The organism is Dyadobacter sp. 22481, assembly GCF_052044875.1.
Lineage (GTDB): Bacteria > Bacteroidota > Bacteroidia > Cytophagales > Spirosomataceae > Dyadobacter > Dyadobacter endophyticus.
On the sequence record NZ_JBQENV010000001.1, the window covers coordinates 1,151,283 to 1,266,625 of the forward strand.

Annotated in this window: 105 protein-coding genes (2 of these 105 cut by a window edge); 41 read left to right on the top strand and 64 right to left on the bottom strand. The window is 49.7% G+C overall.

The annotated features are described in order from the left end of the window. A protein-coding gene (gene pgi / locus ACTJJJ_RS04380) for a glucose-6-phosphate isomerase (protein WP_426294635.1) crosses the window boundary here: on the top strand, positions 1-833 show its 3' portion. The gene continues 817 nt to the left of window position 1, outside the view; only the last 833 of its 1,650 coding nucleotides appear in the window; its start codon lies beyond the left edge, outside the window; the stop codon is at positions 831-833. On the opposite strand, the gene ACTJJJ_RS04385 is transcribed toward pgi, so the two are convergent. Next, positions 830-1,198, bottom strand: coding sequence for a VanZ family protein (locus ACTJJJ_RS04385; protein WP_188930241.1), 369 nt, complete (start codon positions 1,196-1,198; stop codon positions 830-832). The two genes, pgi and ACTJJJ_RS04385, sit on opposite strands and share 4 nt — an antisense overlap. A gap of 190 nt (positions 1,199-1,388) precedes the next feature. Here ACTJJJ_RS04385 and ACTJJJ_RS04390 point away from each other — a divergent pair, with 190 nt between their 5' ends. Further along, positions 1,389-3,839 (top strand): alpha/beta hydrolase-fold protein, encoded by a 2,451-nt coding sequence (locus ACTJJJ_RS04390; RefSeq protein ID WP_440701561.1) that lies wholly within the window; start codon positions 1,389-1,391, stop codon positions 3,837-3,839. Between the two features lie 66 nt (positions 3,840-3,905). Here the strand turns inward: ACTJJJ_RS04390 and ACTJJJ_RS04395 are convergent, their stop codons facing one another. The 14 genes from ACTJJJ_RS04395 to menB all read right to left on the bottom strand — a co-directional run bounded on the left by ACTJJJ_RS04395 (position 3,906) and on the right by menB (position 18,985). Further along, entirely contained in the window at positions 3,906-4,724 is an 819-nt protein-coding gene (locus ACTJJJ_RS04395) for an SDR family oxidoreductase (RefSeq protein ID WP_426294632.1), read from the bottom strand. Continuing rightward, positions 4,721-4,936 (bottom strand): hypothetical protein, encoded by a 216-nt coding sequence (locus ACTJJJ_RS04400; RefSeq protein ID WP_188930236.1) that lies wholly within the window; start codon positions 4,934-4,936, stop codon positions 4,721-4,723. Before ACTJJJ_RS04400 ends, ACTJJJ_RS04395 begins: the two co-directional genes overlap by 4 nt. A gap of 186 nt (positions 4,937-5,122) precedes the next feature. Continuing rightward, positions 5,123-7,048, bottom strand: coding sequence for a molecular chaperone DnaK (gene dnaK / locus ACTJJJ_RS04405; RefSeq protein WP_440701562.1), 1,926 nt, complete (start codon positions 7,046-7,048; stop codon positions 5,123-5,125). A 162-nt stretch (positions 7,049-7,210) separates the two neighbouring features. Continuing rightward, positions 7,211-9,757 carry a phosphocholine-specific phospholipase C gene (locus ACTJJJ_RS04410; RefSeq protein ID WP_440701563.1) on the bottom strand — a complete coding sequence of 849 codons (2,547 nt, stop codon included), beginning with the start codon at positions 9,755-9,757 and terminating at the stop codon, positions 7,211-7,213. 110 nt (positions 9,758-9,867) lie between these two features. Next, positions 9,868-10,392 (bottom strand): hypothetical protein, encoded by a 525-nt coding sequence (locus tag ACTJJJ_RS04415; RefSeq protein ID WP_426294630.1) that lies wholly within the window; start codon positions 10,390-10,392, stop codon positions 9,868-9,870. Positions 10,393-10,484: 92 nt separating this feature from the next. After that, a complete protein-coding gene (gene rplT, locus ACTJJJ_RS04420; protein WP_188930225.1) occupies positions 10,485-10,829 on the bottom strand; it encodes a 50S ribosomal protein L20 in 345 nt (114 codons plus the stop codon). A 103-nt stretch (positions 10,830-10,932) separates the two neighbouring features. Continuing rightward, positions 10,933-11,127 carry a 50S ribosomal protein L35 gene (rpmI, locus tag ACTJJJ_RS04425; RefSeq protein ID WP_188930223.1) on the bottom strand — a complete coding sequence of 65 codons (195 nt, stop codon included), beginning with the start codon at positions 11,125-11,127 and terminating at the stop codon, positions 10,933-10,935. Between the two features lie 136 nt (positions 11,128-11,263). Next, entirely contained in the window at positions 11,264-11,818 is a 555-nt protein-coding gene (gene infC, locus ACTJJJ_RS04430) for a translation initiation factor IF-3 (protein ID WP_188930220.1), read from the bottom strand. Positions 11,819-11,928: 110 nt separating this feature from the next. After that, a complete protein-coding gene (gene thrS / locus ACTJJJ_RS04435) occupies positions 11,929-13,872 on the bottom strand; it encodes a threonine--tRNA ligase (RefSeq protein WP_188930218.1) in 1,944 nt (647 codons plus the stop codon). Between the two features lie 61 nt (positions 13,873-13,933). After that, a complete protein-coding gene (locus ACTJJJ_RS04440) occupies positions 13,934-15,133 on the bottom strand; it encodes a tetratricopeptide repeat protein (protein WP_440701564.1) in 1,200 nt (399 codons plus the stop codon). Between the two features lie 6 nt (positions 15,134-15,139). Continuing rightward, complete coding sequence (locus ACTJJJ_RS04445; protein ID WP_440701565.1) at positions 15,140-16,027, bottom strand: class I SAM-dependent methyltransferase; 888 nt, start codon at positions 16,025-16,027, stop codon at positions 15,140-15,142. Between the two features lie 99 nt (positions 16,028-16,126). Next, on the bottom strand, positions 16,127-17,707 hold the full coding sequence (locus ACTJJJ_RS04450; protein ID WP_188930212.1) for a hypothetical protein: 1,581 nt from the start codon (positions 17,705-17,707) through the stop codon (positions 16,127-16,129). Further along, positions 17,694-18,107: an EVE domain-containing protein gene (locus ACTJJJ_RS04455; RefSeq protein WP_188930210.1), complete on the bottom strand. Its 414-nt coding sequence runs from the start codon at positions 18,105-18,107 to the stop codon at positions 17,694-17,696. The genes ACTJJJ_RS04450 and ACTJJJ_RS04455 overlap by 14 nt, the downstream gene beginning before the upstream one ends. A gap of 53 nt (positions 18,108-18,160) precedes the next feature. Continuing rightward, positions 18,161-18,985: a 1,4-dihydroxy-2-naphthoyl-CoA synthase gene (menB, locus tag ACTJJJ_RS04460; RefSeq protein WP_188930208.1), complete on the bottom strand. Its 825-nt coding sequence runs from the start codon at positions 18,983-18,985 to the stop codon at positions 18,161-18,163. Between the two features lie 194 nt (positions 18,986-19,179). Here menB and ACTJJJ_RS04465 point away from each other — a divergent pair, with 194 nt between their 5' ends. After that, positions 19,180-20,247: an AMP-binding protein gene (locus ACTJJJ_RS04465; RefSeq protein ID WP_440701566.1), complete on the top strand. Its 1,068-nt coding sequence runs from the start codon at positions 19,180-19,182 to the stop codon at positions 20,245-20,247. Continuing rightward, on the top strand, positions 20,240-21,016 hold the full coding sequence (locus ACTJJJ_RS04470; RefSeq protein ID WP_440701567.1) for a hypothetical protein: 777 nt from the start codon (positions 20,240-20,242) through the stop codon (positions 21,014-21,016). The genes ACTJJJ_RS04465 and ACTJJJ_RS04470 overlap by 8 nt, the downstream gene beginning before the upstream one ends. Here ACTJJJ_RS04470 and ACTJJJ_RS04475 read toward each other — a convergent pair whose 3' ends face one another. From ACTJJJ_RS04475 to topA, 4 genes are all read right to left on the bottom strand, one after another. After that, positions 21,017-22,159, bottom strand: coding sequence for a helix-turn-helix domain-containing protein (locus ACTJJJ_RS04475; RefSeq protein ID WP_440701568.1), 1,143 nt, complete (start codon positions 22,157-22,159; stop codon positions 21,017-21,019). A 186-nt stretch (positions 22,160-22,345) separates the two neighbouring features. Next, positions 22,346-23,227, bottom strand: a complete 882-nt coding sequence (locus tag ACTJJJ_RS04480; protein ID WP_440701569.1) for a bifunctional 5,10-methylenetetrahydrofolate dehydrogenase/5,10-methenyltetrahydrofolate cyclohydrolase — start codon at positions 23,225-23,227, stop codon at positions 22,346-22,348. A gap of 2 nt (positions 23,228-23,229) precedes the next feature. Continuing rightward, positions 23,230-23,919 carry an SIR2 family NAD-dependent protein deacylase gene (locus ACTJJJ_RS04485; RefSeq protein WP_440701570.1) on the bottom strand — a complete coding sequence of 230 codons (690 nt, stop codon included), beginning with the start codon at positions 23,917-23,919 and terminating at the stop codon, positions 23,230-23,232. Between the two features lie 23 nt (positions 23,920-23,942). Next, positions 23,943-26,324 carry a type I DNA topoisomerase gene (gene topA, locus ACTJJJ_RS04490; protein ID WP_426294625.1) on the bottom strand — a complete coding sequence of 794 codons (2,382 nt, stop codon included), beginning with the start codon at positions 26,322-26,324 and terminating at the stop codon, positions 23,943-23,945. A 328-nt stretch (positions 26,325-26,652) separates the two neighbouring features. Here topA and ACTJJJ_RS04495 point away from each other — a divergent pair, with 328 nt between their 5' ends. Continuing rightward, a complete protein-coding gene (locus tag ACTJJJ_RS04495) occupies positions 26,653-29,424 on the top strand; it encodes a bifunctional aconitate hydratase 2/2-methylisocitrate dehydratase (RefSeq protein ID WP_188930195.1) in 2,772 nt (923 codons plus the stop codon). A 56-nt stretch (positions 29,425-29,480) separates the two neighbouring features. Beyond that, positions 29,481-31,751 (top strand): aconitate hydratase, encoded by a 2,271-nt coding sequence (locus ACTJJJ_RS04500; RefSeq protein WP_440701571.1) that lies wholly within the window; start codon positions 29,481-29,483, stop codon positions 31,749-31,751. Positions 31,752-31,891: 140 nt separating this feature from the next. Here ACTJJJ_RS04500 and lspA read toward each other — a convergent pair whose 3' ends face one another. Beyond that, the gene (lspA, locus tag ACTJJJ_RS04505) at positions 31,892-32,404 is read right to left on the bottom strand and encodes a signal peptidase II (RefSeq protein ID WP_188930190.1); all 513 of its coding nucleotides are present in this window, start codon (positions 32,402-32,404) and stop codon (positions 31,892-31,894) included. Further along, positions 32,404-33,093 (bottom strand): 3-keto-disaccharide hydrolase, encoded by a 690-nt coding sequence (locus tag ACTJJJ_RS04510; RefSeq protein ID WP_426294623.1) that lies wholly within the window; start codon positions 33,091-33,093, stop codon positions 32,404-32,406. Before ACTJJJ_RS04510 ends, lspA begins: the two co-directional genes overlap by 1 nt. A gap of 144 nt (positions 33,094-33,237) precedes the next feature. On the opposite strand from ACTJJJ_RS04510, the gene ACTJJJ_RS04515 reads away from it, so the two are divergent. After that, a complete protein-coding gene (locus tag ACTJJJ_RS04515) occupies positions 33,238-35,055 on the top strand; it encodes a M61 family metallopeptidase (RefSeq protein WP_440701572.1) in 1,818 nt (605 codons plus the stop codon). Between the two features lie 40 nt (positions 35,056-35,095). Here ACTJJJ_RS04515 and ACTJJJ_RS04520 read toward each other — a convergent pair whose 3' ends face one another. From ACTJJJ_RS04520 to ACTJJJ_RS04530, 3 genes are all read right to left on the bottom strand, one after another. After that, on the bottom strand, positions 35,096-37,495 hold the full coding sequence (locus tag ACTJJJ_RS04520; protein ID WP_440701573.1) for a T9SS type A sorting domain-containing protein: 2,400 nt from the start codon (positions 37,493-37,495) through the stop codon (positions 35,096-35,098). 147 nt (positions 37,496-37,642) lie between these two features. Continuing rightward, positions 37,643-38,410 carry a TIGR03915 family putative DNA repair protein gene (locus ACTJJJ_RS04525; protein WP_440701574.1) on the bottom strand — a complete coding sequence of 256 codons (768 nt, stop codon included), beginning with the start codon at positions 38,408-38,410 and terminating at the stop codon, positions 37,643-37,645. Further along, positions 38,410-39,666 (bottom strand): putative DNA modification/repair radical SAM protein, encoded by a 1,257-nt coding sequence (locus ACTJJJ_RS04530; RefSeq protein WP_440701575.1) that lies wholly within the window; start codon positions 39,664-39,666, stop codon positions 38,410-38,412. The genes ACTJJJ_RS04525 and ACTJJJ_RS04530 overlap by 1 nt, the downstream gene beginning before the upstream one ends. Positions 39,667-39,935: 269 nt before the next feature. On the opposite strand from ACTJJJ_RS04530, the gene ACTJJJ_RS04535 reads away from it, so the two are divergent. Next, positions 39,936-40,559, top strand: a complete 624-nt coding sequence (locus ACTJJJ_RS04535; RefSeq protein WP_440701576.1) for a thioredoxin family protein — start codon at positions 39,936-39,938, stop codon at positions 40,557-40,559. Here ACTJJJ_RS04535 and ACTJJJ_RS04540 read toward each other — a convergent pair whose 3' ends face one another. The 5 genes from ACTJJJ_RS04540 to ACTJJJ_RS04560 form a co-directional block, all read right to left on the bottom strand. Then, positions 40,560-41,363 (bottom strand): GNAT family N-acetyltransferase, encoded by an 804-nt coding sequence (locus ACTJJJ_RS04540; protein ID WP_440701577.1) that lies wholly within the window; start codon positions 41,361-41,363, stop codon positions 40,560-40,562. It lies immediately after the preceding gene. A 28-nt stretch (positions 41,364-41,391) separates the two neighbouring features. Further along, positions 41,392-41,931: a hypothetical protein gene (locus ACTJJJ_RS04545; RefSeq protein ID WP_440701578.1), complete on the bottom strand. Its 540-nt coding sequence runs from the start codon at positions 41,929-41,931 to the stop codon at positions 41,392-41,394. Then, positions 41,928-42,404, bottom strand: coding sequence for an RNA polymerase sigma factor (locus tag ACTJJJ_RS04550; RefSeq protein ID WP_188930172.1), 477 nt, complete (start codon positions 42,402-42,404; stop codon positions 41,928-41,930). Before ACTJJJ_RS04550 ends, ACTJJJ_RS04545 begins: the two co-directional genes overlap by 4 nt. Before the next feature lie 69 nt (positions 42,405-42,473). After that, positions 42,474-42,713 carry a DUF4926 domain-containing protein gene (locus ACTJJJ_RS04555; protein WP_188930170.1) on the bottom strand — a complete coding sequence of 80 codons (240 nt, stop codon included), beginning with the start codon at positions 42,711-42,713 and terminating at the stop codon, positions 42,474-42,476. After that, positions 42,710-43,063 (bottom strand): DUF6883 domain-containing protein, encoded by a 354-nt coding sequence (locus tag ACTJJJ_RS04560; RefSeq protein WP_426294616.1) that lies wholly within the window; start codon positions 43,061-43,063, stop codon positions 42,710-42,712. Before ACTJJJ_RS04560 ends, ACTJJJ_RS04555 begins: the two co-directional genes overlap by 4 nt. Before the next feature lie 98 nt (positions 43,064-43,161). On the opposite strand from ACTJJJ_RS04560, the gene ACTJJJ_RS04565 reads away from it, so the two are divergent. After that, positions 43,162-44,001 (top strand): sulfurtransferase, encoded by an 840-nt coding sequence (locus ACTJJJ_RS04565; protein WP_440701579.1) that lies wholly within the window; start codon positions 43,162-43,164, stop codon positions 43,999-44,001. A gap of 41 nt (positions 44,002-44,042) precedes the next feature. Here ACTJJJ_RS04565 and ACTJJJ_RS04570 read toward each other — a convergent pair whose 3' ends face one another. Continuing rightward, entirely contained in the window at positions 44,043-44,921 is an 879-nt protein-coding gene (locus ACTJJJ_RS04570; RefSeq protein WP_440701580.1) for a c-type cytochrome, read from the bottom strand. A gap of 176 nt (positions 44,922-45,097) precedes the next feature. Between ACTJJJ_RS04570 and ACTJJJ_RS04575 the strand changes: the two genes are divergently transcribed. After that, positions 45,098-46,099: a helix-turn-helix transcriptional regulator gene (locus tag ACTJJJ_RS04575; protein ID WP_440701581.1), complete on the top strand. Its 1,002-nt coding sequence runs from the start codon at positions 45,098-45,100 to the stop codon at positions 46,097-46,099. Positions 46,100-46,116: 17 nt separating this feature from the next. After that, entirely contained in the window at positions 46,117-46,647 is a 531-nt protein-coding gene (locus ACTJJJ_RS04580; RefSeq protein WP_440701582.1) for a YceI family protein, read from the top strand. A gap of 4 nt (positions 46,648-46,651) precedes the next feature. Here ACTJJJ_RS04580 and ACTJJJ_RS04585 read toward each other — a convergent pair whose 3' ends face one another. The 4 genes from ACTJJJ_RS04585 to ACTJJJ_RS04600 all read right to left on the bottom strand — a co-directional run bounded on the left by ACTJJJ_RS04585 (position 46,652) and on the right by ACTJJJ_RS04600 (position 48,935). Continuing rightward, positions 46,652-46,912 carry a hypothetical protein gene (locus ACTJJJ_RS04585; protein ID WP_188930160.1) on the bottom strand — a complete coding sequence of 87 codons (261 nt, stop codon included), beginning with the start codon at positions 46,910-46,912 and terminating at the stop codon, positions 46,652-46,654. A gap of 93 nt (positions 46,913-47,005) precedes the next feature. After that, complete coding sequence (locus tag ACTJJJ_RS04590) at positions 47,006-47,875, bottom strand: tetratricopeptide repeat protein (RefSeq protein WP_440701583.1); 870 nt, start codon at positions 47,873-47,875, stop codon at positions 47,006-47,008. Between the two features lie 118 nt (positions 47,876-47,993). Then, the gene (locus ACTJJJ_RS04595) at positions 47,994-48,227 is read right to left on the bottom strand and encodes a hypothetical protein (RefSeq protein ID WP_229221569.1); all 234 of its coding nucleotides are present in this window, start codon (positions 48,225-48,227) and stop codon (positions 47,994-47,996) included. 78 nt (positions 48,228-48,305) lie between these two features. Beyond that, positions 48,306-48,935 carry a pyridoxamine 5'-phosphate oxidase family protein gene (locus ACTJJJ_RS04600; RefSeq protein WP_440701584.1) on the bottom strand — a complete coding sequence of 210 codons (630 nt, stop codon included), beginning with the start codon at positions 48,933-48,935 and terminating at the stop codon, positions 48,306-48,308. Positions 48,936-49,014: 79 nt separating this feature from the next. On the opposite strand from ACTJJJ_RS04600, the gene ACTJJJ_RS04605 reads away from it, so the two are divergent. Together ACTJJJ_RS04605 and ACTJJJ_RS04610 are read left to right on the top strand one after the other, a co-directional pair. Further along, entirely contained in the window at positions 49,015-50,484 is a 1,470-nt protein-coding gene (locus ACTJJJ_RS04605; protein WP_440701585.1) for a PLP-dependent aminotransferase family protein, read from the top strand. Then, complete coding sequence (locus tag ACTJJJ_RS04610; protein WP_440701586.1) at positions 50,481-51,728, top strand: MFS transporter; 1,248 nt, start codon at positions 50,481-50,483, stop codon at positions 51,726-51,728. The genes ACTJJJ_RS04605 and ACTJJJ_RS04610 overlap by 4 nt, the downstream gene beginning before the upstream one ends. On the opposite strand, the gene ACTJJJ_RS04615 is transcribed toward ACTJJJ_RS04610, so the two are convergent. Then, positions 51,687-52,052, bottom strand: coding sequence for a helix-turn-helix domain-containing protein (locus ACTJJJ_RS04615; RefSeq protein ID WP_188930147.1), 366 nt, complete (start codon positions 52,050-52,052; stop codon positions 51,687-51,689). The two genes, ACTJJJ_RS04610 and ACTJJJ_RS04615, sit on opposite strands and share 42 nt — an antisense overlap. A gap of 125 nt (positions 52,053-52,177) precedes the next feature. Between ACTJJJ_RS04615 and ACTJJJ_RS04620 the strand changes: the two genes are divergently transcribed. Next, complete coding sequence (locus tag ACTJJJ_RS04620) at positions 52,178-52,456, top strand: hypothetical protein (RefSeq protein WP_426294608.1); 279 nt, start codon at positions 52,178-52,180, stop codon at positions 52,454-52,456. 172 nt (positions 52,457-52,628) lie between these two features. Here ACTJJJ_RS04620 and ACTJJJ_RS04625 read toward each other — a convergent pair whose 3' ends face one another. The 3 genes from ACTJJJ_RS04625 to ACTJJJ_RS04635 all read right to left on the bottom strand — a co-directional run bounded on the left by ACTJJJ_RS04625 (position 52,629) and on the right by ACTJJJ_RS04635 (position 56,829). After that, positions 52,629-53,195: a pyridoxamine 5'-phosphate oxidase family protein gene (locus tag ACTJJJ_RS04625; RefSeq protein WP_440701587.1), complete on the bottom strand. Its 567-nt coding sequence runs from the start codon at positions 53,193-53,195 to the stop codon at positions 52,629-52,631. A 24-nt stretch (positions 53,196-53,219) separates the two neighbouring features. Beyond that, positions 53,220-55,238, bottom strand: coding sequence for a heavy metal translocating P-type ATPase (locus ACTJJJ_RS04630; RefSeq protein WP_440701588.1), 2,019 nt, complete (start codon positions 55,236-55,238; stop codon positions 53,220-53,222). A gap of 151 nt (positions 55,239-55,389) precedes the next feature. Further along, a complete protein-coding gene (locus tag ACTJJJ_RS04635; RefSeq protein WP_440701589.1) occupies positions 55,390-56,829 on the bottom strand; it encodes a PLP-dependent aminotransferase family protein in 1,440 nt (479 codons plus the stop codon). A gap of 102 nt (positions 56,830-56,931) precedes the next feature. On the opposite strand from ACTJJJ_RS04635, the gene ACTJJJ_RS04640 reads away from it, so the two are divergent. From ACTJJJ_RS04640 to ACTJJJ_RS04670, 7 genes are all read left to right on the top strand, one after another. After that, a complete protein-coding gene (locus tag ACTJJJ_RS04640) occupies positions 56,932-57,861 on the top strand; it encodes a DMT family transporter (protein WP_188930137.1) in 930 nt (309 codons plus the stop codon). Next, a complete protein-coding gene (locus ACTJJJ_RS04645; protein ID WP_440701590.1) occupies positions 57,854-58,324 on the top strand; it encodes a DUF1572 family protein in 471 nt (156 codons plus the stop codon). The genes ACTJJJ_RS04640 and ACTJJJ_RS04645 overlap by 8 nt, the downstream gene beginning before the upstream one ends. A gap of 6 nt (positions 58,325-58,330) precedes the next feature. Next, positions 58,331-58,693 carry a nuclear transport factor 2 family protein gene (locus tag ACTJJJ_RS04650; RefSeq protein ID WP_440701591.1) on the top strand — a complete coding sequence of 121 codons (363 nt, stop codon included), beginning with the start codon at positions 58,331-58,333 and terminating at the stop codon, positions 58,691-58,693. Between the two features lie 3 nt (positions 58,694-58,696). Then, positions 58,697-60,091 carry a pyridoxal phosphate-dependent decarboxylase family protein gene (locus tag ACTJJJ_RS04655; protein ID WP_440701592.1) on the top strand — a complete coding sequence of 465 codons (1,395 nt, stop codon included), beginning with the start codon at positions 58,697-58,699 and terminating at the stop codon, positions 60,089-60,091. A gap of 57 nt (positions 60,092-60,148) precedes the next feature. Next, positions 60,149-60,643 carry a hypothetical protein gene (locus ACTJJJ_RS04660; RefSeq protein ID WP_440701593.1) on the top strand — a complete coding sequence of 165 codons (495 nt, stop codon included), beginning with the start codon at positions 60,149-60,151 and terminating at the stop codon, positions 60,641-60,643. A gap of 2 nt (positions 60,644-60,645) precedes the next feature. Beyond that, positions 60,646-62,457 carry a M64 family metallopeptidase gene (locus ACTJJJ_RS04665; RefSeq protein WP_440701594.1) on the top strand — a complete coding sequence of 604 codons (1,812 nt, stop codon included), beginning with the start codon at positions 60,646-60,648 and terminating at the stop codon, positions 62,455-62,457. A gap of 136 nt (positions 62,458-62,593) precedes the next feature. Continuing rightward, positions 62,594-64,414: a M64 family metallopeptidase gene (locus ACTJJJ_RS04670; RefSeq protein WP_440701595.1), complete on the top strand. Its 1,821-nt coding sequence runs from the start codon at positions 62,594-62,596 to the stop codon at positions 64,412-64,414. Between the two features lie 47 nt (positions 64,415-64,461). Here ACTJJJ_RS04670 and ACTJJJ_RS04675 read toward each other — a convergent pair whose 3' ends face one another. The 14 genes from ACTJJJ_RS04675 to ACTJJJ_RS04740 all read right to left on the bottom strand — a co-directional run bounded on the left by ACTJJJ_RS04675 (position 64,462) and on the right by ACTJJJ_RS04740 (position 74,851). Further along, positions 64,462-64,770: a hypothetical protein gene (locus ACTJJJ_RS04675; RefSeq protein WP_188930123.1), complete on the bottom strand. Its 309-nt coding sequence runs from the start codon at positions 64,768-64,770 to the stop codon at positions 64,462-64,464. Between the two features lie 5 nt (positions 64,771-64,775). Further along, a complete protein-coding gene (locus ACTJJJ_RS04680; RefSeq protein WP_188930121.1) occupies positions 64,776-65,540 on the bottom strand; it encodes a ParA family protein in 765 nt (254 codons plus the stop codon). Between the two features lie 333 nt (positions 65,541-65,873). Continuing rightward, on the bottom strand, positions 65,874-67,133 hold the full coding sequence (locus ACTJJJ_RS04685; protein ID WP_188930119.1) for an MFS transporter: 1,260 nt from the start codon (positions 67,131-67,133) through the stop codon (positions 65,874-65,876). A 21-nt stretch (positions 67,134-67,154) separates the two neighbouring features. After that, the gene (locus ACTJJJ_RS04690; RefSeq protein ID WP_188930117.1) at positions 67,155-67,394 is read right to left on the bottom strand and encodes a hypothetical protein; all 240 of its coding nucleotides are present in this window, start codon (positions 67,392-67,394) and stop codon (positions 67,155-67,157) included. Positions 67,395-67,434: 40 nt separating this feature from the next. Next, a complete protein-coding gene (locus tag ACTJJJ_RS04695) occupies positions 67,435-68,022 on the bottom strand; it encodes a TetR/AcrR family transcriptional regulator (protein WP_229221567.1) in 588 nt (195 codons plus the stop codon). An 89-nt stretch (positions 68,023-68,111) separates the two neighbouring features. Beyond that, positions 68,112-68,558 (bottom strand): DinB family protein, encoded by a 447-nt coding sequence (locus ACTJJJ_RS04700; protein WP_440701596.1) that lies wholly within the window; start codon positions 68,556-68,558, stop codon positions 68,112-68,114. 4 nt (positions 68,559-68,562) lie between these two features. Beyond that, positions 68,563-70,044 (bottom strand): HsdM family class I SAM-dependent methyltransferase, encoded by a 1,482-nt coding sequence (locus tag ACTJJJ_RS04705; protein ID WP_440701597.1) that lies wholly within the window; start codon positions 70,042-70,044, stop codon positions 68,563-68,565. A 5-nt stretch (positions 70,045-70,049) separates the two neighbouring features. Continuing rightward, a complete protein-coding gene (locus ACTJJJ_RS04710; protein ID WP_440701598.1) occupies positions 70,050-70,496 on the bottom strand; it encodes a type II toxin-antitoxin system VapC family toxin in 447 nt (148 codons plus the stop codon). Continuing rightward, entirely contained in the window at positions 70,493-70,768 is a 276-nt protein-coding gene (locus ACTJJJ_RS04715; protein ID WP_440701599.1) for a hypothetical protein, read from the bottom strand. The genes ACTJJJ_RS04710 and ACTJJJ_RS04715 overlap by 4 nt, the downstream gene beginning before the upstream one ends. Positions 70,769-70,818: 50 nt before the next feature. Beyond that, entirely contained in the window at positions 70,819-71,481 is a 663-nt protein-coding gene (locus ACTJJJ_RS04720; protein ID WP_188930108.1) for a hypothetical protein, read from the bottom strand. Next, positions 71,463-71,963 carry a hypothetical protein gene (locus ACTJJJ_RS04725; protein WP_188930106.1) on the bottom strand — a complete coding sequence of 167 codons (501 nt, stop codon included), beginning with the start codon at positions 71,961-71,963 and terminating at the stop codon, positions 71,463-71,465. The genes ACTJJJ_RS04720 and ACTJJJ_RS04725 overlap by 19 nt, the downstream gene beginning before the upstream one ends. A gap of 98 nt (positions 71,964-72,061) precedes the next feature. Beyond that, positions 72,062-73,084, bottom strand: a complete 1,023-nt coding sequence (locus ACTJJJ_RS04730) for a Ppx/GppA phosphatase family protein (protein WP_426294593.1) — start codon at positions 73,082-73,084, stop codon at positions 72,062-72,064. A gap of 53 nt (positions 73,085-73,137) precedes the next feature. After that, a complete protein-coding gene (locus tag ACTJJJ_RS04735) occupies positions 73,138-74,151 on the bottom strand; it encodes a hypothetical protein (protein WP_188930102.1) in 1,014 nt (337 codons plus the stop codon). A 19-nt stretch (positions 74,152-74,170) separates the two neighbouring features. Further along, positions 74,171-74,851, bottom strand: coding sequence for a hypothetical protein (locus ACTJJJ_RS04740; RefSeq protein WP_426294592.1), 681 nt, complete (start codon positions 74,849-74,851; stop codon positions 74,171-74,173). Between the two features lie 191 nt (positions 74,852-75,042). Here ACTJJJ_RS04740 and ACTJJJ_RS04745 point away from each other — a divergent pair, with 191 nt between their 5' ends. Continuing rightward, positions 75,043-75,963, top strand: coding sequence for a sugar phosphate isomerase/epimerase family protein (locus ACTJJJ_RS04745; protein ID WP_440701600.1), 921 nt, complete (start codon positions 75,043-75,045; stop codon positions 75,961-75,963). Positions 75,964-76,117: 154 nt separating this feature from the next. Here the strand turns inward: ACTJJJ_RS04745 and ACTJJJ_RS04750 are convergent, their stop codons facing one another. Together ACTJJJ_RS04750 and ACTJJJ_RS04755 are read right to left on the bottom strand one after the other, a co-directional pair. Then, the gene (locus ACTJJJ_RS04750; protein ID WP_440701601.1) at positions 76,118-77,122 is read right to left on the bottom strand and encodes an alpha/beta fold hydrolase; all 1,005 of its coding nucleotides are present in this window, start codon (positions 77,120-77,122) and stop codon (positions 76,118-76,120) included. Positions 77,123-77,203: 81 nt separating this feature from the next. Continuing rightward, positions 77,204-78,367 (bottom strand): MFS transporter, encoded by a 1,164-nt coding sequence (locus ACTJJJ_RS04755; RefSeq protein WP_440701602.1) that lies wholly within the window; start codon positions 78,365-78,367, stop codon positions 77,204-77,206. 304 nt (positions 78,368-78,671) lie between these two features. On the opposite strand from ACTJJJ_RS04755, the gene ACTJJJ_RS04760 reads away from it, so the two are divergent. The 3 genes from ACTJJJ_RS04760 to ACTJJJ_RS04770 all read left to right on the top strand — a co-directional run bounded on the left by ACTJJJ_RS04760 (position 78,672) and on the right by ACTJJJ_RS04770 (position 81,710). After that, entirely contained in the window at positions 78,672-80,177 is a 1,506-nt protein-coding gene (locus ACTJJJ_RS04760; protein ID WP_440701603.1) for a serine hydrolase domain-containing protein, read from the top strand. Between the two features lie 77 nt (positions 80,178-80,254). After that, positions 80,255-80,899, top strand: coding sequence for a hypothetical protein (locus tag ACTJJJ_RS04765; RefSeq protein ID WP_440701604.1), 645 nt, complete (start codon positions 80,255-80,257; stop codon positions 80,897-80,899). Positions 80,900-81,092: 193 nt separating this feature from the next. Then, positions 81,093-81,710 (top strand): DUF6134 family protein, encoded by a 618-nt coding sequence (locus ACTJJJ_RS04770; protein ID WP_188930088.1) that lies wholly within the window; start codon positions 81,093-81,095, stop codon positions 81,708-81,710. Positions 81,711-81,714: 4 nt separating this feature from the next. Here the strand turns inward: ACTJJJ_RS04770 and ACTJJJ_RS04775 are convergent, their stop codons facing one another. The 7 genes from ACTJJJ_RS04775 to ACTJJJ_RS04805 form a co-directional block, all read right to left on the bottom strand. Next, entirely contained in the window at positions 81,715-82,845 is a 1,131-nt protein-coding gene (locus tag ACTJJJ_RS04775; RefSeq protein WP_188930085.1) for an efflux RND transporter periplasmic adaptor subunit, read from the bottom strand. Positions 82,846-82,868: 23 nt separating this feature from the next. Then, positions 82,869-86,129, bottom strand: a complete 3,261-nt coding sequence (locus ACTJJJ_RS04780) for an efflux RND transporter permease subunit (RefSeq protein WP_440701605.1) — start codon at positions 86,127-86,129, stop codon at positions 82,869-82,871. A gap of 45 nt (positions 86,130-86,174) precedes the next feature. Beyond that, on the bottom strand, positions 86,175-87,566 hold the full coding sequence (locus ACTJJJ_RS04785) for a TolC family protein (protein ID WP_229221564.1): 1,392 nt from the start codon (positions 87,564-87,566) through the stop codon (positions 86,175-86,177). A 132-nt stretch (positions 87,567-87,698) separates the two neighbouring features. Then, complete coding sequence (locus ACTJJJ_RS04790; RefSeq protein WP_188930079.1) at positions 87,699-88,610, bottom strand: helix-turn-helix domain-containing protein; 912 nt, start codon at positions 88,608-88,610, stop codon at positions 87,699-87,701. A 155-nt stretch (positions 88,611-88,765) separates the two neighbouring features. Further along, positions 88,766-89,179 (bottom strand): hypothetical protein, encoded by a 414-nt coding sequence (locus ACTJJJ_RS04795; protein ID WP_188930077.1) that lies wholly within the window; start codon positions 89,177-89,179, stop codon positions 88,766-88,768. A 319-nt stretch (positions 89,180-89,498) separates the two neighbouring features. Then, positions 89,499-90,380, bottom strand: coding sequence for a bestrophin family protein (locus ACTJJJ_RS04800; RefSeq protein ID WP_188930075.1), 882 nt, complete (start codon positions 90,378-90,380; stop codon positions 89,499-89,501). Further along, the gene (locus tag ACTJJJ_RS04805; protein WP_188930073.1) at positions 90,377-90,964 is read right to left on the bottom strand and encodes a 3'-5' exonuclease; all 588 of its coding nucleotides are present in this window, start codon (positions 90,962-90,964) and stop codon (positions 90,377-90,379) included. The genes ACTJJJ_RS04800 and ACTJJJ_RS04805 overlap by 4 nt, the downstream gene beginning before the upstream one ends. A gap of 123 nt (positions 90,965-91,087) precedes the next feature. On the opposite strand from ACTJJJ_RS04805, the gene nspC reads away from it, so the two are divergent. Further along, positions 91,088-92,245, top strand: a complete 1,158-nt coding sequence (nspC, locus tag ACTJJJ_RS04810; RefSeq protein ID WP_188930071.1) for a carboxynorspermidine decarboxylase — start codon at positions 91,088-91,090, stop codon at positions 92,243-92,245. 137 nt (positions 92,246-92,382) lie between these two features. Here the strand turns inward: nspC and ACTJJJ_RS04815 are convergent, their stop codons facing one another. Next, positions 92,383-93,282 (bottom strand): PIG-L deacetylase family protein, encoded by a 900-nt coding sequence (locus ACTJJJ_RS04815; RefSeq protein ID WP_188930069.1) that lies wholly within the window; start codon positions 93,280-93,282, stop codon positions 92,383-92,385. A 384-nt stretch (positions 93,283-93,666) separates the two neighbouring features. Here ACTJJJ_RS04815 and ACTJJJ_RS04820 point away from each other — a divergent pair, with 384 nt between their 5' ends. The 5 genes from ACTJJJ_RS04820 (at position 93,667) to ACTJJJ_RS04840 (ending at position 101,415) form a co-directional block, all read left to right on the top strand. Then, on the top strand, positions 93,667-95,331 hold the full coding sequence (locus ACTJJJ_RS04820; protein ID WP_426294587.1) for a CTP synthase: 1,665 nt from the start codon (positions 93,667-93,669) through the stop codon (positions 95,329-95,331). An 87-nt stretch (positions 95,332-95,418) separates the two neighbouring features. After that, complete coding sequence (gene yidC / locus ACTJJJ_RS04825; protein WP_188930058.1) at positions 95,419-97,227, top strand: membrane protein insertase YidC; 1,809 nt, start codon at positions 95,419-95,421, stop codon at positions 97,225-97,227. Between the two features lie 122 nt (positions 97,228-97,349). Beyond that, positions 97,350-99,053 (top strand): ABC transporter substrate-binding protein, encoded by a 1,704-nt coding sequence (locus ACTJJJ_RS04830; RefSeq protein ID WP_188930056.1) that lies wholly within the window; start codon positions 97,350-97,352, stop codon positions 99,051-99,053. Between the two features lie 19 nt (positions 99,054-99,072). Beyond that, positions 99,073-100,365: a glutamate-1-semialdehyde 2,1-aminomutase gene (hemL, locus tag ACTJJJ_RS04835; protein ID WP_188930054.1), complete on the top strand. Its 1,293-nt coding sequence runs from the start codon at positions 99,073-99,075 to the stop codon at positions 100,363-100,365. Positions 100,366-100,398: 33 nt separating this feature from the next. Continuing rightward, on the top strand, positions 100,399-101,415 hold the full coding sequence (locus ACTJJJ_RS04840; protein WP_188930052.1) for a glycosyltransferase: 1,017 nt from the start codon (positions 100,399-100,401) through the stop codon (positions 101,413-101,415). A 102-nt stretch (positions 101,416-101,517) separates the two neighbouring features. Here ACTJJJ_RS04840 and ACTJJJ_RS04845 read toward each other — a convergent pair whose 3' ends face one another. Further along, entirely contained in the window at positions 101,518-102,288 is a 771-nt protein-coding gene (locus ACTJJJ_RS04845) for a class I SAM-dependent methyltransferase (RefSeq protein WP_188930050.1), read from the bottom strand. Positions 102,289-102,397: 109 nt separating this feature from the next. Here ACTJJJ_RS04845 and ACTJJJ_RS04850 point away from each other — a divergent pair, with 109 nt between their 5' ends. Further along, complete coding sequence (locus ACTJJJ_RS04850) at positions 102,398-102,724, top strand: hypothetical protein (RefSeq protein ID WP_229221552.1); 327 nt, start codon at positions 102,398-102,400, stop codon at positions 102,722-102,724. Between the two features lie 35 nt (positions 102,725-102,759). Here ACTJJJ_RS04850 and ACTJJJ_RS04855 read toward each other — a convergent pair whose 3' ends face one another. Continuing rightward, complete coding sequence (locus tag ACTJJJ_RS04855) at positions 102,760-102,912, bottom strand: hypothetical protein (RefSeq protein ID WP_015810647.1); 153 nt, start codon at positions 102,910-102,912, stop codon at positions 102,760-102,762. Positions 102,913-103,055: 143 nt separating this feature from the next. Here ACTJJJ_RS04855 and hisS point away from each other — a divergent pair, with 143 nt between their 5' ends. The 9 genes from hisS to ACTJJJ_RS04900 form a co-directional block, all read left to right on the top strand. Next, positions 103,056-104,426, top strand: coding sequence for a histidine--tRNA ligase (gene hisS / locus ACTJJJ_RS04860; RefSeq protein WP_188930046.1), 1,371 nt, complete (start codon positions 103,056-103,058; stop codon positions 104,424-104,426). A 46-nt stretch (positions 104,427-104,472) separates the two neighbouring features. After that, complete coding sequence (hisG, locus tag ACTJJJ_RS04865; protein WP_188930044.1) at positions 104,473-105,336, top strand: ATP phosphoribosyltransferase; 864 nt, start codon at positions 104,473-104,475, stop codon at positions 105,334-105,336. Positions 105,337-105,360: 24 nt separating this feature from the next. After that, positions 105,361-106,629, top strand: coding sequence for a histidinol dehydrogenase (gene hisD, locus ACTJJJ_RS04870; RefSeq protein WP_188930042.1), 1,269 nt, complete (start codon positions 105,361-105,363; stop codon positions 106,627-106,629). A 69-nt stretch (positions 106,630-106,698) separates the two neighbouring features. Beyond that, positions 106,699-107,127 carry an antitoxin Xre/MbcA/ParS toxin-binding domain-containing protein gene (locus ACTJJJ_RS04875; protein WP_188930040.1) on the top strand — a complete coding sequence of 143 codons (429 nt, stop codon included), beginning with the start codon at positions 106,699-106,701 and terminating at the stop codon, positions 107,125-107,127. After that, entirely contained in the window at positions 107,127-107,579 is a 453-nt protein-coding gene (locus ACTJJJ_RS04880) for an RES family NAD+ phosphorylase (RefSeq protein ID WP_188930038.1), read from the top strand. Before ACTJJJ_RS04875 ends, ACTJJJ_RS04880 begins: the two co-directional genes overlap by 1 nt. 36 nt (positions 107,580-107,615) lie before the next feature. Further along, entirely contained in the window at positions 107,616-108,689 is a 1,074-nt protein-coding gene (gene hisC, locus ACTJJJ_RS04885; protein WP_188930036.1) for a histidinol-phosphate transaminase, read from the top strand. Between the two features lie 45 nt (positions 108,690-108,734). Further along, positions 108,735-109,256: a hypothetical protein gene (locus ACTJJJ_RS04890; RefSeq protein ID WP_188930034.1), complete on the top strand. Its 522-nt coding sequence runs from the start codon at positions 108,735-108,737 to the stop codon at positions 109,254-109,256. A 101-nt stretch (positions 109,257-109,357) separates the two neighbouring features. Continuing rightward, a complete protein-coding gene (locus ACTJJJ_RS04895; protein WP_188930032.1) occupies positions 109,358-112,708 on the top strand; it encodes a UvrD-helicase domain-containing protein in 3,351 nt (1,116 codons plus the stop codon). Between the two features lie 139 nt (positions 112,709-112,847). After that, on the top strand, positions 112,848-115,343 hold the 5' portion of the coding sequence (locus tag ACTJJJ_RS04900; protein WP_188930030.1) for a response regulator. Its footprint extends 930 nt past the window's final position; 2,496 of the gene's 3,426 nt are visible here — the first part of the coding sequence; its start codon is at positions 112,848-112,850; its stop codon lies off the right edge, out of view.

Below are 115,343 nucleotides of genomic sequence, written 5' to 3' on the forward strand. Positions count from 1 at the left end.
CGTTGTGGTCGGCGATCGGCTTGTCGATTGCCTGCTATGTAGGCTTCCAGAATTTCGAGCAGCTGCTCGCGGGTGCACACGAGATGGACAAACACTTCCGCACGACCAAGCTTGAACGCAACATTCCGGTGATCCTCGCATTGCTCGGGATCTGGTATAACGATTTCTTCGACGCGCAAACGCAGGCGATCCTCCCTTACGATCAGTACATGCACCGATTCGCAGCGTACTTCCAGCAGGGAGATATGGAAAGTAACGGAAAGAGCACCGGCCGTGACGGCAATGCGGTGGGTTATCAAACCGGTCCGGTGATCTGGGGCGAGCCGGGTACGAATGGTCAGCATGCATTTTACCAGCTGATCCACCAGGGAACCAAACTGATCCCTTGCGATTTTATCGCGCCGGCCATCAGCCACAACCCGCTGGGCGATCATCATAAAATGTTGTTATCCAACTTCTTCGCGCAAACCGAAGCTTTGATGAACGGTAAGACCGATGAGGAAGTTCGTGCTGAATTGAAGGCAGCCGGAAAGAGCGATGCAGAGATCGGGCAAATCGCGCCGTTCAAAGTTTTCTCAGGTAACCGCCCTACCAACTCGATCCTCGTGAAGAAGATCACCCCGAAAGTGCTAGGTAGCTTGATCGCAATGTACGAACACAAGATTTTCGTACAAGGTATCATCTGGAATATTTACAGCTTCGACCAATGGGGTGTTGAGTTGGGTAAACAGCTCGCGAACAAAATATACCCCGAACTACAAAACGACTGGCCGGTTACCAACCACGACAGCTCGACCAACGGTTTGATTAACCAGTACAAACGCTGGCGCTAGTTTTTGAGCACCACTTTTGTAAAAAGGTAACCGATTACCACACCAGCAGCATCTGCCACGGCATCCCACCAGTCAAAAGTGCGGTCAAATGGCAGAAGCTGCTGGTAAAATTCCAGCCCCAGCCCGTAAGCCATTCCCAATCCCACCACCAGGCGGCTTTTTTCAGGGTAAATAATCAGCGCGAGAATCGCCCATACTGTAAAGAGTCCCGAGTGGACAATTTTGTCAAAACCTAAGACGGGTGCCGCAGGCAGATCTTTGCCCGGCCAAGTGCACGCAACCAAGATTAAAAAACTCCATAGCCAGCTAAGCCATTGATGTTGAGCAATAAATCGAATTGTTGATTGTGAAAATTTTGAGGTCATAGTTATGAAATTGTACACCGAAAGTTACGTTTCATTTTTTGAATTTTGACAGCACCACAGCTAAAAAAGGGTCATTTGAGCCAATTGAGAGGGCTTTTGGATAGAATTTTGAGTTAATTAAAAATTGAGACCACTATTAGTAATATTTTTTATTAAGTTTAGTTTTTGTCATACTACTAAACCTCTTTCAATGAAAAGGATTTTTGCGACACTCTCTTTACTATTTATTTTTTCCCACAATCAGGCACAATCTGTTTACCATTTTGAAGAAGGACTGGCCATCGGGCCATGCCACCAATATGGGCGGGAAGCTTTGTACACCGACCAGCTCGCCTATCAACTCTACAAAGGTACGCTCAAACCGCAAGAAGGAAGTATGTTATTAACCGATCCAAAAGTGGGGGAGGTGAAATGGAAAAAAGTACAAGCCGACTCCACCCACCGTTTTCGTGGTGACTCATTTTCTAATGGATATGTGTATCTGACCTATGAATCAAAAAAGGAACAGGCAGCTATTTTGACAATTACCGGTCAGGACATGATTTTCCTGAATGGCGTGCCGCGAGGAGGGGATATGTACCGGTATGGTTGGATGCATTTACCTGTTGTCCTGAAAAAAGGGAAAAATGAAATTTATGCACGCGTGGCACGTTTCGGCCGTTTTGGCGGCATTACCGCAAATCTTACTTTTCCGGAGAAGCCGATTTCCATTAATACAGAGGACCTTACGATCTCCGATGTAGTTCCTGGTTTCAAAAATGATTCCCTCTGGACAGGCGTCGTTATTTCGAATATGACCAAAAAACCGCTGACTGGCCTGGAAATGAAAACGATCGTGGCCGGAAAGGACATTATTACCAAACTTCCGTCGGTACCTGCGATGGCATTGCGAAAAGTAGGTGTGCTGATTGACGGTAGCGGGGTGACGAGTGTTGGAAAAAATGAAGTTTCACTAAGTCTGTTGCAAAACGGCAAACTAACAGATCAGTCGAAGATTGCGATCCAGTCGGTGGAAGCGGGGAAGCAGTATAGCCGTACTTTCGTAAGCGAGCTCGATGGCAGCGTTCAGTATTTTTCAGTATCGCCTCAGATCAACGGCGGCGCGAATGATCGGCCGGCACTGTTTTTCTCAGTGCATGGAGCCGAGGTTCAGGCGATTAGCCAGGCACGTGCGTATAAACCCAAAGACTGGGGTGTGCTGGTGGCACCTACCAACCGTCGTCCGCGCGGATTCAACTGGGAAGACTGGGGACGGATGGATGCGATGGAAGTATTGGGCATTGCAAAAAAGCAATTCAACCCGGACCCGTCGCGTATATATCTTACCGGTCACTCGATGGGCGGTCACGGAACATGGTTCCTTGGAGCAACTTATCCAGAAAAATGGGCGGCAATTGCGCCATCGGCTGGCTACCCCACCTTGGCTGCATACGGCTCGCACGATGGTGTTATTCCCGACAGCGCAGGGTCGCCGATCGAGGCTATGTTGCTGAGAGCCAGTAATCCAAGCAATGTTCTTGCACTGACTTCCAACTACAAAAGTCTGGGTGTTTACGTTGCTCACGGCGACGCAGATCGAACAGTACCCGTTACCTATGCGCGGCAGATGCGCGACATTCTTGGGAAATTCCACCGCGATTTCAGTTACTACGAACACGTTGGCGGCGAGCATTGGTACGGTGATATCAGCGTAGACTGGCCGCCGATTTTCAACTTTTTCAGCTGGCATGCTATTCCGAGGGACACGACCGTGACTTCCATTGATTTCAAAACTGCCAACCCTGGAATCTCTTCACACATGCGTTGGGCAGGCGTGCACCAACAAGTTAATGCATTGAAATACAGCCATATCAAACTCAATAGCAGTAAAAAGGAATTGAAAATTGAGGGTACGACCGAAAATGTGGCCCTGCTTTCTTTGGATCTTGGAGCATTCGCGCCGGGCTCGAAGCTGAAAATTGTATTGGATGGTAAAGCGCCTGTTGAATATGCGGTGAGAGGAAATGAAACCATCTTCCTCAAAAACGAGGGCAACTGGAAACTGGCGGCCGCTCCCGCGGCTGCCGAGAAGAATCCGGAAAGGAGTGGTACATTAAAAGACGCATTCAGAAACCGGATGGTATATGTGTACGCAACAGGCGGTAGCGCGGAAGAGAAGGCCTGGGCATTTGAAAAGGCAACTTTCGACGCTGAGTCGTGGTACTACCGTGGTAATGGGGCAGTGGATATCGTTGCCGATAAAGACTTTGATCCACAGGAATTTAAGGATAGGGGTGTGATCCTGTACGGGAACAAAAGCACCAACCTTGCCTGGGATAAGGTGCTGAAAAACTGCCCGGTAACCGTAACGAGCGGGAAGATCGAGGTGGGAGGAAAGCAGTTTGCAGGCAACGATCTTGCGGCATATTTCATTTACCCGAGATCGGATAGCAAGACTGCCTCGGTCGCCGTTATTTCAGGAACTGGCAAAGCAGGTTTCCGGGCAGCCAACGCGAACCAGTATTTCAGCGGCGGCAGCGGCTTTCCCGATATTATGGTCTTTTCGGCAGACATGTTGAAGAACGGAATTAAAGAAGTGAGGATGTCGGGGTTCTTCGGAAATGACTGGTCGGTGGAAAAGGGAGAGTTTGTTACGCAATAATTTGTTATAAGCAATAAAAAACGTCAGGCCGAGAGACCTGACGTTTTTTTATGACAGTCGACCGCGTCACCCATTATCCGCAAACTCTGGATAGAGTGTCATGCCGCCATCGATATATAATGTTTCGCCATTCACATAATCGGAATCATCCGATGCCAGCCAGGCTACCGCTTTGGCAACATCCTGCGCGGTACCGATCCGTTTGTAGGGAATCAGGTGGAGCAAGCTTTGGTATTTATCGGGATCCGACCATACTTCCTGGTTGATCGGCGTTTTGATTGCGCCAGGGCTTACCGAATTCACTCGGATTTTGTGAGGCGCAAGCTCCTGCGAAATGGATTTCATGAACATCATGATCCCACCCTTTGACGCGGCGTAGTTGACATGGCCCGCCCATGGGATTACATCGTGTACGGAGCTCATCAATATGATTTTCCCGATGGCCAGTTCGCTGTGATTGATTTCTGTAACTGCCTGTTCCTGAGCAATGAACTGCTTGGCGGCCTCGCGGCAGGCGAGAAACTGACCCGTCAGGTTGACGTCGATTACTTTCTGCCATTGTTCCAAAGTCATTTCCAGAAACGGCGAGTCTTTCTGCAAGCCGGCATTGCTGACAAGCACATCGACGCGCCCGAACTGGTTGACGGTTTCTGCAAACAGGGCTTTTACTTCGTCCTCCTTACTCACATCCGCTTTCACGAGGATCGCGCTACCGCCATTGGCCCGGATTTCATCCACTACTTCCTGGCCGGCGCCTGCATTGGAACTGTAATTCACAACCACATTAGCACCGTGGTTTCCGAAATGCAATGCACAAGCTTTACCGATTCCGGAGCTTGCTCCAGTGACAATGACGACCTGATCTTTGAATGTCAGCCCTATCATATCATTTCTTTTTCAACAGATTTCAATTTTTTCCAAACGCTGCGGTTCACATTTTTGACCGCCCAGTTTTTCGCAATCAGAATTGCTTTGGAAACAGCTTCGCGAGGAGAAATGTTAGTCGACCTGAGAAGTTCCTGTGCAATGGCTACTGCTTTTTCGCGCGTAGTAGGGGAAAGGTACATCAATTCTGGTAATGCGATTCTTGCGTCCATAGAAGATGAATTTGATAATGGTTGATTAGATTGATGAAGATTTGTTTTGGTTTGAAAAAATCAGTGCCAGCAGTTCGAAGGCCGATTTTCTATTCTTATATACGCCCCGTCACCCCAAAATGTAACACAGCGTGTAAAAAAAATCCCCATCTGTTTAACGGACGGGGATTTTTTCATCTTTTAGTCTTATTTGACTTCTTCGAAATTAACGTCCGTCACGTCGTCAGTTGAACCGTTGTTTTCGGCACCTGCGCCTGGGTTTCCGGTTGGGCCGCCTGCACCGGGCTGCGCGCCTCCGGGCTGACCTTCACCACCTTGCGCATACATTTCCTGAGCCGAAGCTTGCCACGCCGCATTCAGTTTCTCCGATGCAACGTCGATAGCTGCGAGATCCTGAGACTGGTGAGCGGTTTTCAACTCTGCCAACGCACCTTCGATATTCGATTTGTTATTGTCAGAAAGTTTGTCGCCATATTCTTTCAACTGTTTCTCAGTCGAGAAGATCAGGCTATCAGCTCCGTTGATTTTTTCGATTTTTTCTCGTTCCGCTTTATCAGCAGCTTCGTTTGCCTTCGCTTCTTCACGCATTCTGGTGATTTCCTCGTCGGTCAAACCGCTGGAAGCTTCTATGCGGATCTTTTGCTCTTTGCCGGTTCCTTTGTCTTTCGCGGAAACGTGCAGGATACCGTTCGCATCCACATCGAATGTTACTTCAATCTGAGGTACACCGCGTTGTGCCGGTGGAATGTCGGACAAGTGGAAACGACCGAGTGTACGGTTGTTTGATGCTTGCGGACGCTCACCTTGCAATACGTGGATTTCCACAGAAGGCTGATTATCAGCGGCAGTCGAGAATGTTTCGGTTTTCTTAGAAGGAATGGTCGTGTTCGCTTCGATCAACTTGGTGAACACACCGCCCAAAGTTTCGATACCCAGTGACAATGGAATAACGTCCAATAGGAGTACGTCTTTCACTTCGCCTGTGAGTACGCCACCCTGAATTGCAGCACCAACGGCCACAGCTTCGTCAGGGTTAACGTTTTTCGACGGTTTTCTACCGAAGAATTTCTCTACTTCTTCCTGCACACGAGGGATACGGGTAGAACCACCTACCAGGATCACTTCGTCGATATCGCTGTTGGTATAGCTCGCGTTTTTCATCGCTCTCTTGCAAGGTTCCATCATGCGTTGGAACAGAGAATCAGCGAGTTGCTCAAATTTCGCCCGTGTTAAAGTACGAACCAAGTGCTTTGGAATACCATCAACGGGGAAGATATATGGCAAGTTGATCTCCGTCTGAGTCGAGCTCGACAATTCAACTTTTGCTTTTTCAGCAGCTTCTTTCAAACGCTGCAATGCCATAGGATCTTTTCTCAGGTCAACGCCTTCGTCTTTCACGAATTCGTCGGCAAGCCAGTTGATAATCACCTGGTCGAAGTCGTCACCACCCAGGTGGGTATCACCGTCGGTAGATTTCACTTCGAAAACGCCATCACCCAGTTCCAGGATCGATACGTCGAACGTACCACCACCCAAGTCGAACACGGCGATTTTCATATCCTTATGCTGTTTGTCAAGGCCGTAGGCCAGGGCAGCAGCAGTAGGTTCGTTGATAATACGCTTTACATCCAGACCAGCGATCTGACCGGCTTCTTTCGTAGCCTGGCGTTCTGCATCGTTGAAATAGGCAGGTACGGTGATCACCGCTTCGGTAACTTCCTGACCCAGATAGTCTTCCGCAGTTTGTCTCATTTTTTGAAGAATGAATGCAGAAACTTCCTGTGGTGTGTAAAGGCGGTCACCGATAGGAATGCGCGGGGTATTATTAGGGCCTTTTTCTACGCTGTACGCAACCGTCTTCATTTCAGAGGTTGTGTCATCGTATTTTTTACCCATGAATCTTTTGATGGAGCTAATAGTATGCTTGGGATTGGTAATCGCCTGACGTTTGGCCGGTGCTCCGATTTTGCGCTCACCGTTATCCATGAAAGCAACCACGGAAGGAGTAGTGCGGGCACCTTCGCTGTTGGCTATTACAACCGGCTCGTTACCCTCCATGACAGCCACGCAGGAGTTCGTTGTTCCTAAGTCTATGCCAATAATTTTTCCCATTTTTCTATTTTATAAGTTAAGTATGATTTGATTCTGGATCTGCCGGCGGCCGTTTTCGTCAGCCACCGGGTTACTTACTAAAAAGCCCGTACCAGAAACGTTGACTTAAAATAGGAATGACAAAGTGTCAGGCCATTCGCTGGCCTGACGATAGGTAGTACATCAACTGATCATTTGCCCCATATAAGGGTCGCTTTGGCTGATAGCGCCCGTCTCCACGTGCCCTGCAAAACGCGAGAAAGCATTTTCGACCCCTTCTATCGCAACTGTGATATCGTACCAGTTGAAGCTTTTGGTAAGATTCAACACAACACTTTTGCGCGATTTTAGTCCGGCGGAGGCTTTTTCAAGTGTAATAGTTTGAATAGCAGCACCGTAAGCATTGTCGGTGATTTTCAAGACGGCTTTCTGGCTCGGATGCAGGTTGCTGATTTTCAGTTCTATATGCCCCGTCGGCTTTTTACTGCGGTCGAGCTGGTAGGCGCATTCTACTTTTAAAAGACCATTTTCTTTGTCACCGCTGTACTCGCGAAAGAATCCGTTCGGACCGTAAACCTTTAAATGGTAATGCTGATTGTCAAAATCGGAGATTTTCCAGGAGCCGGTTAATGCATCTCCGGGCTTCACGGCATAATTCCATACTTTGACCTCCTCATTTTTGTATTTTCCCGGGGCATATACGATAAATGGCGAACCGGCAGATTTGTCGTGAAATATGCCATTTCTGGCTTCCAGCTTAATTTCAAATGCATTTTTGGCAGAGTTAAATGCGCCGTCGGCATATAATTCATACGGGATAGCGCATGCAGGCCGCGTTCCTTTTTCCTGGTTAGGCAGAATAGGGGAGGTAAGCGGGTTGCTATTCACCTCGTCAATTTCACTTTTGGATAATGCCTTATAACCGTTTGGTAGCTTTCTGAACTTGGCATTGAAAATGCTTTCCATAAATTCCTCCCTTTCCAGGAATGCAGGTAGCTTGATCTCCTGGCCGTCATAAGGTGTAAAGGTCGAAGTAAGGTCGCCGCAAATGGTGCGTCGCCATTCGGTGATATTCGTTTCCTTGATCTGTTTACCGGATTTCAGGCTCACAAATTTTTCCAGGAACTGTAAAATAGAAGTATGATCAAAGACCTCCGAGCACACGTTGCCACCCCGGTTCCAGGGTGAGGCGACGATCAGGGGTACGCGGTAACCCAGGCCTATCGGGCTTTCGCGGCATTCTTCTTTTTTCTTTTTCGTCATATCCTGCTCCAACGTCACGAATTCCGTCTTGCAATCGATGCCGGCCGAAACAGCACCGGTGTCTTCTTTATACGGATCAGGCACGACATATGGCGGTACGTGGTCGAAATAGCCGTCGTTTTCATCATAACAAAGAATGAAAATGGTCTTTTTCCAAACCTCGGGATCGGCGGTTAGAATATCGATCACTTCCGAAACGTACCAAGCGCCATACCAGGGTGCGCCCGGATGGTCGGAGAAGTTTTCGGGTGCCACCAGCCAGGAAACAGTTGGCAGTGAACCCGTTTTTACATCCGAACGAAACTGGTGCAGCACATCGCCCATTGGTGCTTTGGCTTCATGTTCAATATCACCGTCGTGGTATTTTACCGTGGTAACCTTCCGGTAATCGGGGTCATTCCTATTGATAGTGAATGCTTTCTGGTGGATGTTTTTTTCTCGCTGAGACAATTTATCAAACCTTTCAGCGCTCCAACGGATCAGTTCCTCATTCGCCAGTTTAAGCAGTGCACGCTTCTCTTTTAATACTTTTTCAAGATCGGATGCTTCCTTGCCCGAAAGCGATTTCAATTTTGCCTGAGCTTCTTCGATCTCGCCCGGTAGCATTTGCTGGCGTTCTTTCAAATACCGCTGATAGCCAGTGTGGTAACGGATATTGTATTGGGTAAACCATTCAATCGGGTTGTCGGTAAAATTGGCGAGCCACGCATCTTCCTCGCCCGTGAAGCCGGTATTGATACTCAGCTCGTTCTGGTAAATTCTCCAAGAAACGCCATGGTCTTCGAGCCGTTCCGGGAATGTGGTCCAGGACGCCTCGTGGTCGTCGGTCACGTTCTCGTTGCGGATATTGGCGTAGTGTTTGTTTGGGTCGGTATTTTCACGAACAGTTCCCGACCAGAGGTATAGCCGGTTGGGCGTCGTACCGGTCAGCGAAGAGCAGAAATTCTGATCGCAAACCGTGAACGCGTCGGCCATTGCGTAGTAAAAAGGAATATCTTCACGGTTATAAAAACCTTGCGTCAAAGGCATTTTGGCATAATCCTTATTGCCCGGTTGCTTGGCAATGAGCCATTTGTCGTATTTACCCCCGTTTCGCGCGTCCACCTGGTTAGGCCAGGAATGCGGCAGCGAGCCCATCCAGGTCGCTTTGGATTCCCTGATGTTCAGGCGGAAGGGGGCGTAGGTTTCTCCGAATGCATTGGTTTGGAGCCAAACGAGGTTTTTGTTCGGAAGGGTTATGGCCCGGGGATCGTTGAAACCGCGCACGCCACGGAGCGTTCCGTAAGAGTGGTCGAACGAGCGGTTTTCCTGCATCAGTATCACCACATGCTCCGCATCCTTCCAGGTAGTGCCCTTCGGTGGGTTAATGGCCAAAGCTTTTTGAATAGAGGCGGGTAGGGCGCCGAACAATCCGGCTGCTCCGGTGAGCATGGTGGCTTTCCGGATAAATTCTCTTCTAGAGTCCATGGTTAGGTGAGTTAGGAAAAAGAAAAAGGGCTTTTACGATAGTACATCATTTTTTGCAAATGTACTATCGTTTCAAAGCCCGTGCTTTATTCTACTATTATTCTTTGTTATTACTTTCCGCCAAAAAGGCCGCCCAGCATTCCGCCAAGGTCAATGCCTCCCGAAGCAGGTTTGCCTTGCTGATCGTTGCCGCCGCCAAACAGGCCGCCGCCCATTTGGATGAGCGATCCCAGGTCAAAGCCATTGCCACTACCACTATTACCGGCAGCGCCGCCTTGCCCGTTCAACTGGCCGATCACTGCGCCCAGTACGCCAGGCAATACCGAGTTCACGATGCTGCCCGCCACCTGGCTGTTCAATCCGAATTTCTGAACGATGGCACCGATCGCATTGCTAGCGATGGAAGCTACGATGGGATTGTTCATAAGCGAAGCCGCCGAAGTGCCGCTGTCACCCCCGAACAGACCCATAAGCCCGCTGATGTTTCCGCTTTGGACCTGCTCCTGCAAGCCGCCGGTGATGGAGCTGGTGAGTGTATTGATGACTTCCTGATTGTGTTCGTTGGGGACGTCAGGATTTTCTACAACCGATTGTTGAGAGTTCTGTTGTACGAGGTCGAAAAGTTGTTCCAGCATTTCTATTTGGTTTTGAGGTACGAGTTGATTGTCGCCTGCAATATCCAAATTTTATGCAAAAAAAAATCCCGCCGGAGAGGCGGGATGCTGTTTTATTTTACTTGATCAACGATCGCTTTGAATGCGTCAGGATGATTCATCGCAAGATCCGCGAGAACTTTCCTGTTGAGCTCGATGCCTTTTGCATTAAGTTTGCCGATGAAAGCAGAATAAGACAATCCATGCTGACGGGTACCTGCGTTGATACGCTGGATCCACAGTGCGCGGAAATTACGTTTCTTCTGTTTACGGCCTTCGTATGCGTAAGCCAAAGCGCGGTCAACTGCGTTTTTAGCAACGGTCCATACATTTTTACGACGGCCGAAATAGCCTTTCGCGAGTTTTAGAACTTTTTTACGTCTTGCACGTGACGCAACGTGATTTACTGAACGTGGCATAATTTAACTGTTTTTGATAATCGGCGCTCTGCTGAGACTTAAATGCCTTTTATCGGGTTGAACAAAAAACCAGATTTTAATGTCTGATCGGCTTTTTTACGGATTACTTCCGAAGCATTGCCAATACTTGCTTTTCGTTAGACACATCGATCAGACCAGTCTTAACCAAACCACGCTTGCGCTTGTTTGATTTTTTGGTCAGGATGTGGCTGTGAAAAGCGTGCTTGCGTTTAACTTTTCCAGTGCCTGTCAGCGCGAAACGCTTTTTTGCACCAGAGATGGTTTTCATTTTAGGCATAATTCAAAAAACTAATAGTTGATAAAATATAAAACAGCGCGCAAAATTAGCCATAATCTGTGTTAAATAAAAATCGTGTTCCCGACATGATGCCGAAAACACGATTTTCTATCAATATGCTTTATAAATCAGCGTATCACTTGCTTTTTGCAGGAGCAGGCGCGAGGATGATTGTCATTCGTTTTCCTTCCAGCTTAGGCTCCATTTCCAGTTTGCCGTAGTCAGACAATGCTTCGGAAAATTTCTTCAAAAGGTTTACACCGCGCTCCTTGAAAACGATCGTACGTCCTACGAAATGCACGTATGCTTTTACTTTTGATCCTTCTTTGAGGAAGTTAGTGGCATGCTTCAATTTAAAATCGAAGTCATGGTCGTCCGTGTTCGGGCCGAAACGGATCTCCTTGATAACCACTTTCTGGGCCTTCGCTTTAATTTCCTTTTGTTTCTTCTTTTGCTCGTATTTGAACTTCGAGTAGTCAACCACTTTACAAACAGGAGGAACTGCGGTTGGTGCAATCTCCACGAGGTCAAGTGATTGTGCCTTTGCTAGTGCGCGGGCTGTATTGATATCCACGATGCCCGGTTCAATGTTTTCACCGACCAATCGTACTTCTTTTGCTGTAATTCGTTCGTTAATTTTGTAAGGTTCTTCGGGAATCCTCATCCGTCCACTAGGGGGTCTTAATGCCATATAATTTGTATTGGTGTTTTTTTGTTTTTGGTGGAAATCGAAAAAATTAACACTAGGTCCACAAAAATAGTGCCTTATTGCTGGAATAATACTAAAATCTTACAAAAACATCAAGCAATGGCGGCTTCCTTTTTGAAAAAGGCAGTGAATTCTTCGATCGTCATACTTCCTAAATCACCCTCGCCTTTGCGGCGAACGGAAAGCTTTCCTTCTGCTGCTTCCTTCTCGCCCACGATAAGCATGAATGGCACTTTGGTAACTTCCGCATCACGGATCTTGCGTCCGATCTTCTCGTCACGGTGATCCACGAACCCACGGATGTCATGGTCCTGCAACTGAAAGAACACGTCTTCTGCGTAATCTGCGAATTTCTCCGAGATCGGCAGGATGGCGATCTGGTCAGGCGACAACCACAGCGGAAACTGGCCCGCGGTATTTTCGATCAAAATCGCGGTAAAACGCTCCATTGAACCGAATGGCGCACGGTGGATCATTACCGGGCGGTGTTTCTGGTTGTCGGAGCCGGTATATTCCAATTGGAAACGCTGTGGGAGCTGGTAATCTACCTGGATGGTACCAAGCTGCCATTTGCGTCCCAAAGCGTCGCGGACCATGAAATCGAGTTTCGGGCCGTAGAATGCAGCTTCGCCCAGTTCTGTAACCGTGCTTAGGCCGCGTTCCGCTGCCGCTTCGATGATCGCGCTTTCCGCTTTCTCCCAGTCTTCGTCCCGGCCAATGTATTTCTCCTTATTATTAGGGTCGCGGAGCGAAATTTGCGCACTGTAATCATCGAACCCAAGGGATTTGAATACATACAATACGAGGTCGATCACACGGATGAATTCTTCCTTCACCTGATCGGGACGGCAGAAAATGTGCGCATCGTCCTGTGTAAACCCGCGTACGCGTGTGAGCCCGTGCAACTCGCCGCTTTGCTCGTAACGGTAAACCGTACCGAACTCCGAGAACCTCAATGGCAGATCCTTGTAGGAGCGGGGAGAAGTTTTATAAATCTCGCAGTGATGCGGGCAGTTCATCGGTTTGAGCATGTACTCTTCATCGAGGTTCGGGGTTTTAATGGGTTGAAACGAGTCCTTACCATATTTATCCCAGTGGCCCGAGGTCACGTACAAATCCTTGCTACCGATATGCGGCGTAATTACAGGTACATAACCGGCGCGAGACTGCGCTTTGCTCAGGAACGCCTGCAAGCGCTCGCGAAGCATGGCACCTTTGGGCAACCACAGCGGCAAACCTTGTCCAACTTTTTCAGAGAAAGCAAAAAGCTCCAACTCTTTGCCGAGGCGGCGGTGGTCACGCTTTTTAGCTTCTTCCATCAGGGTCACATATTCTTCCAGCTCTTTTTGCTTTGGAAACGTAATGCCGTAAATGCGGGTCAACATTTTGTTTTCCTGCTTGTTACGCCAATATGCACCTGCGATGTTGGTCAGTTTTGCGGCTTTGATAAAACCGGTGTTCGGGATATGCGGCCCACGGCAAAGGTCGGTGAAACCGCCTTGCTCGTACAATGTAATAGAACCGTCTTCCAGCCCGTCGATCAATTCCAGCTTGTACTCGTCACCCTTTTTGGTAAAGTATTCCAAAGCATCGGCCTTGCTGATCGGCTTGCGGATATATTCGTTTTTCTGACGGGCCAGTTCGAGCATTTTCGCTTCGATTTTCGGGAAATCTTCCTGCGAAATGGTCTGCCCGCCCAAGTCTACATCATAGTAAAAGCCCTTTTCGATAGAAGGTCCCGTACCGAACTTAATTCCCGGGTAGAGCGCTTCCAATGCTTCGGCCAGTAAGTGGGCCGAAGAGTGCCAGAATGTAGCTTTGCCGTCCTCGTCATTCCACGTCAGTAGTTTCACCAGGGAATCCTCCGTGATCTGGCGCGTAGGGTCCCAGACTTCGTTATTCACTTTGGCGGCTATCACATTCCGTGCAAGCCCTTCACTGATACTGAGCGCGATTTCGAGAGCGGTTACCCCTTTTGGGTAAAAACGTTCGCTACCATCGGGCAGGGTAATTTTTACTTGAGACTCGTCTTTCATTCAAAAAATAATTCTGTGACTATGGTTCAATGGCAATGCGGGGAGGCCGCAAAATACAAAGCTATTCAATTTTAGCTTTGCGTGAAGAGTCCACGCGGATATTTGTGGTACCGCGCGGTTGGATAATATTGATTTTAACCCGCGCCGTATCCAGTAATTTGTATCCCTGGTTGGTATTTTCCTCAGGATAGTAGGAGGGGTAAAGTCCTTCCGACTCGATTTTCCGGATGCGGTACATGCCGTAGCGCGCGTCCTGGTCGCCTGGGGCGATCGTCAGGGCAGTAGTATAATAGGTCTTGGCCAGATCCAGCTCACCGCTCTTTTCATAAGCATAGCCCAGCATGTTGTTGATCTCCTTCGATTGCGATTTCTTTTTCAAAAGCGTTTTCAATGCCGGGATCGCCGCCGGGTAGGCGCGGAGCTGCATGGCAACGGTCGCAAGCTGGTTCAATGCTTCTTCATAATCCGGCTGGATAGCAACGGCTTTTTGGTAAAAGATCAATGCGGTATCGGGTTTTGCCAGCGCATTCAAGATTTCTCCTCTCCCGAAAAACAGGGTAGCGCGCTCGGGAAAGCGTTTCAATGCTCTTTCGTTGATCGCCAGCGCTTCGGCCGTGTTCTTCAATTTGAGATTGATCGCCGTCCCCTGCTCATAAGCACGCAGCAACCTCGGATTGACGTTCATCGCATAGTTCAGGCTCGATAAGCTGGCCAGGGAATCGCCTTGCCGCGCCTGCAACATTCCTTTGACATAATATGCCGAACCATCGTAAGGCGCCATTTTCAAGGCTTGATTCAGATAAGCGGCGGCCTCTCCGAAACGGTTTTTGGCCTGCAAAATATCCGCAAGCAGCACATACAGTTCGGGACTGCTTTGCTGCAATGCTTCGGCACGTTGCGCATCTTCCAATGCATTATCGATCCTGCCCAGTTCGCGGTAGATCTTCCCGCGCAAAAGGAAATATTCACTTACGTTATCCTGCTCGTAAATCGACTCGTTGATGTCGTCCAGCGCTTCGGAATATTGTTCGCGTTCGAAGTAAATGCGTGCCCTTTTGAAATAATTCACATCCGAATCGATCCCCCGGTTGATTAGGTCAGTTAATGACAATAATGCATCGTTCTGCCATTGTGCCTTCCCTTTTTTGATCACGGGTGGAATGCGCGTAGACGTGCGCGCATCGCTCTGGCAGGACTGTTCCAGCCCTCCCAATGCAATGAGGAATGCAAATGATAAATATTTCAGATTGTCAGACTTCATTCGCCACTAAACATTCTGGTCTGAAAAACGCGAAAACACACCCAATGGAAGTTTTTTGCCAAACGAATCGGGGATAAATAGTTCGCCGAACTCGTGCTTGATTTCTGTTCCGAAATGCGCCTTAATCAGGTTTTCGACGATCAACGCCGAAAAGCCGAGCGAATACAGGTTAATGATAAAAAAGAAGTTTTTTTCCTTCAATAACAACGCACACAGCCTGAGCAGTTCATTCAAACTTTCTTCGAGCAGCCACTTTTCGCCGTCTGGCCCGCGCCCATACGCAGGAGGATCGAGGATGAGGCCATTATACTTGTTACCTCGGCGGACCTCGCGCTGCACGAACTTCAATGCGTCTTCCACTACCCAGCGGATATTACTCAGCCCGCTCAGATCCATATTCTCCCGCGACCAGCTGATCACCTGCTTCACCGAATCCACGTGCGTTACATCCGCCCCGGCAGCCTTGGCTGCCAGCGAGGCAATGCCGGTGTAGGCAAAGAGATTCAATACCGAAGGCTTTTCCTCGGGCATTTGCTTCAAAGTCCGGGCGATGAAATCCCAGTTGGTAGCCTGCTCGGGAAACACGCCCACGTGCTTGAATGACGATAATGCAAGCTTCGTACGCAAATGCAGCTCTTTGGTACGGTATTGAAATACCCATTTATCGGGCATATCGCCCTTGGTAACCCACTGGCCTTTTTCCTGCGAATTTTTGTCCTTTTTAAAAACTGCATTCGAACGCTGCTCCCATTCCGCTTCGGAAAGAGTTTTATCCCAAATCGCCTGCGGCTCGGGACGAGAAAGAACATACGGCCCGAATTTTTCGAGTTTCTCAAATCCGCCGCTGTCGATCAGTTGGTAGTCGGTATGTTGGTCTGGTGAAAGTAGTATCAATGTGGTGGTGGTTTAAATTTTTTGACCATAGTCGATCGACCGTGGACCAGGGTAGGGTTCTACTGTAAAGTACCATGGCCTATGGTCTGCGGTCCATGGTCAATAAGCAATCTTATTTAAATAAAACACATTCCGCCGTCCGCGGGTGTTCGCGTCGCCGGCGGCATTTACAATGCGCTGTTCGCCCCAGGCGAGGTAGAAGTTGTCGTACCAGTAGTCGATGTCGTCGGTACTCGTTTTCCGCACTTTATCGCCTTCAACATAGGTTTCGTTCGGGATCACGCGGTCGCTGTCGATTACCTGGTTGCCTTTGATGATCTTGCTGCGGATGGCGCCATTATGGCTGTAAATCAATTTGGAATTGCCGTTGGAAAAGGATTGGACCTTGATCTTTTCCTTCAATTCCATGCTTTTTACATTGTCGAAACTAATGCTGTTGTCCCAAAGCAGGTTACCGTTCTGGTCCACATCCGCAACAACCGCATGCGTGTACGTGAAGCCGTCGAACACCTGCTGGTTGTATCCACGGCCACCATACATTGGGTTCCAGAGGTAAGGATTGTACAGCCCCATTCCAAGCGGGTATCCGTAGCTTCCATATCCATAGCCGAATCCGCCCATCATACTCGGGTTCTGATAGCGGTATTCGGGATAGAAAACCTCGGCGACGAGCAGGAAATTGGACGCTTTGGGAACAATATCATGCACCATAAGGCGATAGTTCAGTTTCAGGTCGTCGCCGCTTTCTTTTTTCTTGCGGATGCGCTTCTCTATCTTCTCCTGCTGGCGTTCGCTCATGAAGTTGAAGAAGTTCTTGAAATCGGTAAAGCTGTGGTATTTGGTAAAAACCGTTTCGTCGCCGATGATTTTGCTGATATACAAACCCTGCGAAGCCGCTATGGTGCTGCTTTGCATATTGCGATAGCCATAAGTGCCGATGACAATGCGTACGGAGTCGTTCAAAACCTGCAAACGGCCGCTCAGAAGCGAGAAATCGTCTTCCGGATCGACACTTACCTGTGTATACAGCTCTCCGGTCTCTTCATACGAACGCGCCACGATCTTGGTCTGGCGACCTTTTTTAACGGCAAAACAAACGTTCACCAAATGTTGGGCAGTGTCCACTTCGACGGTCTGAATGGCGTTAGATCCTTTAATGGCCGAAGGTAACACCCTTGTTTGCTGCGTGGTAAGCTGGGTGTAGATCAAAACCGGCTCGTTGCGGACCATCCCGGCCATAAACACCGAATAACCCAGCGTTTTGAAATCCGTAATCTCAAAGCGGTCTACTGTATTGATTGTAAATGTCTCCACGAAACCCGGACCGACATTAACCTTCACAATCTGGTACAATGAACTCCGGTATTTGCTGAAAAGCAGGAAAACGGCCTGCCCGTCGTAGGAGGAAGCGATATAATCGAGGTTCGATTCGATCGGGCCGTCGATGGACCACACCCGTTCGAGGTTCGTATCGAATTTCTGGACGTTGAACGTGCCTTTGTCGGGCTTGGAAATGAGCAATACGCCCTGTTTGCCAAGTGGAACAGCCTGATAGGCCGTGTTGCCGGGCAATGGAAGTTCAATCCGTTTTACTCCCTGCGCGACTAGCTGCGTGCTGAGCAAGGCCAGGAAGAGTAACGGTAAGGCCAGCCGAAAGACGGATCGCTTATTTTTTGTCATGTGCCAGGGCAACGATGTGGTCGAATTCTTCGCGTTTAACGGGTACTACCGACAGCCTCGACAAACGGACGAGGTCCATCTGTTTCAACAGCTCGTCTTTCTTGATTTGCGCGAGTGTAACGGTATTCGGAAATTTCTCGACGGGAACGAGGTTCACCACCACCCATCCGGCTTCGTCGGTCGTCGGGTCGGGGTAATGTTCCTTCGAAACCTTGGCCAGTCCCACGACCTCCTTTCCCTCGTTGCTGTGGTAAAACAGCACAAGATCATCCACTTTCATCGCCATCAGGTTGTTGCGTGCCGCGTAGTTTCGGACGCCGTCCCACATGCCCTCACCTTCGGCAATTAGATGGTCCCAGGAGTATTTAAATGGTTCTGATTTTACAAGCCAATAGTTCATTCGGTGAGTATTTGTAATGATTAGAGTTAAAGTGTTAATCTTTCGGGATTAAATCAAGGGAATTTGGTGAATTTGGTAAAATCGGGCTTTCTTTTCTCCAAAAACGAGCGCTGGCCTTCCTTCGCTTCTTCGCTGAGGTAATAAAGCAGCGTTGCATTGCCCGCGAGTTCCTGGATACCGGCCTGCCCGTCGAGCTCTGCATTGAATGCGCTTTTGAGCATACGGATCGAGAGGGGGCTCTTTTCCTGGATCTTTTTTGCCCATTCCAAAGTCACAGATTCCAGCTGCTCCAAAGGAACGACCTTGTTCACGAGCCCCATTTGCAGTGCTTCGTCGGCATCGTACTGGTCGCAGAGGAACCATATTTCACGTGCCTTTTTCTGGCCCACCACGCGTGCCAGGTAAGAGGCGCCGAACCCGCCGTCGAAGCTGCCGACTTTCGGGCCTGTCTGTCCGAAACGTGCATTATCGGCAGCGATCGAAAGATCACAAATGACATGCAGGACGTGGCCGCCGCCGATTGCCCAACCCGCTACCATCGCGATCACCGCCTTTGGAATGGAACGGATCATTTTTTGCAGGTCGAGCACATTCAAGCGAGGTACATGGTCGTCGCCGATGTAGCCGCCGTGGCCGCGTACCGACTGGTCGCCGCCGGAACAGAATGCTTTTCCACCCTCGCCGGTGAGGATAATGACGTCGATCCGCGGATCTTCGCGACAGATATGCATCGCGTCGATCATCTCGGTTACCGTAAGCGGGGTAAATGCGTTATGCTTATGCGGGCGGTTAATGCTGATTTTGGCAATTCCTTCGTGAAGTGTAAAGAGAATTTCTTGGTATTCTTTAATGGTTTCCCATTGAACTGTACTGGACATAAAATCACATGGTAAAATTGAAATGAATGCAATGCGGGTATCATACAGGCTTCGAGAAGCTACTTCCGGCATTGGCTGAATGCGCGAAATTACTCATTGTTTAGATTACCTTCAAAAACAAATGAATAACTTTCCACCGCATTAAAAACCGGTAAAGACGTCGGTAATCGAGCAAATCCACCGAAACGGCAGCGATGATCTGGACAACAGGCAAAATGCTTTGGCAAACGCAGAAAAGGCCGCGAAATCCCTATTTCGCACAAGCCTACGACTTTATGGAACAGTGGTTGGAAGGTAGCCAGGAATTTGTGCTCCATACCTCCGGCTCTACGGGTATGCCCAAGCCCATTACCATCACACGCACGCAGCTGCGGGCAAGTGCGGCTATGACCGGCAAAGCGCTCTCGCTCGGGAGCGGTACGCGCGCACTCGTATGCCTGAACGTGGGTTACATTGCGGGACTGATGATGCTCGTCCGCGGATTGGAGCTGGATTGGGAACTGGCAATTACCGAACCGACTTCAAACCCCATTGCCGGACTCGATCACGCGCATTTTGACTTTGTGGCAATGGTACCGATGCAACTACAGGCTATTCTTGCTAATACGGCTACGCATAATCAGGTTAGTAAGTTGGGTAAAATACTGCTTGGCGGCGCCCCGGTCGGTTTGCCATTAGCAGCGCAAATCAAAGCGCTGGATGTCCCTGTTTTCCAAAGCTATGGCATGACCGAAACCGTTTCGCATGTAGCCTTGAAAGCATTGAATGGGGAACAGGCAAGCGACTCATTTATGTTTCTGCCGGGTATTGAATTTGGAACGGACGAACGCGGGTGCCTCTTTGTTTCCGGCGCCGTAACCAATTATCAGAAGGTTCAGACTAATGATCTGGTGCAAATCAGCGGTAACACGTTTGAGTGGATCGGACGGGCGGATAATGTCATCAATTCAGGTGGTGTGAAGATAGTGCTGGACCAGATGGATCAACGGATTGCAACTATTTTTCATGATTTGGCTATTCCAAATGCGTTCTTTTGCTGGTGGGAGCCGGATGAAAAATTGGGGCAAAAACTGGTGTTGGTCGTCGAGAATGCATTGGCTAAGGAGCGCGCGGAGCAACTGTCGGCAGAAATTAGAAGACGCGTTTCGGCCTATGAAAACCCGAAACATATTTACTTTGCAAAAGCGTTTGCCAAAACAGCAACCGACAAGATCGATAAACGCGCAACATTTCAACAGCTTTTAAAATCTCCGAATGGATAAAAATCTTCAAATACCGGGTCATTATATTGTTCGCTATCAGACAGCTCCGGTAGTTCCGGCCCCTTTTGCCCACTTTTACACGTTGAAACTGGACATTCAGTCGGCGGAGGAATTGCTTATAGATTTCGATATTGTATACAACGACCGCATAGAACTGACCGACGACGAAATATATGACGAAGGTTTTACCAAAGACGACGATTACAGATGGAAAGGCACTTTGCCAGCAGTTTGGATCAGCGAGTTTAGGGAGATTTTTGAGAGCTCTAAAACCATTCGTAAGCGCGAGGAAAGTGAATACGAAGACTTTATCGAAATAGAACTCGACGAAAACGACAAACGCGTAACCATTTACCCGGTCGATAAGGAACGGTGGTCGTACTTTTTGCAGGAGATGATGCAGGCGATCTTCGAAACCGCCGGCCGTGAAAAGCCTTTCGAGTTGACTTACGTCGATATCGATAATGACAGCAAACTGACCATCGACCTGAAAGCGTCGTTCGGTCAAAAAGAATTTACATTAAGCAAGAATGCGGGCGCGCCGCGTAAACTGCATTGGGATCAGTTGCAAAAAATAATGGATACAGTTTACAAAGCTGAATTCGTGGCCGACAATGCGTCTGAAAGCATCCCCACCAAACGTGGCAAGTACCTCACTGCCGGAGACGGCCTGTGGTATCAAATGGGTGTAGCCGTTTTGGAAACGACTTCTAAGAGTAAAGACCTCGCGAAAATAGAGGCATTGTTCAATACGCTTTCGAAACAGTAATTACTGACGGTACTGGCTCAGCTCTATTTGCAATTCATCCACGAGCTGAGTCACCCGTTCGAGTGAAGGCTGAGGCACAGGCATCTGCACGCTCACGAAAGCCTTCACTTCCCACACTTCCAGCACATCCTGCAAAGGAACTTCGAGCTCTTCTATCGACGGATTGTCCGATGTGAGCAGCAACACACCCGCTGTTTTTACCTGATTGAATACATTTCGGTAAATCAGGCCGTGGCCTCTCAGCAGAAAAACATATTGCAGTCCATCCTTGATATCGTACCAGTTACGGATGAAAGTGCCCACGAGAATGGAGCCCGGGTACATAAAATCTTCGCCGCTTTCAAATGCGCGATAGTAGCCCGAAGGCAGGTTTGGCAACTGGAACAGCGGCAAACCGTTCAAGTAGCCCGGATTCTGAAAGTTGGCAATGTACTCCGCCTGCTTGTCGCGCGCTATCCATTGAATGGTAGGGTAGTGCTGGGCGGGCTGCTCCACCGCAGCATTGAATTGCGGAGTTTGGTACTGATTGTTAAATGTAGGTATATCGGCTGCCTGAGGAGGCGTGCCCGGCTGGCGCGCTGATGTTTCCTGATACGTCGGCTGCCTGAATACCTCTTGCTGCGGTGCTGGCTGGGCGCGATAATGTGCCGCCTGCTGACCGGACGTATTAAACTGGTGGATTGGCTGGGGTGCTCCCGGCTGGGGCGCCGTCGACTGATGTATTTCCCCGCTAACAGGTTTGAGGCTGATCTGCCGGGATACCTGGCGGAGCGGCTGTTCAGGCTGCTGGTATGTTTCGACGATTTTTGACAACGGCTGCGGCTCCGTGTACCCGGGTGTACGTGTAGGCGTAGGTTGGGGCATGGCACCCGAGTGGGAGACGGTCATTTGCCGGGATGTGGTCAGCGGCAGCGACATTTCGGGTGTTTCCCTTAGCCTTCGCAAGTCGTTTTTTAGCAAATTATCAACGCTAACGCCGAATGCGGCCGCCATGTTTTTGAGATTAGTAAGGTTCGGATTGGCCCGTGCTTCCTCGTAAGCTCCCAGTAACGACCTTTTGATCGCGATCTTACGGGCAAACTGTTCCTGTGTCAGGCCGTTCAGCCTTCTTAGATACTTGATGTTGTTGCTGACGATGCTCATAAGTATGACCTTTCCGTGAATCCCTACTAATTGACAAATCTTTTAGTAAAAAACGAAATCAGCAACTTTCTTACTTCTTTTTTTGAGTTTTTAACATAAAAAAGCCGGAAGCTCAGGGTTTGCTTACATCCTGACGTTCCGGCTTTTATGGAAACGATTCATTTACTGCGGCCGTCGGCCCACGTCTTACTTATAAATTTCCTTCTTAGCAGCCTTGAAAGTATTAGTTAGCAGTCCGCAAATGGTCATTAACCCCACACCGCCCGGCACCGGCGTAATGAAGCCGGCCTTTGGCGCTACGTCATTGAAATCGACATCGCCTTTGATCGAGAAGCCACTTTTCTTCGTAGCATCGGCCACGCGGGTGATGCCCACGTCGACCACTACGGCACCCTCTTTCACATAGTCGGCTTTCACAAACTCAGGGCGACCCAAGGCGACGATCAGGATATCGGCCGACTGGCAGATCTCTTTCAGGTTTTGGGTTTTGCTGTGCGTAATTGTCACAGTACTGTTGCCCGGGTAGGTGTTGCGCTGCATGAGGATGCTCATGGGTAGGCCCACGATCTGGCTGCGGCCGATTACCACGCAATGCTTGCCGCTCGTTTCGATTCCTGCGCGGATCAGCATTTCCAGAATGCCGAATGGTGTTGCGGAAATGTAAGCGGGCAAGCCTTTGCACATTCTGCCTACATTGATCGGATGGAAACCGTCCACGTCTTTCGCGGGGTTTACAGCTTCCATTACCGTGTTTTCCGAGATGTGTTTTGGAAGGGGTAACTGAACGATAAAACCGTCCACATCGGGATCGTTGTTCAGGGATTCTACTGCTTCAAGAAGTTGTGCCTCGGTTGTGTCGGCGTCAAAACGCAGCAGGGTGGAAGTAAAGCCGATTTCTTCGCAGCTACGGATTTTGGAAGCTACGTAAGTTTCGCTGGCACCGTCCTGTCCCACGAGGATTGCAGCCAAGTGCGGCTTTTTGCCACCTCTGGCCACCCATTGTTCAACCTCGGCCTTGATTTCAGATTTTATTTGGGAAGAAATAGCTTTCCCGTCGAGTAGTTGCATTATTATTCAGGTAGTAAATATTTCTTGATCAACGTTTGCATTCCGGTAGTTGCCTTTTCCTGAATGAAAATCATATTGGATTTTAATGTAATGTCCGGCTTGGCCGGGTCTACAATATAAATGCGCTTGCCGATGGGAACATAATGCACGAGTCCTGCCGCCGGGTAAACTGCCAGCGAAGTACCGATTACCAGGAACATGTCCGCCTGCTCGGTAACATCCACCGCTACTTCCATCATCGGCACTTCCTCGCCGAACCACACGATATGCGGCCGCAGCTGACTTCCCAATTCGCACAAATCGCCCGTTTTCAGTTCCCAGCCCGTCATTTCATACACCAGCTTCGGATCTTTCGTGCTCCGCGATTTGAAAAGCTCGCCATGCAAATGGATCACTTTCGTAGAGCCTGCAATTTCATGCAGGTTATCGACATTCTGCGTCACGATGGTTACATCGAAGTGTTTTTCCAGCTCTGCCAGCGCGTAATGCGCTGCATTGGGTTTCACTTCGGCCGCCTGTTTCCGCCGCTGGTTATAAAAATCCAGTACCAACTCCTGGTTCCGGACCCAGGCCTCCGGCGTAGCCACATCTTCAATCCGGAAATTATCCCAAAGCCCATTATTGTCCCGAAAAGTACTGATCCCGCTCTCAGCGCTGACCCCTGCTCCGGAAAGTACAACCAGTTTTTTCATGGGCTTCTTCGTGTTTAAGTGTGCTAACTTTTTTTCGTTGCTTTTTTAGCGGCGGGCTTTTTCGCCGCAGGAGCCTTCGCTGCGGCTGGCTTTCTTGCACCACCGCGTCCCGCAGGCTTATCCGGCGTCTCAGCCGCCAGTTTCAATACCTGGTCATAAGTCAGCGAAGCCGGCTCGGTACCTTTCGGGATCTTCACATTTTTCTTTCCAAAAGCAATGTAAGGTCCGTACCGTCCGTTGAGAACCTTCGCCTCAGGATCTTCCGCAAACTCTTTAATCGTGCGGTTGGAGTCCTGCAAACGCTTTTCTTCGATGATTTCCACCAGTCGGTCCTCCGTAACTGCCATCGGATCGTCGGTCTTGGCCAGCGAGTAGTACTTCCCGTCGTGCTTCACATAAGGGCCGAATTTGCCGACATTCACGACCATATCCTTATCCTCGAAGAAACCAACCTGACGCGGTAATTTGAATAGTTCGAATGCCTCATCTAACGTGATCGTTTCCATCAGCTGGCCCTTCGCCAGGCTCGCAAAACGCGGCTTTTCTTCATCTTCTACATCGCCGATCTGCACATAGGGCCCGTATTTCCCGATCCTCACGGACACTTTCTTGCCCGTCGCCGGATCTTCACCCAAATCACGGGAAGTAAGGCTCCTATCAATCGCTTCTTCGCGTGCTTCGGCCACTTTCTTCTGGAATGGCGTGTAAAAGTCCTTGATCATCTGCTGCCAGCCGAGTTGACCGTCCGCGATGTGGTCGAAATCCTTTTCAACGCTAGCGGTGAAAGAATAATCGACAATATCCTGGAAATGGCTTACGAGGAAGTCGTTGACCACCATTCCGGTGCTGGTAGGAAAGAGTTTGGCTTTTTCCGAACCGTACACTTCTTTATTGACCTTGCTTTTGATCTGCTCATTGGCAAGGGTTATTTCTTTGAATTCTCTTTCAAAACCCTGGCGGTCTTCCTTTACTATATATTCCCGTTTCAGGATCGTCGAGATCGTGGGCGCATAAGTTGACGGCCGCCCAATCCCCATTTCTTCCAGCTTTTTTACCAAACTCGCCTCTGTATAACGCGGCGGGTTGCGGGTAAATCTTTCTGTCGCCTTCATATCGGTCAGTTTCAATACCTGACCGATGTTCAGCGGGGGAAGCATTCCTTTTTGTTCTTCGTCCGCCTCGTCGTCGCTGGATTCGAGGTAAACTTTCAGGAACCCTTCGAATTTGATCACTTCACCTTGGGCCACGAGTTCTTCTGACGTGGTCGAAATGCCGATGGTCGCCGTCGTGCGTTCCAGTTGGGCGTCCGACATTTGTGACGCGATGGCGCGTTTCCAGATCAGTTCGTACAAGCGCTGCTCGTTGCGGTCGCTGCTGCCTACCAGCGTAGAGAAATCGGTAGGGCGGATAGCTTCGTGCGCTTCTTGTGCCGACTCGGACTTGGTTTTGAATATACGGCGATTGTGATATTCATCCCCATATTCTTTCGTGATCTGCTGCTTTGACTTATCCAACGCTTCTTCCGACAGGTTGGTAGAGTCGGTACGCATGTAGGAAATCTTACCGGCTTCATACAATCGCTGCGCGACGGTCATCGTCTGCGCTACCGAAAAGCTCAGCTTACGGGATGCTTCCTGCTGTAATGTAGAAGTTGTAAATGGCGGTGCTGGTGATTTTTTAGCTGGTTTTACTTCAAGATTGCGGATCGAGAATTCCGCGCCGATGCATTTTTCCAGAAACTGGAATGCTTCCTGCTCGGTAGGGAAGTTCTTCGCGAGCTCCGCATTGAGCACCTTGCCGTTACCCAGGTCGAAGTGGGCGGTTACTTTAAAGCTGCTTTTACTTTTAAATGCATCGATCTCCCGCTCGCGCTCTACTACTATACGTACAGCCACCGATTGTACCCGGCCAGCGGATAGGTTCGATTTACCGATCCGGATCTTTTTCCAAAGTACCGGTGAAAGTTCGTAACCCACAAGACGGTCGAGAATACGGCGTGCCTGCTGGGCGTCTACCAGGTCTGCATCGATGGTCCGCGGTTTGGCGATTGCGTTCTGAAGAGCGGTTTTGGTGATCTCACGAAATACGATCCGCTTGGTATCGTCGGGCAGGCCGAGGGCCTCCTTCAAATGCCAGGAAATAGCTTCTCCCTCGCGGTCATCATCCGTTGCGAGCCATACTTCGGCATCTTTTGCCAGTTTTTTCAGCTCTGAAATGACTTTGACTTTATCGGAGGAGATTTCGTAGGAGGGTTGGAAATCATGCTCAACATCAACACCCATATCGTGTTCCGGGAGGTCACGGACATGTCCGAAACTGGACTTGACAGTGAAATCCTGCCCTAGGTAACTTTCAATGGTTTTGGCCTTCGCCGGTGACTCTACGATCACCAGATTTTTTGACATAACTTTCTAATTAAGGGACCTGGTAGCACTTTGAATGTCCAAATATAGGGCACAATCCTAGAAAAAATCAAAGTGCAGATAAAAGGTGGCGGAAAAACGGAACCCGCCGCAGTGCCTCCCCGAAGGGGCGTTTCAAATTATTTCCTCAATATACAGGTTGTCAGAACAAAAATATTTTTGTGGAGGTTATTTAAATGTACGGCTAGAATATACTGGTTTTAAATAGTAGGGAAAATCGGCCGGAATGCCCCCGTATATTCCGTAATTTCGTACTTTTGCCCGTTTTATTGACAACAGATATTGCCTTTAACATAGAAAAGATTTCATCATGAATATCTATCAGGACTACATTAAAGAGATTGAAGAAAGAAAAACCCAGGGGCTTCACCCGAAGCCGATCGATGGTGCCGAATTGCTAGGTGAGATCATCGCACAAATCAAAGATTCAGAAAACGAGCACCGGGAAGACTCTCTTAAATTTTTTATTTACAACACTTTACCAGGGACCACGAGTGCTGCCGGTGCGAAAGCCAGGTTTTTAAAAGAGATCATTCTCGGGGAATCCGTAGTCGAAGAAATATCACCAGCTTTTGCTTTTGAGTTGCTGTCCCACATGAAAGGCGGCCCTTCCATTGGCGTATTAATCGATCTCGCCCTGGGTGACGAAGCCTCTATCGCGAAACAAGCTGCAGAGGTTCTTAAAACACAGGTTTTCCTTTATGATGCGGACACAGACCGGCTGAAAGAAGCATTCAAAATCGGCAACGAAATCGCCAGGGATATTCTCGAAAGCTATGCGCGGGCTGAGTTTTTTACCAAGCTGCCGGAAGTCCCCGAAGAAATTCATATTGTTACATACATCGCCGGTGAAGGCGACATTTCGACTGATTTGCTCTCTCCGGGCAACCAGGCTCACTCCCGGTCGGACCGTGAATTGCACGGTAAATGCATGATTACTCCACAGGCACAACAGGAAATCAAGGTATTGCAGGAAGAACATCCTGGCAAGAGCGTGATGTTGATCGCTGAGAAGGGGACTATGGGCGTTGGTTCGTCCAGAATGTCGGGCGTTAATAACGTGGCGCTTTGGACGGGTAAACAAGCAAGCCCATACATCCCATTTGTCAATATCGCCCCGATCGTTGGCGGTACAAATGGCATCTCTCCGATTTTCCTCACAACGGTTGACGTTACCGGTGGTATCGGTATCGACCTGAAAAACTGGGTAAAAAAGGTCGATGAAAATGGTAATGTCGTCCGCAATGAAAGTGGTGACCCTGTTCTTGAAGAAGTTTACTCTGTTGCCACGGGCACCGTTCTGACCATTAATACAAAAACGAAGAAGCTCTATCATGGCGATCAGGAACTGATTGATATTTCGAAGGCACTTACACCTCAGAAAAAGGAATTCATCCGGGCCGGAGGATCGTATGCAATCGTATTCGGAAAAAAAATTCAGACGGTTGCAGCGAAGATTCTGGGTATCGAACCAACACCGGTATTTGCTCCCTCAAAAGAGATTTCTAATGAAGGACAGGGCCTTACCGCAGTCGAAAAGATCTTTAACAGAAACGCTGTCGGTACTACGCCGGGTAAAGTGCTGCACGCTGGTTCAGATGTTCGTGTAGAGGTCAATATCGTCGGTTCGCAGGATACGACGGGTTTGATGACCGCGCAGGAGCTGGAATCTATGGCTGCCACGGTTATTTCTCCGATCGTTGACGGCGCATACCAGTCGGGCTGCCATACGGCGTCAGTTTGGGATAAAAAGGCTCAGGCTAACATTCCAAAACTGATGAAGTTTATGAATGACTTCGGTTTGATCACCGCCCGCGACCCAAAAGGGGAATATCACTCGATGACCGATGTAATTCACAAGGTGCTTAACGACATTACCGTGGACGAGTGGGCGATCATCATCGGTGGCGACTCTCACACAAGAATGTCTAAAGGTGTTGCATTTGGCGCCGACTCAGGAACCGTTGCGCTCGCATTGGCTACGGGTGAAGCATCCATGCCGATTCCTGAATCGGTGAAAGTGACTTTCAAGGGCGACATGAAGGAGCACATGGATTTCCGTGATGTGGTGCATGCCACACAAGCTCAGATGTTGCAGAAGTTCGGCGGAGAGAATGTATTCCAGGGCAGGATCATCGAAGTTCATCTCGGAACGCTTCCTGCCGACCAGGCATTCACTTTTACAGACTGGACTGCCGAAATGAAGGCTAAGGCTTCAATTTGTATTTCTGAGGATGACACGCTGATCGAGTCACTGGAAATTGCGAAAAACAGGATCCAGATCATGATCGATAAAGGCATGGAAAACCACAAGCAGGTTCTTCAGGGATTGATCAATAAGGCGGATAAGCGGATCGCGGAGATTAAATCAGGTGAAAAGCCAGCGCTGACCCCGGATGCGAATGCCAAATATTACGCCGAGGTTGTTATTGACCTTGATGTGATTGTAGAGCCTATGATTGCAGATCCGGATGTGAATAATAAAGAGGTTTCAAAGCGTTACACGCACGATACCATTCGTCCGCTGTCCTACTATGGCGAAGATAAAAAGGTAGATCTTGGTTTTGTCGGCTCCTGCATGGTTCATAAGGGCGACTTGAAAATCGTCTCCCAGATGCTTAAGAACCTGGAAGAGCAGCAAGGTAAGGTTGAATTCCACGCACCGCTCGTGGTGGCTGCGCCTACGTATAACATCATCGAAGAGTTGAAGAAAGAAGGTGATTGGGATGTATTGCAAAAATATTCTGGTTTCGAGTTCGACGACAATGCCCCGAAAGTCGCGGCACGGACTGAATACGAAAATATGATGTATCTGGAACGTCCTGGCTGTAACCTTTGCATGGGTAACCAGGAAAAAGCGGCCAAAGGTGATACCGTTCTGGCGACTTCAACCCGTCTTTTCCAGGGTAGAGTCGTGGAGGATTCAGACCGTAAAAAAGGAGAGTCCTTGCTTGCTTCCACACCGGTGGTTGTACTTTCTGCTATCCTTGGACGGATTCCTAATGTGGAGGAATACAAAGCAGCTGTGGTGGGCATTGATCTGACTAAGTTTGCACCTCCCGTTAAGCAGTTAAGCAGATAGTTACTGGTGGTACAGTTGTTGATAAGTGAGAATGTGTAATCATTAATTTGAGAGATATGGCGTTTGACTTAGATATGATCAAGGGTGTTTACGCCCAAATGGAACAAAGAGTAGAAACCGCCCGTAAGATCGTAGGGCGGCCTCTGACCTTGGCAGAGAAGATTTTATACTCCCACTTATGGGAAGGAACCCCTACGCAAAGTTATGAGCGTGGCAAGTCATACGTAGATTTCGCCCCCGATCGCGTTGCGATGCAGGATGCCACCGCGCAGATGGCGCTGCTGCAATTCATGCAGGCTGGCCGCCCGAAGGTGGCTGTTCCTTCTACGGTCCACTGCGATCACCTGATCCAGGCCGAAGTGGGCGCTGTGCAGGATTTGAAAAACGCCGTAGATAAAAACAAAGAGGTATACGACTTCCTTTCGTCCGTATCCAACAAATACGGTTTGGGTTTCTGGAAAGCCGGTGCGGGTATCATCCACCAGGTTGTGCTCGAAAACTATGCTTTTCCGGGCGGTATGATGATCGGTACCGATTCTCACACGCCTAATGCAGGTGGATTGGGTATGATCGCGATTGGTGTCGGTGGTGCGGATGCGTCCGATGTCATGTCGGGCCTTGCGTGGGAATTGAAAATGCCTCGTTTGATCGGTGTAAAGCTTACAGGCAAACTGAGCGGATGGACTGCAGCGAAAGATGTGATCCTTTGGGTTGCCGGCCAGCTGACCGTAAAAGGCGGTACCGGTTATGTGGTTGAATATTTTGGCGAAGGAGCTGAAAGTCTTTCCGCAACCGGCAAAGGTACCATTTGCAATATGGGTGCTGAAATCGGTGCTACCACTTCTATCTTCGCTTATGACGAGAAGAGCGCCGCCTACCTGCGAGCCACAGATCGTGCCGACATTGCCGATGCCGCAGATGCCATTAAACAACATCTTCGTGCAGACGACGAAGTTTACGCTGATCCTGCGTCTTACTATGATCAGCTCCTTGAACTCGACCTGTCCACGCTCGAACCGCATATCAACGGACCATTTACGCCGGATTTGGCTTGGCCGCTTTCCAAATTCGCTACGGCGGTTAGGGAAAATGGTTGGCCCGAGGTTCTTTCGGTTGGTCTGATCGGTTCCTGTACCAACTCTTCCTATGAAGACGTAAGCCGTGCTGCTTCTCTTGCGCGACAGGCTGTCGACAAGAAATTGCAGGTTACTTCCGAATATACCATCACGCCCGGTTCGGAACAGGTGAGATACACTGTGGAACGCGACGGCTTCCTGGATACATTTGAGCAAATAGGCGGGGTCGTGCTGGCCAATGCCTGTGGACCCTGTATCGGCCAGTGGGCGCGCCACGGTGCCGAAAAAGGGGAGAAGAACTCAATCATCACCTCATTCAACCGCAACTTCTCGAAACGTGCCGATGGTAACCCCAATACGCACTCTTTCGTAGCGTCTCCCGAGATCGTAACGGCAATGGCTATCGCCGGACGCCTTACTTTCGACCCGCGTGTTGACAAGCTTGTTAACACCGACGGCGTTGAAGTATTACTCGACGAGCCAAGCGGCCTGGAATTGCCAACCCGTGGCTTCGCAGTAGAAGATGCAGGATACCAGGCGCCGGCAGAAGACGGAAGCCAGGTGCAGGTTTTGGTTAGCCCAACTTCCAGCCGTCTGCAACTCCTCGAACCGTTTGCGGAATGGGAAGGAACAGACCTGACCGGTTTGAAGCTCCTGATCAAGGCAAAAGGCAAGTGCACCACCGACCACATTTCAATGGCCGGGCCATGGTTGAAATACCGCGGACACCTCGACAACATCTCGAATAATATGCTGATTGGTGCGGTTAACTATTACAACGAGAAAACCAACACCATTAAAAACCAGCTGACCAACCAGTATGCAGAGGTGCCGGCCGTCCAGCGTGATTATAAAGCGCACGGAATCGGTACGATCGTGGTAGGGGACGAAAACTACGGAGAAGGGTCATCCCGCGAGCACGCGGCGATGGAGCCACGCTTCCTGGGCGTACGAGCGATTTTGACCAAATCATTCGCCCGTATTCACGAAACCAACCTGAAAAAGCAAGGCATGCTGGCGTTGACATTCGCGAACACGGCAGATTATGACAAGATCCAGGAAGACGACACGATCGATATCGTTGGATTGGAAACATTTGCAGAAGGACAGCCTCTGACGATCGTGTTGCATCACAACGACGGTACCAACGAGGAATTCCCTGTAAACCATACATACAATGCCCAGCAGATCGAATGGTTCAAAGCAGGTTCCGCATTGAACATCATCCGCAAATCGGTTGGCGCTCAGTAAGCGGTACATTATTATTCCAAATGCAAAAAGGACTTCCGATACCGGAAGTCCTTTTTGTTTGCTCCGGAGGAGCACCCTTTGCATTGTTGAGGATAACACACGCCAATGTTGGCGACACGCACATTAACCTAAATATTGCATTAAAGCCCCGGAAACCGCGACTTCTGCCGGCTGTACGACTGATACAAAAAGATAAACATTCCCGTCATGATCGACACGTCGGCCATATTGAAAATCCCGGTTTGAAATAACCCGAAATTGATGTGCATGAAATCGGTGACCGAGCCGTGGACGAGGCGATCGTAGATGTTACCGATACCGCCGCCAATGGCAAAACTCAATGCGAGGGCGCTCAGCCAGGTAAGGTTCTTTTTGGTTAATAAATAAATAATGCCAAACAGCAGCGCGATCAGCGGGATGACCGACAATACAAAAATCTTGATCGATTCGGGTAAAGCGCTGCCGATGCTGAGAAACGCACCCGTGTTCTCGACATAAGTGATGGTCACGTAATCCTGGATGACGTGGATGGTTTGGTAAAAACCTACGTTTTCCCTGACTACGCTTTTCGATATCTGATCGCAGCCAATATTGGCGATCAGCACCACGACAATGGCGATATTCCTGACGAGGCGGTTTGATTTAAAATTCATTATTTCGATAATGCTTTGATCGGCGTCAGTTTAACATCCTTGAACTCAACTTCGGAGCCTTCCGACTGCAACGCGATTTGCCCTTTCGAAGCCGTCGCGTCGTAGCCATAGTTGACGAGCACGCCATTGAGCCATACTTTGATTGAATTCTTAACACATTCTATCACCATCGAATTCCATTCGCCAAGCGGCTTTTCGGTGCCGTCGGTCAGATTAGGGATTCGGCGGAGCTTGTCGCCGTTCACGCCCCATTTTTCTTTCGGTCCGCGGCGTTTTTCCATGTCGGGTACGGTAATATCTTCCTGAATACACCAGAAATCGCCTGCGTTCTGGTTCATGAGCTGTATTTCAATGGATTTGGGAAACATTTCGTACAAATCTCTCGGCTTTGAAACGAATACCAATGCGCCGCAATTGCCAGGTTTGCCTGCAAAGCGGTATTGGAAAGTAAAACGGAAGTTCTCATGTTGCGCGTCTGTGATCAGGTGCCCGCCAGGTGTACCCAGGCTCACTAGCAGGCCGTCGCGCACAAGGAACGGATTCACAGCGTTCGGGTTTTTGTCCATTTCGGGAACATCAATGTGCCATCCTTTCAGGTCTTTGCCATTGAAAAGTGCTTTGGTCTGGCTGAATGCGTGTTGCGAGGTGATAGTGAGGGTCAGGGCTAGGGGAAGGAAGAATTTCTTCATGGACGATCGATACTATTTAAGGTTTTAATGGGATTTGAACCGGAAAAATTAAGCAATAATCGGGTTAGTATGCCTATGGCGGCTCTAAATGTTGGGTGAATGGCTTAAATTGGGTGCTGTCAATTCAAATCATTTGATCAGTCCATGAAAAAACTGGCCGCCTTGTTCGCCGCTCCCATGCTTTGCTCGTACGCATTCGCACAGACGATCCGCTACGATGTATCCTTTCCCAATATCGTCCACCACGAAGCCCACATTGCCGTGAGCGTTTCCGAGGCCCCGCAAAAGGAGCTGCTTTTCAGAATGTCGCGCTCGTCCCCGGGCAGATACGCCACGCACGAGTATGGGAAAAACATTTATGATGTGGTGGCCTTTGACAAATCAGGCAAATCCGTGCCGGTGCAGCGTGTGGATGGGGATGTTTATAAAATAGTTGGAATCAATGGTTTTGTGAAAGTTGAATACAATTTGTACGCCAATCATGCGGACGGCACCTACGCCGGAATCGATGCCAGCAGCGTGCATTTGAATATGCCTGCGGCATTCATGTGGGTAAAAGAGTTGGAAAAAGCCCCGATCACAGTCGCGTTCAACCTGCCGAAGCCCAATTCCTGGACTATTGCTACCCAACTCAAAACAACCGGTGAAGCGAACGTCTTTACTGCTCCTGACTTGCAGTACTTCATGGATTCGCCCACGAAAATCGGGAAACTCACTGTCAAAGAATGGACCGTACCGAATGCCGATAACAAACCCTCGCAATTCAGGCTCGCACTGGAAGCGAAGGGCAGCGATTCCCTGGCAACCGCATTTGCCGGTAAAATCAAACGCATTACCGAAGAGGCGCGTATGGTTTTCGGCGAATTTCCGGTATTCGATAATGGTAGCTACACTTTTCTCGCCAGCATAAATCCCTATGTAAAAGGCGATGGTATGGAGCACCGGAACAGTACGATGATAGCCCTGCCGGTTGCATTTGACGGTTCTGATAACCTGCTCGGCGTATTCTCACACGAGTTTTTCCATACCTGGAACGTCGAACGCATTCGCCCGAAAACGCTGGAACCTTTCAATTTCGAAAAAAGCAATATGAGTTTCGAGCTCTGGTTCGCCGAAGGTTTTACCCAATATTATGGTGACTTACTGCTCGAAAGGGCCGGGTTCGATTCACTGGAAGAGTATTGCAGGACACTGACATCCCTCATTAATACCAAGGAGAATACCGCCGGGGCCAAGCGCATTTCGCCTGTGCAGGCAAGCAGCAACGCGGTATTCGTGGATGCGGGCGTAGCGATCGATAAAACGAATTACCCCAACATTTACACTTCCTATTACCCTTACGGCGCGGCGGTGGCGTTGGCATTGGACCTGCAACTGAGGAGTAAAGGCTTGAATCTCGACGATTTCATGAAGGCGGTCTGGACCAAACATGGAAAACCGGAAATTGCCTACAACGTGGCCGATCTGCAAGTTGTTTTGGAGTCTTATGCCAAAGACAAAGCATTTGCACAGCAATTTTTTGCCAAATATATCAATGGCCACGAATCGCTGGATTACGCGCCGCTGCTGGCCAACGCCGGACTGCTCCTGAAAAAGCAGTTTGAGGGGCAAGCCTGGATCGGCGATATCCGCTACAAAGAGGGTGCAGGTCTGATGATCACTTCAAACACCGTTATCGGAAGCCCGCTTTATAAAGCCGGACTGGACATCGACGATGAAATCCTGAAAGTGGATGGAAAGTCGATTTCCAAAAACGATGAACTGGTTTCAATACTCAAAACCCATAAATCTGGTGACCAGCTAGCCCTGGAATACAAGCACCGCGAGGAGCAGAAGACTGCTATGCTGGAACTGATGGAAAACCCGCGTTTGCAGGTCGTCACTTATGAAGAGGCCGGGAAAACGGTTTCAGCCGGGATGCAGGCGTTTCGAAAGGCCTGGCTGGAAAGTAAATGGAAGTAATAAAAAGCGGTTGCCCATTCCGGGCAACCGCTTTTTGCATTTAACGTGTGAGTAAAATCTTTTTCGTTTCCACCGACTCCGGCTTCTTCACTTGCAGCAGGTAAATGCCGGCCGGCGCATTGCCGAGATTGATCCGCTCCTCGTGCGTACCCTTGCCGCTCACATTACGTGTATGCCAAACTTTCCCCTGTACGTCGGTAACCTGCATTGAACCCGTTTCGCCGGTTTTTAAATGGAAAACGGCTTTGAATTCGCCCGGCGCGGGGTTGGGGTAGGCTTGCAGTAAAGGCACATCGGTTTGAGTTTGAAGGAATTCCGGCGCGGCCATTCGTGCATTGTTCTGGCTGTTTCCTACACAGATCTTATCCTGGCGAACGGCTGCCCCAGGCAATCCCTGAATGCGGATTGTATTTTGTCCCTGAACCAACGTTACCCAGAATGTTTCCTCCCGTGCAACGATATTCCAGCTGTTGGTAGGAGGAAGTTGCACCGCCGGGATAGCTATGTTTCCATTTACCGACACAACTACTTGCGCTTGTGCCTCCGCATAGTAACGGAGCTTGACAGGGTACGTACCTGCGGCAAAGTCAGTGACCTGGTAATCCACATAATAGTCGTAGTTATTTTGAGAGCCGCGCGTCTGCCCGTTCGAAGCATTAGGATCGCTGGAACCGGCACCATTGCTGGCCGAATGCTCCGCTTCCACACAGGCGGAGGTTACCCCGCCGCCTCCGGGAGGCGGGCAACTGGTAACCCAGTACGGAACACGGACGATTTTTTGCGCGCAGCCATCTTTCCCGGCAGATACCGAAAGATAAAAGGAACCGACGAAAGATGGCGCAGTAACGTCGATCGTCTGCGTGTACCGCGCAAAGCCACCGTCGTCGTACCAGTTGTAGTAAACCGAGCCGCAATCCGGGCCGGTGCAATTGGCCGTCATCGTAAATTGGCTGCCACATGCAGGATCATAGACAGAGGGACTCGCTGTGATATTGAAGTCGCAGGAAGGAGGGGTGCCGGGCATTTCTTCGATGCATATCCTGTCTTGCCGTACCGGACTGTATCCTGGAATTCCTTTTACGCGGATCATGTTCACGCCTTTTTTCAAAGTAAAGAGAAGCGTCCGTTCTGTCCAGACTATATTCCACGAATTGGAAGCCGGAAGTTCGATTTTGTGGGCGGGGACTTCGTCGTTTATTTTTACTTCAACGGCGGTATTGGCTTCGGCATAGTACCGGAAAGTAATGGCGTGTGGACCTTCCACCTGAACACCCCAGACAACATATTCCACGTAATAGTCGGGAAGGTCTTTGCCGCCTCTCGTTTTGCCGCCCGATGCATTGGCGTCTTCCGAAACGGGAGCATTTCCCTGGGCATCTTCCGCTTCAATGCAAGCTTGGAAAGGAGTGCTGCCGCAATCGGAGATCGTCAATTGGAATTGACTGGTTTTATCGGGACAGCCTGGTTTGGAACCGGACCTGGTATAGGTGTAAGTACCGTTTTGAGAAGGAGCATGGAAATTTATGGTATTACCGGTCCCATTCAGGTCGGGTCCTGTCAATTTGAAAGTGAGCCCCGGGCAACCGGTTCCGGAGCATTCCGCACTTACCGACATAAGCTGAGTACACGTCGGGGTATAGTCGCTTACAATCGATCCGACGGTGAAGTCGCAGTCGGCCGGCGTGACGTCAACACGGAAAGAGACGTTTATGCTGGTATCATTGGGACAACCACTCTTGTTAGCGAACAATGTGTAGGTATAGTCACCGGGTGCTGCCGGGGCGTCGAATGAAACAACTGCGCCTGAAAGACTCGTGTTATTGCCGAACCAACTCAGCGAAGCGGCGTCGCAATCGGTGCCTGTGCAACCGGCGTCGAGCGTTACCGTTTGCCCGGGCCGATAGCTCGGGATGTTTCCCACCACATGGGGGTTTACCTGAAAGTCGCAGGTGATCGGCCCCCCGGTTCCGGGGATTTCCGTCCAGCAAACCTTGTCCTGCCTTACGTCGTAACCAGGGAGCTCTTTGATGCGAATCCGGTTGTTGCCAGCCGTTAAATTCACCTCAATGGTATGTTCTGCCGATACAATATTCCAGGAATGCGAAGCGGGCAGTTCGATCTGGTAAGGATTTCCGCCATTGACGGAAACGGTGACCAGTGAGTTTCGTTCGGCATAATACCGGAGGGTTACCTGGTATTTTGCGGTAGACGGAACGTCGGTTTGGTACTCTACAAAATAATCCGATGAATTTCGGAAGCCACGTGTGAGGCCGTTGGAAGCATTCGCGTCCGAGGAAACAGGACCGTCACCGTTGGCATTTTCGGCTTCCAGACAGACGGTAAATGGAGCGGTGATCGACGGAGAGTGATCCTCGGAAGCCGTAGCAAATGAAGCAATCGCTGAGAGCAGAAAGCAAATGAGGAACGTACAAGTTTTCATAGCATGCTGGAAAAAGTGGATGAATGGATGTTCCGGCAGATCGCTGGAAAAGACAATCCGAACTTGGATTACCTACATTTTCCGAGACACCACCTATTGTGTAAACCGTGGCGACATACATGAAAAATTATTGATTATCAGCGAAATCTATCCCTGCTTCTCCGAAAGGTACTTCCAGTATCGCCTCGGTACATGCCGCATATGCAGCCGCATATTTTTGCGCGCCTGAATGTTGGTGCTTTTGAAGTAATCCTGCCAGAGCAGCGTGTACATCTGCTCACCCGGGTCGAGCAAATCCGAAGGAAGCGCGTTGACGACCGATATTTGCGGCGCTACATCGAGTTCGATTTCTTCCGTTTTTTCCAAATTGTAATACATCCCGTATTTTCTGGTTAAATCATAAATAATCCAGCGCTGATCGGCATAACGGTTCTGAAAATGCTCGGGAAGGAGGGGAAGCACGTCGAAATCCGGTTCGATGTGGGCGTAATAAATGCCGTCACCGGTTTTCTGAAAACGCACAAATGCTTCCATGCGGTGCTTTTCGCGATGCACTTTCTGGGCTGCCTGGGAAATGGCCAGAATATCGGGATGTGCAAAATTCTCGCACGCGCCCGCAGGCTGGTCGATAATGTAGCGGGCGAAATTCAGTAAGTGCTGAAAAGTTTCAGGCTGTTCGGACAGAAATGCCTTATAGAACCGGAATTGCCATTCTTTCCCCAATTTTTTACAAAGGCCTTTCCAAACACGCTTCCCTTTTTCACGGTCGGAAACTACCCGGAACCCTGCATCGAATACATCCGGAATATGGTGCGCTGCTGTCACAAGCTTCACAATGGGCGATTTTCGCTGGTAGCATTCGAAAACGGCCGTCAGCAATCCTTCCAGCGATCCGTCAAAAATGTATAGCTCCATTAAAAAAGCGACAGCTGATTATTCGGGTTTGACAGGTATTTGCTTTTGCTTTCGGAAAAAATAAGTCCCTTGATATGGCCGGCTTCATATTCTTTTAAATGCATGGGGCTGTCGGCATACCGGATGAAATGCCGTGCCTTACGAAATGAAATGCCCAGTTTCCGCAAATGGCTTTCGTATAGCCGGTTAAACTTGCGTGCCTGAACTATTTTCAATGCAGAGCCCACGCCTATGCCCGGCACCCGGAGAATCATGTAATAGTCGGCAGTGTTGATGTCGATGGGGAACTGGTCAAGGTTCCGCAATGCCCAGCTCAGCTTCGGATCGACGTCCGCTTCAAGGTTCGGATGAACATCGTTGAGGATTTCCTGAACCTTAAAACCGTAGAAACGCATTAGCCAGTCGGCCTGGTACAACCTGTTTTCGCGGATCAGAGGCGGTTGTGAGCCGATTACCGGCAACCGCGCATCGTTGCTGATCGGAATGTAGCCTGAGTAATAAACCCGTTTCAGTGAAAAGTTCTGGTAAAATGCATTCGCAGTATACAAAATCTCTTTATCCGACTCCGGGGTGGCACCCACAACGATCTGCGTGCTTTGCCCGGCCGGTACGAATTTCGGCACGCTCTTGATTAGCGCCCTCTCGCTTTCAAACTGGGTAATGTTATTTTGAATGTATTTCAAAGGCTTTTTTACGTCCGCGTGTGACTTTTCCGGCGCCAGCAGTTTCAGGCCTTTTTCTGTCGGCATTTCAAGGTTAATGCTCATGCGGTCGGCATACAAACCCGCCTCGTGAAGCAAGTCGTCGCTGGCCCCGGGTATTGTTTTTAAATGGATATAACCATTGAAACGCTCCTCATGCCTAAGTTTCTTCACAATTCGCACCAGCCGTTCCATGGTATAGTCGGCATTTTTGAAAATCCCCGAACTCAGAAACAGGCCTTCGATGTAATTGCGACGGTAGAAATTCATGGTCAATTCCACCACTTCTTCCACCGTGAATGCAGCGCGTTTGATGTCATTGCTGCGCCGCGAAACGCAGAATGCGCAATCGTAAATGCAATGGTTGGTAAGCAGTATTTTCAGTAACGACACGCACCTTCCGTCTTCGGTGTAAGTGTGGCAGATCCCCGTTCCTTCCGCATCTCCAATTCCCTTATTTTCATTTTTCCGGTTACTGCCGCTCGACGAGCATGAAACATCGTATTTCGCAGCATCGGCCAAAATCCCCAACTTCTCCCGGATCCGCTCGTACATACTAAATTTTGCAATTAGTTAAATTTGTCTAAAATATCAGACGGTAATTACCAGTTATTAGGAGGTTGCAATGAATGATTATTTGTGTATAAAAATATCAAACTATTGATACTAATACAATCTTTTGTGGGAGAATGTTTGTGAGCCGTCTGAATAAAATTTCTGTTTGTGCGCTGATAGTCGTTGGATCTGTCAGATTTTCAGCATTTTGTCAATCCGATGAACCGAAAGTAGTAAGGTATAATGGCAAGGTAAGCCAGCAAATCGTAATGACGCGGGATTCGCCGATCATTGACCACGCTACCGGAAAGCGGATCAGTTACGAGACCTACGACAATATGCTCCGAAGAAGCCCGGGACTTTACAAAACCCAGCCGATATTCGACAAATACGGCAAAGCTTCTTCGTTTGAAATCATCAAAAAGAGCCAGTTGTACGTTCAGCCGGACGGCTCTGTCATGAATAACCCAGACCTAATGCCGGAAGTAGGCGAGCCGATCGCTCCGTTTGTGATGCGCGGTCTCGACGGGAAAGAATATGACTCGGAGAAATTAAGGGGCAGGTACATTCTGCTGGGTTTCTGGGTACGCTATGAAAAGCCGCTGTACACATTCGCCAGCACCAAGGTGATTTCCAATTTTGTGGATGAAAATAAAAGGAAGGGAATAGAGATCGTCTCCCTCGGCACCACGCTCAACACCGAGGAGGAATGCCTGGAAGCGATTCCGAAACGGAACTGCGGTTTCATTCCCGTTCCGGAATCGTATGGTTTCAACCACCGGTATAAGGTCAGCGAAACACCCTATTTTATATTGGTGGATCGCAAAGGGATCGTGAAAGCGATGGCGCCGCACACCGAATTCTCCAAAATCAGCGAGCTGGAACTGCGGTAATCAGCCCAATGCACCGCTGATGCGATTGTAAAGGCGCTCCGGATGCCACACCCTGCGCGGACCGAGGATCATGCGGCGGGAAGTCTTATACATATTGTACCCGTTTTCCTGAAGATATTTCAAGCCTTCGGTATTGCCGACAGGCAGGATCGCCGTGGGCCTCGTTGCCGAGCGGATCTGCATGAGTGCGAATCCCGCAGCGTCGGTGGCGGCAATGATAGGGCCATCGCTCCATGTGGGCAGGTAAACCCCCTGCAAATCTCCATTCAAATCGATATAGACCGATGCATCAGTGAGAAATTCTGCCATGACACCGCGCCTGTCCTCGCCGGAAACCAGGTAGTCGAGCACATAGGCCGCATCGCGGAAAGATTCATTAAATGGCTCAATATGTGGGGGGAAGGCAATATCTGCGGCGACCGCTTCCCTTCTTAAATGCGCATATTGCCCCTCGACTTCGAAACCCTGTTTCAAATACACCGGATAGCCAAATTCGGTCGCGTCGAGATAAACGGTCGGGTAACGGTTCCGGTCGATGCTTTCGATCAGGCTGCGTGTGATCGCGCTGCCCAGGCCCTTATTCCTGTGTTCGCCATGTGTGATGATGCAAGCGAGCCAGGCCGTATCGGCATGGAAAATAGCGGCGCCAACGGCAACAGGCTGGCCATTTTCCTCGATTTTGATCGGTTTACAACAATCGGATTTTAAAAAATAGGCGAACCGCGGGCGGATATCGCCCCAACCCTCCGGTTCGAGGGCGGGGAGGTAGGCAATGTCTTCTTCTGTAAATTCCTGGCTAATCATCGCATAGATCGTTAATCCTGCTAAAATGTCAAAAATCTGCTTCCAATTGCTTGAAATGAGCAATTTTTCTTTGCCAGCTGATCCATGAATAGTAAAACAGGAGCAGCGCTGATAGTATTAATCCGCTCAAAATGATGTATTTGCGCTGTGTGAAAACCATTTGATAAGTAAAGAAAACTACAAGGGCAGTGGCATACAGCACCGACGATGTCAGCGAAAGAAATGCTAACCGTTTCAATGAACGCGTCTGTTTGGCCAATGCCTCTCGGAGGTTCCCGCTTACCGACGGATTTTGGATTTGAGTATATCCCAATGCATTGTTGACGATGTAAAGTACAATGCTAATAATCAGTAAAATATTAGCTAGCAAAGGTTTCTGAGCCCCATCGAAGCCATCGTAATACATTAGCAGCAGGGCGGAAAGGGCGATTATCTCGGTCATGAACTTGATCCGCAATTTGCGAAGCGATGGGTGGTTGCGGACGCGCGTCATCATTGCAAGCTGTTTTTCAGAAAGCGGTTCGTTACCGGCCCGGCGCCAATCCGATTTAAGATCGTCGATATTCATAAGTTTTTTGAAGTTAAAAGTGATCTAAGTTTTTCCTTGATGCGGTTGAGCTTAACGCCCACGTAATTTTCCGAGATGCCTGTCACCGAGGCAATTTCGGCGTAGGAATAGTCTTCGAGGTAAAGGGAAATAAGTGCGCGTTCTGATTCGCCCAGCGTTCGTAATGCGCGGAACAGCCATTCCTCCCGTTCCGAAGATGTCTCAGTTGTATCGGCAAGATCGGGCGGATGTTCGGACAATGAGACGGGAGGTTTTTGCTTCCGGTAGGAAGCCATAGCCGTGTTCAGGGCGATCCTGTAAATCCAGGTCGTGATTTTGGATTCGTTCCGGAAGCCGGGGAATGCGCGCCAGAGCTGGTAGACGATTTCCTGAAAAAGGTCCTGCTGATCCTCAGGCGTATTGCGGTACATCCGGCTCACCTTAAAAATGATCCGCTGATGCTCCCCGATCGTTTCAAGAAAAATTTTCTCCATAAAAATCAAATCTTTCCCAATAGGTTGTTGAGATTGGGAAAAACTTACATTCGTCGTGATTTTTTTGGATTAATGCGAATCCACAATAGCTGGCAACTTGCGTACGTGTGCAATTTCACCACGGGTGATCGGGCGAATTTGAGAAGGTAGGAGTGTTTCAAGAGCGACCGTTTCGCCATCTAGCGTGCAGAATTCGACTTCGAACCCCGCATCTTCCCCATGGGTCATTACGATAGTTCCTATGTCGCCCACTTGTAGTTCCAGTTGGGGCAGATCTTGGGTCAGTACTACTATATCCAGCTCTTTCATTTTGATCTCGTAGGAATTACGGTGATTAATCGTGGAAGATTTTCAGGATTGTCCCTATCAAAGAACCATCCCATGCGTATTCGCGGGTTTCTTGCATCAGGCGTACGCAAGGGGCCTTCGGTTGTAATTCTGGTTCCGAACGGGAGCCGCTCCTCAACCTGTACAACGATACTTTCACAAGCCAGTTCCCTAAGCGCTGCACAAAACTCCGGGCTATTCGCAAGCGGATAACCAAATTTACTAAAAAACATTGCTTTTGACTTTCCTTCACGATGGTCGAAGTTCAGCAGATAGCTTTCAATTTTATCTTTTGAAATAACGGCCTGTGAACAATTGGGCAATTTGTTCATGATTATAGCGTGCGAAACAGTTGAACATTGACTATTTAGACGCTGGTTTTCGTGAAAAGTAACGTTATTTACCAAAGTTTTTTCAAAAGGACCCGGACATGAATATCATTACCACAGACCAGCTTAAAACCATTCTGGAAAATGAAGACCCTATCGTGATCGATGCGCGGGGAGGGACCGATGCCCTGGAACGGTATAACAAGGCGCACCTCGAAAATGCGCAGTTTGTAGACCTCGAAACCGATTTGTCGGAAAAAACCGGTGACCCATCGAACGGCGGCCGACACCCGCTGCCTGAACCTGATGATTTCGGGCGCTTTTTGGGGATTCTCGGTATCAGCCCTTCTTCGACGGTTGTTGTGTATGACGATAAAAAAGGCGCTAATGCGGCTGCACGTTTCTGGTGGATGCTCAAAGCGGTCGGTCATGAAAAGGTATTTGTAGTAAGTGGCGGGCTGGACGCGATCGTGGAGGCCGGAATCGATTTAACACAAAAAGCAGCTTCGCTGCACGCTTTGGAAGAATATCCGATCAACGGGTGGCAGATGCCGTTGGTCGATGCCGATGACGTGGCGCTCGCTGCGGCCGATCCCGAATCGATGGTGATCGACGTGCGCGAGCATTACCGCTACCTCGGTGAAAGCGAGCCGATCGACCTGGTAGCAGGCCATATTCCAGGGGCCGTTAATATACCCTATACTTCCAACCTCGACGAAAAAGGCGAGTTTATGCCGCCCGCGGAACTTGCCGCGAAATATAAGGATGCACTTGCGGACAAAGATCCCCGTAAAGTGATCGTGCATTGCGGATCAGGCGTCACTGCCTGCCACACGCTCCTCGCGCTGGCGGAAGCCGGCCTCCATGGCGCCAGCCTGTATGTGGGCTCGTGGAGCGAATGGTCCCGGACCGAACGCCCCATCGCGACAGGGGAGGAATAACACGAGCGCCTGGCCGGACTTCAAAAGTCCGGCCAGGTCGTTTACTGGATGGATTGCAGGTAATCGTAGAGAGAAGAAAGCTCGGTGCGCGTATACTGCGCCGTCATTTTCCAGGGCATATCTTCATTTTTGAGAACATGGCCTTCCGGGGTTTTTCCCGAAGTAAGCGTGGTAATGAACTGGGCTTTCGTCCACTTGCCTACATGGCCCGCCCGGGTGATATCCGGTACAGGCGGAAAGCCCGGAGCGAGCGGCTCGCCGCCTTTGAAATTCTCACGATGGCACCCTGAACACGACACCGCCAGGTATTTGCCCTGAGCCGCACCCTCCGTCGAATCCGCCCGGGCGATCATCGGCTTTTCGTGATCGATTTTTTCCACCGACAAAAGTGGCATTTTGCCGATATAGCTCATGACGATCGCAACCGGGCCAAGGTCGTTTTCGGGTAGTACATTGTCCACTTCCGGAATCTGGCGGCAATAGGCAATCAGCGCGGCCAGATCCTGCTGAGAAAGCAATGTCGTTTCATGCGAAGGCATAAAGAGCAGCGGCTTACCATCCTGATGAATTCCGTGCCGTAGCGCAGCGAGCCAGTCGGACACTTCGTAACTTGCCGGTAATCCTCCTTTTCCGTGCGTTAAGTTGCCCGCAACGAGGCGACCAATGGCGCCATCGTCATTCATGATCTTGCCTTCCAGGTTGGTCCCGTGGCAATCCTGACAACCCTTAATGGCGACCAAATGCTTGCCCCTTGCGAGCGTGGTGCTGTCCGTCGGGATTTTAATGGTTTCTTTCTCAAAAGTGTAGGCCTTTGCCATCCGGTTTTTCATGGAGACCAACACATAGGCGTAAGCGCCGATGGCTACGAGCGCAACTCCGGCCAGGACAATGCCTGTCCATTTTAAAATTTTTCTGATCATGGCGTTGAAGTTTTTGGCAAAAATGCAAGGGAGGGTGCCGCATTGACCTACGCACAACGGATAAAAATCTACGACGAACGGATTATGTCGATTAATTGGGCCGTTCACTCAGTAAGTAGCAGGGGCGGGGCAGTCTGGCGCGTATTTTAGTGCCGTGTTAAAACCTGTTCCGTCCAATGGCCACCACATTCATCCAGTCAGCCAACATCATCGAATTCATTCCGGTACCCAACCCGCAATCGGTCATTCACGAAGCACGCGCGGATAACCCGCACGAGTTTGTGACCCGGTATCATCCCAAGGTCGGCGAGATGAAGTTCAAAAGCCTGGTGTTTCCGCATGTACACGTCATGAACCTGCAATGGGCGTCGCAGGAAGATGTAATCCTTTACGACAGTACGCCGGTGGATACGATCAACATCAATTTCCACATGGCAGGACGGCTCGACACCACTTTCGAAGGGCTTTCACACGACCTTCCTATGCGGCCGGGTAAGCATAACCTGGTCTTTTCACCGGAAGGCGGCGATACCAACCGGGTCTCTGCCAACGACTCGCTCGAAATGTTCCATATCAGCCTGGATAAGACATTTTTTTCCAATATCATCGGTTGCGATGATCATTGGAGCGAACGCGTTCAAAAGAACTTGCTCTGCAACAGGCCATTTTCGGGAATTAGGGGTACTGCGAACACGACACCGCGCATGCAAAGCCTGATAAGGGAAGTGAAACAATGCAGGGAGGGCGGGGCATTACGTAATCTGATGATCCAGTCGAAAGTGTTGGAACTGCTGGCGCTGCAAGTCGAGCAGTTTCGTGGCCCCAACCAGGCAGACGGTATTTCGGCAGGAGATGCAGACAAGCTGCGTCAATTAAAGTATTTCCTCGACATGCACTTTCTCGAAGAACATTCACTTGCGGAGCTATCAAGGATTTGCCTTTTGAATGAATTTAAGGTCAAAAAAGGGTTCAAAGAGCTTTTTGGAACCACCGTTTTTGGTTACCTGCGCAAATTGCGGATGGACTATGCAGAGCAGCAACTGCTCGACTCCTCCTATTCCGTGGAGGAAGTTTCCGATCTGCTGGGGTATGAGCACGCCCAGCACTTTTCAATAGCATTTAAAAAATACCGCGGCATTAATCCCTCCTCGCTCAAAAGCAGGCGCGTAGTGGCTTGATTTATTCAAAAATGACAATGAGAAAGTATTTAACAGTGGTCAGTTCATTGATAATGAGCGCATTTTCATTTGCGGTTGTCGCTGGCTGGCGCATTGTAGAGGGCTATCAGATCCGCTTCGACGGTAAATACGCATATGGATCATTCCGGCAAATGGAAGGCAATATCCGCTTCGATCCCGGTCACCCCGAAGATTCCCGCTTTGAAGTGTCGGTAGATGTCGCCTCGATCGATACGGGCATTGAATTGAAAAACAAGCATGCCAAAAGCGACAAGTGGTTTTATGCGGAAAAATACCCGCGCATTCATTTTGCTTCGACGTCCGTCAGCCGGACAGACACCGGTTTCGTAGTGCGCGGCGAGCTGGAACTGAAAGGTATCAAGAAAGCGATAGCGATCCCGTTTGCATTTAGGAGCACGGGTGATCAGCACGTTTTCTACGGCAGATTTAAGGTGAACCGCGGGGATTTCGGAATAGGGAAAGTAAGCGGCGGGGAATCCGACTCGACTGCCGTGGAAGTGTCGGTTCCTGTGCTCGCATTGGAATAACCGGTCATTTGTTCCGCAGTGTTTCCAGCTGCCGCAGCAATTCATTAAGCTCCTGTTCGGCGGTTCTGAGCGACCGCATTTCTCCTTGCTCTACAACGTTCTGTGCAGGATCGTCAAAATTTTTGGTTTCTTCCATTACTTCCGGATTTTCGCGGTTTTCCGGGGAAAAGGCAATGGTTTCTTCCAGGTTTGTACGCTCGAACTCGATCTGTTGCCTTTTCGCAAGAATTTTGTCTTCGAGTTGCTGCCGTTCGATACTGTCCATGGTTAAAATTGTTTTTAGGATTTCCCTTGCAATAATTGAGCCTGACATTCGGTATAGTGAGCAGGTGCAATCCGGCACGTCGGGTTTGGATTGCTACTTCATATTCAAAGCCCTCTTCAAAAACCCGCCCAAAAAGCTGGCCGCGAACGTGAGGATCATCGATCCGTAAAGGCTGAAATTTTCTAGCTCCTGCCGGGCGCGGTCTTCCGGGAGGTCGGTGAAAAAGTGATAGCCGGCAAGCATGAGAATGCATTGCATAATAGCCAAAAGCCAACCTTTATAGGGTTCTGCGAAACCGATGGAGATAGCAGCGAAAACGGCGACGAGGTAGGGCAGGTGAATGCTTTCGGCATTTTTGATCACGTAAACGAGCAATGCGCTGGTGAGGGAGATCATGACCATGTTGATAGCCAGTCGTTTGTCGAAGAATGGAGCCTTGGATGAGTTGAAGCCGGAATGGGTCTTTTGCAGCCGCGCACGGAGCTCCTGTGCGTGTTTGGTGTCTTGTTCAGCTTCGCTATTCCGGCCGAGTTGCTCAAATGCCTTTGCACGCCAGTGATATGGGGCTTCATTTTGTTCTTCCGAGACGCTTACGGCTTTGTTCAGGGCCGATAGCGCTTGTTCGGGTTGGTTTTGTTCGAGGTAAATTTTGCCGAGTTCGAGATAAAGCGTAAAGATCTGATCGTCATAACTCAGGCCAGCTTGAATGTCTTTCAATGCAGCCTCGGGATTCCCGAGCGTTTTTTGGCATAAACCACGATAAAGATAGGCGATGCAGGACTTGGGTTTCTGGCGGATCCGGGAATCGAAATAGGCATAGGCTTTATCGATTTGCCCATCGTTGTACAGTTTGATTCCTTCGGAGACGGCCGCCGCTTCTTTTTCGCTGGGGGTGCGGAGGTCGGCATAGTTGCGGAGGTAATAGATATATCCGAAAAAGGCGATTACAACAAGAAATTCCATACGATTTGCAAATTCAGCATACATTCAAGATGGTGCCAAAATTCGCTACGGCTGTCCGCAAATCAAAAGGGAATTGCGTGTTTAACGCGAGAAGCTGTGTAAACGGATAACGTGGGTGTCAGACGAGAATGACCATATTAGGTTCGGAGCCGGTCTCCGCATTCGGAATCGAACAAGCGAGGGCGATGCGTTTGCCGGTATTTTCGGCCAGTTCAAGCAATTGGAAAACCCTTTCCTCTCCTTCGATTCGCAGTGCCTGATACAGAATGTTCCCGTAATTGAACTCGCGCGAGCCGAGTCCGTTTTTTAAAGCCGCCAGCTGATACCGGTCGAATATTTCCTTTCCTGACATGAAGTGCAACATTTGGGTGGGATATTGCAGGTGAGTTTGCCCGAAAGATGTTCAAACCGGTATCAAGGTTGCATGCAGTTAACTTAAATGTTGAGGAAGTGGAATATTTTGGCTGGTCTCGTCGGCAATCGGGTTTCCGCGTAAGGTTTGTAGCGGTATCAGTCCCGACCAGATGGGCAATTCCAGGTCCTCCGGTTCGTCCTTCGGCATCCCGTCACGCATTTTAGCGGATGCTAGCTCAAAAGAAAACGCCAGCGCGGTAGTTTTCCGGACTTCGCTGTCGGTCATCGGGCGGAGGTAATCCCAGCTGTCGGGTACTATTTTATTGGTAAGCCATTCAAATGCGGCCCTTTTTGTCGCGATATCTTCCACTTTTTCTGCACTGGAAAAAATAATGACCGACCGGTAGTTGACCGAATGGCTGAACGCCGATTTTGCTACCACGAGCGAATCGGTGAGCATTACGGAAATGCATACCGGGATTCCCTTCTCGATTTCCCTGATGAAATGGCTCCCGACAGATCCGTGAATATAAATTTTATCTTCATAGCGGACAAAAGCCGTCGGAATAGAGAACGGCTTATTGTCCACTGCATAGCTAATAGTGCAAAATAAGGCCTCGTCGAGAATAGCGCAGATCGTTTCTTGCTCATAATGTGTGCGTTTGGCGAGACGGCTGGGTACGAGATAGGGCGGTGGCGTGTTCATGTACTTTGTTTTTCTTCAAAATTATGCGTTAATTGGTCCACCGCTTTAATCCAATATATTAAATAGTGGTAGTCCAATTATGATGAATGTGTTGTCGACGCTGATTACTCCCGAAAAGGGTGGAAAACAGCCGGTATATCTTCAGATCGCCAATCAACTGATGTCATTGATCAAAAACGGCACTTTGCAATCTGGTTATAGATTGCTGAGTACCAGGCAACTGTCCGCTATTTTAAACGTGCACCGGCGGACTGTCGTGCAGGCGTACGACGAGCTCCTGGCGCAAGGGTGGCTGGAAAGTCAGACGGGAAACGGTACGTTCGTAGCACGGAACCTGCCCGATTTGCGGCCGCTTCCGCTGCCGGTGGAGATAGCAGCGGACAGGGATCCGCTCAAAAAGGCCGGTTTCGGGTTCGAGAAGCCTGCTCACCTGGACAGGGCTGTATTGAAAGCCGGCTGGCGGCTTCACCTGGATGACGGCTTTCCCGATCCGAGGCTCGCGCCACTCGAAGATCTGTCGCGTGCGTACAGGAGCCAATTGCTCCATGGCAATGCCTACACGCGGCTGGGGTATGGAGAAACCAGCGGTACCAGTTGGCTCAGGCAAGAGCTATCAGTCCATTTGAACGAAACGCGCGGGCTCAAAACTTCTTCTGCCAACATACTGATTGTGAGAGGGATGATAATGGGTATGTACCTCGCTTGTACGAGCCTGGTAAAGCCTGGCGACTGCGTCGTTACCGACTCGCCGGGGTGGTTTGGGGCATCGATGAACTTCGCACAGGCAGGTGCGGATATTTGCCATGTGCCTGTGGATGAGCATGGTATGGATGTAGATGCATTGGAAGAGCTATGTCAGAAACGGCGTGTCAGAATGGTGTACGTGACTTCTCATCATCAATATCCGACGACCGTCGCACTACGGCCCGATCGTCGGATTAAGCTTCTCCAACTTGCTGACAAGCATGGATTTGTGATTTTTGAGGATGATTACGATTACGATTTTCATTATTTGAGCAAACCGCTCCTTCCGCTTTTTGGCGCCGATCAGGCCGGTATGGTGCTTTATTGTGGGTCATTTACTAAAACGATCTCACCCGCGTTCCGGGTCGGTTACCTGGTCGGACCGGAAGACGTCATCGCCCATCTGGCTTCGCTCAGGCGCATTATCGACCGGCAAGGCGACACAATGCTCGAAAATGCGATTGCCGAGCTGCTTCAAACAGGTGTCATTCAGCGTCATTTGCGGAAATCGGTGCGGGTGTACAAGCAGCGTCGCGACTTGTTTTGCGAGTTGCTGAAAACTGAATTGCCAGATCATATCAGTTTCGACATTCCCGACGGCGGGATGGCGGTTTGGGCGCGTTTTGATCCGGCGATCGACATTCCCAGGCTTGCAGAAAGGGCGGCACAAAAGGATTTGTATTTCTCAAATGGAAAAGTTGCAGGATATCCGGCACAGTTCAGGAACTATATACGCCTCGGATTCGCTTCTTCTGATCCGGGGGAACTGGAAGAAAGCATTAAGATTATCAGGGATTTAATATGATCAGGAAAGTTATTGGTGCTTACAGGGCATCTTTCACCGGGCTAAGCAGGGAAACCTGGTTACTGAGCCTGGTGATTTTGGTGAACAGATGCGGGTATATGGCCGTACCTTTTATGAGTATGTATATTACCCAAAGCCTGCACCGGAGCATCGAGGATGCAGGATTGATCATTACATTGTTCGGCGTCGGCTCGGTGCTTGGGGCGATGGCGGGCGGTTATCTCACCGACAAGCTGGGCTTTCAGCCCGTGCAGATCGGCAGCCTGATACTGAGTGGGGTATTCTTTACCCTATTTAGCCTTACCACCGACTTTGCGCTGCTGTGCGCGCTGATCGTAGTCCTCAGCTTTTTTGTAGAAGCGTTCAAACCCGCCAACCAAACGGCCATCGCCGCTTATTCGACGCCCGAAAATCTCATACGCTCGTATGCGCTTAACCGGCTTGCCACCAATATCGGTTTTGGCTTCGGCACCGGCGTGGGAGGGTTACTGGCGGCTATTAATTATCACCTTTTGTTCTGGGTTGACGGTGTAGTATATGTGCTGGCTGGTTTGCTTATCGTTATGCTGTTGCCTAAACGAAAGCACGTTACGAAAAATGACTTTCCGGAAATGGCGGAAGTAAGCACCGCTTCTCCCTGGAAGGATGCATTTTTTGTACGTTTCCTCGTAATGGTTACCCTTTATATGCTGTGTTTTGTAGTGCTGTTCAGGCTCGTGCCCGTCTATTGGAAGGAAGAAATGGGCATCGGCGAGTCTACAATCGGTGTTATGCTGGGCATGAACGGGATCATTATCGCCCTGTTCGAGATGGTACTGGTGCAAAACCTGGCCAACCGGAAGCCCGATTACTTTTACATGGTTTCAGGACCGCTTTTCAGCGCAATGGCGTTCCTGGCGCTTGTCGTGCCCCATGTTTTGCCGGTAGTACTTGCCATTGCGACTGTAGTGCTTTTCACGACGGGCGAAATGCTGGCGTTTCCTTATCTGAGTACCTTCGTCATGAACCGGGCCAGCGATTTAAACCGGGGCAAATACTCGGCCGCTTATTCGGTGTCGCAGGCTGTCGCGCAGATCATCGGCCCCGTTATGGGCGCATATGTGGCCGGGCATTGGGGGTACAGCGCATTATGGATTTTGCTGATTGTGATCAGCTTTGGCTGCGCGCTGGGTTTCCGGTCGTTGTTCCAGCGTAACCTGGCATTATGCCTGGCCATCGTCGGGCCGTTCATTTTTTTCGGCTAATCTGAGCTGGCCTTTGAGGCTGTTGATTCGATCCGCTTCCAATTCCAGTGCTTTGCGTTGGAGGTCAATGAGATCGTCTTTTTTGATCATGATATATTGCTCCCGCGGTTCTTCGAGCATTGGCACCTCGCCGACAAGCTGGGCCACAGTGGTGTCGAAGAGCTCGGCCATCAACCGAAGCTCGGCGAGAGAGGGGTCGTTTCTTCCGGTTTCCCAATTCGAGATTACTGCTTTACCCGATTTCTTCAACGTCTTAGCCAGTTGATGCTGGTTCCAGCCTTTCAATTCGCGGTATTTCTTAATGCGTTCGCCAACAATTGACATTAGTTAGAAGTTTAATATAAAAATACTTGACTAAGTGATAGCTATTCTGTACTTTTGAATTGCCAGTGATTATCGTTATTGATAAAGCGCAAATTACAATTTTTTATAATACACCACTATTGTATATGCACCAGCTTCAAGCAAGAGTCTCCGAATATGGAGGCTTGTCCATCAAAGAGCGCCTGTTGGTCAGGTTTGTTAAATCCAGGAATATCGTGGGTAAAGGTTGGCGGGGAGTACTCGCCCAGAACGACCCTTTTTTCAACACCAAGCTTGGTGGGGATTACTTAACCTCAGTGGCACAGGCAGTTTCAGACAGTAGCCGCGGTAATGTCGACCGCATCGAGAGGGTCACCATCGCCCTGGAAAAGGTGGCAGGCATTACGCCCGTTCCAGTCGTTTGATCAGTTATTTTACGGTAAGTTTCACTTATTGGCCGGAGGTCGTTAGCGACCCTTGGGAGGGGTGTGTTATTGGAAAAACTGAGTTGGGATTTCGCATTCGGCTACCCGTTTGCGTAGGGAATGCTGTGTAGAAATGTGCAGCATGTACAGCACAGCTGTACCTGCTGCACATTCATTTGCTTTCATCTGTTGGGGTGGAAGAGAAAATGCCTGTGTCGAAACCATCGATGCTGGCCATGTTTTTTCTTGCCCAATAATCCTGAATGCCTTCCGGACCTTGTTTTCTGGCCCAGGCGTTTAGCTCCTCCCGTTCGCGGTCGTAATCCATGAACGGGACAGCCATGCCACAGGAGGTTTGGACGAGGTCTATCTGTATGTCTATCAGCTGCCGCGCCCCTTCGAACGGGGGGAAGAGGGGGCCATATTTGTGCCATTCTGCGTCGGCGGGATGGTAGGCTTTGCCGTGTCCATACAATCTCAGAATAAGCGGCTTGCCCTCAAATGCACAAAACATAACGGTAATGCGGTCATTCTGCAGCAAATGGGCCGCGGTTTCATTGCCGCTGCCGGTTACATTGAGCCACATCACCCGGTCTGGCCCGAGAATACGAAAGGAATCCATTCCTTTCGGTGATAAATTGACTGTCCCCGTTTCGGCCGCGGTGGCGACGAAGAAAATCTTTTGATTATTGATGAAGGACTCCAATTCCGGTGTGATCCGGTCCAACTTTTTTCCCATGGTATTTGAGCAATGCAGGCTATATTATATTTTCTTTCCCTGGATCCGGTATGCATTTAGAATTGCCAGCAATGCAACACCCACATCGGCAAAAACAGCTTCCCAGAGCGTCGCAACGCCGCCGGCACCCAGGGCCATTACTGCAATTTTAACCCCCATAGCGAGGGAAATGTTCTGATAAACAACGGATTTTGTGATTTTGCCGATCCGTACTGCCGAAGCAATGCGCGAAGGCTGGTCGTTCTGGATGACGATATCGGCCGTTTCAATGGTAGCATCGGAACCTAACGCACCCATGGCTATGCCTACATCGGCGAGCGCGATTACCGGCGCGTCGTTTACACCATCGCCCGCGAATGCAATGTAGTTGCCCTTATTTTTAAGCTCTTGTACGATCCTCACCTTGTCTTCAGGCAACAGTCCGCCGTAACTTTTAGCAATGCCGAGCTCGCCTGCAACTTTGGCGACGACGGCTTCTTTATCGCCGGACAACATGATCGTCGAAATACCAAGTGTTTTCAATTCCGCGACAGCGGCAGCAGCGTCCTCTTTAACCTGGTCGGCAATGAGGAAATAACCCGCGTAATCATTATCGATCGCCACAACAACGATAGTTTCAACTACCGAACCAAGCTCGGCAGGATAGCTGATGGAATACTTGTCGAGCAATTTCGTATTACCCGCGAGAACAGCCTTACCTTCGACATTACCCTTTAAACCATGCCCCGCGATTTCTTCGACATCTGCTGGTTTTGCCAGCTCAACAGTTCCCGCCGATTCAACAACCGCTTTGGCGACCGGGTGCGTCGAGTAGCTTTCCAACGAAGCAGCTATGCGGATAAAATCGGTTTTTTCAATGGCAGTTTCTACTTGCTGAACTTTAAATACCCCTTTGGTAAGCGTACCCGTCTTGTCTGAAACTAACGTGTCGATTTTAGTGATAACATCCAGAAAATTTGCCCCTTTTACGAGAATACCATTGCGTGAAGCTAGGCCGATACCGCCAAAATAGCCGAGTGGAATAGAGATCGTGAGTGCACAAGGGCAGGCGATGACCAGGAAAACCATGCCCCGATAGAGCCACTGGTCGAATTGATAATCGGCTACAAAAAGCGCCGGGAGTGCGATGATGAGCAATGCAAGCAGGAATACCGCGGGCGTGTAAATGCGCGCCAGGCGGCTGATCAGCAGTTGGGTAGGAGCTTTGCGCGCGCTAGCCTCCTGCACCATTTCCAGTATACGCGAGAGTTTCGAGTCCTTGAAGAGTGCTTTCACCTCGATTTCGACGGATTTTTCGATCGATATCATGCCGGCGAGCACTTTTTGGCCATTTTCGATGATCTGCGGTTTCGGTTCGCCGGTGAGTGCTGCGGTATTAAATGTGCCGGAAGCGGAGCGCATTTCTCCATCCAGCGCCACTTTTTCGCCTGCCCTGACCAATATTTTTTCGCCTATCAGAACTTCGTCCGGTGTGATTTGCAAGGGTTTTTCGTTGCGCAAAACGGTTACCGTGTCCGGTCGTATGTCGAGCAAAGCCTTAATGGACCGTTTCGACCGGCTAACGGCGATATCCTGAAAGAGCTCGCCTATTTCGTAAAAAATCATCACCGCAACACCCTCGCTAAACTCCCCGATATAGAATGCACCAAAGGTAGCGATGGTCATCAGCGTAAATTCATTGAAGAAGTCGCCGCGACTTGCTTTCCGGAACGCAAGCGCCACGGTTTTATTCCCGGCAAGCACATACGCGACGAGCATCATCCCGATTTCGACTGGGCGAGCAACTTCAACCTTTAAAATGTATGCCAAAACGAGAAACACGGCCAGAATTGCCAGGCTCAGCCATAACATCCAACGGCTTTTGAAAATGCCCGCATCGTCTCCCGATCCGTGGCTATGGTCTCCGTGGTCATGGTCATGATCGTGACTGTGATCATGCTCATGGCCGTGTGCGTGGCCGTTATGTTTGGCGTGCGTATGTGTTTCTGCCGAACAGCAGTCGTCGTGCGGTTGATGAGGGGCCGGTTTTTCGTCGAGTTTCATAATGCAATCATTGAAATACTAAAATGCTGTTCTGCCGTACAGCTGAGCCGTAGGAACATTACAAAGGTAGGTTACAAAGCCGTGCAACAGGGTTACAGGTGCTGAAAATCAAGTAATTGCAATATTGTTGCGTATGTTTTAAGGCTATTGATCAGCCAGTTGCATCCCTGATCAACTCTCCCAGTTTCCTTAATCCCGCGTCAATCGCCGCATTATAAGGTGCGCCGAAACTGATGCGGATGTAATTGCTGAACCGTGCGTCGGTACTGAAAATCTGGCCGGGGGCGATGCTGATGCTTTCCTGGATGGCGCTTTCGAAGAGTTCGAATGCATTGATGTTTTTGTTCAGTTCAATCCACAAAACATACCCGCCTTGTGGCCGCACGAGCCTTGTATCAGCGGGGAAATAGTCGGAAATGGCTTGCACATAACGCAGGCATTGCGTGTGCAGCGATTTGCGCAGGTGCCTCATATGCAGGTCATAGCGACCGGTTTCGAAGAAGTTGGCAATGGCTGCCTGTGTCGGAGTGGCGGAAGAAACAGTATGCATCAGCTTGTTGCTCAGAACTTTGTCCTTAAACTTCCCCGGCAGGCACCAACCTACGCGATAACCCGGTGCGAGCGTTTTAGATACCGACCCGCAGAGCATTACCAGGCCTTTTTTGTCGTAACTTTTGCACGTACCCGGCCTTGTTTTTCCAAAATACATTTCTCCATAAATATCATCCTCGATCAATGGAATCTCGCGAGCGGCGAGCATTTCGACGAGCTGCTTCTTGCGGTGATCCGGCATAAGCGCGCCGGTGGGGTTGGAAAAATTAGGTACAAACAGCACTGCTTTGACGGGAATCGTTTCAAGTGCTTTTTCAAGGTATTCAAGATCGGCACCCTCGTCGGGGTGGCAGGGAATTTTGAGCGTTTTTAGCCCGAGGCTTTTCATAATATTAAAAATTCCAAAGTAAATCGGGTTTTCGATCGCAACGGTGTCGCCGGGTTCGGTAACGGCTTTCAGGCAAAAAATCAGCGCTTCCATACAGCCTTGCGTGGTAATGACGTCGTCTCCGCTCACGTTTCCTTTCCAGTTGAATGCATATCTGGCGATCTGTTGCCGTAGGGCGGGGTTGCCTTGTACTTCTTCATACTGGGTACAGCTGTGGGGGCTTTTTCTGAGCGCCTCAATCATAGCTTTGTTCAGTTTGGCTTCCGGGATGAGTTCGGCGGAAGGAGCAGCCACGGACAGCCGGATAATCCGCTCGTGGGTCATGGTTTTGTAGACCGTCCGGATCATTTCATCCACATTAGCCTTTTCGATGAGCGGGCTTGGCGATGTGTTATGGAGCCTTTCAGGTGCATTGAGTGGCGAAAAACGGACAAAATAGCCCGATTTGGGCCTTGCTTCGATGATACCCTTGTTTTCCAGTTCCACGTAAGCCTTGAATGCCGTGCTAAGGCTGACGCCCTGTTCTTTACTCAGCGCGCGGAGCGAAAACAGCTTGTCGCCGGCTTTCAGGATGCCTTTTTCAATTTGCGTTGCAAGGCGGTCGGCGATTTGTGAGTACAGGAAATCTTCGCGGGTAGGCGCTTCGGTCATGCTAGTCGATATTTATATCTGTTATGCTTCAAAATAACAAAAGTGAATCTGTTTTATTAAATTTAAGGGGCGGAATTTTGTGGCGTTCAATCTAAAACGGCTATGAAAGGGAATCTGACGGCATATTTCGCATTGGTAATGGTGTGTTTCTTTTGGGGGACCACTTACCTGGCCGCGCGCATTGGCGTGTCGGGTTTTCCGGCACTTTTCTTCATGGGTTTCAGGAACGTGGTGGCGGGAGCATTGCTGCTGGGTTTTCTCATGCTCAGGAAGAGGTCATTCCCCTGGACTTTGGCCGATATCGGTTTGCAACTCGTTCCGGGCTGGTGTATGATCACGTTCGGGACGGGCCTGGTGGGCTGGTGCGTTCAATTCATCCCAAGTGGCCTTGCTGCCTTGCTGTATGCGACGGTACCGCTTTTCACTATCCTGATCAATGTGCTGGCGCGGAAGGAAGAGCGTATCAACGCCCATGTGGCAGCCGGCGTGATGCTGGGACTTGCGGGGGTGATGCTGGTGTTCAGGGATAACCTCGAATACCTGGCCGACCGGAATTCCTTCATGGGTATCTGCGTTACGCTGGCTTCGTGCGTGTCGTGGTGCCTGGGTGGGCTGTATACCAAGAGCTACCCGGGCAGAACAGATTCGTTTTTCAACGCCGCGATTCAGATGATGGCCGGTGGGGTGGGACTCTTTGTGCTGAGTGCTTTCAATGAGGATTGGACAAATTTGCCTGTGATGCAACCGAAATCGATCCTGGCCCTTTTGTACCTGATTTTTTTCGGCTCGATCCTCGCTTTTGGCTCGTATCTGTTTGCCATGTCCAGGCTGCCGGCAGGATTGGTGTCCATTTATGCGTACATTAATCCACTGGTAGCGTTGGTACTAGGTTTTTTAATATTGGATGAAAGGATAACCTGGCTCACGACCCTTGCATTTGCTGTCACCCTCGGCGGCGTCTTTCTGGTAAACCGCGGTTACCAGCTTCAAAAGAGGAAAAGTACATTCACTTTAATAAATAGCCATGAATAGCGACATATTCATCACTTTATTCAGTCGGGATATCAAAAAGCTCCGGAGGGAAATTGAGCAGTACCATTCGGAAAATGCCTTATGGGTGCCGCTACCAGGTACGATCAATCCGGGCGGTAATCTGTGCCAGCACTTAATCGGGAATTTACGCACATACGTGGGCCTTATACTCGGCGGGCATGCGTACATACGTGACCGTGATGCCGAGTTTAACCAAAAGACGTTTACCCAAATACAAATGCTTGTGGAGCTGGATACGCTACACGAGGTAGTGATCAACACACTACGGACGCTGGATGAGGAGAAGATGGAGGAGGAATATCCTCGTCATGTGGTGGATCTGTTTCCGGAACAGTCTGTGCGGCTCGTTCTTACCCATTTGTTAGCGCACCTTTCATGGCATCTCGGTCAGATCAACTATCATCGCCGCTGGATCACTCAAACACCGTTAACACAACCATAAACAGCCATGCATTTAACAGAACAATCGGCACAATCCTTTGCAGAACAATGGATTGACGCCTGGAATCATCATGACCTTACTGCTATCATGAGGTTATATTCCGAGGATATCCGGTTCTTTTCGCCCTACATTATCAAGCTAGGCATGAATGCCGACGGGGTCATCGCCGACAAGCAGGAGCTCGAAAAGTACTTCAAGAAAGCGCTCGACATTTACGCGGATTTGCACTTCGAACTAAATGAGGTCCTCGTAGGTGCAAGTTCTGTCATTTTATATTACAAAAGTGTAAGTAATCGAATGGCCGCCGAGTTGATGGAACTCGATGAGGCAGGTAAGATTAGTCTGGTAAAAGCGCATTATAATCAATAGTTTATGTTTGAATTGTTTGAAAATGAATTGAATAGCCTGGATACGATTTTGGACCAGGTAAAAAAGGACAGTCTGGGTTTTCTTGAAAATCTTGCAGACCGGCCTACCTGCGTTGCCGATCAGCGAATCCGTCCCGCCGACCTGAGTGAAGGGGGGATGGGCGCGCTGAGAAGCCTTGAAGCCTTTAAAACACACTTTGACAAACTGATGGTCGCCAGCCCCGGGCCCCGGTATTGGGGTTTTGTAACTGGCGGCGCCACTCCCGCAGCCATCGCCGGCGATTGGCTGACAGCCGTTTATGATCAGAATACGCAGACCACGCAAGGTGAGGGAGATGTTTCTGCGATCGTCGAGCAGGAGACTATTCGGTTGTTGCGTCAGCTGCTCTATTTGCCCGATGATTTCAATGGCGGCTTCGTCACGGGCGCTACAATGTCGAATTTTACGGGCCTGGCCGTAGCGAGACAATGGGCCGGTGAGCGATCTGGACGCGACATTTCGAGGGAGGGTGTAAATGGCGATATGGTGGTAATGGCCGCTACGCCGCATTCTTCGGTGCTCAAATCGCTGTCTATGCTCGGATTGGGCAGTAGCAACATGCTGCGCATAGAGACGCTGGATGGGAGGGAGGCAATGGATCTGGCCGATTTCGAGAAAAAGCTCGCTGACAACCGGGACCGGCCAATCGTCGTTAATTGTAGTGCAGGAACCGTCAACACAGTCGATTTTGACGATATTCAGGCGATCGTGGCATTGAAAAGACGATACGATTTCTGGCTCCATATCGATGCCGCTTTCGGTGGTTTCGCAGCCTGCCATCCATCTTACCGCCATTTGTTGAATGGCTGGGAGCAGGCGGACAGCATTACTATCGATTGCCACAAATGGATGAATGTACCTTACGACAGCGCGGTTTCGTTCGTCAGGAAGGCACATAACAGATTGCAGGTCAGTACATTTCAAAATTCCAATGCGCCCTATCTCGGCGATCCGTCGGAGAATTTTTCCTATCTCAATTTCCTTCCCGAAAACTCCCGTCGCTTCCGCGCATTGCCTGCGTGGTTCAGTCTTACCGCCTACGGCCGCAACGGTTTCGAATGGATCGTACAAAATAGCATCGCACGTGCGCAGGAGCTGGGCAATTACATCGAAACCAGCGGCCATTTCGAATTGTTGGCGCCTGTCCGGCTCAATGTAGTTTGTTTCAGATTGAAAAAAGAGGTCGAAAAAATGCCCGAATTCTTGAAAAAAGTAAATTGCCGCGGAAAAATTTTCATGACGCCCACTTCGCTGTCGGGTACATCTGCTGTTCGAGCTGCTTTTGTTAATTACCGAACGGGGAAAGACGATATTCAAGTGGCTATCAGTGAGATGGAGGAAGTGTTACAGGTACTGTGAAATTCGTTAATAATACTGTACATTGATTGCTGTTACAGTTTTGTTTCGAACCACGCCATGCTACGTTTATTTTCCACGGTTGTCATCGCGCTCGCCGGGTTGCTGATGAACGAATGCAGGTCAGGCCGTTCAACACTGAAAATCAGTGAGCTCCCGAACTATGACAGCAAATCACCCGATCATATTCTCTTTCTGAGTTTCCGCATTACAGGTAAACCGGGCGGAAATGAGCACGTCGAACTGGCGAGCGCTACGGTCGGCAACGGCCGGATGAAGGACTTGCGTCATCCGGTCGGTTTTCCTGTTTACATAACTGCCATTCCACGGTACACGACGAGTGCACTGGAGGCTGAGACGGCATTTGAACATCCGCTTTATCGGTCAGTAGAAGTGAGTGATCCTTCGGGTCATATGCGGCGGCAAGAAGTGAAGGCTGGCGAAGGTACCCTGCTTGTTCGCATGCCCATCCATTCGGGACTCAACCGTTTGGAGCTTTTTAGTGTCACTCCGGAAAGGGGCTCCGTGAAAATCTATACGCTCGTTTTTAACTAGTTATGAAAAGGATTTGTACCACCCTATATGCCATTTGCGTTGCCTTCCCGGCTTTTGCCCAGCTATATACGGTGGATACACTCTATAAAACAGGGCCGTTCGATAACCGTATCAACGTCGTGATCCTGGGTGACGGCTTTACACAGCAAGAACTTCCCCAATTCGCAGCAGAGGCGAAAAAATTCGCCGATTTCTTTCTTGGTTACGATCCGTACGTCCGCTATCGCAGCTATTTTAATTTTTTCGCCATTCGCACACCTTCGGTCGAAAGCGGCGTGACCAATCCGGGTACGGCCCCCGATGCTTATAAGGACCAGCCTGTTGGTATAAAAAATACATTTTTTGGCTCCTCGTTTGGTAGCTCCATCCATCGGTTGGTGACGATCACTAAATATGATGTCTTGACCAAGCTTCTCGCAGACCATTTTCCGATGTATGATCTGGTCATAGTCCTGGTCAATACGCCTTTTTACGGCGGATCGGGGGGAAGTATAGCCGTACACACGCTTCATACACAAGCCAACACGATCGGCGTCCATGAAATCGGTCACACGTTTTCGCACCTGAACGATGAGTATTGGGCAGGTCCTGGCTATGGATGGGAGGCTCCCAATATGACGCAGGAAAGCAGTGTGCTGCGTGTGCGATGGAAGAATTGGCTCAATGAACCCGGTATCAGCATTTATAAGCACGGAGATACCGGCGAAGCGGCACTTTGGCATAAACCCGCAAATGGGGCATGCTTAATGGAGTATTTGAATCAGGAGTTTTGTGCAGTTTGCAGGGAAGCAACGGTGGAGACACTTCTGAAACAGGTCAACCCGATTGAAAAAGCCGAGCCGGACACGGGTAGTATTGTTACTATCAATGATCCGCAAAGCTTTAAAATAGACCTGCTCGCCCCCTTTCCCAATACCTTGCAGGTGCAATGGACACTGAATGGTGAGCCGCTCGCGGGGATGGGCGCACAGCTAACCCTCGCACCCGAGCAGGCGCCCGACGGCGCCGTTCTCACGGCTTCTGTCTTCGATTCCACAACCATAAGCCGGTATGACGGCGCCAGGAGCGACCGAACCCGAAATGTGCAATGGACACTCAAATCCGGCACGCCGGACGTGTTTCGGGTGAAGGCCTCTTCGGATACGATATGCGTGGGTGAAGAGGTCACCCTTTTTGCATACGGTTGCCGGGGGACATTGAGCTGGACTGGCGGGAGCGGTGAAAAATCCGTGAAGGTAAAGCCGGCCCAAACGACCACCTATTCGGCAGTTTGTAAAGTAGAAGGCGCGGCCGAGCAGACAATCGGGACGACAATTCAGGTAATGCCCCTTCCTGATGCGACGGCGACCAACGGAGGGCCCTACGAGGTTGGCGGCACTATCGAGCTCACGGCTAGTGGCGGGAATACCTATTTGTGGAGCGGGCCGAAGTTCTTTGCTTCGACATTACCACACGTTTCCCTTCGCAACGCCGGGCTTGACCAGGCGGGGGTTTACGAAGTTATGGTTACAGATGCGAACGGTTGCTCTGATACGGCCCGCACGGAAGTAAGGGTTGATCCGATACTTGCCGTGGCCAACGACCCGGCGCAATGGGTGAATGTGTCGCCCAATCCCGCCAGAGACGTAATCCGCGTGGCGTGCCTGTTGCCCGGGGAATCGACATTTACCCTCTTCGACCAGGCTGGACGGAAGGTGCTTTCCAGGGTATTCAGATCCAGGACCGAAATTACGTTCCGCGGATCGGCAGGGCTTTATGTTTATCGGATTGTGAATGGTAAGCATGAAACGGGAGGGAAGGTTGTGTTTCAATAACTTAGTATTAAGTTGAATGAGTCTGCGGGGCCGTATGTACCGGTTTAGAAATGGAGGTTTCGGGGAAAGTGGAGGTACAATAAGGGGTTAGTGCTTTGATTGGTAATTGTTGTTAACACACTATAAAATATTAGGTATGAAGAGATTATTTCTCGCATTAGGGTTGCTGTGCATTGCTTTCTGCGCTTTGTCCCAACAATATCAGGTCGATACACTTTACAAAACAGGGTCGCAGGATAACCGAATCAATGTCGTCATTCTGGGCGATGGGTTTACAGAAGCTGAAATGCCAAAATTCGAAGCGGAGGCTAAGAAGTTTACGGACTTTTTTCGATCCTACCATCCTTACGATCGCTATCGGGACTATTTCAATTTTTTTGCGATTCGTACACCTTCGAAAGAGAGCGGTATTACAAATCCGGGCACAGCTGGTGACGCTTATCCCGATCAGCCAGTCGAGACGAAAGAGACATTCTTCGGAGTTTCTTTCGGTAAGCTTTATCAAAGGTTACTCTATGTCACCAAAAGGGAAATTTACCTGGATGTGCTGGCTACTCATTTTCCTGCTTACGATCTGGTTATTCTTTTGGCAAATACCCAGTACTATGGAGGTGCGGGAGGAACAGGAGGGGCAATTTTTAGCCTCCAAGAAAATTGGGACAATGTGGGAGTTCATGAAGTTGGGCATGCACTAACGGATCTAGCCGACGAATATTGGCAGGAACCGTATGGGCTTTATTCCAGAGAAGGACCTAATATTACTACCGATAGCTCGGAGACTACTGTTAGATGGAAAAACTGGCTCAATTTTCCTCCCATTGGTGTTTACAGACACGGGTTGCAAGGCGAAGCCGCTCGATGGTACAAACCAGCCCAGGGCACTTGTTTAATGGAAGACATGAATAAAGGCTATTGCGCTGTCTGTCGTGAAGCGGTAGTGGAAAGCATTCTGGGGCTCGTCAATCCCGTTGATCGGGTTGAGCCTGACACTGCTTCTATCATCAATGTTGAGAAGCAAGTAACCTTCAAACTCGTTTTGTTGAACCCGGATCCCAATAGCCTCGAGGTGGAATGGCGTTTAAATGGAAAGCGTATCTCGGGGGATACTGATGAATTGATTTTAAAGCCTGACCAGGTAACAGACGGTTCGATATTAACGGCTACCGTGTTTGACTCAACCGCGATAAGCAGGCGAGATGGGGTGAAAAATTTGCGTAGAAAGACCATTCGCTGGTCGTTGCGATCGGCACTTCCACGAGTATTTCAAGTGGTAGCATCAGCGGATAGTGTTTGCGCGGGCGATACGATCACGTTGACAGGTTATGGTTGTGCGGGGAAGGTGTTATGGTCAACCTCGGGAAAGGGCGAATCTATTTCAGTGGCCCCAAGCGAAAGCATCATTTACAAAGCTGAATGCAGAGTCGACGGAAATCCACCGCCGATTGTGGAAGTCCCCATTACCGTTCTGCCGCTGCCGGTGGCGACAGCGGGCAATGGAGGGCCATATGTAATCGGGCAAACAGTAGAGTTGACCGCCTCAGGTGGTGTGGATTATCAATGGAGGGGGCCAAGAAATTTCAGAGCGAATGCGGCGACTGCATCGATACGCGAAGCCGGTATTTACAGTGCGGGCATTTATGAGGTGAGGGTAACCGGGGAAAATGGTTGCGCCAAAACGCTTCAAACGGTTGTGAAAATCGACCCGATTTTGTCGGTGGCAGGTAGTGAGGAGAAATGGTTGAACATTTTTCCTAATCCTGCGAGAGGCCTGATTGCCCTGGAGACCGCATTGCCGGGCGAATCACGCATCGCTTTTTACGATCAGGCGGGGAGATTAGTGTTGTCAAAAAATTTTCAATTCAAAACTGAGATGGTGATTGATGCGCCGCCGGGGATTTATATTTATCGGTTTATAAATGGCAGCAGGGAGGTATCGGGCAAGGTCGTCGTCGAATAGACATATGTAACATGCAACAAAAAAGTCTCCTTTCGGGAGACTTTCTCTTATACCAATGCCGATTTGGGCTTGCGGCCAACCTTTGTGCGGTTGCGTATCTTATCGGGGCGGGGGCGGATTTCTTTGTCCTGAAAATACAGCTTTAAGGATTCGATGATGATGTCCTTTTGCGTCAGACCTTCCCAGTAGCCGTAATCCTTCATATTTTCCATCAGCACGAAATCACAATCGAAAGTGACTTTGGTGGGAGCACCGTCCACGACTTCGACTGCCTCTTTAATTACTACGGGCTCGTCTTCCTGTAAATCAGCAACCAGGGGTAGGGGTGCAAAATCAAACTTCCTTTCCTTTGCCATAAGTGTCAGTTATTTATTCGTTCCAGTATTTCTTTTGTCAACTTATAATAATCTTCTGCTCCATTACTGTTTGGTGCGTATTCAAAAATCGTCGTTCCGTTGGCCTGTGCTTCCGACAATGCGATGTTATCGCGGATGTAGGCTTCCATGAACACCTCGCCGAGCTGCTCCCGCGTCGCCATGATCAGTTCGTGGCTGATCTTCTTACGGATCTTTGGGTTGTAGCGCGTCGCAAACACGCCGCCCAGATTGGTGCTCGGGCTGATCTTTTTGATCTCCGCCGAATACACCAGGAAGTTCCGCAAACCCTCGTAGCTCAAAAATTCTGCCTGCAACGGAACATAATACTGGTGGCATGAAACCAACGCAAGTCTCGTGTTTCCATAGAGTGCAGGAGGGCAGTCGATGATCACAAAGTCGTAACGGTCCTTCACTTTCTCCAATGCAATTTTCAGGTTGAAAGGAAAAACAGGTGCCGACTTGATCGTGTCTTCCCGGTGGATCATTTCGGCTGATCCGGGCAAAACATCAATGTCTCCAACACGCTTGACGATCTCATCAAATTCGTATTCGCCGGTGATGAACGAGCCGCTGTCTTTTTTAAGCCCGGCATGATGAATGCCGAAACTTTTGGTAAGACTCGCCTGTGCATCCAGGTCAATAACCAGCACACGTGCATTGGCAAATTTGCTGAGACCGGCAGCAATACTCTGGGCAGATGTAGTCTTTCCCACACCACCTTTGTTGTTGACAATACTGATGATTTTCATTTAAAAGTATTATAAGTATAAAAAGTTAATAGTTTATCTCATGTCGGATTTGTAAATAAACATAAAATAATTTTAACCCTAATCCTTATAAATAGAAAGTCGAAAAAGTTTTTGTCGTGGTAAATGTATCAATCATTTTAAATGAATAAAAAGTATTAAAAGAATTTTTTTAGAAATATTTTACAATGATTTGATAATCAATATAAATAAAGGTATTGCCGGCTTGCCTTAAAACAGTTGTCACCCTGGGCGGAGTTGAAGGGCAATGCGATATAGTCGCCGCATTTGCCCTTCGACTCCGTTCAGGGTGACATATTGGTTAACAAAAATCTTCTAAACCGCCGGATTAGGCGCATTCGCGGGCGTTACTGCCGCCAGTTTCGATTCCACATATTTATGAATGCGGTACATCAGCAAGGCAGTAACGATCACGGCGAACACAACTACATCACCGAGTAACGGGTAGTTTTCGATGAAGCCCGTGCTTGTTTCCGAGACAATGAAGCCCGCGAGCAAGGAGGCAAGTCCACCGGCGATCTGCTGGATCGACGAGTTGATACCCATGTAAGCGCCCCGGTCGGCCGGGTCGGGAACGGCGGTCATCAGTGCCGAAGCCGAAATCATCCGGCCGGTGATCCCTACGAAAAGCAGGACATTCAAACCGATGATAATCCAAAGCGGCGTCACGCTGAGATTGCAATAAATGAGGGTCATAATGCAGGTGATCGTCGAGCCCATCAGGAAGACTTTATACTTCCCAGCCTTGTCGCTCAGCTTCCCGATCATCGGACTAAAGACAAGCATGGAAATGCCGGTCACCATATACAATGTAGGAAGCGATGCTTCGGCGATGCCCAGGTTATGTACCCCGAAGGCCGTGCCAAACGGCATCAGCATAAAGCCGCCGGTCGCGAGGAGTGCAGTGGCGGCAAAGCCCTGCAGGTAGTCGGGGCGGGAGAGTGTCTTGCCCAGGTGATGGAAGGCATTTCCTTTCTGCTGGATTTTTAAATGCGCATTGATTGGTTTCAATTTGACTACGATCAGAATGCCGACGATCAGGCCGAGCGCAACGATCATCAGGAAAGGCGCGTGCCAATTGAATTTGTTTGCGAGATAAAGGCCGATCGGAATGCCTAATACCTGGCTGCTCGCAAACGCCATTTGCACAAACCCCATGACCCGGCCGCGAACGTTGATTGCAAACAGATCGGTGATAATAGCAAAGCTGATCGAACCGATTACCCCGCCGAAGATACCCGTGAACACGCGGGCGGCCAGCAGTAAATGGTAAGTAGGCGCAAGCCCGCAGAACAAGGTGCCGACGAGGAAGCCGACGTAGAAGAAAAGCAGCAGCTTTTTGCGGTCGAATTTATCGGCAAAACCCGCAGTGAGCAACCCGGAAGCGCCCGCGCTGAATGCGTACGCGGAAACGACAAGCCCGAATTGGCTGGTGGTAATGGATAATTTGTCGAGCAGGATGTAGCCCAAAGGCGATAGCACCATGAAATCGAGCACAACTGTAAACTGCAAAGTGGCTAAAAGGGCTATGATGAATTTTTCATAGCCGGTAAATGTGGGTTTGGTTTCTGACATAGAGTTTGTTTTTGTAAATTTTTAGTCTGTTAATTCTTCGCATACGTACCCCGCGCGGGTGACTAGCTCGATCACAGGCCCGCATTGCGCGTGTGTGGCCTCGATGCGCAACACCTTGTCGATATCCGCCAGGTCGACGTTCCATTTCAGGATGTCGGGGCAGCTATCCAGGGTAGTGGCGATCGATTTGACTTGTCTTGGATTGTTGATGTTGGTCTTGAAAACCAGCACAAACGCGTCGATGATTTTATGGTCGTTCATGGCAAACAAATTAAGGTGCGGACCGGTTTCAGCTTTCCTGTTAAGGTTTTAAGGCTTTTAACACCAATCCGAGTGTCAGGTTGATTTTCTCTTCATCGAAAATGAACGGAGGGCGGCCGGGCATACTTTTGCCCGCGATATGGAACTTCACAAGCTGGTAGAGGGGGGCAAAGGCTATCGACCAGTAAATTTCAACCGGCAGCGGCATAATTTCCTTGCGGTCGATCGCATTGTGGACAAACCGCTGCATTGCCTGCAAAAAACGCGTATCCACCGTCGAACGGTCCACCAGCGGTGAATGCTTCACCTGCTCCATGAACGTCATACTGTACGGGTTTTCAAGGCAATAGTTCATGCGATTGATCCATTGCCGCTTCAAGCCTTCATCGAAATGCACGTCCGGATCGAAATTTAACAATGTCGCCTCCGTCATTTTGCGCGATTCATCGGTATAAACCTGCTGGATAAGATCCTCGCGGTCTTTGAAATAAATGTAAATCGTAGCCACCGATACCCCTGCGGCTTTGGCGAGTTTGTGCATGCTCAGCCCGTCGAAGCCGTGGTTCACGATGAGCTCGATCGCCTTCTCACGGATCAGCGCCTCCTTGTTAGCGTCCCTAAGTCTCAATTGTCAGCGGTATTTTTCATGGCGCAAATATAAATGAACGTTCGTTTATTTATAAATCTTTTAGCACAAATATTCGCGAATGGGGCTGATTAATAGGATACTATTTGGTGTAAGTGGTGCTCCATATGGTCGACGTAATCGTCGAAATACCATTTCAGCGTGTGCGGCTGACCATCTCTTCCCACACCATTTCGGGAGAGGTTCTCGGGGCGAATGGCCTTTGCGACTGCTGCCAGGTGGAGATTATAATGCTTCCAGGTCGCAATCAGCTGTTCGGTGGCGATCTCGTTGTACCTGCTGAACCCTACCCAATCGTTCTGATTGTAGAAGATCACCGGCTCATTTTCGGACTGGATCCTGATAAACCGCTGATGGTTGTTGGCAGCACTGTCGATCAAATGGCCTAAAATTTCTTTTTTGCTCCATTTTTCGGGCGTAGGTTTACTTTCCAGCGCTGTAACCGGAATGGCCTCGATGAGTGCCGGGATGTGTTCGCAGAGCCAGGTTAAACGGTCAATAGAAGCGGTGATGTCCATATTTTCAGGAGTGAGTGGTGATAATAAAATTCTCGATTACCTTCTTGTTGTAACCTTTGTATCCGCCTTGAAAATCTCGTCCGGCAATAGCCACAAAATCGGCCATTCGTTGCGAATTGAGCTGTTCGAGTAACGTTTGATAATCCCCATCATATTTAATAAAATAACCTGAATAAACCGTCACATCCGGGTTTTCATACAAAATGAAATTCGGCTGGCGGTTCATCGGCGAGAAAATGATCTTCTTGCCAAATGCATTATCTAACCCCTGAGCCCTCCCGAATGCATACCACGCAACTGCATTGGGCTTCCCGTTATCACGACGATCCAGTTCGGGTTTTACTTTAATAAGATAGGAATATGTTTGAGGAAATTCTGCTTTAAGCGTTTCCTCGGGGATAATGCGCTGTTTATCAGAGCTGTCTTTCTGGTAGGGAAATAGGATATATTCGGTAATCGCGTCGTCGGCAGCTTTCAGCTTGGAGCCTTTGATAATCGGTTTAAGTAAGTCCTTTTCCAAATGCGTGAAGAAGCCATTCTTGTTTTTGACGTAAACCAGGCCATTCTTCTCGCTGATAATATTGAACAGATAGCAACCGTCCGCCAGCGTCGTCAATCCGACCGAAATTTTACAAATGTCACCCAGCCGCCGGCCTTCCTGTATTGTCTGTTCGTTGACAGAAAGCTGCCAGGGGATGTCGTTCTTCAATTCGAAGTGGGAAATATCGCGCCCTTCGTATTCGAAACGGTTGTTGATGCATTGTTCGAAGCGGAAAACATCGGCTTGCTGCCCGCCGAATAGGGTGATAGCAGGGTAGGTTGAAGCAGCGCCAAAGACCGGCACATCGCGGTAATTGGTAATAAGTTTTAAATTTTGATTTTTGCAAAAATACTTTCGCAAAGGCCCGCCGGATTCTGAAACGAGATAGGAGTTGGGCGTAATCAAACCACATATGCCATCGCGCGCGAGCAGCTTGGTTGCGAGTTGAAAAAACGCGATAAATGCATCGGTAGACCCCGTGCTGCAAAATGAGTAATGCTTCTGAATGTATTTCCGCTGTACCTCAGGCAAATGCTGAATGCGGATGTAGGGCGGATTTCCGACAATCAGATCGAATTTCTCCCGGGATCGCCATTGTTTCAAAGCATCGCATTGGCGCAATTGCCAGTCAACCGAAATGCCGAGCGGTGCAATGAGCGCGTCGAGGTTTTCACGGCATTGTTGCAACGCTTTTTTGTCAACGTCCCAGCCATGAAGTCGTTGCAGCTTTTGGGCGATTTCGTCGGTCGGCGTATTGCGAATGATGAATTCCGCGATCGGCACCAGGAAACGCCCGTCGCCACACGCCGGGTCGAGCATACGTTTTCCGGTTAAATCCGTCTCATAAAAACCGCAATGCCGCAGTATTTTGTCGACAATATGAAGAGGCGTATAAACCTGGCCCAGCAATTTTTTGCGCGCGTACGTGCGTGTTTGTGAAGCCATCCGGTTTAGAAGTCGATGCCGCGTTTCGTGTTCAATACCTGGGTTACAAATTGGGAAGGCGAAAAAACCTGCATGACGCCGCAGTGCGGTTTGAGGTCCCGAACGTTGCTTGTAATGAGATGATCGCACTCGGTCTGCAAGCCATGAAAATATTGAAAAGCGTCTTCAATATCTTTGAAATCGGATTGAATACCTTCTAAAAAATAAGTTTTATCACTGGGGCAAAGATGTACCAGCGACAGATATTGTTCAATTTTCATTCGTAAATCCTTCCCTCGCAACCCGTTTTTTTGGAGAACATAGGTAAATGTATAGAGAGAACCGGGCGAAATATATACAGGAATATTCTGATTTTTGGTCAACAACATCAAATAGCTAATTTCCATCGGTTGCCCAGTGACCCTGTTAAGTGCGTGATCAAGCAGCACATTTGTATCCAGAAAAAACTTCATAGGCCATATCTGTCACGAATCATCATTTCCTTGATTTCGTCATCGGACATATTGCTCATAAAGCCCTGTGCGCAACCCATCAATCGATAGGATAGCGACGAACGGAATTTAATGGCGTCAGACTGAGTGGATTTCCGATATTCCACGGCAGGTTCTTCGGCTCTCATCACCGGCAAATTTTGGTCCGGTTCGGGATAATCTACTTGCTTTGGTTTGCCTGGACGGCTGGCACCCGAAGCCGACTTCGCCTTTTGTTTTTTTGCAACTTTCATGTTTCTGCGTGATGATTGAGTGTCAAATCAAATTTACACCCAAAACTTACTCATTTCAATTCGCACATCCGGAACCCCTTTATCCTACGGACCGAATTAGTTACCACCGGCGGTGCGATGTCAGAAAATAGCACTTCGTAAGTGGCTTCGTTGAATGAAAAGGTGCTCCCGTCCGCTCGTGTACGCTTCGTCCCGGCATGAAACAACTTTCCGGTCTCCCCGTTTTCTAATGCGTGCTTATCAATGAACCCAAGCAAGGAGGCAATGGTGCCCTCGGTGTCGGATTGGTGGAACGAAATGCAGAAGTAATGCGAGGTCTTGGAGCCGGGCCTGTGGAGCTGGGAAGAAGGGATGTTCAAAACATAGTCTCCGGCCAGGATGCCCGAGCGACGTTTCATGGACTTGATGTCGACGGCGAAGTTTTCGGCGTCGGAGCGGATGAGGAAGTCCTGCCCCCAGTCCTGTCCGTCGGTGGCGCCAAAGGAGCGCGCAGGGCGGGGCAGGTGGTAGCAGTCGGCGAAGACGATCTCGCCGAGCGTTCCCGTGAAGCGCATCATGCGGGTCTGCGCGAGGCGGTCTTCGTTCTTATCCCAAATATTGGAGATATGGTGGTGTCGGATGGAATGGTTGACCAGCTGGCGGGCAAAAAATTTCTGCTCGTCGCTGACCGAGATTTGAATAAACGTGCCGTTGTTCAGAACAATTTGCTCCATGCAAACCTTATGGCTAGCAAAGTGAGTACAAAACCGATTAAAATGACCGAAAATGGAACGTAAGTGAATGCTACTAAGTGGATTCTGTCGAAAAACCACATCACGCCGATGAGCGCGGCAATTAAGGTAAGAAATCCTGAAATTTTCCCAAAACCGGGTATCAGGGAGAAAGGAATCTTACTTTTGATCAACATCAGCGTAATCGCCATCGAAATGACAGGCAAATACTGCAAAACGATGTTGGCTTGCCAGATGCTCTGGCGTTCGAACAGAAAGAGGTAAATGTTGAGCGTAACCGCGAAGATGCCCGGAATGCAAACTGCGTAAACCAGGATGGCATAAATGATACTCCAGAATTTTATATCCCGGCTTCCATCCGCCGCCGTCCCAACCACCCACGCCGTAAATGGTAATATCAAAAAATAAACTACCGCAGGCCAGGGATTAGTTGAAATGGAGGCGAAGAATTGTGATAGTGTCATGTTGTGAAAGGGAGGAAAGGAGGAAGGGGAGGAAGGAAATTTAGAAAGATCTAGGGAATATTACTTACTCCCTTTCCTCCATCCTCCCTTTCTAAATTTTATAGCCCCAATAAAAATCCGATCGTGAAATTAGCGTCCCAGTCGAATACGAATTGCTGGCAGCCGGTTGCGTCGGTTACGGCTTTATAGATGTTAACTCCTGCTTTGGATTTGGCATTTGTCAATTTCGAATAGGCCAGGGGCGCGCTTAATGTGGTGTAGCGTTCCTTGCCCTTGCGTACTTCCTTTGCCATTTCGAAAGGTACTCCGCCGATAATGAAACAGGTGTTGCGGAGGTTGGCAGGAATTTGCTTTGCCTTGGCGCTCACTTCCTGGTATACTTTCGAATCGTCGGTACCGTCCTGGAAGTACTTCGCTCCGTATGATTCGAGAGCGGAGATTTTTCCGCCGTTGATCCAGGAGATTTTAGTGTTGCCTGAGCCAATGTCCACTACAAATGCCTTGTCGGCGTATTCGGTTGGAAGTACCGACTTCAACGCCAGCTGGCCTTCCTGCTCTGCCGTTACCTGGTTTACTACATAGCCAAGTGACTTCAATACACGGGTAATCTTGGTTGTAACCTCGGCCTTCGCAGCGCCTGAGCTTACCACGAAATGGATGTCTTTGCTGCCCACGCCATAGTCGAGCATGGTACCGATGTACTTTTTCAAACCAATGCGAACATCTTCGTCAGTAGCCATATTCTCGGTCACAAGGCTATTTCCAAACTCCGATTTTTCGAGTTTCCAACGTTTGTCCTTATCAACGGTAATGATAAATGAGTTGAAACCGCTGGCGCCAAGTTCTACCACACCTTTCAATTTCCCGTCCACGGGCGCGGGTGGCGTGTACGTGAATGCACTCGTAGCCGACGTAGTGGCTTCGCTGTTCGATGAGGTGCCCGGATCAGATGCGGTGCTCTCAGCCTCGCCTGTTGTCGCTTCGGTCTGAGGGGTCTGTGCCTGGTCCTCGGCCATTTGATTCAGAGCTTTTTTCCCGCCCAGGTATTTATACCCAACAAATATGGCCCCCAAAATCAGGACGGTGATGATCAACCGGCCGGCAACTGTTAGTCTTTTCATGTGTAGTTATGGTCTGTGAAATGAAAAATATGAAGCGAATAAATGAAGAATTATCAATCCAGCAAGCCCTTGTAGCTCGAATCTTTCGGGGTATCTATCGAGCGGGTGGCGGGCTGTGGCGAATCCAGCTGGATCAGTCTGAACTGACCCGAATTGTAAGCTTCCAGCATCGCCTGGCCTTTGTCGGATAGCAAACCATTCTGCACATCCACGCCATTGATAAAGTCGAGCGACAAATCCATTGCACGTTTCATCTCTCCAAGCTTCTGACTCATATCGTCCTGAATGTACTCCATCGACTCGTCAAAGTAGAACTTCTTGTCGGGGTTACCCTTGAAAATGCTGATAGCGGTACGCAATGCATTGGAGCTTTCCTTTACAATTCTATATTCTGCTTCTTTTAGTTTAACCTTTATCTCGGTTTCTTTAATAATGTAATCTGCACTCTTGTTTACTTTTTCCATAAATTCGAGCACGGTCTTCATGTTTCGCTGCAAGGGGAGAAGCTTCTCGTTCATTTCCTGCAAACCGGCTCCTTCGATGGTAGCGAGCGATGCGGTTTCCTTCATACCAGGGCGATCCAGCATGGTGCTCGCCTTGTTGGCTTCTGCAAATTTCTGCTTAATGCGCTCGTTGTTCTCATTAATATTCTTGTTCAGCTTCACCAACTGGCCCGCCAGCGTATTGATCTGCCCTTGCATTTTCTCGCGTTTTTCCTTTAAGTCGTCGACGTAAATCTTCATGATCGCGATAGGGTCGAGCTTGATAATGAGGCCGGTAATGCTGCGCATCAGCGATTTAAAGAGGAAGAATGCCGCCGTGCGAACATCTTTGCTCGTCAGGAGAAATATTACCAGCGCGAGCACGGCCATCAGGAAGCCGAGGTATAGCGTATTCTGGGTTACCTCGATCAGGAAAGCGGCTATTTTGTTCCAGAAATAGAGAACTATGGCGCCTACGCCTCCCATAAAAAGGAGGGAGGTAATGCCTTCCGGTCGGCTCCAATAGGATTTCTTGGAGTTATCCTCCTGTGAGCCGCCGATCTGGGTGAAATCTGGTGTTGCCATTGTGATTTAGTTGTCAGGTTTATTGAAGATATTGATTGATTTTGGCCAGATCAGATTGAATCTGGTCCACAAAGCTCACGTAAGTGACCTCAAAGCTGTCCTTATTGGTATTAATCTTGGCGGTTTGTTCAGAGACCTCGCCGGAGATCTGCCCCAGCCGGTTCTTGTTATCGTCGATTTTCTTCTGCAAATCAATGATTTGCTGCGCATAAGTAGCATTAGTTTCTTCCAGCTTTTTGTGTTCTTCCTGCAAAGCACCCACCCGTTCTTTGATTGCCTTTTCGACATCTTTCAGGAACGAATCGCGGTCTTTGCTCAGAATTCCAAGGTACTGATCGGCGGAAGTTTTGAGAACGGTGGTATCTTTTGCGCCACCCATGACTTTGAAACTCGCCCAGGCTGCCTGAAACTGTTTTTCCTCGCCCAAACCAAGCCCTTCCATACCTTGTAGCGCCTGCTTGTATTCGAAATAATCAGGGCCGGGCAGGTTCGCTTTTTCGAGGAGATTAACAAAATGCTCCACGAATTTCTTATCAATCTGGCCGGTTCCCGCGGCATTTGTCACCGTAGCGGGCGCGGAAGCAGGTTTGGACGGTTCGGGAGCGGGGCCCGTGGCGGTCGGCTTTTGAGGTGTTGCGTCGGCATCGTTGATAAAAAAGCTAAGTATCTTTTTACCAATACCCGGTTCAGAGTCTGCCATAAGTGTATAAAGTGTTAAGTTCCACAGTTTTTGTCGGATCAATATTACTAAAATTCGGAGGATTTCATAGGGGGCGATATTTACCAATGGTGCCCTGTGTTGATGAAGCCTCTGAAATTTTGGATGGGAATTTCCGCTAATCCTTGAAACCCGCTCGTTTTTTGCGGATGTTTGCCAAAAAATAAATCCTTATGCTCAAATTAGGTTTTAATAGTGCAATTCTGGCCGATTTTGGCTTCGAACATGTCGTTCAATTTGCCGGAAACAATGGCTTTTCGTGTGTGGAAATGATGTGCTGGCCGGCCGATAATGCCGACAGCCGCCGGTATGCGGGCGTGACCCACATCGACGTGAGCAACCTTACCGACCAGAAGGTGGCGTCCATCAGGCATACCCTGAGTGAAGCAGGGGTCTCCATTTCGGCGCTGGGCTACTATCCGAACCCTCTCGATCCCGATCCGAATCGCTCCGAATATTATATAGAACACATTAAACAGGTAATCCGCGGGGCGGCGAAGCTCGGTATTCCGGTGGTGACCACTTTCATCGGGCGCGACCCTTCCAAAAGCATTAAGGATAACCTGGCCCGCTTTGCCGATGTATGGCCCGCGATTGTGAAAGTAGCCGAGGAAAACAATGTAAAAATAGGTATCGAAAACTGCCCGATGTTCTTCACCGACGACGAATGGCCGGGAGGGAAGAACCTTGCGATCAGTCCTGCTGTGTGGGACAGGATGTTTGAAATTATTCCCAACCCGTTGTTCGGATTAAACTACGATCCGTCGCATATGATCTGGCAGATGATGGACGAATTACTGCCAATTTATAATTATAAATCAAGATTACACCATGTGCATTTGAAAGATGCAAAAATTTATAAAAATAAATTGAATAATGTGGGTATTCTGGCCAATCCACTGGAATACCACTCTCCCAAGCTCCCCGGACTCGGAGACGTGAACTGGCGCGGTTTCTTCGCTGCGTTGACAGACGTACGCTATCGCGGCCCGGTTGTAATTGAAGTAGAAGACAAAGCTTACGAAGGAAACATCACCGATGTGAAGAGCGCTATTCTTACCAGCCGTAACTATGTGAATCAGTTTTTGGGCTGAGAATGCATTCTTGCAGAAGCCGTTTGATGTATAGGTATGGTATAAAAAACGATATCAGTACCGCTCAAAAAATACCGCACATGATCAGGATCTGTGCGGTATTTTTTTGATTTATATTTATAAATTCAGCAGGTATTATAAATGTAAATTAACGCTATTTCTTTTCCAGAAACCGTATTAGCGGGCTGATAAAGCTGTTGAAATCCTCGATATGGGGCAAGTGGCCGATATTGTCCAGCTCCACAAGCTCGCTATTGGCAATTTTTGCCTTGGTTTGTCTGCCAAGTTCCGGATAATTCCCAAGCGTTTTTCGCACGTGCTCAGGCACCAGGTTTTTCCCGACGGCGCTTCGGTCGCGTTGGCCGATAATGAGGAGCGTAGGAGCCTTAATCTGCCCGAATTCGTAGCAAACAGGTTGTGTGTAGATCATATCGTACGTCAATGCGCTGTTCCAGGCCACTCTCGGGTAGTCTTTGCCGAGCGTCCAGCCTGCCAGAAGATTTGCCCATCTGGTGTAGGCATCCTTCCACTTGCCATCGTAGTAGCTGTTTAACTGGTAGTTTTTAATGGAATTGAAATCGCTTTTCAGTTCGCTCATATACCATTTATCCACCGGCTGGAATGGCACTTTCACCTTATAATCTTCCAGGCCGATCGGGTTTTCGAGGATGAATTTCTCGACTGCTTCCGGATACATTAATGTGAAGCGGGTAGCCAGCATCCCGCCCATTGAATGCCCCAGAATGGCGACCTTGGTGATGCTTAATTTGTCGAGGATCTTTTTAGTGTTAGCTGCCAGCTCGTGGAATGAGTACTGGAAATGCAGCGGCTTGGTCGATTTTCCAAAACCGATCTGATCGGGAATGATCACGCGAAAGCCTTTATTTGCAAGTGCTCTGGCAGTTTCTTCCCAGTAGGCGCCATTGAAATTCTTCCCGTGCAGGAGCACGACCGCGTGCCCGTTCGCACGCGTAGGGCGCACATCCATGTACGCCATGCGGAGCTTTTCGCCCTGCGATTCAAATTCCAGATAGTCGACGGGAAATGGATAGGTATATGCTTCCAGGTTCATATCCAAGGGCCGAAGCAAGTCGTTTTGCGCCTGCACGGCGGTAAATGAAAGGAAGAGCAGGCCAATGCCCAGGCTAAGTTTTCTCATAGGTTCAGCACTTTAAAAGCGAAAAGAGGATAACGTCGCCGCTATCCTCTTTTTGCATGGAAAAATATATACCAATATACCTTAGTCGATCAAACGGGCTTTGGTTGACAAGTAGGCCGTCAACGTCGCCAGCACACCCACGATCGCGAACGACCAGCGGAGGTTGGCGAATTGCGCCACGATACCGATCAACGGTGGGCCGATCAGGAAGCCGATGAAGCTGATGGAAGAAACCGCAGCAAGCGCCATTCCCGCCGACATTGTTTTGGATTTACCGGTTGCGCTGTAAACGAGGGGAACAACCGATGATACACCGAAACCTACCAGCAGAAAACCGATCGTTGCAGGGACCAGGTAGGGGAATGTCACCGAGATCGCCAGCCCCGTACCCATTAGCAAGCCACTTAATTGTAGCATTTTGCGGCGTCCGAGGCGATTGGCAAGCCAGTCACCGGCAAAACGTCCGCCTGTCATGGTACCCATAAATGCCACATAACCGAGCGTCGTCATAGAAGCAGGCACGTGAACGGCCTCCTGGAAATAGACGCCGCTCCAATCGAACATCGCACCTTCGCAGACCATCGCACAGAAGCCGATCAGGCCAAGTGTAAGCAAATCGCGGTCGGGTTTGACGAACATAGGTTGCTCTTCGCCAGCCTCTTTTTCAGTGTCGGGCATTGTATGCTTGTAGGCCGTGAAAATGATGGCAAATGCGAACACGGCGATAACCAGAAAATGCACATGGGGTGGGATGTGGACCGAAATGAACAATGAACCAATCATCGCGCTCACGAAGCCTGCAAGGCTCCACAGGCCGTGAAATGAAGCCATAATGGATTTTCCATAGACTTGTTCTACGGCCACAGCCTGGGTGTTCACCGCGATGTTGGTAAGGTTACCCCACAGCCCGAATGCGAACAACGCAATGACGAGCTGCTCGGTCCGGGTCACAAAGCCAATGAATGTCAGGGTGATAGCATACAAAACCGCACCGATGAGCACCATTTTCTTGCTGCCGTAATGTGTTACCATCCAGCCGGAGATCGGCAGGCTGGCCATCAGACCAAGAGGAAGTGCGAGAAGTACGGTTCCAAGCCCGCCTTCTGTCAGGTGAAGCATGTTCTTAATGTCGGGGATCCGGCTTGCCCAGGCAGCGAAGCTGAGGCCTTGCACGAAGAAGAAGGCCGCGACGGCCCATCTTAGATATCGTCTGGAATCGGAAGGAGCGAATATTGAATAGTTCATGAGTGGTGTGATTTGTATATCTCTAATATAATTTTTTTAATTTCTTTGATTCAATGACAAGTGCTTCGAAAATTGCATTATGAGCAGTTGCTGATTCTTATCTAATGCAAAATTAACGCATCTGGCACTTATTTGATTCATAGAAATTGTATTTTTTAAATTAAATTAAAAAGTATGTGTTGTACAAAACCAAGAATTGTTGCATTTTAGAGATTGAACTGCGCGTGATTGGTCGGTTGTAAGCGAAATAGTAGGCAAAACGGTCGCTGTTTTTTAACTTCACAGATCACCTAACCCCTGCCCGATGCGAGCCATTTTTTCCTCACTCCTAAGTTTACTTGCACTCCAAACCTGGTCACAAACCGCCTCTCCCGAGCGGCTCGACAAAATCCGGGCGACCTTGCCGGTTATCGAACGGCTCTATCGCGACTATGCGGAGAAAAACCATTTTCCGGGACTGGCTTTCGGGCTGGTGGTGGATGGGAAACTGGTGCTATCGGGCGCCAACGGGTTTTCCGAGATCGCTACATCGACGAAAGCAAGCCCGAAATCGCTTTTCCGCATTGCTTCGATGTCGAAAAGTGTAACGGCAATGGGCATACTGGCGCTGCGAAAGGAGGGGAAGCTCAAACTCGACGATCCGGCTTACCACTATATTCCCGAACTGAAAAGCATGCCCTCGCTCACCGCGGACGCACCCGCGATCACGATCCGGCATTTGCTTACACACATGGCCGGCTTTCCGGAGGATAATCCCTGGGGCGACCGCCAGCTGGACACCAAAGACGAAGACCTGATCGCGCTGATTTCGAAGGGCATTTCCTTTTCCAATGTACCGGGTGTGACTTATGAATATGCCAACCTGGGCTTTGCAATGCTGGGGAAGATCATCAGCAACGTTTCCGGCAAACCTTATCAGCAATATATTAATGAAGTGATTTTTAAACCGCTGGGCATGACCAGTACCATTTGGGAATACACTGAGGCTCCCAAAAGCCTGCTGGCACATGGGTATCGCTACGAAGACGATGTGTGGAAGGAAGAGCAACTGGAACATGACGGGACCTACGGTGCGATGGGCGGACTTATCACTTCCATCGACGATTTCAGTAAGTATGTGGCATTCCATTTATCGGCTTGGCCTCCGTCGTCCCAAGTAGAAACTGGGCCGGTAATGCGCAGCGACGTGCGCGAAATGCAAATGCCCTGGAACTTCAATAGTCTGAACGCTTCCTATAAATACCCCGGCGGGCGTCCGTGCGCGATGGTTTCGGCATACGGTTATGGGTTGCGATGGAGCAGGGATTGCGAGGGGAGGACTGGTATCGGCCACACAGGCGGTCTGCCCGGTTTCGGCAGCCAGTGGCAGATTTTGCCGGAATATGGCATCGGAATTATTGCCCACGCAAATCGCACGTATGCAGGCATGGCGACGATCAATACAGCCGTGCTCGACACGGTCATTGCATTAGCCGGATTGAAACCTTTGCCGGTAGCCGTTTCCAGCATTCTAAAACAACGAAAAGAGCAACTCATAAAACTCCTCCCAACGTGGCAGAATGCGGAGCGGAGCGGCATCTTTGCAGAAAATTTCTTCCCGGATCGTTCCGTATCGCACCGCCGCAGGGAGCTGGATGCATTGCTCGCCAAAGCGGGGACCATTACCGGTTCGACGGACATGGTGGCTGAAAACCAGTTGAGAGGCACATTTACGTTGAAATGCACTTCGGGGATCATCCGTGTATTTTTCACACTGTCACCCGAAAATCCTGCATTGATCCAGCAGCTCGATTTTTCGGCGGTGAAATAAATGTTTTACTAAAAAATCAAGAAGGGAATAGGGGGACCGAGGAGGCCGGTTGTCTCGAAAGAAACAACTTAGCGATTATGAAAAGGACTATTCTATCACTCATCTTCATTTTTAGCCTGGCTGCGACGGCCAACACCTTTGCGCAGGATAACCAAACGCTTTTTCAAAGCCAGGGGATTCATCGGTCGGGAGGTTACGCGGCGATTTCCAATAAATTCACGAAAATCAACGGAGATTATGCGAATATGGCCGAGCTGTACGGTGGCTGGTTTATTAATCAGCGGTTTTTGCTCGGGATTGGGGCTTCTGCTACGACCAACTACATTCCGGTACCGGTTTTAGAACAGAATTTCCCAGCCCGTAAAATGACCTATCAGTACGGTCAGATCGGGTTAATGACGGAATATGTGTTCGCATCGACGCGTAAGGTGCATTTCACGGCCAATTTGCTGACGGGTACGGGCTTCACCCTGCAATACGACCGCCGCGATTTCGACGATCGGGATTGGGACGACTGGGACGATCGCTACGACGATGACGACATCAAATGTTTTTTCGTCATGGAACCTGGTGTGCAGGTAGAGTTTAATTTGCTGAAATGGATGCGGTTTAGCCCCGGGGTTTCTTATCGTAAAGCATTTAATGCAAAGGGCAATGGCCTTACAGATAGCGATTTGAGTAACATTTCTTATAACCTCACCCTGAAATTCGGACGGTTTTGAGCGAAGAGCGGGATTAAGTGCCGTTCACTAACTGTTGTGGCATTTAATCCCCCTTTTTCCCGAACGGTCGCCAATCTTTCCGTGCATTCATTAAGTTAACCGCTTGATAATCTTTGTTGAAGGACAATAGGAATAGAAATAGTAGAGTTATTAAGTGATTGCACACTATGAGGAAAACAAAACAAGAGGAAAGATGCGTTTATCGGGATTTGTAATGATGGGGTTTTTAATGCTCGCTGCCTCCGTTGCCAGGGGGCAGAACGTCTACGATGTGATCGTGGCAGGCCGTACGATCGGATCTTTAAAGGTATTTGATGAAAAAGGCGTCGACAATACGGAAACGCACCGCATTGAGTCGGATTTTAAAGTCATGTTCTATAAAGGGTCATACTCGACCCAGACCAACTATGTGCAGGGGAAGCTCGTTTCGGCCACCTGCGCACATCACGTCAACGGCGATCTTAAGGAAAAAACTTTGACGAAAACCAGTTCGAAATCGCTTTATGAAGTGTTGTTTTCGGGCGAAGATGCGGAGGATAAGCCAAGCATGGTTGTGAACAAGCCCATTAGCAGCACCATTACCAGCCTGTATTATAAAGAACCCATCAACATTACCGAGGTCTATTCCGAACGGTACGGCAAGATGTGCAACATCCGGAAACTCTCTGACGGCAAGTATGGGGTGACCTTGCCGGACGGCAAGCAAGGGGTGTATTCCTACAAAAACGGCCTTTGCCGTGAGGTAAAGACCGATCTTGCAGGTTTTAAATTAAGAATTGTATTGAAAGAGGGGAAAACGGCCCTCCGCTGACACCCTAAATCGCTGTCTGCTTCACATGCTTCAAGTCCGAATTGTCACGGATCTCTTCATTGGCTATTTTTACCAGTACATCGCCTTCTTTAACGTCTCCGAAGATCTCGGTTTTTTCAGTATTGCTGCTGCCCGTCGTCACCGGTACCCACACCGCCCGGTTTTCCACGACCTTGATTACGTAAGTGCCTTGCGTCGAGTTCAGTACGGCCGACTTTGGAACAGCAAAAGTGCCTGCATTGCCTGATAACGGGATCGAGACCTCCGCAATCATACCAGGTAAAAGTTTTCTATCGGTGTTAAGTACATCCATTTCCGTGCGTTGCGAGCGTAAACGGACGTCCAGTGCGCCCGCGAGGCGGGTTACCTTGGCCTGAAAATCCTGGTTAGGCAACGACTTCACTTTAAATGTAACCTGGCTCTGGTTTTTGAGGTAGCTTGTATATTGCTCCGGCACACTCACAACCAAACGCAATTTCCGCTGCTCTACCAGCGTGAAAAGCGGAAATTCCGAGCCTTTACCCGACGGTCCCACGTATGCGCCCGTACTCACATTACGCGCGGAAATAATGCCGCTGAAAGGAGCCCGTATTTCGAGGTAATTGCGGGTATCTGTGATTTCACGGCTGGCAGACCGAGCCGCGTCAAGCTGAGCGAGGTCGGAGCGCTGTTTTGCCAGCGCCACGTCCAGATCGTTCTGGGAAACGGTACCGGGTGTTTTGCTGGTTTCCAGCAAACGTTCATAATTAGCTTTGCTGGCCTGGTAAATGGCTTCAAATGATTTCAGGCGCGATTCGCTCGTTACCAGCTGGGAAGTGAGCTCTGGCGCCTCCATCGTCGCCAGCAGCTGGCCTTCGCGGACTTCGCTACCCACATCGACATGGAGTTTTTTGACAAAACTGCTCACTTTCGCGTAAATATCCACTTGCTGGAACGCGATCAGTTCGCCAGGGATTTGAATGTGCGATGCGAGTTGTTCCTTTTTAAGGGGGAATGCATCCACCAGGTGGACGCTCGTTTCAGCGGCGGCTTTTTTGCCCTCTTCTTCTTCGGCCTGTGAGGAACCGCAGCTTTGCAGGACCGTCGCTGCACCTGCAACGAGTACGGTCATGGCAATTTGATGAATATGTCTCATAGTCGGATAAGTTCGGTTTTTGATTAGCGGGTCATTGGAACATAAAACTTGCTTTCTTCATCCTCGGGATCGAGCGAAACGCTTTGTGTCGTTGCTTTGCCCTGTCCCCACGCAAATACGAGCGGAAGAATGAACAATGCGGCGAATGTGGAGGCGATCAGCCCGCCGATTACCGCACGGCCCAGCGGCGACGACTGGTCACCTGCTTCCCCCAGGCCACTAGCCATGGGTACCATACCTACCACCATCGCAACGGCGGTCATCACAATAGGGCGGAGGCGCAATGCAGCCGATTCTTTCGCAGCTTCAATGGCATTACCACTGTGCTTTCGGAGCTGTTCGGCGTTGGTAATCAAAAGCACGGCATTGGAAATGGATACCCCCACGGACATGATAATGCCCATGTACGATTGAAGGTTCAATGTGGAGCCAGTTACCATCAGCAATGCAAGCGAACCGAGAATTACCGCCGGCACGGTCGCCAGTACGATCGCCGACACTTTAAACGACTGGAAGTTAGCAGCCAGCATCAGGAATATCACGACAATGGCTACAACGAGCCCGTTTTGAAGACTGTCCAATGTATCGGTCAATGTTTGGCTCAAACCGACCAGCTCTACGGTAAGCCCGCGGGGGAGTTCTCCGAGGGAGGCCAGCGCTTTTTTCACGTCGGCTTGTGCCACACCTAGGTCGATATTATTCAAATTCGCAGTTACCGAAAGCACGGGCATGGCACCGAGGTTATCGTTTTCGCCATAAGTGGTATCAGGTGTAATGGTGGCAATGTCGCTCAGTACGGGACGATTAGCATTTCTCAGCAATGGGATTTCACCCATTTCCTGTACGCTGTTCATCTTGCTTTCCGGGATTTGCACTTGCACCGCGTAGCTGAAACCGCCTTTTTCGTCGACCCAGATGTTCTTGTCGGTATAGCGCGACGAGGAAGTCGAAGCGATCAGCGATCTCGAAACATCATTCATATCCACACCCAGTTGTGCCGCCCGCATCCGGTCGACTTCAATTTTAATAGCAGGGTATTTGTTCGACTGACCTAATTGAATGTCACGCAAATAGCTGATTTCCTTCAATTTAGCGATTACTTTCTGCGCATATTGCTCGTTCACTTTCTTATCACGTCCCGACATCCGTACTTCAATCGGCGTGGGGGAGCCCTGGCTGAGGATCTTGTCGGTCAGTTCAATGGGTTCGAAAGACATGGTCAGATCCGGGATGGCCTGCTTTACTTCCTTGCGGATCTTTTCTTTTAGCTCATCCAGGTTCGTGTGGAATTCCTCGTTCAAACCCACTTGCAAAACCGCTTCCTGAGGGCCTGCCATGAACAGGTAAATCGGGTTTACTGAGAACAATGAGGGGTGCTGGCCCACATAAGCCGACGTTACCGACACATTTTGCGGCCCCACGATCTTCTTGATAATGTCGATCGTTTTCAGTGTTTTCTCTTCCGTGCGCTCCATACGCGTGCCCTCGGGAGCACGCAAGCGCACCTGGAACTGGCTGCCGTTTACTTTGGGCAAAACATCCTTTCCAATATTGGTAAGCAAAAATGCGGCTAATGCCGTGGTAATGATCAGGTATGCGACCACTATCGGCTTCCGGAAAGGCATTACGCGGTTGATGAAGCGCATAAACCGTGCCCGGATCCGCTCGAATGCACTGATTTTGCCATTCTGGTCGGTATCTGCCCGGTGAATCAATGCCTCTTTTTGGGCATCAGGGTCTTTGCTGAGGCCGGAGGCGGCAAACTCTTCGGCGTCGGTCATTTCCGAACCGTCGGCTTTCTGGTGGTGCTTCACTTTCATGATCCAGTTGGCCATTACCGGCACGAAGGTCTGCGCCAGGAAGTATGAAACGATCATACTGAAACCGATCGCCAAAGCGAGCGGAAGGAACAATGACCCGGGAATGCCTCCCATGGTAAATGCGGGTGCAAATACGGCCAGGATACAGAAAAGAATCAGCAATTTGGGGAATGCGATTTCCTTACAGGCATCCCAAATGGCGAGCGCCTTGGGTTTGCCCATATCAAAATGCTGGTGAATGTTCTCGATCGTCACCGTACTTTCATCGACAAGGATACCGATAGCGAGTGCTAATCCACTCAATGTCATGATATTAATCGTCTGTCCGAAGAGGTTCAGGAACAAAACGCCGGAGATAATGGACGTCGGGATGGTCAGGATTACGATCAATGCACCGCGTGGGTCACCCAGAAAGAGGAGTACCATCAATCCGGTCAGGATCGCACCGATGGCACCTTCCGTGAGCAAACTCATCACGGAGTTCATGACATAAGTAGACTGGTCGAACTCGTAGCTCACCTTCACGTCCTCCGGCAATGTGCTCTGAATGCGCGGAATGGCGTTTTTCAGGTTTTGAACTACTTCCCACGTCGAGGCGTCGGCGCTTTTGGCAATACTTAAATAAACCGAACGCTTGCCGTTCACCAGCCCGTAGCCGGAAGTAATGTCGGCACCGTCTTCCACCGTCGCCACATCGCGAAGGTACAAGTTCTGCACGCCGCCTTTAAACAAGGGGATGTTTTCAAACTCCTTAACTGTGTGAATGGTCGTATTGGTAGGCGTAATGTAGTTTTTATCGCCAATACGCACGTTACCCGATGGAGCTGTCTGGTTATTCACCCTTAATGCTTCCACCAACTGGTCGGGGGTGAGGTTATGGGCGCGAAGCAGCTCCGGGTCGGCTTTTACGACGATCGTACGAATATTACCACCGAAAGGGGGAGCCGATACAAGTCCGGGAATAGAAGTAAACGTCGAGCGCACGTATACGTTCGCGAGGTCGAGCAATTCGTTGTTGCTGCGTTTTTCAGAGCTCAGTACAAGCTGGCCAACCGGCAATGTCGAAGCATCGAACCGGATGATGAACGGTGGGTTGGAGCCCGGCGGGAAAATGGCCTGCGCCCGGTTGGTGAATGCACTGAGCTCCGCCGAGGCTTGCGCCATGTTGGTACCAGGGTAGAAGTTCACCTTCATCAGGGTAAGCCCCTGGATGTTCTTCGTTTCAATGCTTTTGATCCCGTTCACATAGAGGAGGATATTGATATATTGTTTGGCAAAGAAAGTCTCCATCTGGTCGGGCGTGTAGCCCCCGAACGGGTGCGCGATGTACATCACCGGCAAATCGAGTTTCGGGAAAATATCGACCTTGATCTTCCGCACCGCATCGATACCGAAAAAGAATAAACCGGCCACCACCACCATGATGGTTATGGGTTTACGTAATGCAAAACGTATTAAATCCATGTTACAAGAGGAATTGTAATATAAAATTCAGTTAGCGGGTGAGCGCTACTGGTTCAGAAACGTACCGATATCGCCACTGGCAGCGGCTTTGAGCAGCACTGCCTGCCAGATATTCGTCGCGGCGATGTCGCGGCTGGTTTCAGCGCGGTTCAGGACGTAAAGCGCCTGTGTCATGTCCACGATATTGCTGAGGCCGTTTTTATACAAAACACTCTTCTGCAAATAGGCGTCGGAGGCCGATTGTACCTGCACGGGTGCCTCGTGGTAATTGGCTAGGGCATTGTCAATCTTCGTTTCGGAGAGAATGAGCTGGTTTTTCAGTTGCTGGTCCGCCAGGTCGTATTCTTCTTTTAATGCATTGGAAACAAACTTCTGGGACATCACCTGCTGGCGCGTGCGCAGGATGCTCGTCATGTTCCAGGTAGCGCCGACACCGAGCAGGTAGTTGGCCCTGACCGGCTTGATGCCCTCGAAATAGTTATGGGTATAGGCCGTCTGATCCTGGGCATAGCTCGATGAAAATCCGGCACCACGACCTTGAAATACCCCAAACAGCGAGAAAACCGGCATCCCGAGCGTGTGGAAGTATCTGGCCTGTTGTTCGCTGACGGCAATGCGGTTGGCATAGAACTTCAAAAGCGGGTGATTTTCAGTTTTGCCGGCAGAATCGGCCAGTGTGCGGGGAATGCGTGCGAGCAACAGCGTGTCTAGCTGGAAACGTTGATCGGTAATGCCCATGAGCCGGGCAAGATTGTTGGCCTGTTCCTGCTCAAAATCCTTTGCCTGGGTAATGCTGATCTTCGCATTGGACACTTCCGCATTGGCCAGCGAGGAGTCTACGCCCGGTATCAGCCCGTTTTTGGCGCGGGTAACTACAACGGTTTTCAATGCATTGGCGCGTTCCAGGTTGTTTTCCCAGGAACGGATCAGGCGCTGGGCGGCGAGCAGGTTCAGGTAAGCGGCGGCTACGCGTACACTGTGCTGGAATTGCTCCTGTTCCAGATCGGCCCGGTCGCGGTTCACGGCCGATTGCGCCACGTTGATACGCTCGCGTGCCCGGCCGAATGCGAAAAAATCCCAGTTGACGTTGGTCAGATAAAGTGCTCCGAATGCCGAGTTCCAGTTTTGGTGTGGCAGCGGCAGGCCTGAGGACGCCACCGAAAGCCCGAGGCCGTAGAGCGGGCCATTCTGGCCGTTGATGGTGCCGTAGTCCTGCTGGGCCGAGAGGTTGAAATTGGGGAGGTATTCCTTTTTACTTTGCAGTACCGTCGCCTTCGAGGCATTCAGGTAGCTAGTCTTCGCTTTGATGCTCCCGTAATTGGCGACCGCAGTTTCCACGGCCTGTTGTAATGTAAGTGTTTGGGCACATAGTTTCTCACCGGCTCCGACCAGCGAGAGGGTCAGTAACAGGGAGGGGAAATACTTCTTCGATGTCATTTGCATTCAGAATTATATGGCAACTGAACCGGGTAGTCCGACAGGCCCGTCGAATTGCTTCGCAAAGGTAATCCGGTGGCTGGCAGCAATGTTTATTACTTTCAAACAATATCTTATAAAATTCAAACATCCCTAACGTTCGTGTACGCGGTACGATTTCGGGGTGATGCCGATCTGCTTTTTGAAAAGGTTATTAAAGTAGGCGGGATATTCGAATCCGAGGCAGAATGCGATTTCGGCGATGCTCCAGTTGGAATGCCGGAGCATTACTTTGGATTGCGTCAGCACACGGTCGATAATGTGTTCGGTGGTAGTTTTTCCGGTGATTTCTTTCAATGCCCGGTTCAGGTGGTTCACATGCACGCCGAGCCGGGTGGCGTAGTCTTTGGCAGTTTTCAGTTTGAGCTTATGCTCTGGGGATTCGATGGGGAACTGGCGTTCGAGGAGTTCGTGGAACAGGGACGACAGCTTCGCCGAGCCGTTCACATGCACGTCGCTAACCTCCGACACCTGCATTTTCATCGCTTCGTGCGAAAGCACGTTCACGTAGTTGCGCATAAGGTCATACTTATGCACGTAGTTCGATTCGATGTCGGCCTGCATTTTACCAAAGATACTGAGCAGATATTCCTGCTGCTCTTCATCAATGAAATACACGGGAATGGAGTCGTTGCGCAGGATAGGGCAGTCGCTCACCGTCGCTGAGCGGCTAATCGTACTCAGGAACTGATCTGTAAACAAGCAGAAATAGCCCGATTGCTCTTCCGACAGTGCCTGCCATGAATACGGCACGTTCCGGTTGAAAAAAACCAATGCGTTACGGTTGATATCGATCTCCTGGTTGCCGTAGGTAATCTTCCCTTTTCCAAGGATGAGCGAAATCTTGTAAAAGTCCCTCCTCGCGTAGGAAGTGTATTTGTTGCAGAATACCCTGGAGAACACATTGAAATGACCTTCATCTCCGGTCGTTTTGTCCGGACCTCTTAGTCCTTTCGCGGCGGGGTGCGTCTGGTAAAAATGCGCTACGGTCTCATTCGGTATCATGAGCTGAAATTATGAAATTCAAATATTGGCTACAAAGCGGAAGGGTTAAAAATTAATTAAATGGGTGCTGCGCATGGTATTGTGATATTCTTTCCCGGTTAAACAAAAAAACGCCGGCCTCACAGAAGCCGGCGTTTCGTGCAATTATATAATGGTTAATCTTGTGTCGGATAAACCTTATCCGGCGTATTGTAGTAATCAGCCATTTGCGCTGTGTCTTTGCTCACACTGGGAGTGGGGGTTTTGTAGTTTCTCGGCGAGTTCAGCGGATTGATTTCCACTCCTTCCGGCTTGTATTCGCGCGTCACGACGAGCGTGGCTGGGCGAGGTGCATATTTGGGCGTCGTGCTCACATACCTGGTCTGGTACTTGCCGAAGCGTTCGACAGTCCGGATGTTTGCGACGCGTATCGTATTTTGATCCTTACCGGCTGCTTTGGCCTGCGCGGCTTTGTTCGGATGCTTGTAATTGTAAACTGAAATGCCGGGATCGACGATCGACTGCGCACTGGCGGCGATGGTGAACAATCCTGCAATGAATATGGCTGTTAAAAACGGGACTTTTTTCATGTTTGGTAATCGTTTATTCTCACTTTATCGGCCCCTGGTGATAGGGGATTTCATGAAAATTAACAACAGAAAAAAGCATTGCCAAATGTTCTAATAACTCACAAAACGGCTGTTTTGGCAAAAACAAGGCGCTATATTAAGCCAATGTTAATCAAAAAAGGAGGAATTGCTGAAATCGGGTTTCCGGGAAAAGTGGTTTTGGTTAAAAAGTAGCTACGGGCAGGGAAATCAAGTAAAAAGAAGCCCTGCGCGAATTCCGGAAAAATTTTTGATTTTAATCAGTTTCTAACCACTTTCTAATCTTTACGGCAATTCGGGCCTATTTGAGCAACGCGTACGTCGAAGTCTGGATGCCCTTACAGATGCGCTCCATCGGCAAATCGTTGCTGTCCTCGCCGAACGGATCCTCGATTTCTTCGGCAATCACTTCAAGGCTGGCCAGGATGTAAAATACGAACATCACGAACGGGATGACAAGGAAATGTAGGCTGAACACGTAGCCGATTGGCAGCGTAAGGCAATAAATGAAGATGAATTTTTTGATAAAAGAGCTGTAAGACAGCGGAATAGGTGTGTTCTTGATGCGCTCGCAAGCCCCGCAGATATTGGTAAAACCTTCAAGTTCGTGGTTTAATAGGATGGTATGCTCGGGCAGCAGCACGCCCTTCCGTTGTAGCTCGATGACCTTGGAAAACAATGAAGCGGCGATCTGGTTGGGGATATGGTCGGTCGTGATGAGCGACGATTTTTTGTAAAGCGCGGTGTCTTCAAACTCGTCGGACCTGTAATGGTTGCGCAAGTGGTTTTTCAACGCGAATGCATAGTTAGGGATCATTTTCGTGAAGAACTCTCGCTCTGCAGCATATTCCGGCCCGATCAGCGCGGCGATCTTCAATGCGAGGTTGCGGCTGCCGTTCATCAGTGAACCCCATTGTTTGCGGCCTTCCCACCAGCGGTCGTAGGCAGTGTTGGTGCGGAACACGAGCAGCATCGAAATCACAAAGCCGAGCAGCGAGTGCATCAGCGAGATGTTTTTCAGGTCGTTGTTCTCGGTGATTTTAAGATGGATGATGATAATGTAAGCAACAATACTGGAATAAGCCGCCATTATAAGGATCATCGGCGCCAGTTTGCGGACGGTGTCGGCCTTCTGGAAATAGAAAATATAGCGGAACCACTCTTTGGGGTTGTAATCGATCATACTAGCTTGACCTGGTCGATGAGCTTGAAAAATTCTTTAAAACATTTCGCAGTTAGGCGGGCATCTTCCAACGCATTGTGTGTCTCTTCCTCCCGCTCGAACCCGAAATAGCTGGCCACTGAGCCGAGGCTGAGGGATCGCGGCACCTGTTTGCCGTTCTTTTCGAGGATCTGGAAGAATAAATAGGAGACGGTGTGGAGGTCGAGCATTTTGTTGGAGAAGCCCCATTTTAATTTCTCGTTGCGGTAGGCATAACGCAGGAAATTGATATCGTTGATCACGCTCTGTCCGCAAATAATGACGTTGGCAAGGCTCGGCTTACCGACATTGAGTTTTTTGATCCACTTTTCAAATTCGGGGATCACGTCGTAAATCATCGGCGCATCTTCCAGGTCGTCGAGCGAAAGCCCGTGAACCTCTTCGGATTTGACTGAAAATGCCTCCTCATTTTCGGGATACACGTTTTGCAGGTAGGTGCCGAGCGACCGCCAATTGTCGTCAAAAAACTCCGCGCCGATCTGGATAATCTCGTTCCAACCCGGTTCCGGCCCGGTCATTTCGATATCTAAAACAAGGAAGGACATAGGCAGGCTAGCGGGGCTGTGTGAAAAATGGTCATGATTTGGAAACTCAAACTTATAGTTTTGTGTACAAAATTATGCAATCATTGCATGCAAGAAGATTCTACAAACACTCATTTATAGCAAATGGCTATTGATTTTAAAGAAATTCCGTCCCCGTGTTTCATATTGGAAGAGGAATTGCTCCGTAAAAACCTCGAACTGATCGACTCGGTCCAGAAGGCGGCGGGATGCCAGATTATCCTCGCATTGAAAGGATTTTCGATGTACAGTGCCTTTCCGATCGTGAAGGAATACCTCTCAGGCGCCACTGCCAGCTCACTCAACGAGGTGAAGCTGATCAACGACTTTATGGGCTACCAGTCGCATACTTATATGCCGGCGTACCTCGACAGCGAGTTTGAGGAGATCATGCAGCGCAGTAGCCACATTACTTTCAATTCCCTGAGCCAATGGGAGCGCTTCCAGAGCAGGGTAGAGGCTTACAAAGCGACTAACCCCGGTAAGACGCTTTCATGCGGCATCCGCGTAAACCCGCAGTACTCGGAGGTGGCCACCGACATGTATAATCCGTGCGTACCGGGCTCGCGCCTGGGTGTTACGCGCGACAAGCTGCCCGACGAGCTTCCCACAGGGATCGACGGCATTCACTTTCATACGCTGTGCGAAAATGGCAGCGATACCTTAGAACGCACGCTCGAAGCATTGGAAGCGAGGTTTGGTGATTTGCTGCATCAGGCCAAATGGCTCAACATGGGAGGCGGGCACCTCATGACGAGGGAGGGATACGATATTAGTAAGCTAATAAAATTAGTTAGTACTATCAAGGCAAAGTACAATCTGGAAGTAATCCTCGAACCGGGTTCAGCCATCGCCTGGCGCACCGGGATTCTGTATACGACCGTGCTCGATGTCCTCGATAGTCAGGGCATTGATGTGGCTATATTGGACACCTCCTTCGCGGCTCACATGCCCGACACGCTGGAGATGCCTTACAAGCCGGCTATACGTGGCGCGCACCAGGAGCGGGTGGCAGGAAAACCAACTTACAGGCTGGGTGGAATGACCTGTCTGGCAGGGGACTATATGGGTGATTATTCGTTCGATAAACCGCTCGAAATCGGAGATAAAATCATATTCGAGGATATGATCCACTATACCATGGTAAAGACTACCACATTTAACGGTGTTAATTTGCCTTCCATTGGGATATGGAAAGCTGATCAAAATTTTCAGCTGGTTCGTTCTTATGGCTACGAAAGTTTCAAAGACAGGTTATCGTAGTAAATGTAGACAATTTATTTAAAATCGGTTACAAAATAGAAAGCGGCGTTCCCGGAAATGTTCTAAATGACATTCGGGAACGCCGCTTCATTTTTGAGGGCAAAGTGCATTAAGTGCCGTGTAAATGCACCGGGGTTTTATAGCTTCGGCAACATCGGGAATAGCCTTCTTACTTCCTCCGCATTTGGTTGTTTCCCGTACTCAGTTATCTCAAAAACCTCCACGTATTTTACCTTTTCCGCCTTCTCCGTGCCATACCATTTTTCCAGGGAAGCCCTGATTTCAGGCGTTACCGAGGAGCGCCTTTCCATGGATTTGAGCAGCCAGTTTTTACGTTCGGTTGCGTCTTTGGGAACGTTAGCAAGATTGCCGTCGGTCCAGGGGAGCCACTCATAAAATTGGGAAACGTGGGCATCCAGCCCGTCGACTTTTTTAGCAAGATTTTCCGTGATATCGATAGCAATATCCGGCCGGAACGGGTTTGGTCTTTGAAAGCGGTCGCGGAAATACAGAAAAACCGGGTTCTTTGTTAAAGGCGGCACGCTGCTGAGAATATTGGGTACGATAACCAGGTAAGCCGCATCCTGCACAACTACGCCCGTATTGCGGTGGTCGGGATGGTAATCGTTTGTACGGGGCGCAATGACCACGTCGGCGTTCCATTCGCGGATTTTGCGGATTACCGCCATGCGGTTTTCGAGGGTGGGCAGCAATTCGCCATCGTGGTTGTCGAGGACATCGTATTGGATCCCCCAGCGGCGTGCAGCTTCCTGCGCTTCTTTGTAGCGACGGTTAGCCAATTCTCCGCCGCCGATATCCTGGTGGCCCATGTCGCCGTTGGTGAGCGAAACGAATTTCACCTTGTGCCCCATCGACGAGTAAATAGAGGCAATGCCGCCAGCGCCGAGGTCGCAGTCGTCGGGGTGGGCACCAAAGACGATAATGTTGAGCGGTTTCTTCGCGTCGGCGGCTTGCTGGGCCATCGCGGTGACACCGCAAAATAGCAATGCGGGAAGGAAGAGTAACTTTCTGATCATTTTTTAAGTGGTTATAAAAGGTTTGGAATAAGTGCAAAATAGAAATTAATCTATTGCCGGGGGCCGCGATAGCCCCATTTTCTATGCAAACCAATCAAATTGACCAATGATGGGTATGTGCAGGCAGGTAATCGAAAATATAAATTTTTCAACAGCCTTTTTTTAAATGGAATTTTACCCATTTTATGAAGCCTGTAAGCCCGGCACTTTTCGGCAAAAAGCGCGATTCCAGTGTATAGGGCACGAAAAATTTATATTTGATAACCCGTCAGACTTCCAGGGTATTACTGTATTCCAGCCAAATATTTAAATAGGGCACGCTTAGATTCTTCTAATAATCCTGTATCTTTGTATCCCGTAATCATAGAAAAACAGCAAAGTCTTATGGCTTCCAAAGCACGAAAGACCGCTAAGTACATTTTCGTTACGGGCGGTGTTACATCTTCACTTGGCAAGGGAATCATTGCCTCATCACTAGCTAAATTACTTCAAGCGAGAGGTCTCTCAGTCACGATCCAAAAATTTGACCCATATCTGAATATCGATCCGGGAACCATGAACCCTTACGAGCACGGCGAATGCTACGTAACGGACGATGGGGCCGAAACCGACCTCGATCTGGGCCATTACGAGCGTTTTTTGAACGTTCGCACTTCACAAGCAAACAACGTTACAACGGGGCGTATCTACCACAACGTTATTACTGCCGAGCGTCGCGGCGATTTTCTTGGAAAAACCGTACAGGTCGTTCCGCACATTACCGACGAGCTGAAAAGAAACATGCTGTTGCTGGGCCAGTCCGGCGATTACGATATTGTGATTACAGAAATCGGTGGTTGCGTAGGGGATATCGAATCCCTGCCGTTCCTGGAAGCGGTTCGTCAGGTGAAATTCGAAATGGACCAGCAGGACACGCTGGTGATCCACCTTACATTGATCCCTTACCTGAACTCGGCAGGCGAGCTGAAAACCAAACCGACGCAGCACTCGGTAAGAATGTTGCAGGAATCGGGTATCCAGCCCGACATCCTCGTGTGCCGTACGGAGCACCCGCTGCCGTACGATATCCGCAAGAAAATTGCGTTGTTCTGTAACGTACAGGTCAACTCGGTGATCGAAGCGATGGATGCGGATACAATTTATGCCGTGCCTTTGCTGATGCTGAAAGAGCGCCTTGACCAGCGCGCATTATATATGCTCGACATTTATAATGATAAGGACGTAGACCTCGACTCGTGGAAGACTTTCCTTTCGAGACTGAAAAATCCGATCGATTCGGTTCGCATTGGTCTGGTGGGTAAATACGTGGAGCTGCACGATGCTTACAAGTCGATCATTGAGTCGTTTATCCACGCGGGAGCGGCCAACGAATGCAAAGTGAATATCGAGTGGATCCATTCCGAAAGCCTTACTGCCGAGAATGCCGTTGAAAAACTGGAAAACCTTGATGGTGTGCTGGTAGCTCCTGGCTTTGGCGAGCGCGGTATCGAAGGCAAAATCGCCGCGATCCAGTATGTGCGCGAGAACAATATTCCTTTCTTCGGGATCTGCCTCGGTATGCAAATGGCCGTGATTGAATATGCCCGTAACGTGATTGGCTGGGAAAATGCGCATTCGGTTGAAATGGATGCCGCTACCGATCATCCGGTGATCCACCTGATGAAAGATCAGAAAGATATTTCAAATAAAGGAGGCACGATGCGTCTGGGGGCTTATCCATGCCGCATTAAGAAAGACACATTGGCGCACAAAATCTACGGCAAGACCAATATCAGCGAGCGCCACCGTCACCGCTACGAATTCAACAACAAATTTTTGAAAGAATTCGACGAAAAAGGGCTGATCGCCACCGGTATCAACCCGGACAACAATCTGGTTGAAATGGTCGAGCTGCCTACCCACCCATTCTATATTGGGGTACAGTTCCACCCCGAGCTGAAAAGCACGGTGATGAACCCGCACCCGATCTTCGTTAATTTCGTAGCTGCGGCATTATCCTATTCATTGCAAAAAAGGTCGGTAGAAACCTTGAATCCGGTTTCCCACTGATCACATTTTAAGGCCTGTTAAGCCAAAAAACTTGTTACCTTTGCCGCCTTACAAGCGGTATGTTATTTCAATAATTTAAAGTAAATAATGGATAAAAATTTTGTAATCGGCCTGGTCTTGATCATGCTGATGCTGATAGGCTACCAGGTGCTGGTTCCGAAACCTGTGGAACCTACCCCGGTAGCGGAGGTGAAGAAGGAAGCTGCCAAGCCCGCGTCTGTCACTTCGGATACTACCCAAAAATCCTCACAATCAGTCGATTCCACTGCGGTTCCTCAAAAAGACCTGGTAATCGAAACAAAGGACGCCCGCGTGGTTTTTACCAACAAGGGTGGGGTAATGAAAGAGGTGATGTTGAAAAACTACAAAACCTACGATCAGAAACCACTTTACCTGATTGCCGAAAATCACAACACCTTCCAGATCGATTTGCCTACGCAAACCGGCGATGTAAGACTGACAAACCAGACTTTCACGACCGACGCGCAGGACCGTACATTGGCTGAGAAAGATTCGGCGGTAATCACTTACCGTACCACGATCAAAAACAACCAGACGGTAGAACAAACCTACGTGGTACGCGGCAGCGGTTATGTAATCGACTACGGTATCAAGGCCAGCGGTGCATTGCCGGCCAACAAGTCGGTGGAATTCCATTGGGATAACGACCTGCTGCAACTGGAAAATGACATGAAGAAAAACCGTGAAGTGGTTACCGTTAACTACTACACGGACGCGCTGAAAAGTCTTCCTACCAGCCCGACTTCCAATGAAGAGGAAAAGACGGCCGATCCTGTTAAATGGTTTACGATTAAACACAAATACTTCCTGGCCGGTCTGATCGCGGAAAAAACGCCGCTGACGAACGTGACCCTGCGTGCCAATGTGAACCCGGAAGATTCGGTGATCGTGAAAAACATGAACATTTTCGCGGGTATCCCGACGGCCGCAGTTCAGAAAGGGGATGCCAACTTCCAGTTCTACCTCGGTCCAAACGAATACCACATTGTGGATAAGGTAAAAGCGGAGAACTTCGACCAGAACGTTTACCTCGGTTACGCATTCCTGAAACCGATCAACAAATTTGTCCTCGTTCCGCTTTTCAACCTGCTCGAAGGATTTGTGAGCAATTACGGCTTGCTGATCATCCTTTTGGTATTGTTTGTCAAAACGTTGCTCACGCCGCTGACTTACAAATCGTACATCAGCATGGCGAAAATGCGTATCCTCGGGCCAGAGCTCGAACAGATCCGTGAGCAGAACAAAGACGACCTTGCGAAGCAGCAGCAGGAACAAATGAAGCTTTATCAGCAGGTAGGCGTGAGCCCGCTCAGTGGTTGCGTGCCGGTACTGGCAACAATGCCGATCCTGTTCTCGCTTTTCTTTTTGTTCCCCAACCTGATCGAGCTGCGCCAGCAGTCGTTCCTGTGGGCAAGTGACCTTTCCACTTACGACTCGTTCTTCAAGCTGCCGTTCAGCGTTCCTTTCGGTATTGGTAACCACATCAGCTTGTTCACGATCCTGATGACGATTTCCAGCATTGGTTATGCCTATTATAATAACCAGAATACTCCGACACAGCCAGGACCGGTGAATATGAAGGCATTGGGTTACGTAATGCCCCTGATGTTCATGTTCATCCTGAATTCGTTCCCGGCTGGTCTTACGTTCTATTATTTTGTTTCGAACGTGGTAACGATCGCGCAGCAGTTGTTGATCAAGCGTTTTGTAAATGAGGAAAAAATCAAAAATATCCTGGAAGAAAACCGCAAGAAAAACGCTACCGGCGAGAAGAAGCAAAACAAATTCCAGAAATACCTTGAAAAGTCGTTGCAGGCTGCGGAAGAGGCGAAAAAGAAGCAAGCTGAATTAGAGAAGAAGACTAAGAAGAAATAAAAGGTTTTTTAGATCGTATTAATAAAGGGCAATGTTCCGGTTGGGATATTGCCCGTTTTTTTCCATTTTGGGCAGGTTTTTTGTATAAGAAAGATCAGCACAATCTTGACCCCGAAATCCTGATGAGAGTTATCTTTTTTTTGATTTTGACCGTTCAGATCGGCTTGTATCAGACGACTTTCGGACAGGGTAATGCCCAGGCGGAAAGCAGGTACCGGTCGGCCCTGGCAGATTACAAACAAGGCAGATATGCTGTGGCGATGGATAAGTTTTATCCCATGACCAGCGTCAACGCCAAAACGGCCTATTCTCCGTACGCACATTACTATTATGCATTGAGCGCCTATCAGCTGAAACGCTATAAGGATGCCAGACCGATGCTGCTGCAATTGCAAAGCCGGTATCCCGGTTGGAATAAAATCAATGACGTGTATTACCTGCTGGGGGCGGTAAACCTCGCAAACGGGCAGATTACCGAAGGCCTGGACCAGCTTGGGAGGATTAAGGAATCGTCGCTGAACAAGGATGTGCAGGCATTGAAACAGCATCACCTGGGCGAAATCAAAGACTTCCTGAAACTGAAAGACCTGCAAAAACAATATCCTTCCGACCGCGATATCGCATTGATGGTGTACCAATCCATTCAATCGGCGCGCACTCCCGCGCAAGGCGATCTGGCCTATGCCGACCAGCTTGACAAGCAGTTTAAATTCCGGAAAAGCGAAAAGGTAGAGGAAGCACCGAAACGCAGTGCGCCGAAGTCGGACACGCAGTGGACGAAAGGTTACCTGGATGTTGCCGTGTTGTTACCGTTCCGTCTGGATGAATTCAGTACTTCCAGACGCCGTTCCAATCAGTTTGCCTACGACTATTATCTGGGGCTGACGGTAGCGAAAGAGCAGCTCCAAACGGAGGGAATCACTGTTAACCTGTGGGCTTACGATGTTAGCAACGATGTAAAGAGCATGCAGGCGATTGCAGATAACAAAAACTTTCAGCTCTCGGATATGGTCATCGGACCATTGTATGCGGGCACTTTCGATGTAGCAGCCGATTTTGTTTCCGGAAGCAATGCAATTATGCTCAACCCGCTTTCAACGGACGCAAACTTGCTGAAAGGCGGCAATATTTACCTGGGTCATCCTTCCATCACCTTTCAAACCCAGAAAGCCGCACAATGGATGCGTACCCTTTCGCCGGGACTCAATACGGTAATTTATTACGGCAATACTCCCAAGGATTCGGCCATGGCGGCTTCCTACGCAGCGGAATGGAAGGCAAAGGGAGGGAAGGTAACGAGCATATCCAAAATCCAGCCTGACCGCGAATCGCTGGAAAGCAAGATCCCGTCATTTGAAACCAACAAACCGGCCCATATTGCCTTGTTTTCGTCGGATGGAGAATCGGGAGGAAACCTGATAGAGGTATTGAATGGCCGTAAATTGAACACGCTGCCGGTATTGGCTACTTCGACGAGCTTCAACAGCCAGCAATCGCGTTTGTCGCGCTATGGCTCACGACTGTCGCTCATCGACGCGGACCACGTAGACCGCGAGAAAGAAACGATCCGCCAGTTCCAGAAGAATTATTATAATAAAACCAGTACTTTTCCTTCGGTGTATTCCTACCAGGGCTATGACCAGCTGCTTTTCTTTGGTCGTATGCTTTCGAAATACAAGGATAAGCTCCCTGCTGGCCTGCAATCGCGCAAGTTTGGTAGCGAAGAGTTCCTGCTGTCGGGTTTTGACTATACCAAAGCGAATGAAAACCAGATTACACCTGTCCTGAAATACAGCGGCTCCAAATGGGTACCTGTGGACAGATAATACCAACCTTTTTAACAGAATGAATACTTCAACGAGCCAGCAACTTTTCGAGAAAGCACAAAATTATATTCCCGGTGGGGTCAATTCGCCTGTGCGCGCATTCCGTGCGGTAGGGGGCTCCCCGCTGTTTATCAAATCGGCCAAAGGCCCCTACATCTACGACGAGGACGGCAACGAATACATCGAACTGATCAATTCCTGGGGCCCGATGATTCTCGGGCATGCGCATGAACTGATCCAGAAAGCCGTTTCCGACGCAATTCAGCATTCATTCTCTTTTGGCGCGCCTACTCGCAAGGAAGTGGAAATGGCGGAACTGATCGTTTCTATGGTGCCTTCGATCGAGAAGGTGCGGATGGTGAACTCCGGGACGGAAGCTACGATGTCGGCCATACGCGTAGCGCGCGGGTATACAGGTAGGGACAAGATCATCAAATTCGAAGGCTGCTACCACGGCCACGGCGACAGCTTCCTGATCGCAGCAGGTAGCGGGGCAGTTACATTTGGCACGCCCGATAGTCCGGGTGTGACAAAAGGCGTTGCCAACGACACATTAACCGCCCCTTACAACGACCTTGAAGCGGTCCAGCAACTCGTGGATGTCAACAAAGGCCAGGTCGCGGCGCTGATCCTCGAACCGGTCGTGGGTAATATGGGCTGTGTACTCCCAAAAGAAGGCTTTTTGCAAGGCCTGCGCCGCATTTGCGATGAAGAAGGCATTGTGCTGATCCTCGACGAGGTGATGACCGGCTTCCGTCTTTCTAAGGGAGGAGCGCAGGGAAGATTCGGAATTACGCCGGATTTAACGACGTTAGGAAAAATAATAGGTGGAGGAATGCCCGTAGGAGCCTATGGTGGCAAGGCTGAGATCATGAATTGTGTTTCACCGGCCGGACCCGTATATCAGGCGGGTACGCTTTCTGGTAACCCTATCGCCATGGCTGCAGGGTATACCATGCTTACGTATTTGAGTGAGCATCCGGAAGTTTACACGCAGCTCGAAAACTCCGGCAGCAAGCTCGCCAACGGTTTCCGCGCTTCGATGGAGAAGTTAGGTTTGAACTACACGTTAAACCAGATCGGTTCCATGTACACGCTGTTCTTCACGCCAAATGCCGTGACGGATTTCCCATCAGCCAAGTCATCGGATCTGCCGCTTTTCGGCAAGTATTTCCATGCCATGCTGAACCGCGGCATTTACATGGGCCCAAGCCAGTTTGAAGCAATGTTCCTCTCCACGGCACTAACGGATGCGCATTTGGATAGGATTATTGCCGCGAATGAGGAAGCGCTTGTGGAGATAACTCGGTAACATTGAGGCATTCAATCATTCACTCATTCAAAATTGAACTCACGCCGCTACTCGATCATCATCCCCGTTTACAACCGTCCCGACGAGTTGGAGGAACTGCTTGGCTGTCTAGCTGTGCAGACTTACCGCAATTTTGAGGTGGTAATCGTTGAAGACGGTTCAAAAATTAAAGCTGACGAAGTCGTAAAAACTTTCTCAGACAAACTCGACATTTATTACCATTACAAAGAAAACGGCGGCCAGGGTTTTGCGCGTAACCACGGTTTCGAGCGGGCTGCGGGCGACTATTTCATATTGCTGGATTCGGATGCATTGATCGAGCCGAACTACCTCTCCATCGTCGAAAACCGCCTGAATACCGACTATGTTGACCTATACGGCGGGCCTGATACGGACCATCCTTCATTTACACCCATTCAGAAAGCCATTAGTTACTCGATGACGTCGGTGTTTACAACAGGCGGTATTCGCGGTAAGAAGAGCAATATGGGTGGTACCTTTCATCCTCGGAGCTTCAATATGGGCCTCTCGCGTAAGGTGTGGGAGCGTACGGGAGGGTTTCTGACAAGCCGGATGGGAGAGGATATCCTGTTCAGTATCGCGGCATTGAGGTTGGGTTTCAAGTCGGCATTGATCCCCGAGGCATTTATCTACCACAAACGCCGCACGCAGTTCGGGGCGTTTTTCAGGCAGCTGAAATTTTTCGGTCGCGCGCGCATTAACATTGCCCGCTATTATCCCGACGAGCTGAAGCTCGTGCATACATTCCCGTTACTATTTACGCTCGGTGTTTGCAGCATTCCATTGTGGTACTTCATTTTTGAGCCATTCTTTTATCTCGGATTGTGGTTCCTGGCCATTTATGTCGCATTGTTGTTCATTGATGCATTCCGCAAAACGAAGAGCGCAGAAGTTGCATTCCTGAGCATCGGGGCTGCATTTGTGCAGCTTTTCGGCTACGGAATAGGCTTTGTTCAAGAAGGATGGAAGAGGCTTTGGGAAAACAAATCGCATAGGGAAACAGGGGCGGCGATTGAGTATCCTTCGTAAAGTTGGCAGGTGTAGTTACGAATAGCCAAGAGTTTAAAGCAAAAGAGGCAGTTCCCTGGAAACTGCCTCTTTTGCTTATATAATACTCCAATACGCGATCTGCTACTTCTGACAGAAATAGACAATCTCCTCGCCGGGCAACGAATACCGCAAAACCTCGGCTTTGCTCAGTTCATCCATTACAAACCGGTCCTCGGTTACTTTGAAACCACCTTTTTCCAGTTCACGACCGTAGTTGCGGCCAAACAGGCGCAGGTGGTCGTTTTGAAGGAAATGGATTTCGCGTTCCTTCGGATCGGTGATCGTCGGGTCTTCGTAGGTTACTTCGTATTTCATGTCCTGCGGGGATTGGATCAATGCCCAGCCGCCCGGTTTGAGCACACGGTGGAGCTCGCTCATGGCGAGAATATAGTCGTCGACGTGTTCCATCACATGGTTGCAAATGGCGACATCGAAAGTGTTTTCTGGAAAAGGGATCTGGTGGATGTCCATTTTCACCTTGGCGAGGGGAGATTCGATGTCGGCGGTAATGTAATCCAGGTTTTTCATCTGTTCGAAACGGTCGATGAAGCAGTATTCGGGCGCTACGTGCAGGACTTTGAGGTTGGCGGTATAAAAATTGGTTTTGCGCCTCATATACAGCGCCATCAGGCGGTGGCGTTCGAGCGACAGGCAGCTAGGGCACAGCGCGTTCTCGCGGCTCGACGTGTTGCGGCCGTAGGGGAGGAACTTACGGTATTTGCTGCTGCACACCGGGCATTCCACTTTATTGCCGATATAAAAGATGCTGAGTAACCGCGCTGCCCAATGTCCGACAAGTTGAAGGTAGGGACGCGGAATGTAGCGCAGAACTAAACTAATGATGGATTTCATTAAACCAATTAACTAAAAATTAATAATTTTAGGATCATAACATCGAATAGCCTGTTTAATGATCCCCTCGATTGACCCGAAACCACCTGGTAAACGACTGATAAAAAGAATGTCGACCCGCACAAAATGGATGATTCTCGCTCCGTTGGGCTTGTTGCTGTTCAGTTTTGGTCTTACCGTTCTCAGCGAAGCGGCGCACCAGCGGCGCATTGGAGAGCCTACGCAGGTTTGGGTCGTATTAGGGCTTTACAGTCTAGCACTTATAAACGGGGGCCTGATCATGTTCGGTGAGGCTCTGCGTTTCCGTATCCTGCTCGATGTCCGTCGCGAAACGCGGCGTAGCATGCGCCAGCTGCTGCGGAAGGTCAATCTGAAAGCTGCTTCGGGAAAACACAAATCCTCTAAAAAAGCAAAAAGCCCTACCAAAACAGATTGACAGGACTAGTTGAATAGCATTTCCGAAGAGGCTTATTATTTTTTATTTGCTTCGAATTGAGCCTTGATAGCCTCAACGTCAACATTGCGCACTTCTGGTTTGCGTAGAAGGTTTTTGATCTTCGCAGTGCGGTTGTTTGCTACTGCTTTGTTTCTGCGACCTTTACGTTTTAATTCCGTAACTCCCATTGTAAAAGTTGTTTTGTGAAAGAGCCGCAAAATTAAGCATTTAAACGTAAATATTGCACTCAATAGTCATAAATATTGCATAACCTGCCCTAACTTTACGGTTTCATTGGCCATTCAAGGCCGAAATCGATAGCATTATTATAATGAGTAAACCATCTCTTGCCCGCGGAACCCGTGACTTTGGTCCGGAGCAAATGGCAAAGCGTACTTTCATTTTCGACACTATCCGACGCTCTTTCCAACGATATGGTTTCCTACCATTGGAAACCCCCGCTTTCGAAAACCTGTCGGTTCTGATGGGTAAATATGGCGAGGAAGGCGACCAGCTGCTCTTCAAATTGCTCAATTCGGGCGATTTCAGCGGCAAGCTCACCGACAGCGACTGGAAAGAAGGATATAAGCCTCTAACGACCAAAATTTCCGAAAAAGGGCTGCGCTACGACCTTACCGTGCCATTTGCACGCTACGTGGTGATGAACCGCGGTACACTGGCAATGCCTTTCAAGCGGTACCAGATCCAGCCAGTCTGGCGCGCCGATCGTCCGCAGAAGGGGCGTTACCGCGAGTTTTACCAATGCGACGCCGACGTGGTAGGCACCGATTCACTGCTTTGCGAGGCCGAAATCGTGATGCTTTTGCATGATATCCTGCCTGCATTGGGGATTAACAACTTTACTGTAAAGATCAATAACCGCAAAATCCTGACCGGCATCGCCGACATGATCGGGGCGCACGGAATGGAGGGACCGCTTTGTGTCGCGATTGATAAATTGGATAAAATCGGGAAGGACAAAGTGGTTGAGGAACTCCTCGAACGCGGTTTCGCTTCTGATAGTATCGATAAGCTCGAACCGATTTTCAGTCTTTCAGCCGATGAAGATCCATTTACGGAGCTGAAAAGCTGGCTCGCCGAATCGGAAGTTGCATTAAAAGGTATCCAGGAGCTGGAAGAGGTGTGGGCGATGGTGAAGGTCCTGGGGTTGGAAAATGCGAAGATCGAATTCGACGTCACGCTCGCGCGCGGGCTCTCGTATTACACAGGTGCGATTTTCGAAGTGAAGGCTAATCATGTACAGATCGGCAGTATTTCGGGCGGTGGCCGCTACGATAACCTGACGGGCACTTTTGGTGTTCCGGGTATCTCAGGCGTAGGTATTTCGCTCGGTGTCGACCGTATTTATGATGTAATGGAAGAACTGAACCTCTTCCCCGAAAGCCAGAAGACGAGTACCAAAGTGATGATCTCGAATTTCGATGAGGAGGCGTTTACTTACGGGCTGTCGATCCTGCCGAAGTTCCGGAAAGCAGGTATTAACTCGGAGATTTACCCGGATTCGGTGAAGCTGAAAAAGCAACTCGATTATGCGGACCGCAAGAGCATCCCATTTGTCATTTTAATCGGCTCGGACGAAATGCAATCCGGTTTGCTGACTTTGAAAAACATGAAAACCGGTGAGCAGGAGAAACTGAAAACGGAAGATATCATAACTTTGCTGACCCGGGAAGACCAATAACCCTATTAAATACCGACAAACGGCTGCGTGAGCAACCTATAACTTTATGAATGATAATATTTTAAGAATTGCCATCCAGAAATCGGGCAGGCTTAGTGAGGATTCTTTAAAACTGATCAAAGAATGCGGCATCCGTTTCGACAACGGTGCGGGTAAACTCAAAACCGACGCGACGAACTTTCCTGCCGAAATCCTTTTCCTGCGCGACGACGATATTCCAGGTTATGTGGAAGACGGCGTGGCACATCTGGGGATCGTAGGGGAGAATGTATCGGAAGAATCCTGCAAGGATGTGAATACCGTTCACAAGCTGGGCTTCTCGAAATGCCGCCTGTCGATTGGCGTTTTGCGCGAGGCAGTGTACAACGGCGTACAGGACCTGCAAGGCAAAAGCATTGCGACTACTTACCCTCGTTTGCTGGAACAATATCTTAAATCTCATGATGTTACGGCTGATATCCACGAGATCAGCGGATCGGTGGAGATCGCGCCGAGCATTGGCCTGGCCGATGCGGTTTGCGATATCGTGAGCTCAGGCAGCACGTTGCTGAGCAATGGTTTGAAAGAAGTGGAAACGATTTTCCGCTCCGAGGCTGTCATGATCGCCAGCAAGCACCTTTCGGATATTCAACAAGACCTGCTGGACCAGCTTTTGTTCCGAATCAAATCGGTGCAGGTAGCGAAGAACAACAAATACATTTTGCTCAACTGCCCTGTGGATGCGGTGGAGAATATCACCAAGTTCCTGCCGGGTATGCGTTCCCCGACGATCCTCCCATTGGCGACGGAAGGCTGGTGCTCGCTGCATTCGGTGATCAACGAGAACGAGTTCTGGGAGAATATCGAGAAGATCCGCCAGGCCGGTGCAGAAGGGATTCTGGTTATCCCGATCGAGAAAATGATTGTTTAAGTATGGGGTTTTGATTCTGACATTATGAATATCATTCCATTTCCGGAAAGGGCACAATGGCCTGCATTGCTGGCACGGCCCGTTCTGGAAGCCAAGGATATCGAGGCACGGGTGCAGCCTGTGCTCGAACAGGTGAAAAATGAGGGCGATGCGGGTATCAAAGCCCTCGCCCTGAAATTTGACAAAATTGAACTGACCGACCTCGCATTTTCAGAAAAAGACATTGCCGAAGCAGGTAACCGCCTCGACGATACATTGAAAGCGGCGATCGGTCAGGCTTACGAGAATATCTACAAATTCCACAAGGGACAGCTGCAAGCGCCCGAGAAGGTGGAAACCATGCCTGGTGTTACCTGCTGGCGTAAAAGCGTGGGGATCGAGAAGGTGGGGATCTATATTCCCGGCGGATCGGCACCATTGTTCAGTACAGTATTGATGCTCGGTATTCCGGCGCAAATTGCTGGTTGTAAGGAGATTGTTCTTTGCACGCCGTCAGATCATCCTGCTATTTTGTACGCGGCCAAACTTGTGGGCGTTACCAAAGCATTCCGCATTGGTGGTGCGCAGGCGATTGCGGCCATGGCTTATGGTACGGAGAGTGTTCCGAAGGTTTACAAGATATTTGGTCCGGGTAACCAATATGTTACAACTGCCAAAATGCTGGTCAGCAAAGAAGGTGTCGCGATCGATATGCCTGCCGGGCCGTCGGAAGTGGCGATCTACGCGGACGATACGGCTTTGCCCTGCTTTGTAGCCGCCGACCTGCTTTCCCAGGCCGAACACGGCGCCGACAGCCAGGTTTTATTGGTTTCAACCAGCAAAAAACTGCTTGGTTCGGTGAATATCGCATTGGCGGAGCAACTGGAAGCACTCCCGCGCAAGGAGCTAGCTGCACAGGCGATGGCCAACAGTAAAGCGATACTGGTCGAAACGGACGAAGAAGCTATTGAAATGCTTAACGAATACGCGGCGGAGCACTTGATCCTCAGCATTGCCCATGCGGAAGAGGTTACTGAGAAGATTTACAATGCCGGTTCGATATTCCTGGGGAACTACACGCCTGAGTCGTGCGGGGATTATGCTTCGGGTACTAACCATACATTGCCTACCAACGGCTATGCAAGGGCTTACAGCGGTGTTTCCGTCGATAGTTTTGTGAAAAAAATCACAGTTCAGCACATTACGGAGGAAGGTATCCGCAACATCGGGCCTACCGTAGAAGCTATGGCAGCAGCCGAATCGCTCGACGCCCATAAGAATGCCGTGAGCATTCGTTTGAAAAATCTTTTGTGAAAAATTTTAAGACCGGGAAATTTGTCCTAAATTAGAGGACAAATTTCAACGGCCTTAAAAAACACGGAAATGACAGCATACATGGTAAACGAACGTTTGGGAGGTTACGAAACCCTCAAACATGCTGTGAAAAATGATTTCGACCTGGCATACCTGGCCGAAAACGGCATTCCGAAAGCTTCTATTCAGCATCTGGCTGATTCTATCGGGATGGATATTAAAGATGTGATAGCGCTGTTGCCTGTTACTTCCAGGAACTTGCAGCGTTACAACGATATCGATCTGCTTAGCAATGTAGTTTCTGATCATCTGATCGCCCTGGCCGATCTGTTCTCCGTGGGGAACCGGGTTTTGGGTAAAGAATATTTCCTCGATTGGCTGAATAACGAGGTGCCTGCGCTGGGTAGTGAGAGACCGATCAGCTTTTTACGGACCCATGCGGGCATTGAGCTGGTCAAAACCGAATTAGGGCGCATGGAACACGGTATTTTCGCTTAATGGAGCTATTCAGGATAACAAGATCGGAATATCAGGATGATTTGAGTGGAATAGGGGCTTTCTACAACGGGGGACGATGGAACACTCCGAGAAATGCTATGCTTTATACTTCTTCACACCGCTCGCTGGCCATGCTGGAAGTGCTCGTGCACTGGCATAAAACCGTGACACCCCCGAATTACGTGATCGTTTCCCTGGAAATCCCCGATAACCTGGCGACCATTTCCGAGCCCAAACTGATTGCCGACTGGCAGGAGGACCAGCAATGGAGCAAGGACATAGGCGATACCTGGCTGAAACCGGGCAACACCCTTTTGCTGCGGGTTCCTTCGGTGGTGGTGAAGGCAGAGCAGAATTACCTCGTCAATCCGATGCATCCCGACGTTGTCTCTCTCCGGATCACCGACATTGAGCCCCTGAATTTTGATAAAAGGCTCTTCAAACAGAAATAGAATCCACACACGGCAATCGCCGTAATTTCCGATAGTATGAATAACAGTTTCGATTTAAACAAAATCCTTCGCCCGCACATCCTCACGCTGGCCCCGTATTCATCCGCAAGAGACGAATATACCGGGCATGTAGGCATATTCCTGGATGCGAACGAAAACCCGTACGGTTCGGTGACCGGCGAGAACTATAACCGCTACCCGGATCCTTACCAGGCCGAAATCAAGCAGAAACTGAGCCCGATCAAACAGGTAAGCCCCGACCGTATTTTCCTAGGGAACGGAAGCGATGAGCCGATCGATTTGCTCACGCGCGCTACGTGTACGCCCGGGCAGGACCGTGTGATTATTCTGCCGCCGACGTACGGTATGTATGAAGTGAGCGCCTCGATCCATGATGTGAAGATCGATAAGGTCTCGCTTACCAATGACTACCAAATCGATACAGAGGCCGTTCTGAATGCGGTAACGCCTTTGACAAAGATCATCTGGATCTGCTCGCCTAACAACCCGACGGGCAATGTGATGCAGCACGATGCCATCCAAACCATTCTCGAAAATTTCAGCGGTCTGGTAGTGGTAGATGAGGCTTATATTGATTTCACCAACGAGCCTTCGTGGATCGGGCATCTGGACAAATACCCCAACCTGGTCGTATTGCAGACATTCTCCAAAGCGTGGGGCCTTGCGGGCATCCGTGTAGGCATGTGTTTTGCTTCACCTGAACTGATCCGCATTCTGAACAAGATCAAACCACCCTACAACATCAGTTTGCCCGCGCAGCAGGCGTTACTGGAAGGGTTGAATGGCATCGAGAAGAAGGACAAAATGGTGGCCGACATTCTCCAGCAACGAGACGCGTTGACCGAAATGCTGCAAAGCCTGCCGATTGTGGTCAAAATTCACCCCACGGACGCCAACTTCCTGCTCGTGCAGTTCGAGGAAGCGAAGGCCGTAATGGATTATTTGATCCGTGAAACGATCATTGTGCGCGACCGTTCGCGCGTGCATTTATGCGAGGGATGCCTCCGGATTACCGTAGGGACAAAAGAAGAAAACGAAGTTTTGATCGAATCATTAAAGAAATTCCAGCCCAGGAACGTTATTGCATAGCTGGTATATCAGCGTTCCCGGAACATTTCCCCGATTTAATTAACTATGAAGAAATTAGCCTTAACTTTTATTTGCGCACTTTGCTTCGGAATGGCGCACGCCCAATACGACAACTGGGCGGTAGGTTTCAAACTCGGTGAACCCACCGGCGTTAACATCCGCAAGTATTTCAACAACATCCACGCCATCGACGTCACAATCGGCACTTATGGCGGCATTCTGGGCAACGACCGCAAGTACCGCGGCGACAACGGACTTTACAAAAACACCGGCCTTTCGCTCCAAATGCATTATTTATGGCACACGCCATTGTTCAACTCGGAAGCGGTGCATGTATATTATGGCCTTGGCGGGCAGATCAACAACCGCCGTTCATACCCGAAACGACTGAACGGCGATTATGAAAAGAACCTTACCCTAGGCGGCTCGGTGTTGGGTGGTTTTGAATATTACATTCCCGATAACCGTATTTCCGTGTTTCTGGAAGGAGGAACGTACGTGGAACTGTTGAGAAAGCCTTTCTTCTTCAGTCCCAATATTTCGGCCGGTCTCCGCTTCAATCTTTGAGAAATACTTCTTTCAAGCATACGAAAAGCAGGTTTACGCCTGCTTTTTTTGTTTAATTTGATGCGCAGTTTCGACTCGCTTCACCTATTTACCGGCGCAAAGTGTTTAAAGTTTACAGTTCATCGGCAGGGTCGGGGAAAACTTACACCCTCACCAAAGAATACCTCAAACTAGCCCTGCATTCCAATTCGGAGTTGTATTTCAGGCATATTCTGGCTGTGACATTCACCAATGCGGCGGCCAATGAAATGAAGGACCGCATTCTGCTGATGCTCCGCACATTCTCGGCATATACCGAAACCGACACGAAGCCGCACCCGATGATGCGCGACGTGGTAGTAGAAATGTACCCTGATACCGAACACGATACAGGGCTTTTCACGGGAGCATGCCAATTGATAGCCGCCCGTGCGCAAATGGTTTTCGGGCAAATCCTGCACCGCTATTCCGACTTCTCGGTGATGACGATCGACAAGTTCACGCAGCGGCTCATCAGCAGTTTTACGGACGAGCTGGGCATTCCGTTTGTATTTGAAACACAACTCGACGGCGACCTGCTCGACGACGCGGTGGACAGGCTACTGGCCAGGATCGGGCAGGAGGGCGAGGAGGTACTGACCGATATTGTCGAGAAATATTACCGTGAGAATGCCGAGGAAGGCAAAAACTGGGGCGCATTGCCGATGCAGATCCGCGACACGGCGGGTACTTTGCTGAGCGAGCAGAGTTACTTGCAGATGAAGCGCGTTGAGGACCTGAAAATGGAGGACTGGATTATTGTGCGTAAGCAAATGCGCGATTTCGTACGTGGGCGGGAGGAAATGATGACCAGGGATGCGAAAAATGCATTTGAACTCATTCAATCTACCTATTTGAGTGAAAAAGACTTCCACCAGAGTGGCAGAGGCATTTACGGCTATTTCAGAGACCGCGCCGAAGGTAAAAAACTCTGGATGGAGCCCAATTCTTACGTTTACAAAACCATCGGAGAAGGTGTGTGGTATGGTGCCAAAACGCCGGCACCGATCCGGGACGAAATAGAACGCCTCCGCATTGATTTGGAAAACTATTTCCATCAGATTGAAAATATACGCTCGGTGGAAACCGGGAAGATTACCCTTTACAACCAGCTCGACAGGCATATTTACAACCTGTCGCTCCTGGGCGAAATCAGGAAAGAATTTGACGCATTGCTCAAACAGAACAACCAGGTTCATATTTCTGATTTCAACCGGAAGATCGTCGACATCGTCGCGCGGGAACCGGTACCGTTTATTTTTGAGCGGTTAGGAGAAAAATATAACCACATTCTGGTCGACGAGTTTCAGGATACTTCCAAGCTGCAATTCGCAAACCTGCTGCCGTTGATCGAGAATGCATTGTCGAGCGGATTTTTCAATCTGATCGTGGGCGATGCGAAGCAATCGATCTACCGTTTCCGGGGTGGGGATATGGATCTGATATTGCATCTGGCGCAAAACCAGGTAATGCGGCTGGGAAGCATTCTCGGGAATAGCCCGTTCAACGAAGAACGGCTGTTTGCACTGGACAACTATCTGCATATCAATCACCTCAAAACCAATCGGCGTAGCTTCCGGGAGGTTACCGAGTTCAACAACCGGTTTTTCGCATTCATCGCCGATTCGCTGGGCGACGAATATCCGCTGATACGCGAAGTGTACGACGAGCATTTCAGCCAGGAAATACCCGAGGGCGTGAGCGAAGGCGGCCATGTGGAAATCGAGTTTCTGGAGATGAATGAAGCCACCGAAGAAGGTGCCGGGGAATCCTCTTCGGACCCGATCTCCCGGCGCGGGTTCGAACTTGTGAGCGGGCTTCGGAAAGAAGGCTATCACTGGCGGGACATAGCCATTTTATGCAGAAAGAAAAAAGAAGCCACCACCCTGGCCAATACGCTGAAGGAGGCCGGCTTCCCGCTCATTTCCGACGACGCATTGTCGCTGGCCTACTCGCGATCCGTGCATTTCATTATCTCGTTCATGAAGGTGCTCCACAGTTCGGATCACCGGCTTGCACGATACGAAGCGGCATATTTGTTCCACCAGGTGATACGCCGGCAGAACCCGGCCCCGCATGAGTACGAGGAGATCAGGGTGCTTTGTGAAGCGCGAGGCCTCGACAGTTTCCTCGAATATTTCAGGAAATGGGATATTGGCATTACCTCATTCAAAATGCGGCAGGTGTCGGTGTTTGAGCTCACGGAATTGCTGATGCAGCAATTTGGCCTTTTCAAACAACAACTCGAAAGCGAATACCTGTTCCGCTTCCTGGATGTGGTGCTGGAATTTGGTAACCGGAAGAGTAATCACCTCGGCGATTTTCTGAACTATTGGGAATCAGCCAGATACAAGTTTTCGATTACGGTACCCGAAGGCACGGATGCAATCCGCATTACTACCATTCACAAATCAAAAGGATTGGAATATCCAGTGGTGATCATTCCCTATGCCCAATGGAAAGTGACGCCCAATGCGCGCCTCGACCGGCTTTGGGTCGATATGGATGAGGTTGACTATCAAGAGATCCGGCTGGAAGATAAGCCCCATTATACGAATGCCAAACTGAGGAGCTCGATGGTTTCCGTGGTGAAAGAGCTTGAAAATACGGTGGTAGGCGAGCAGTACCGGGAAGAACGGATGCGGACGCTGATCGAGAACCTGAACCTGCTTTACGTCGCATTCACGCGGCCTGTACAGCGGCTTTATGTGCTGGCGAAGCGCGAACGCCGTTGGGAGTCGGGACAGCAGATCAACCACTGGCTGCGCGACTACCTGAACCAGGAAGGCGTCACGCCTGCCTGGGACGAGACCATTTCCCAATATGTGATTTCCGGCATGCCGGCGGCCGGCGACCCGGCGGCGGAAGGCTCAGGAGTGCTCAGACATGCGCATGTGAGCGGGGGGACGAGTCCTTTTGTGTTGAACAACATATTGAGCAACGACCGCACAGAATCGCTGCGCCTGCGCCGGATGGCCGACCGTATTTTCGACGTGCAGACGTTCGAGCCGCGCCACGACAGGCTGCAAAAAATGCGGTACCTGCTAACGAGGCTGAGAACCATTTCGGATCTGCCCGAGGCGTTGGAAAAGCTAGTGGGCGAGGGGATTTTTACCCGGAAGGAAACCCGGGAGATTGAAGACCTGACACTTTCGCTCTTGCAGGATCCTTCATTGCAAGCGCTTTACCAAGACGAAAACCATATTCAAATCAACAGAGAACTATTGGTTCCGGGAGGTAAAATGCTGCACATAGACAGGCTCGTTCAGCGGCCCGACGGCGGGTATATCTTCATGTCGTTCGTAGGCGGGAACAGCGCCGACGAGCCTCGCAGGCATTTAAAGAAGCTGATAAGGACCTTCACAGAGAGCGGGAAGCAATCGAGAGGGGTGCTGATCACCCTGGAAGATGAACTCACGGAATGGGTAGAATAGTAGAAGTATTTAACCTAATTGAAATTGAACGCGGTTAAAATTCCAACAAAAAGGGCCATAATGCGCCCAAAATGCATTATTTTTCCAATTAATCCCCAAATAGACATTTAGTACTAGTTCTACGCGCTATTCAACGTTTATGCATCTCACATTTCAGCGCCAGGTTTTACTTGGAATCTCATTTTCAATTCTATTAGTGCTCGCAGTAGGCTATGTGTCCTACAATGCAATCCTGATCCAGCAGGAAAATACCGCCTGGGTGGATCACACACGGGAGGTAATGCGGGTTTCTACCGCCGTTAAAAACCGTCTGCTGACAGCAGAAGCGAATGTCCGTGGTTTCGCGATCACAGGCAATAAAACCTTCGAAACAGTTTATCTGGAAGCTTCGCGCGACATTTGGGACGACGTCGGGACATTGCGTAAGCTCGTGAAAGACAACAAGGCACAAAGCGCCCGGGTGGACTCGCTGTCCGTTCTGCTCGAGAACCGGGTGGGGATAATGAGTCGGCAATACGAAATACTGAAAACGGAAAAGTACAGTATCGATACGATCCAGCGGATCGTGTTGCAGGGGAAGGATGTTTCCCTAAAAATCGAATTCAGCTTTCGCCGCATCGAAAATGTGGAGGAGGGGCTACTGACTGAACGCGAGCAACTTGCGTCGATGAGCTCTGCGCGCGCCAAGCAGTATATTGTGATGGGTTCGGCGCTGTTTTTCCTCGTGATCCTCTTACTCTATTACCTCATCCGCAAGACTTACCTGGCCCAGGTTGCCAGTGAGCAGGCTACACAGTTGGCGAATAAAAGGTTGGAGCAACTGGGCCTGGAAGACCAGGAGAAGAACTGGATATTGAACGCGGCTATGGAAGTGTCCAGCGCGGTCCGCGGGGAACCTACACTGACCCAACTATCAGAAAGATTGCTGAGCAAACTGGCAGAAGTAACAGAATCTCATGTATCGGCGATGTACCTCGTGACACGTTCGGGCGAGGTGCTCGAAAGATCGGCTACGTATGGTATTTCGGAAGCGGCGCCTTCGTTTATACCATTTGGAGAAGGGATACTCGGGCAGTTTGCTGTGTCGAAGGAGAATATGAAGCGGCTGGATGTCTCCGCTGGCTATATGCAGGTTAAAACGGCTACGGGGAGCTCGGCGCCGGGGGTGGTGTTATTGAAAAACATTGCTTTCGAAGGGCAAACAGCGGCGCTTATCGAGATCGGTTATTTAAAAGAGCCGGGGGCCAAAGCGACCAAATTACTCGACATGATCTCGGACAACGTGGCGGTGGCCATTATGGCTGCCCGCGCGCGTGAGATTGCCGGTGAATTGCTCGAAAAAACGCAGTTGCAGGCGGAGGAACTGGAAAGCCAGCAAGAGGAATTACGCGTAACGAACGAAGAACTGACGCGGCAAACGTCGCTGTTACAAGTTTCGGAGGAAGAGTTGCGCGTCCAGCAGGAAGAACTGAAGCAGATTAATACCGAGCTGGAAGAAAAGGCATTCATGCTCGAAGAACAGAAGCGGACGATCGAGGAGGCGCGCGACCAGATCCAGAACAAGGCCGACGAGCTGGAAAGGAGCGGAAGATTCAAAAGTGAATTTTTGGCCAATATGAGCCACGAATTGCGCACGCCGCTGAACAGCATCCTGATTTTGTCACGCATTCTGGGCGAAAATAAAGGGGCCAGATTGAACGATGAAGAGCAGCGTTATGCCTCGGTAATTTATAATTCCGGGAACGATCTGCTGACCTTGATCAACGATATTCTGGATCTGGCGAAGGTGGAGGCCGGAAAGATCGAACTGATTCATGAGCAAATCAGCGCGGAATCCGTCCTCGCGGAGGTTAAAAACACCTTCCAGAAAGTGGCCGAGAACAAAGGCCTTGTATTGCAGATAACCAAGGCCGGATCGTGCCCTGAAATGCTTTTTACAGACCATACCCGTCTTTTGCAAATCCTGCGCAACCTGATCTCCAACGCAGTCAAATTCACCTCCGCGCCCGGCAAGGTTTCCCTTACGATTTCAAAAGAGGGTGATCAGCTGCATTTCGAAGTGGCGGACACCGGCATTGGGATACCGCTCGATAAACAGGCGTCGATATTCGAAGCGTTCCAGCAAGCCGATGGTTCCACAAGCCGCAAATTCGGGGGGACCGGACTGGGGTTATCGATCAGTCGCGAGCTTGCGGCCCTCTTCAGCGGGTCGATCTCGTTGAGGAGTGTTCCGGGAGAAGGCTCTGTATTTACATTAAAAATACCTTACCTGACCGAATCGGACGAGCAACCGGCTGGCGATCGGCAGGAAGTGGTTGTTGAACCGGCTGTAACGGAAGGCCCTGCTTACAGGCCGTCGCCATCAGAGAACGGCAAAGCGCGCCGTCTGCTGCTCATCGAAGACGATGCCGTTTTCGCAGCGGATATGGCCGCGAAAGCGCAGGGCAGCGGTTTTGCCGTGCAAATTGCGGCAAATGGTCGCGAGGCGCTGGAGATGGTAAGCACATTCAGCCCAACTGCAATCATCCTGGACATGCATTTGCCGGATATACCGGGCGAAGAGGTTTTGAAAGCGTTGAAAAGTGATACGCGCACGCGGCTGATCCCTGTGCACACGGTGTCATCGGGCGATTTT

Coding starts and splice junctions, on each gene's coding strand:
- ACTJJJ_RS04385 (WP_188930241.1), bottom strand. CDS start 1,198: ATGACCTCAAAATTTTCACAATCAACAATTCGATTTATTGCTCAACAT.
- ACTJJJ_RS04390 (WP_440701561.1), top strand. CDS start 1,389: ATGAAAAGGATTTTTGCGACACTCTCTTTACTATTTATTTTTTCCCAC.
- ACTJJJ_RS04395 (WP_426294632.1), bottom strand. CDS start 4,724: ATGATAGGGCTGACATTCAAAGATCAGGTCGTCATTGTCACTGGAGCA.
- ACTJJJ_RS04400 (WP_188930236.1), bottom strand. CDS start 4,936: ATGGACGCAAGAATCGCATTACCAGAATTGATGTACCTTTCCCCTACT.
- dnaK (WP_440701562.1), bottom strand. CDS start 7,048: ATGGGAAAAATTATTGGCATAGACTTAGGAACAACGAACTCCTGCGTG.
- ACTJJJ_RS04410 (WP_440701563.1), bottom strand. CDS start 9,757: ATGGACTCTAGAAGAGAATTTATCCGGAAAGCCACCATGCTCACCGGA.
- ACTJJJ_RS04415 (WP_426294630.1), bottom strand. CDS start 10,392: ATGCTGGAACAACTTTTCGACCTCGTACAACAGAACTCTCAACAATCG.
- rplT (WP_188930225.1), bottom strand. CDS start 10,829: ATGCCACGTTCAGTAAATCACGTTGCGTCACGTGCAAGACGTAAAAAA.
- rpmI (WP_188930223.1), bottom strand. CDS start 11,127: ATGCCTAAAATGAAAACCATCTCTGGTGCAAAAAAGCGTTTCGCGCTG.
- infC (WP_188930220.1), bottom strand. CDS start 11,818: ATGGCATTAAGACCCCCTAGTGGACGGATGAGGATTCCCGAAGAACCT.
- thrS (WP_188930218.1), bottom strand. CDS start 13,872: ATGAAAGACGAGTCTCAAGTAAAAATTACCCTGCCCGATGGTAGCGAA.
- ACTJJJ_RS04440 (WP_440701564.1), bottom strand. CDS start 15,133: ATGAAGTCTGACAATCTGAAATATTTATCATTTGCATTCCTCATTGCA.
- ACTJJJ_RS04450 (WP_188930212.1), bottom strand. CDS start 17,707: ATGACAAAAAATAAGCGATCCGTCTTTCGGCTGGCCTTACCGTTACTC.
- ACTJJJ_RS04455 (WP_188930210.1), bottom strand. CDS start 18,107: ATGAACTATTGGCTTGTAAAATCAGAACCATTTAAATACTCCTGGGAC.
- menB (WP_188930208.1), bottom strand. CDS start 18,985: ATGTCCAGTACAGTTCAATGGGAAACCATTAAAGAATACCAAGAAATT.
- ACTJJJ_RS04465 (WP_440701566.1), top strand. CDS start 19,180: ATGATCTGGACAACAGGCAAAATGCTTTGGCAAACGCAGAAAAGGCCG.
- ACTJJJ_RS04470 (WP_440701567.1), top strand. CDS start 20,240: ATGGATAAAAATCTTCAAATACCGGGTCATTATATTGTTCGCTATCAG.
- ACTJJJ_RS04475 (WP_440701568.1), bottom strand. CDS start 22,159: ATGAGCATCGTCAGCAACAACATCAAGTATCTAAGAAGGCTGAACGGC.
- ACTJJJ_RS04480 (WP_440701569.1), bottom strand. CDS start 23,227: ATGCAACTACTCGACGGGAAAGCTATTTCTTCCCAAATAAAATCTGAA.
- ACTJJJ_RS04485 (WP_440701570.1), bottom strand. CDS start 23,919: ATGAAAAAACTGGTTGTACTTTCCGGAGCAGGGGTCAGCGCTGAGAGC.
- topA (WP_426294625.1), bottom strand. CDS start 26,324: ATGTCAAAAAATCTGGTGATCGTAGAGTCACCGGCGAAGGCCAAAACC.
- ACTJJJ_RS04495 (WP_188930195.1), top strand. CDS start 26,653: ATGAATATCTATCAGGACTACATTAAAGAGATTGAAGAAAGAAAAACC.
- ACTJJJ_RS04500 (WP_440701571.1), top strand. CDS start 29,481: ATGGCGTTTGACTTAGATATGATCAAGGGTGTTTACGCCCAAATGGAA.
- lspA (WP_188930190.1), bottom strand. CDS start 32,404: ATGAATTTTAAATCAAACCGCCTCGTCAGGAATATCGCCATTGTCGTG.
- ACTJJJ_RS04510 (WP_426294623.1), bottom strand. CDS start 33,093: ATGAAGAAATTCTTCCTTCCCCTAGCCCTGACCCTCACTATCACCTCG.
- ACTJJJ_RS04515 (WP_440701572.1), top strand. CDS start 33,238: ATGAAAAAACTGGCCGCCTTGTTCGCCGCTCCCATGCTTTGCTCGTAC.
- ACTJJJ_RS04520 (WP_440701573.1), bottom strand. CDS start 37,495: ATGAAAACTTGTACGTTCCTCATTTGCTTTCTGCTCTCAGCGATTGCT.
- ACTJJJ_RS04525 (WP_440701574.1), bottom strand. CDS start 38,410: ATGGAGCTATACATTTTTGACGGATCGCTGGAAGGATTGCTGACGGCC.
- ACTJJJ_RS04530 (WP_440701575.1), bottom strand. CDS start 39,666: ATGTACGAGCGGATCCGGGAGAAGTTGGGGATTTTGGCCGATGCTGCG.
- ACTJJJ_RS04535 (WP_440701576.1), top strand. CDS start 39,936: ATGACGCGGGATTCGCCGATCATTGACCACGCTACCGGAAAGCGGATC.
- ACTJJJ_RS04540 (WP_440701577.1), bottom strand. CDS start 41,363: ATGATTAGCCAGGAATTTACAGAAGAAGACATTGCCTACCTCCCCGCC.
- ACTJJJ_RS04545 (WP_440701578.1), bottom strand. CDS start 41,931: ATGAATATCGACGATCTTAAATCGGATTGGCGCCGGGCCGGTAACGAA.
- ACTJJJ_RS04550 (WP_188930172.1), bottom strand. CDS start 42,404: ATGGAGAAAATTTTTCTTGAAACGATCGGGGAGCATCAGCGGATCATT.
- ACTJJJ_RS04555 (WP_188930170.1), bottom strand. CDS start 42,713: ATGAAAGAGCTGGATATAGTAGTACTGACCCAAGATCTGCCCCAACTG.
- ACTJJJ_RS04560 (WP_426294616.1), bottom strand. CDS start 43,063: ATGAACAAATTGCCCAATTGTTCACAGGCCGTTATTTCAAAAGATAAA.
- ACTJJJ_RS04565 (WP_440701579.1), top strand. CDS start 43,162: ATGAATATCATTACCACAGACCAGCTTAAAACCATTCTGGAAAATGAA.
- ACTJJJ_RS04570 (WP_440701580.1), bottom strand. CDS start 44,921: ATGATCAGAAAAATTTTAAAATGGACAGGCATTGTCCTGGCCGGAGTT.
- ACTJJJ_RS04575 (WP_440701581.1), top strand. CDS start 45,098: ATGGCCACCACATTCATCCAGTCAGCCAACATCATCGAATTCATTCCG.
- ACTJJJ_RS04580 (WP_440701582.1), top strand. CDS start 46,117: ATGAGAAAGTATTTAACAGTGGTCAGTTCATTGATAATGAGCGCATTT.
- ACTJJJ_RS04585 (WP_188930160.1), bottom strand. CDS start 46,912: ATGGACAGTATCGAACGGCAGCAACTCGAAGACAAAATTCTTGCGAAA.
- ACTJJJ_RS04590 (WP_440701583.1), bottom strand. CDS start 47,875: ATGGAATTTCTTGTTGTAATCGCCTTTTTCGGATATATCTATTACCTC.
- ACTJJJ_RS04595 (WP_229221569.1), bottom strand. CDS start 48,227: ATGTCAGGAAAGGAAATATTCGACCGGTATCAGCTGGCGGCTTTAAAA.
- ACTJJJ_RS04600 (WP_440701584.1), bottom strand. CDS start 48,935: ATGAACACGCCACCGCCCTATCTCGTACCCAGCCGTCTCGCCAAACGC.
- ACTJJJ_RS04605 (WP_440701585.1), top strand. CDS start 49,015: ATGATGAATGTGTTGTCGACGCTGATTACTCCCGAAAAGGGTGGAAAA.
- ACTJJJ_RS04610 (WP_440701586.1), top strand. CDS start 50,481: ATGATCAGGAAAGTTATTGGTGCTTACAGGGCATCTTTCACCGGGCTA.
- ACTJJJ_RS04615 (WP_188930147.1), bottom strand. CDS start 52,052: ATGTCAATTGTTGGCGAACGCATTAAGAAATACCGCGAATTGAAAGGC.
- ACTJJJ_RS04620 (WP_426294608.1), top strand. CDS start 52,178: ATGCACCAGCTTCAAGCAAGAGTCTCCGAATATGGAGGCTTGTCCATC.
- ACTJJJ_RS04625 (WP_440701587.1), bottom strand. CDS start 53,195: ATGGGAAAAAAGTTGGACCGGATCACACCGGAATTGGAGTCCTTCATC.
- ACTJJJ_RS04630 (WP_440701588.1), bottom strand. CDS start 55,238: ATGAAACTCGACGAAAAACCGGCCCCTCATCAACCGCACGACGACTGC.
- ACTJJJ_RS04635 (WP_440701589.1), bottom strand. CDS start 56,829: ATGACCGAAGCGCCTACCCGCGAAGATTTCCTGTACTCACAAATCGCC.
- ACTJJJ_RS04640 (WP_188930137.1), top strand. CDS start 56,932: ATGAAAGGGAATCTGACGGCATATTTCGCATTGGTAATGGTGTGTTTC.
- ACTJJJ_RS04645 (WP_440701590.1), top strand. CDS start 57,854: ATGAATAGCGACATATTCATCACTTTATTCAGTCGGGATATCAAAAAG.
- ACTJJJ_RS04650 (WP_440701591.1), top strand. CDS start 58,331: ATGCATTTAACAGAACAATCGGCACAATCCTTTGCAGAACAATGGATT.
- ACTJJJ_RS04655 (WP_440701592.1), top strand. CDS start 58,697: ATGTTTGAATTGTTTGAAAATGAATTGAATAGCCTGGATACGATTTTG.
- ACTJJJ_RS04660 (WP_440701593.1), top strand. CDS start 60,149: ATGCTACGTTTATTTTCCACGGTTGTCATCGCGCTCGCCGGGTTGCTG.
- ACTJJJ_RS04665 (WP_440701594.1), top strand. CDS start 60,646: ATGAAAAGGATTTGTACCACCCTATATGCCATTTGCGTTGCCTTCCCG.
- ACTJJJ_RS04670 (WP_440701595.1), top strand. CDS start 62,594: ATGAAGAGATTATTTCTCGCATTAGGGTTGCTGTGCATTGCTTTCTGC.
- ACTJJJ_RS04675 (WP_188930123.1), bottom strand. CDS start 64,770: ATGGCAAAGGAAAGGAAGTTTGATTTTGCACCCCTACCCCTGGTTGCT.
- ACTJJJ_RS04680 (WP_188930121.1), bottom strand. CDS start 65,540: ATGAAAATCATCAGTATTGTCAACAACAAAGGTGGTGTGGGAAAGACT.
- ACTJJJ_RS04685 (WP_188930119.1), bottom strand. CDS start 67,133: ATGTCAGAAACCAAACCCACATTTACCGGCTATGAAAAATTCATCATA.
- ACTJJJ_RS04690 (WP_188930117.1), bottom strand. CDS start 67,394: ATGAACGACCATAAAATCATCGACGCGTTTGTGCTGGTTTTCAAGACC.
- ACTJJJ_RS04700 (WP_440701596.1), bottom strand. CDS start 68,558: ATGGACATCACCGCTTCTATTGACCGTTTAACCTGGCTCTGCGAACAC.
- ACTJJJ_RS04705 (WP_440701597.1), bottom strand. CDS start 70,044: ATGGCTTCACAAACACGCACGTACGCGCGCAAAAAATTGCTGGGCCAG.
- ACTJJJ_RS04710 (WP_440701598.1), bottom strand. CDS start 70,496: ATGAAGTTTTTTCTGGATACAAATGTGCTGCTTGATCACGCACTTAAC.
- ACTJJJ_RS04715 (WP_440701599.1), bottom strand. CDS start 70,768: ATGAAAGTTGCAAAAAAACAAAAGGCGAAGTCGGCTTCGGGTGCCAGC.
- ACTJJJ_RS04720 (WP_188930108.1), bottom strand. CDS start 71,481: ATGGAGCAAATTGTTCTGAACAACGGCACGTTTATTCAAATCTCGGTC.
- ACTJJJ_RS04725 (WP_188930106.1), bottom strand. CDS start 71,963: ATGACACTATCACAATTCTTCGCCTCCATTTCAACTAATCCCTGGCCT.
- ACTJJJ_RS04730 (WP_426294593.1), bottom strand. CDS start 73,084: ATGAAAAGACTAACAGTTGCCGGCCGGTTGATCATCACCGTCCTGATT.
- ACTJJJ_RS04735 (WP_188930102.1), bottom strand. CDS start 74,151: ATGGCAACACCAGATTTCACCCAGATCGGCGGCTCACAGGAGGATAAC.
- ACTJJJ_RS04740 (WP_426294592.1), bottom strand. CDS start 74,851: ATGGCAGACTCTGAACCGGGTATTGGTAAAAAGATACTTAGCTTTTTT.
- ACTJJJ_RS04745 (WP_440701600.1), top strand. CDS start 75,043: ATGCTCAAATTAGGTTTTAATAGTGCAATTCTGGCCGATTTTGGCTTC.
- ACTJJJ_RS04750 (WP_440701601.1), bottom strand. CDS start 77,122: ATGAGAAAACTTAGCCTGGGCATTGGCCTGCTCTTCCTTTCATTTACC.
- ACTJJJ_RS04755 (WP_440701602.1), bottom strand. CDS start 78,367: ATGAACTATTCAATATTCGCTCCTTCCGATTCCAGACGATATCTAAGA.
- ACTJJJ_RS04760 (WP_440701603.1), top strand. CDS start 78,672: ATGCGAGCCATTTTTTCCTCACTCCTAAGTTTACTTGCACTCCAAACC.
- ACTJJJ_RS04765 (WP_440701604.1), top strand. CDS start 80,255: ATGAAAAGGACTATTCTATCACTCATCTTCATTTTTAGCCTGGCTGCG.
- ACTJJJ_RS04770 (WP_188930088.1), top strand. CDS start 81,093: ATGCGTTTATCGGGATTTGTAATGATGGGGTTTTTAATGCTCGCTGCC.
- ACTJJJ_RS04775 (WP_188930085.1), bottom strand. CDS start 82,845: ATGAGACATATTCATCAAATTGCCATGACCGTACTCGTTGCAGGTGCA.
- ACTJJJ_RS04780 (WP_440701605.1), bottom strand. CDS start 86,129: ATGGATTTAATACGTTTTGCATTACGTAAACCCATAACCATCATGGTG.
- ACTJJJ_RS04785 (WP_229221564.1), bottom strand. CDS start 87,566: ATGACATCGAAGAAGTATTTCCCCTCCCTGTTACTGACCCTCTCGCTG.
- ACTJJJ_RS04790 (WP_188930079.1), bottom strand. CDS start 88,610: ATGATACCGAATGAGACCGTAGCGCATTTTTACCAGACGCACCCCGCC.
- ACTJJJ_RS04795 (WP_188930077.1), bottom strand. CDS start 89,179: ATGAAAAAAGTCCCGTTTTTAACAGCCATATTCATTGCAGGATTGTTC.
- ACTJJJ_RS04800 (WP_188930075.1), bottom strand. CDS start 90,380: ATGATCGATTACAACCCCAAAGAGTGGTTCCGCTATATTTTCTATTTC.
- ACTJJJ_RS04805 (WP_188930073.1), bottom strand. CDS start 90,964: ATGTCCTTCCTTGTTTTAGATATCGAAATGACCGGGCCGGAACCGGGT.
- nspC (WP_188930071.1), top strand. CDS start 91,088: ATGGCTATTGATTTTAAAGAAATTCCGTCCCCGTGTTTCATATTGGAA.
- ACTJJJ_RS04815 (WP_188930069.1), bottom strand. CDS start 93,282: ATGATCAGAAAGTTACTCTTCCTTCCCGCATTGCTATTTTGCGGTGTC.
- ACTJJJ_RS04820 (WP_426294587.1), top strand. CDS start 93,667: ATGGCTTCCAAAGCACGAAAGACCGCTAAGTACATTTTCGTTACGGGC.
- yidC (WP_188930058.1), top strand. CDS start 95,419: ATGGATAAAAATTTTGTAATCGGCCTGGTCTTGATCATGCTGATGCTG.
- ACTJJJ_RS04830 (WP_188930056.1), top strand. CDS start 97,350: ATGAGAGTTATCTTTTTTTTGATTTTGACCGTTCAGATCGGCTTGTAT.
- hemL (WP_188930054.1), top strand. CDS start 99,073: ATGAATACTTCAACGAGCCAGCAACTTTTCGAGAAAGCACAAAATTAT.
- ACTJJJ_RS04845 (WP_188930050.1), bottom strand. CDS start 102,288: ATGAAATCCATCATTAGTTTAGTTCTGCGCTACATTCCGCGTCCCTAC.
- ACTJJJ_RS04850 (WP_229221552.1), top strand. CDS start 102,398: ATGTCGACCCGCACAAAATGGATGATTCTCGCTCCGTTGGGCTTGTTG.
- ACTJJJ_RS04855 (WP_015810647.1), bottom strand. CDS start 102,912: ATGGGAGTTACGGAATTAAAACGTAAAGGTCGCAGAAACAAAGCAGTA.
- hisS (WP_188930046.1), top strand. CDS start 103,056: ATGAGTAAACCATCTCTTGCCCGCGGAACCCGTGACTTTGGTCCGGAG.
- hisG (WP_188930044.1), top strand. CDS start 104,473: ATGAATGATAATATTTTAAGAATTGCCATCCAGAAATCGGGCAGGCTT.
- hisD (WP_188930042.1), top strand. CDS start 105,361: ATGAATATCATTCCATTTCCGGAAAGGGCACAATGGCCTGCATTGCTG.
- ACTJJJ_RS04875 (WP_188930040.1), top strand. CDS start 106,699: ATGACAGCATACATGGTAAACGAACGTTTGGGAGGTTACGAAACCCTC.
- ACTJJJ_RS04880 (WP_188930038.1), top strand. CDS start 107,127: ATGGAGCTATTCAGGATAACAAGATCGGAATATCAGGATGATTTGAGT.
- hisC (WP_188930036.1), top strand. CDS start 107,616: ATGAATAACAGTTTCGATTTAAACAAAATCCTTCGCCCGCACATCCTC.
- ACTJJJ_RS04890 (WP_188930034.1), top strand. CDS start 108,735: ATGAAGAAATTAGCCTTAACTTTTATTTGCGCACTTTGCTTCGGAATG.